Origin of the sequence: Ruminococcus sp. 1001713B170207_170306_F1, assembly GCF_015668065.1 — a bacterium.
Classification (GTDB): Bacteria; Bacillota; Clostridia; order Lachnospirales; family Lachnospiraceae; genus Blautia_A; species Blautia_A faecis.
This window is the reverse complement of the sequence record NZ_JADPEX010000020.1, coordinates 1-96582: the sequence shown is the minus strand read 5'-3', so window position 1 is coordinate 96582 and position 96582 is coordinate 1. Positions and strand designations below refer to the sequence as shown.

The 96582-nt window shown below is 43.2% G+C and carries 108 protein-coding genes, 4 tRNA genes, 1 rRNA gene and 1 pseudogene; 96 read left to right on the top strand and 18 right to left on the bottom strand.

Features of this window, described 5'->3' with window-relative positions:
* Nucleotides 1-126: ribosomal RNA gene (locus tag I4V84_RS12955) — 23S ribosomal RNA — on the top strand; the annotation flags it as partial.
* Nucleotides 127-240: 114 nt separating this feature from the next.
* Nucleotides 241-311 (top strand) — tRNA-Trp (locus I4V84_RS12950).
* Nucleotides 312-623: 312 nt separating this feature from the next.
* Here I4V84_RS12950 and I4V84_RS12945 read toward each other — a convergent pair.
* A complete protein-coding gene (locus I4V84_RS12945) occupies nt 624-1412 on the bottom strand; it encodes a DeoR/GlpR family DNA-binding transcription regulator (RefSeq protein ID WP_195409748.1) in 789 nt (262 codons plus the stop codon).
* A gap of 15 nt (nt 1413-1427) precedes the next feature.
* On the bottom strand, nt 1428-2468 hold the full coding sequence (locus tag I4V84_RS12940; protein WP_243284096.1) for a glycoside hydrolase family 172 protein: 1041 nt from the start codon (nt 2466-2468) through the stop codon (nt 1428-1430).
* Nucleotides 2469-2952: 484 nt separating this feature from the next.
* Between I4V84_RS12940 and I4V84_RS12935 the strand changes: the two genes are divergently transcribed.
* The 10 genes from I4V84_RS12935 to I4V84_RS12890 all read left to right on the top strand — a co-directional run bounded on the left by I4V84_RS12935 (nt 2953) and on the right by I4V84_RS12890 (nt 16079).
* The gene (locus I4V84_RS12935) at nt 2953-4230 is read left to right on the top strand and encodes a sugar ABC transporter substrate-binding protein (RefSeq protein WP_195992429.1); all 1278 of its coding nucleotides are present in this window, start codon (nt 2953-2955) and stop codon (nt 4228-4230) included.
* A gap of 88 nt (nt 4231-4318) precedes the next feature.
* Complete coding sequence (locus I4V84_RS12930) at nt 4319-5218, top strand: sugar ABC transporter permease (protein ID WP_195409750.1); 900 nt, start codon at nt 4319-4321, stop codon at nt 5216-5218.
* Nucleotides 5218-6060, top strand: a complete 843-nt coding sequence (locus I4V84_RS12925; RefSeq protein ID WP_195409751.1) for a carbohydrate ABC transporter permease — start codon at nt 5218-5220, stop codon at nt 6058-6060. Before I4V84_RS12930 ends, I4V84_RS12925 begins: the two co-directional genes overlap by 1 nt.
* A gap of 4 nt (nt 6061-6064) precedes the next feature.
* The gene (locus tag I4V84_RS12920) at nt 6065-8161 is read left to right on the top strand and encodes an ADP-ribosylglycohydrolase family protein (RefSeq protein WP_195409752.1); all 2097 of its coding nucleotides are present in this window, start codon (nt 6065-6067) and stop codon (nt 8159-8161) included.
* A gap of 4 nt (nt 8162-8165) precedes the next feature.
* The gene (locus tag I4V84_RS12915; RefSeq protein WP_195992428.1) at nt 8166-9548 is read left to right on the top strand and encodes a glycoside hydrolase family 32 protein; all 1383 of its coding nucleotides are present in this window, start codon (nt 8166-8168) and stop codon (nt 9546-9548) included.
* A gap of 20 nt (nt 9549-9568) precedes the next feature.
* Entirely contained in the window at nt 9569-11539 is a 1971-nt protein-coding gene (locus tag I4V84_RS12910) for a TIM-barrel domain-containing protein (protein WP_195992426.1), read from the top strand.
* A gap of 18 nt (nt 11540-11557) precedes the next feature.
* Nucleotides 11558-13036, top strand: coding sequence for an FGGY-family carbohydrate kinase (locus I4V84_RS12905; protein WP_195992424.1), 1479 nt, complete (start codon nt 11558-11560; stop codon nt 13034-13036).
* A gap of 15 nt (nt 13037-13051) precedes the next feature.
* Entirely contained in the window at nt 13052-14155 is a 1104-nt protein-coding gene (gene ulaG / locus I4V84_RS12900) for an L-ascorbate 6-phosphate lactonase (protein ID WP_195409756.1), read from the top strand.
* A gap of 11 nt (nt 14156-14166) precedes the next feature.
* Nucleotides 14167-15033: an L-ribulose-5-phosphate 3-epimerase gene (locus I4V84_RS12895; RefSeq protein ID WP_195409757.1), complete on the top strand. Its 867-nt coding sequence runs from the start codon at nt 14167-14169 to the stop codon at nt 15031-15033.
* On the top strand, nt 15030-16079 hold the full coding sequence (locus I4V84_RS12890) for a hypothetical protein (protein ID WP_195992421.1): 1050 nt from the start codon (nt 15030-15032) through the stop codon (nt 16077-16079). Before I4V84_RS12895 ends, I4V84_RS12890 begins: the two co-directional genes overlap by 4 nt.
* A 28-nt stretch (nt 16080-16107) precedes the next feature.
* Here the strand turns inward: I4V84_RS12890 and I4V84_RS12885 are convergent, their stop codons facing one another.
* The 4 genes from I4V84_RS12885 to I4V84_RS20680 are packed head-to-tail and all read right to left on the bottom strand — an operon-like array spanning nt 16108 to nt 19435.
* On the bottom strand, nt 16108-17256 hold the full coding sequence (locus tag I4V84_RS12885; RefSeq protein WP_195992419.1) for an ABC transporter permease: 1149 nt from the start codon (nt 17254-17256) through the stop codon (nt 16108-16110).
* Nucleotides 17243-18367: an ABC transporter permease gene (locus I4V84_RS12880; protein ID WP_148463513.1), complete on the bottom strand. Its 1125-nt coding sequence runs from the start codon at nt 18365-18367 to the stop codon at nt 17243-17245. Before I4V84_RS12880 ends, I4V84_RS12885 begins: the two co-directional genes overlap by 14 nt.
* An 11-nt stretch (nt 18368-18378) precedes the next feature.
* Entirely contained in the window at nt 18379-19320 is a 942-nt protein-coding gene (locus I4V84_RS12875; protein WP_330382797.1) for an ABC transporter ATP-binding protein, read from the bottom strand.
* Nucleotides 19256-19435, bottom strand: a complete 180-nt coding sequence (locus I4V84_RS20680) for a DUF6783 domain-containing protein (protein WP_334286093.1) — start codon at nt 19433-19435, stop codon at nt 19256-19258. The genes I4V84_RS12875 and I4V84_RS20680 overlap by 65 nt, the downstream gene beginning before the upstream one ends.
* Here I4V84_RS20680 and I4V84_RS20675 point away from each other — a divergent pair.
* The 5 genes from I4V84_RS20675 to I4V84_RS12860 all read left to right on the top strand — a co-directional run bounded on the left by I4V84_RS20675 (nt 19412) and on the right by I4V84_RS12860 (nt 22417).
* Complete coding sequence (locus I4V84_RS20675; protein ID WP_334285446.1) at nt 19412-19465, top strand: DUF6783 domain-containing protein; 54 nt, start codon at nt 19412-19414, stop codon at nt 19463-19465. The two genes, I4V84_RS20680 and I4V84_RS20675, sit on opposite strands and share 24 nt — an antisense overlap.
* A gap of 31 nt (nt 19466-19496) precedes the next feature.
* Nucleotides 19497-19547: a hypothetical protein gene (locus I4V84_RS20670; RefSeq protein ID WP_334286092.1), complete on the top strand. Its 51-nt coding sequence runs from the start codon at nt 19497-19499 to the stop codon at nt 19545-19547.
* Nucleotides 19548-19821: 274 nt separating this feature from the next.
* Entirely contained in the window at nt 19822-20898 is a 1077-nt protein-coding gene (locus tag I4V84_RS12870; protein WP_195992417.1) for a histidine kinase, read from the top strand.
* A gap of 97 nt (nt 20899-20995) precedes the next feature.
* Complete coding sequence (locus tag I4V84_RS12865) at nt 20996-21616, top strand: response regulator transcription factor (RefSeq protein ID WP_173769378.1); 621 nt, start codon at nt 20996-20998, stop codon at nt 21614-21616.
* 12 nt (nt 21617-21628) lie between these two features.
* Complete coding sequence (locus I4V84_RS12860) at nt 21629-22417, top strand: LytTR family DNA-binding domain-containing protein (RefSeq protein ID WP_187565645.1); 789 nt, start codon at nt 21629-21631, stop codon at nt 22415-22417.
* Here the strand turns inward: I4V84_RS12860 and I4V84_RS20665 are convergent.
* Nucleotides 22320-22526: a DUF6783 domain-containing protein gene (locus tag I4V84_RS20665; protein WP_334286090.1), complete on the bottom strand. Its 207-nt coding sequence runs from the start codon at nt 22524-22526 to the stop codon at nt 22320-22322. The two genes, I4V84_RS12860 and I4V84_RS20665, sit on opposite strands and share 98 nt — an antisense overlap.
* On the opposite strand from I4V84_RS20665, the gene I4V84_RS20660 reads away from it, so the two are divergent.
* Both I4V84_RS20660 and I4V84_RS12855 read left to right on the top strand, forming a co-directional pair.
* Nucleotides 22446-22646, top strand: a complete 201-nt coding sequence (locus tag I4V84_RS20660; RefSeq protein ID WP_334286089.1) for a DUF6783 domain-containing protein — start codon at nt 22446-22448, stop codon at nt 22644-22646. The genes I4V84_RS20665 and I4V84_RS20660 overlap by 81 nt on opposite strands.
* 59 nt (nt 22647-22705) lie before the next feature.
* A complete protein-coding gene (locus I4V84_RS12855; RefSeq protein ID WP_195992415.1) occupies nt 22706-23575 on the top strand; it encodes a DegV family protein in 870 nt (289 codons plus the stop codon).
* Nucleotides 23576-23614: 39 nt separating this feature from the next.
* Here I4V84_RS12855 and I4V84_RS12850 read toward each other — a convergent pair whose 3' ends face one another.
* Nucleotides 23615-24505, bottom strand: a complete 891-nt coding sequence (locus I4V84_RS12850) for a polysaccharide deacetylase family protein (RefSeq protein ID WP_195992413.1) — start codon at nt 24503-24505, stop codon at nt 23615-23617.
* 566 nt (nt 24506-25071) lie between these two features.
* On the opposite strand from I4V84_RS12850, the gene I4V84_RS12845 reads away from it, so the two are divergent.
* From I4V84_RS12845 to I4V84_RS12775, 15 genes are all read left to right on the top strand, one after another.
* On the top strand, nt 25072-26208 hold the full coding sequence (locus tag I4V84_RS12845; protein ID WP_243284095.1) for an aminopeptidase P family protein: 1137 nt from the start codon (nt 25072-25074) through the stop codon (nt 26206-26208).
* Between the two features lie 153 nt (nt 26209-26361).
* On the top strand, nt 26362-26778 hold the full coding sequence (locus I4V84_RS12840) for an amino acid-binding protein (RefSeq protein ID WP_118578742.1): 417 nt from the start codon (nt 26362-26364) through the stop codon (nt 26776-26778).
* 90 nt (nt 26779-26868) lie between these two features.
* Nucleotides 26869-28188 (top strand): phosphopyruvate hydratase, encoded by a 1320-nt coding sequence (gene eno, locus I4V84_RS12835; protein ID WP_195992411.1) that lies wholly within the window; start codon nt 26869-26871, stop codon nt 28186-28188.
* A 109-nt stretch (nt 28189-28297) separates the two neighbouring features.
* The gene (gene secG / locus I4V84_RS12830; protein WP_118578738.1) at nt 28298-28534 is read left to right on the top strand and encodes a preprotein translocase subunit SecG; all 237 of its coding nucleotides are present in this window, start codon (nt 28298-28300) and stop codon (nt 28532-28534) included.
* 197 nt (nt 28535-28731) lie between these two features.
* Nucleotides 28732-31110, top strand: a complete 2379-nt coding sequence (rnr, locus tag I4V84_RS12825) for a ribonuclease R (protein ID WP_334286086.1) — start codon at nt 28732-28734, stop codon at nt 31108-31110.
* Between the two features lie 126 nt (nt 31111-31236).
* Complete coding sequence (gene smpB / locus I4V84_RS12820; RefSeq protein ID WP_021926591.1) at nt 31237-31707, top strand: SsrA-binding protein SmpB; 471 nt, start codon at nt 31237-31239, stop codon at nt 31705-31707.
* A 179-nt stretch (nt 31708-31886) separates the two neighbouring features.
* Nucleotides 31887-32417 carry an acyl-CoA thioesterase gene (locus I4V84_RS12815; protein WP_330637356.1) on the top strand — a complete coding sequence of 177 codons (531 nt, stop codon included), beginning with the start codon at nt 31887-31889 and terminating at the stop codon, nt 32415-32417.
* Between the two features lie 348 nt (nt 32418-32765).
* Nucleotides 32766-33737 (top strand): hypothetical protein, encoded by a 972-nt coding sequence (locus I4V84_RS12810; RefSeq protein WP_173718767.1) that lies wholly within the window; start codon nt 32766-32768, stop codon nt 33735-33737.
* A 34-nt stretch (nt 33738-33771) separates the two neighbouring features.
* The gene (gene pyrH, locus I4V84_RS12805) at nt 33772-34473 is read left to right on the top strand and encodes a UMP kinase (protein ID WP_330590253.1); all 702 of its coding nucleotides are present in this window, start codon (nt 33772-33774) and stop codon (nt 34471-34473) included.
* 67 nt (nt 34474-34540) lie between these two features.
* A complete protein-coding gene (frr, locus tag I4V84_RS12800; protein WP_118578734.1) occupies nt 34541-35095 on the top strand; it encodes a ribosome recycling factor in 555 nt (184 codons plus the stop codon).
* A gap of 182 nt (nt 35096-35277) precedes the next feature.
* Nucleotides 35278-35985: an isoprenyl transferase gene (locus tag I4V84_RS12795; protein WP_118578732.1), complete on the top strand. Its 708-nt coding sequence runs from the start codon at nt 35278-35280 to the stop codon at nt 35983-35985.
* A 1-nt stretch (nt 35986) separates the two neighbouring features.
* A complete protein-coding gene (locus I4V84_RS12790; RefSeq protein WP_118578730.1) occupies nt 35987-36781 on the top strand; it encodes a phosphatidate cytidylyltransferase in 795 nt (264 codons plus the stop codon).
* Between the two features lie 92 nt (nt 36782-36873).
* Nucleotides 36874-38016, top strand: coding sequence for a 1-deoxy-D-xylulose-5-phosphate reductoisomerase (gene dxr / locus I4V84_RS12785; RefSeq protein WP_195992410.1), 1143 nt, complete (start codon nt 36874-36876; stop codon nt 38014-38016).
* Nucleotide 38017: 1 nt separating this feature from the next.
* A complete protein-coding gene (rseP, locus tag I4V84_RS12780) occupies nt 38018-39304 on the top strand; it encodes an RIP metalloprotease RseP (protein WP_148463524.1) in 1287 nt (428 codons plus the stop codon).
* 356 nt (nt 39305-39660) lie between these two features.
* Nucleotides 39661-40743 carry a nitronate monooxygenase family protein gene (locus tag I4V84_RS12775; RefSeq protein ID WP_334286085.1) on the top strand — a complete coding sequence of 361 codons (1083 nt, stop codon included), beginning with the start codon at nt 39661-39663 and terminating at the stop codon, nt 40741-40743.
* 111 nt (nt 40744-40854) lie between these two features.
* Here I4V84_RS12775 and I4V84_RS12770 read toward each other — a convergent pair whose 3' ends face one another.
* On the bottom strand, nt 40855-42129 hold the full coding sequence (locus I4V84_RS12770; protein ID WP_195992406.1) for a peptidoglycan-binding domain-containing protein: 1275 nt from the start codon (nt 42127-42129) through the stop codon (nt 40855-40857).
* 158 nt (nt 42130-42287) lie between these two features.
* On the opposite strand from I4V84_RS12770, the gene I4V84_RS12765 reads away from it, so the two are divergent.
* Nucleotides 42288-43430 (top strand): ComEC/Rec2 family competence protein, encoded by a 1143-nt coding sequence (locus tag I4V84_RS12765; protein WP_173772590.1) that lies wholly within the window; start codon nt 42288-42290, stop codon nt 43428-43430.
* A 27-nt stretch (nt 43431-43457) separates the two neighbouring features.
* Here I4V84_RS12765 and I4V84_RS20655 read toward each other — a convergent pair.
* Nucleotides 43458-43598, bottom strand: a pseudogene (locus tag I4V84_RS20655) (DUF6783 domain-containing protein); the annotation flags it as partial.
* Here I4V84_RS20655 and I4V84_RS20650 point away from each other — a divergent pair.
* Together I4V84_RS20650 and I4V84_RS12760 are read left to right on the top strand one after the other, a co-directional pair.
* On the top strand, nt 43536-43682 hold the full coding sequence (locus I4V84_RS20650; RefSeq protein WP_306467796.1) for a DUF6783 domain-containing protein: 147 nt from the start codon (nt 43536-43538) through the stop codon (nt 43680-43682). The pseudogene I4V84_RS20655 and the gene I4V84_RS20650 sit on opposite strands and share 63 nt — an antisense overlap.
* A 98-nt stretch (nt 43683-43780) precedes the next feature.
* Nucleotides 43781-45712 (top strand): hypothetical protein, encoded by a 1932-nt coding sequence (locus I4V84_RS12760; RefSeq protein WP_173772588.1) that lies wholly within the window; start codon nt 43781-43783, stop codon nt 45710-45712.
* A 202-nt stretch (nt 45713-45914) separates the two neighbouring features.
* On the opposite strand, the gene I4V84_RS12755 is transcribed toward I4V84_RS12760, so the two are convergent.
* From I4V84_RS12755 to I4V84_RS12740, 4 genes are all read right to left on the bottom strand, one after another.
* On the bottom strand, nt 45915-47024 hold the full coding sequence (locus I4V84_RS12755) for a site-specific integrase (RefSeq protein WP_195992398.1): 1110 nt from the start codon (nt 47022-47024) through the stop codon (nt 45915-45917).
* 240 nt (nt 47025-47264) lie between these two features.
* Nucleotides 47265-48668: a GIY-YIG nuclease family protein gene (locus I4V84_RS19680; protein WP_207748670.1), complete on the bottom strand. Its 1404-nt coding sequence runs from the start codon at nt 48666-48668 to the stop codon at nt 47265-47267.
* Nucleotides 48669-48683: 15 nt separating this feature from the next.
* Entirely contained in the window at nt 48684-49046 is a 363-nt protein-coding gene (locus I4V84_RS12745; protein ID WP_243284094.1) for an ImmA/IrrE family metallo-endopeptidase, read from the bottom strand.
* Nucleotides 49047-49114: 68 nt separating this feature from the next.
* A complete protein-coding gene (locus I4V84_RS12740) occupies nt 49115-49555 on the bottom strand; it encodes a helix-turn-helix domain-containing protein (protein ID WP_148463817.1) in 441 nt (146 codons plus the stop codon).
* A 147-nt stretch (nt 49556-49702) separates the two neighbouring features.
* Between I4V84_RS12740 and I4V84_RS12735 the strand changes: the two genes are divergently transcribed.
* Complete coding sequence (locus I4V84_RS12735) at nt 49703-49915, top strand: helix-turn-helix transcriptional regulator (RefSeq protein ID WP_148463816.1); 213 nt, start codon at nt 49703-49705, stop codon at nt 49913-49915.
* A 439-nt stretch (nt 49916-50354) separates the two neighbouring features.
* Here I4V84_RS12735 and I4V84_RS12730 read toward each other — a convergent pair whose 3' ends face one another.
* The gene (locus I4V84_RS12730) at nt 50355-50534 is read right to left on the bottom strand and encodes a hypothetical protein (RefSeq protein ID WP_195992388.1); all 180 of its coding nucleotides are present in this window, start codon (nt 50532-50534) and stop codon (nt 50355-50357) included.
* A gap of 111 nt (nt 50535-50645) precedes the next feature.
* Between I4V84_RS12730 and I4V84_RS12725 the strand changes: the two genes are divergently transcribed.
* The 51 genes from I4V84_RS12725 (at nt 50646) to I4V84_RS12485 (ending at nt 87122) form a co-directional block, all read left to right on the top strand.
* Nucleotides 50646-51029 carry a hypothetical protein gene (locus I4V84_RS12725; RefSeq protein ID WP_195992387.1) on the top strand — a complete coding sequence of 128 codons (384 nt, stop codon included), beginning with the start codon at nt 50646-50648 and terminating at the stop codon, nt 51027-51029.
* A gap of 40 nt (nt 51030-51069) precedes the next feature.
* Nucleotides 51070-51405 (top strand): hypothetical protein, encoded by a 336-nt coding sequence (locus I4V84_RS12720; protein WP_195992386.1) that lies wholly within the window; start codon nt 51070-51072, stop codon nt 51403-51405.
* Nucleotides 51406-51549: 144 nt separating this feature from the next.
* Entirely contained in the window at nt 51550-51798 is a 249-nt protein-coding gene (locus I4V84_RS12715; protein WP_195992385.1) for a hypothetical protein, read from the top strand.
* Nucleotides 51799-51829: 31 nt separating this feature from the next.
* Nucleotides 51830-52249 carry a DUF3846 domain-containing protein gene (locus tag I4V84_RS12710; protein WP_195992384.1) on the top strand — a complete coding sequence of 140 codons (420 nt, stop codon included), beginning with the start codon at nt 51830-51832 and terminating at the stop codon, nt 52247-52249.
* A 3-nt stretch (nt 52250-52252) separates the two neighbouring features.
* Nucleotides 52253-53545, top strand: coding sequence for an AAA family ATPase (locus tag I4V84_RS12705; protein WP_195992383.1), 1293 nt, complete (start codon nt 52253-52255; stop codon nt 53543-53545).
* Nucleotides 53546-54697 carry an ATP-binding protein gene (locus I4V84_RS12700; RefSeq protein ID WP_195992382.1) on the top strand — a complete coding sequence of 384 codons (1152 nt, stop codon included), beginning with the start codon at nt 53546-53548 and terminating at the stop codon, nt 54695-54697.
* Between the two features lie 16 nt (nt 54698-54713).
* Nucleotides 54714-55160 (top strand): hypothetical protein, encoded by a 447-nt coding sequence (locus I4V84_RS12695; RefSeq protein WP_173772648.1) that lies wholly within the window; start codon nt 54714-54716, stop codon nt 55158-55160.
* 2 nt (nt 55161-55162) lie between these two features.
* Nucleotides 55163-56752, top strand: coding sequence for a DEAD/DEAH box helicase (locus I4V84_RS12690; protein WP_173772650.1), 1590 nt, complete (start codon nt 55163-55165; stop codon nt 56750-56752).
* A 2-nt stretch (nt 56753-56754) separates the two neighbouring features.
* Nucleotides 56755-59034, top strand: coding sequence for an AAA family ATPase (locus I4V84_RS12685; protein ID WP_195992380.1), 2280 nt, complete (start codon nt 56755-56757; stop codon nt 59032-59034).
* Nucleotides 59035-59274: 240 nt separating this feature from the next.
* Nucleotides 59275-59676 carry a RusA family crossover junction endodeoxyribonuclease gene (locus I4V84_RS12680; protein ID WP_226837535.1) on the top strand — a complete coding sequence of 134 codons (402 nt, stop codon included), beginning with the start codon at nt 59275-59277 and terminating at the stop codon, nt 59674-59676.
* The gene (locus I4V84_RS12675; RefSeq protein ID WP_195992379.1) at nt 59673-59900 is read left to right on the top strand and encodes a hypothetical protein; all 228 of its coding nucleotides are present in this window, start codon (nt 59673-59675) and stop codon (nt 59898-59900) included. The genes I4V84_RS12680 and I4V84_RS12675 overlap by 4 nt, the downstream gene beginning before the upstream one ends.
* Nucleotides 59901-59960: 60 nt before the next feature.
* Nucleotides 59961-61193 (top strand): hypothetical protein, encoded by a 1233-nt coding sequence (locus I4V84_RS12670; RefSeq protein WP_195992377.1) that lies wholly within the window; start codon nt 59961-59963, stop codon nt 61191-61193.
* Between the two features lie 2 nt (nt 61194-61195).
* Nucleotides 61196-61357 carry a hypothetical protein gene (locus I4V84_RS12665; protein WP_195992375.1) on the top strand — a complete coding sequence of 54 codons (162 nt, stop codon included), beginning with the start codon at nt 61196-61198 and terminating at the stop codon, nt 61355-61357.
* 197 nt (nt 61358-61554) lie between these two features.
* Nucleotides 61555-61704: a hypothetical protein gene (locus I4V84_RS12660; protein WP_173773421.1), complete on the top strand. Its 150-nt coding sequence runs from the start codon at nt 61555-61557 to the stop codon at nt 61702-61704.
* Nucleotides 61658-61852, top strand: coding sequence for a hypothetical protein (locus I4V84_RS12655; RefSeq protein ID WP_195992373.1), 195 nt, complete (start codon nt 61658-61660; stop codon nt 61850-61852). The genes I4V84_RS12660 and I4V84_RS12655 overlap by 47 nt, the downstream gene beginning before the upstream one ends.
* Entirely contained in the window at nt 61845-62066 is a 222-nt protein-coding gene (locus tag I4V84_RS12650; RefSeq protein ID WP_195992371.1) for a hypothetical protein, read from the top strand. Before I4V84_RS12655 ends, I4V84_RS12650 begins: the two co-directional genes overlap by 8 nt.
* Nucleotides 61993-62409: a hypothetical protein gene (locus I4V84_RS12645; protein ID WP_195992369.1), complete on the top strand. Its 417-nt coding sequence runs from the start codon at nt 61993-61995 to the stop codon at nt 62407-62409. The genes I4V84_RS12650 and I4V84_RS12645 overlap by 74 nt, the downstream gene beginning before the upstream one ends.
* Nucleotides 62410-62817: 408 nt before the next feature.
* Complete coding sequence (locus I4V84_RS12640; RefSeq protein ID WP_195992368.1) at nt 62818-63225, top strand: DUF6680 family protein; 408 nt, start codon at nt 62818-62820, stop codon at nt 63223-63225.
* Nucleotides 63226-63427: 202 nt separating this feature from the next.
* Nucleotides 63428-63934, top strand: a complete 507-nt coding sequence (locus I4V84_RS12635) for a terminase small subunit (RefSeq protein WP_195992367.1) — start codon at nt 63428-63430, stop codon at nt 63932-63934.
* Nucleotides 63934-65325, top strand: a complete 1392-nt coding sequence (locus tag I4V84_RS12630) for a terminase (RefSeq protein ID WP_195992366.1) — start codon at nt 63934-63936, stop codon at nt 65323-65325. Before I4V84_RS12635 ends, I4V84_RS12630 begins: the two co-directional genes overlap by 1 nt.
* Before the next feature lie 5 nt (nt 65326-65330).
* Nucleotides 65331-66938: a phage portal protein gene (locus I4V84_RS12625; RefSeq protein ID WP_195992365.1), complete on the top strand. Its 1608-nt coding sequence runs from the start codon at nt 65331-65333 to the stop codon at nt 66936-66938.
* 111 nt (nt 66939-67049) lie between these two features.
* On the top strand, nt 67050-67247 hold the full coding sequence (locus I4V84_RS19675) for a hypothetical protein (RefSeq protein ID WP_207748669.1): 198 nt from the start codon (nt 67050-67052) through the stop codon (nt 67245-67247).
* A complete protein-coding gene (locus I4V84_RS12620; RefSeq protein WP_195992364.1) occupies nt 67240-68787 on the top strand; it encodes a phage minor capsid protein in 1548 nt (515 codons plus the stop codon). Before I4V84_RS19675 ends, I4V84_RS12620 begins: the two co-directional genes overlap by 8 nt.
* Nucleotides 68753-68971, top strand: a complete 219-nt coding sequence (locus tag I4V84_RS12615; RefSeq protein WP_195992363.1) for a hypothetical protein — start codon at nt 68753-68755, stop codon at nt 68969-68971. Before I4V84_RS12620 ends, I4V84_RS12615 begins: the two co-directional genes overlap by 35 nt.
* Before the next feature lie 223 nt (nt 68972-69194).
* Nucleotides 69195-69500, top strand: a complete 306-nt coding sequence (locus I4V84_RS12610; RefSeq protein ID WP_243284093.1) for a hypothetical protein — start codon at nt 69195-69197, stop codon at nt 69498-69500.
* Nucleotides 69501-69532: 32 nt separating this feature from the next.
* A complete protein-coding gene (locus I4V84_RS12605; protein ID WP_148462432.1) occupies nt 69533-69790 on the top strand; it encodes a hypothetical protein in 258 nt (85 codons plus the stop codon).
* On the top strand, nt 69768-69950 hold the full coding sequence (locus tag I4V84_RS12600) for a hypothetical protein (protein ID WP_148462431.1): 183 nt from the start codon (nt 69768-69770) through the stop codon (nt 69948-69950). The genes I4V84_RS12605 and I4V84_RS12600 overlap by 23 nt, the downstream gene beginning before the upstream one ends.
* 53 nt (nt 69951-70003) lie before the next feature.
* Entirely contained in the window at nt 70004-70603 is a 600-nt protein-coding gene (locus I4V84_RS12595) for a phage scaffolding protein (protein WP_148462430.1), read from the top strand.
* A gap of 2 nt (nt 70604-70605) precedes the next feature.
* A complete protein-coding gene (locus tag I4V84_RS12590; protein WP_148462429.1) occupies nt 70606-71562 on the top strand; it encodes a major capsid protein in 957 nt (318 codons plus the stop codon).
* A gap of 10 nt (nt 71563-71572) precedes the next feature.
* Nucleotides 71573-71779, top strand: coding sequence for a hypothetical protein (locus tag I4V84_RS12585; RefSeq protein WP_148462427.1), 207 nt, complete (start codon nt 71573-71575; stop codon nt 71777-71779).
* An 11-nt stretch (nt 71780-71790) separates the two neighbouring features.
* A complete protein-coding gene (locus I4V84_RS12580) occupies nt 71791-72177 on the top strand; it encodes a hypothetical protein (protein ID WP_148462424.1) in 387 nt (128 codons plus the stop codon).
* Between the two features lie 3 nt (nt 72178-72180).
* Complete coding sequence (locus tag I4V84_RS12575; protein WP_148462422.1) at nt 72181-72519, top strand: hypothetical protein; 339 nt, start codon at nt 72181-72183, stop codon at nt 72517-72519.
* The gene (locus tag I4V84_RS12570) at nt 72516-72899 is read left to right on the top strand and encodes a hypothetical protein (RefSeq protein ID WP_207748668.1); all 384 of its coding nucleotides are present in this window, start codon (nt 72516-72518) and stop codon (nt 72897-72899) included. The genes I4V84_RS12575 and I4V84_RS12570 overlap by 4 nt, the downstream gene beginning before the upstream one ends.
* Entirely contained in the window at nt 72896-73303 is a 408-nt protein-coding gene (locus I4V84_RS12565; protein WP_148462420.1) for a minor capsid protein, read from the top strand. Before I4V84_RS12570 ends, I4V84_RS12565 begins: the two co-directional genes overlap by 4 nt.
* Nucleotides 73293-73772: a hypothetical protein gene (locus tag I4V84_RS12560; protein ID WP_233456039.1), complete on the top strand. Its 480-nt coding sequence runs from the start codon at nt 73293-73295 to the stop codon at nt 73770-73772. Before I4V84_RS12565 ends, I4V84_RS12560 begins: the two co-directional genes overlap by 11 nt.
* Before the next feature lie 36 nt (nt 73773-73808).
* Nucleotides 73809-74105: a hypothetical protein gene (locus I4V84_RS12555; protein ID WP_148462418.1), complete on the top strand. Its 297-nt coding sequence runs from the start codon at nt 73809-73811 to the stop codon at nt 74103-74105.
* 13 nt (nt 74106-74118) lie between these two features.
* Complete coding sequence (locus I4V84_RS12550) at nt 74119-74445, top strand: Gp15 family bacteriophage protein (RefSeq protein ID WP_148462416.1); 327 nt, start codon at nt 74119-74121, stop codon at nt 74443-74445.
* Complete coding sequence (locus I4V84_RS12545; RefSeq protein WP_173773407.1) at nt 74438-74587, top strand: hypothetical protein; 150 nt, start codon at nt 74438-74440, stop codon at nt 74585-74587. Before I4V84_RS12550 ends, I4V84_RS12545 begins: the two co-directional genes overlap by 8 nt.
* Before the next feature lie 42 nt (nt 74588-74629).
* Nucleotides 74630-77635 carry a hypothetical protein gene (locus tag I4V84_RS12540; protein ID WP_195992362.1) on the top strand — a complete coding sequence of 1002 codons (3006 nt, stop codon included), beginning with the start codon at nt 74630-74632 and terminating at the stop codon, nt 77633-77635.
* Nucleotides 77636-78022: a hypothetical protein gene (locus I4V84_RS12535; RefSeq protein ID WP_148462413.1), complete on the top strand. Its 387-nt coding sequence runs from the start codon at nt 77636-77638 to the stop codon at nt 78020-78022.
* A gap of 4 nt (nt 78023-78026) precedes the next feature.
* The gene (locus I4V84_RS12530) at nt 78027-81590 is read left to right on the top strand and encodes a hypothetical protein (protein WP_173773405.1); all 3564 of its coding nucleotides are present in this window, start codon (nt 78027-78029) and stop codon (nt 81588-81590) included.
* A 5-nt stretch (nt 81591-81595) separates the two neighbouring features.
* Nucleotides 81596-82507 (top strand): Ig-like domain-containing protein, encoded by a 912-nt coding sequence (locus I4V84_RS12525; protein ID WP_148462404.1) that lies wholly within the window; start codon nt 81596-81598, stop codon nt 82505-82507.
* A 16-nt stretch (nt 82508-82523) separates the two neighbouring features.
* Nucleotides 82524-82817 carry a PF13754 domain-containing protein gene (locus tag I4V84_RS12520; RefSeq protein ID WP_148462402.1) on the top strand — a complete coding sequence of 98 codons (294 nt, stop codon included), beginning with the start codon at nt 82524-82526 and terminating at the stop codon, nt 82815-82817.
* Nucleotides 82801-83070: a hypothetical protein gene (locus tag I4V84_RS12515; RefSeq protein ID WP_148462400.1), complete on the top strand. Its 270-nt coding sequence runs from the start codon at nt 82801-82803 to the stop codon at nt 83068-83070. Before I4V84_RS12520 ends, I4V84_RS12515 begins: the two co-directional genes overlap by 17 nt.
* Before the next feature lies 1 nt (nt 83071).
* Entirely contained in the window at nt 83072-83248 is a 177-nt protein-coding gene (locus I4V84_RS12510; protein WP_173773403.1) for a hypothetical protein, read from the top strand.
* 6 nt (nt 83249-83254) lie between these two features.
* On the top strand, nt 83255-83692 hold the full coding sequence (locus I4V84_RS12505) for a hypothetical protein (protein ID WP_195992361.1): 438 nt from the start codon (nt 83255-83257) through the stop codon (nt 83690-83692).
* Between the two features lie 333 nt (nt 83693-84025).
* On the top strand, nt 84026-84676 hold the full coding sequence (locus I4V84_RS12500) for a phage integrase N-terminal SAM-like domain-containing protein (protein WP_243284092.1): 651 nt from the start codon (nt 84026-84028) through the stop codon (nt 84674-84676).
* A gap of 34 nt (nt 84677-84710) precedes the next feature.
* The gene (locus I4V84_RS19970) at nt 84711-85025 is read left to right on the top strand and encodes a tyrosine-type recombinase/integrase (RefSeq protein ID WP_243284091.1); all 315 of its coding nucleotides are present in this window, start codon (nt 84711-84713) and stop codon (nt 85023-85025) included.
* Nucleotides 85026-85102: 77 nt separating this feature from the next.
* Nucleotides 85103-85357, top strand: a complete 255-nt coding sequence (locus tag I4V84_RS12495) for a hypothetical protein (RefSeq protein ID WP_148462396.1) — start codon at nt 85103-85105, stop codon at nt 85355-85357.
* Between the two features lie 483 nt (nt 85358-85840).
* Entirely contained in the window at nt 85841-86299 is a 459-nt protein-coding gene (locus tag I4V84_RS12490; protein ID WP_148462395.1) for a phage holin family protein, read from the top strand.
* A gap of 31 nt (nt 86300-86330) precedes the next feature.
* Nucleotides 86331-87122, top strand: coding sequence for an N-acetylmuramoyl-L-alanine amidase (locus I4V84_RS12485; protein WP_195992359.1), 792 nt, complete (start codon nt 86331-86333; stop codon nt 87120-87122).
* Between the two features lie 358 nt (nt 87123-87480).
* Here the strand turns inward: I4V84_RS12485 and I4V84_RS12480 are convergent.
* The 3 genes from I4V84_RS12480 to I4V84_RS12470 all read right to left on the bottom strand — a co-directional run bounded on the left by I4V84_RS12480 (nt 87481) and on the right by I4V84_RS12470 (nt 87871).
* A tRNA-Leu gene (locus I4V84_RS12480) sits at nt 87481-87565 on the bottom strand.
* Nucleotides 87566-87635: 70 nt separating this feature from the next.
* Nucleotides 87636-87720: transfer RNA gene (locus I4V84_RS12475), tRNA-Leu, on the bottom strand.
* 66 nt (nt 87721-87786) lie between these two features.
* Nucleotides 87787-87871: transfer RNA gene (locus I4V84_RS12470), tRNA-Leu, on the bottom strand.
* Nucleotides 87872-88082: 211 nt separating this feature from the next.
* Between I4V84_RS12470 and I4V84_RS12465 the strand changes: the two genes are divergently transcribed.
* The 7 genes from I4V84_RS12465 (at nt 88083) to I4V84_RS12435 (ending at nt 96480) form a co-directional block, all read left to right on the top strand.
* Nucleotides 88083-89093, top strand: a complete 1011-nt coding sequence (locus I4V84_RS12465) for a deoxyguanosinetriphosphate triphosphohydrolase (protein ID WP_148462392.1) — start codon at nt 88083-88085, stop codon at nt 89091-89093.
* Between the two features lie 100 nt (nt 89094-89193).
* Complete coding sequence (gene dnaG / locus I4V84_RS12460) at nt 89194-90987, top strand: DNA primase (protein ID WP_195992357.1); 1794 nt, start codon at nt 89194-89196, stop codon at nt 90985-90987.
* 38 nt (nt 90988-91025) lie between these two features.
* Nucleotides 91026-92153, top strand: coding sequence for an RNA polymerase sigma factor RpoD (gene rpoD, locus I4V84_RS12455; protein WP_118578714.1), 1128 nt, complete (start codon nt 91026-91028; stop codon nt 92151-92153).
* A gap of 10 nt (nt 92154-92163) precedes the next feature.
* Nucleotides 92164-92973 carry a class I SAM-dependent methyltransferase gene (locus I4V84_RS12450; RefSeq protein WP_195992355.1) on the top strand — a complete coding sequence of 270 codons (810 nt, stop codon included), beginning with the start codon at nt 92164-92166 and terminating at the stop codon, nt 92971-92973.
* Nucleotides 92963-93745, top strand: a complete 783-nt coding sequence (locus tag I4V84_RS12445; protein ID WP_195992353.1) for a Nif3-like dinuclear metal center hexameric protein — start codon at nt 92963-92965, stop codon at nt 93743-93745. The genes I4V84_RS12450 and I4V84_RS12445 overlap by 11 nt, the downstream gene beginning before the upstream one ends.
* 141 nt (nt 93746-93886) lie before the next feature.
* Complete coding sequence (locus I4V84_RS12440) at nt 93887-95551, top strand: nucleoside kinase (RefSeq protein ID WP_195992347.1); 1665 nt, start codon at nt 93887-93889, stop codon at nt 95549-95551.
* A gap of 38 nt (nt 95552-95589) precedes the next feature.
* On the top strand, nt 95590-96480 hold the full coding sequence (locus tag I4V84_RS12435; RefSeq protein ID WP_195992346.1) for a prepilin-type N-terminal cleavage/methylation domain-containing protein: 891 nt from the start codon (nt 95590-95592) through the stop codon (nt 96478-96480).
* Nucleotides 96481-96582: the final 102 nt, after the last annotated feature.

Genomic DNA, 96582 nt, shown 5'->3' with positions numbered 1-96582 from the left:
CTCAAGATGAGATGTCCCATTCGAAAGAAGTAAACCCCCTTGAAGACGACGAGGTAGATAGGGCAGGGGTGGAAGTGCAGTAATGCACGGAGCTGACTGTTACTAATAGGGTGAGGGCTTGACCAACAATCGCAAGGTTGAAAGAATGATTCCATTAGGATGTAACATGTATGTAGTTTTGAAGGTACAAAACCTTTTCAATGAGATGTGACTAGTAATAGTCACTTTTCTTCATAAAATAGGGGATTGGTCAAATGGTATGATAGGGGTCTCCAAAACCTTTGGTGGGAGTTCGATTCTCTCATCCCCTGTTATGAAAAAGACTGGGAATGCTTATAATATAGCATTTCCAGTCTTTTGTTTCTTCTAAAAAATTAAATAATAAAAATCTTTATATGTGCTTATTGCATTTTGTTTTGCTTGTATATACTGATATTTTTTAATCCTATTTGTCACCTAAGATTTTATACAGTTTATTTGGCTGGTATTAAGGCGCTTTCCATATTTATACGAAATCTCTTCTTTTCTGTTTCATTATTGATAAGTAAAAAATATCTTTCGATTAAATTATGCAGCCACTGGAATTGGAAAACCATAAGCTTTGATTCGGGATTCTCCCAGGATCAACAAGGATCTACTAACTGAACTTTAACACCAGCCGCCTCTATTTTAGAAAGTTGGGCTGGATTGGCATTGGAATCAGTAATCAGATAATCAATGGAACGGATATCACTACTTGAAAAGCTGTCTCGTACACCAATCTTTCGACTGTCAGCAATGACAATTACCTGTTTACTTGTATGCTGAATCAAAAGCTGATTGATAGCGGCTTCCTCAGGCACCTGGCAGGTTACGCCAGAAGCTGCACTGATGCCTCTTACACCGATAATACACTTTGTACCAATGATATCGGACATGGTATTGCTTGCATACATTCCAGTGAGACTGAGGCGTCCTTCTGTAACCTGGCCGCCAGTTAGAATCAGGGTAGTATTGGGATGACGTTTTCGAGTAAGAATAGATATATTATTCGTAACAATAGTAACATGTTTGTTGCCAAGATATTCGATTACATAAGATGCTGTTAGACTACTGTTAATCAATACAATATCGTTCTCCTCAATCATATCAGCGGCAGCCTTTGCAATCTTGCGCTCTGTTAATTCTAAGGAGCTAGCTATGTTATTCGTATTCTGGATGGTTATCAGAGAGGGAGAATTGATTTTGGAAGCTCCACCGTAGGTACGGGTGATCAGTCCCTCTTTCGCCATCTGATCAAGATCTTTGCGGATTGTAACGCGGCTAACGCCAAAACGTGTAGTTAAAGTATCTACATCCGCAAAATCATGCTGATTGATATAAATTAATATTTCGTTCTTTCTATTTTCAATATTTTTCAAGCTATTTTTCATAATTCCTCCATATTTCTATTCATGAGTCTGATACCAGTATGCAACAGAAGTGATATCATCTATTCTTTCAAATAAATGTCCGTCATGCTTTCCAATTTGCTGGATCGTTACTCTGATCATATGATTGAACATGATTGGATCAGGAAGATGGAAACGATACAAGCCCCTGTTGCTGATTGTTTGATTAACATTAGGATGAGAAAAATATGGAAAACCGGTATATAAGGATGAAAATGTAGTCTCAACGGCATGCCCATTATGTGGAATGCCAAAAGCCCATGCACCGCCAAAATAGTCTTCAGTTCCGGTTCCGCATATGGTAGGATATTCCAGATCTCCATCTATATAGAACTTTAATTCGCCCTCACACCAGCAGTATGGTTCGTAGGAAGTCACTGCAAGGTAAGTTCCTACGTAATGCCCATCTGCTTTTGGAAGAGAGAGAATAGTATAATCTTCTCCTAGGTTTGCAGTATTCTTCAGACGCTGATTCCATTTTGCATGAAAATAGACAGTATCCTCTGGCAAAGTCGAGAGAAGGCGAAAATCAATCTGGTAAAAAAGCCGAGGAATGGTTTCATTGGTACAGTTCTGAATAGTAATCCGGAAATGTTTGCGAAATGGCATAGGAAAATAGCAGTTAAATGAACGGTTCGGATTAACGGCAATTGGAGCAGAATTAACTATGCAGTTCTGATCAAAGCCACAGCAAAAGAAGTCTCCAATAGGTGCTTCCACTGAAGGAGTGCATTCCTGATCCCAATATATACGTAAAATTGTACCAGAGAGCGTATGAGGCTGAAAGCATATAGGATCAAGTAATGTAAACCAGATATGGTCAATAAGACCACAGCCTGAAAAGTCAGCAAGTGTGACTGTGGCACCTGGAGTAATATCTAAAATACACGGATTTCCCTTCCGACAAGGTCCTAATTCGCTTGCAGAAATGCCGCCTTTTCCCTTTTCCCCAGTTGGATTTTCAGCATTAATAGCCCGGCGTTCACCTGAAATACGGCGAGTCAGTAAATTGGTAAAGGTATTCATTTTTTCTAACATAATCATTTCCCTCCTAGTATACCAAAACAAATATAATAATGCAACTTAAATCAAAATTAAATAAGGAATAAAAGAAAATATAAAGAAAGTAAAAAATAAAGAACTTATGAATATTCTAAAGATATTTCTTTTAATTTCTTGTTTTTTTATGTTTTGGAATTTTATCTTTATAAATGCATAATACCATATATTAAAGCATTTGAATATAGGAAAATGCACAAAATTTAATGCTTTTATATGAAAAAAGATACGATAAAATTTGTACAATATAGAAATATAGTGACTTTATACAAAAAAAGACGATATCTTTTATTTGCTTTTTACTATTTACAAAAACAACAAAAAGATGCTATAATCTAGTTACAAGAAAATAAAACAGAATTAAAACGAAAGTAGAAAGAAAGTAAAAAGAAAATATAAATAAGATTGAAAAAGGAAAATTTACAGTAATCTGCTTTCGTAAAAATCAAAAGGAGGAAAACAAATGAAAAGCAAAAAAATGATGGCAATGTTACTTTCAGCAGTAATGTGTACGGGGGTATTTGGAGTAAACGTACAGGCAGACGCAGAGGACGAGGTGGCCTTAACATTTGGATTCTGGGGTGATGATGCAGAAGCACAGATGAAGATGCGTCTGGCAGAGGCTTATATGGAAGAACATCCGAATGTAAAAATTGAGTATGAGTATTGCAGTGGTGCTGATTACCTTACAAAGATCCAGACATGGTTCTCTTCTGATGAGACACCTGATGTATTTGGTATTTCAAACGACCATCTGATTGCATTTGAGGATAGTGAATTATTCGAGGACCTTACCCCATATATTGAAGAGGACAATCTTCAGGATCTTTGGGATTACGATGCTGTAAAATCAAACTACACCATCGAAAATGGTCGCCTGACAGCTGTTCCGTTCGTATCCAAGACATTTGCAATGGCTTATAATAAGGATCTTTTTGATCAGGCTGGTGTAGATTATCCTACAAGCGACTGGACAGAGGAGGATATGCTGGATGCAGCAGAGAAGATCAATGCACTTGGCGATGATATTTACGGACTTCGCTGGGGCGTACGTGTTCCGGAATTTTATCGTGGATTATACGGCGACATGTATTATAACTATGAAGACAAGACTATGAACGTTGTAGATAATGCTTCTTTCAAATCAGCAGTTACCATGTTCTCAGACAGCATCTTGAACGGACTTGCTCCCGATGAGACATCCGGTACAATTTCAACAGGTGGATTTGAGACTGGAAATTATGGTATGGCATTATCCGCTACATGGGACATTGCAGTATATGAGAACACAATCGGTGATTCTTTCGCATGGGATGTTGTAGAGCTTCCAATGAACACGGAATACAACACAAGATGGAAAACAACACTTCGTGCAAACGGTTGGAGTATGAGCGCCAACGCAGAGAACAAAGAAGTATGTTGGGATTTTATGAAATTTCTTTCAACATCTGAAAAAGCAGCAGAAGAAGCAGCTACCATCGGTATCCCAACTCTGAAATCCTATATTGAAAGTGATGAGTACATGAATGATTACGGCGATGGAACCGCTTACAATAAGCAGGTATTTATCAATATGTTAAATGATACAGTTCCGCTTTTCAATTTGGGAGCATTTGCTGAAGTTAATGATCTCGCAAAATCTGATTATGAGAGCGTTCTTGCAGGAAGTATGACAGTTGATGATATGATTTCTGATCTTGATACACAGGGATCTTCCATCTTTGCATCCTATGGTGACTGATTGACTGACTATAGAAATGATAAGGGGACGCCAAAAGCGTCCTCTTTGTGCAAACATGGACAAGAAGAAAAGAGGCACGGGGACAGGCATGAAGAAAAAAAGAAATGAAGAATATAAGAATGCGAAATATTTCTGGTTATTTATTGCGCCATGGGTGATCGGCTTTCTGGCCTTCACACTGATTCCAATGGTGTATTCCTTTGTAATTTCATTTACAAACTGGAATGGGCATTCTGCAATTGAATTTAAGGGAATAACAAACTATATTAATATTTTTACAAAAGACAAGACATTTTGGCTGGCATTAAAAAATACGTTTGTGTACATTATCGTGTCTGTGCCTTTGAATACGGCATTTTCTATTCTCCTGGCAGTACTGTTGAACAGAGATTTACCGGGAAGCAAGGTCTTTCGAGGAATCTTTTACCTGCCGACTATCTGTACAGGAGTTGCAATGTATATTACATGGACTTATCTGTTTAATGGAACAAACGGATACTTCAATGTACTTCTGAACCGTATTGGATTAGAAGGAACAAACTGGCTTGGAAACACATCCACAGCAATGGGTTCCATCATCTTTATGGAAATGTTCAATATTGGTACTGCAATGACTATTGTACTTGCAGGTCTGCAGGATGTTCCAAGAGATTTCTATGAGGCAGCAAATCTGGATGGAGCAACTGCAGTTCAGAAATTCTTCAAAATAACATTCCCGATGATCAGCCCTGTTGTATTTTTTAACGTACTGATGGCGATTATCAAAGGTTTGCAGATCTTTACACAGCCTTATGTTATGACACAGGGAGGTCCGGCACAGTCTACTTACGTATATGGTCTGTATCTGTATAACACCGCATTTTCATATGGAAAATTTGGATATGCGTCTTCACTGGCATGGGTATTATTTGTCATAATCATTATTATTACTATGGTGATCATGAAAACATCAAATGCCTGGGTATTCTATCGGGAGGATGTCAAGTAATGGGAAAACATAAAAAAGAGTTAGCGGGCAATGTAATCACAGAAATAATTTTAATATTACTGGCATTAGTGTTTTTGCTTCCAGTTGTCTGGATGTTTGCACAGTCCTTAAAATCAGCAGAGCAGCTTACAGATTTCAAAAAATTATTTGATCTTCCAATTACCTTCCGCGCATATGCAGATGGATGGAAAGGTGGAAGATTCCTTACCTATATTTTAAATACAGTAAAAATAGCAGTTTTGTGTGTAGCAGGTACTTTAACAAGCTGCTCCCTTGCAGCCTTTGGTTTTGCAAAATTTCAGGCTAAGGGAAAGAACATTTTATTTATGGTAGTACTTTCAACTATGATGGTACCAACAACTGTTACATTGATTCCAATGTATAACTTCTACAGCAAGCTCCACTGGCTGAATACCATCACTCCTTTGGTTTTGCCTGCATTCTTTGGAGCAAGTACATACAACATTTTTCTTTTAAGACAGTTCTTTGCAGGACTCCCAAATGAGCTGGGGGAATCTGCCCAGCTTGACGGTGCTGGATGGTTCCGTATTTTTAGAAGCATTTATCTGCCGAATGCGAAGCCTGCACTTCTGGTAGCTGCCATCAACCAGCTGGTATTCTGTTGGAACGATTATATGGGTCCGTTAATCTATCTGGGAAAACCTGCCACATTTACAATCGCCCTTGGCTTAAATGCTTTCAAAGGTGAGCAAGGTGCGACAATGGACATTGGACCACTTATGGCAATGGCATGTGTTACGATTCTTCCAGTATTGCTTTTGTATCTGTTCTTCCAGAAGTACTTTGTTGAAGGCGTTGCTGCAAGTGGTATAAAGGGATAAAACTATGAAAAATGCGAAGGAATACACAGAAAAGGTATATGCCGGTGTATCTGGAAAAATAATTGGGGTATTTTATGGCCGGCCCATTGAGGGTTGGCCATATGAAAAAATACGTGAAAAATTTGATATGGTGGATCATTATGTGAACCAGGAGGTTGGCGTACCTCTTCATGTTGGGGATGATGATCTTGCTGGAACATTCACGTTTCTTAATGCAGCTGAAGATTTTCAGGGTAATCCAGCGCAGCTAAAATCAGAAGATTTTGGAAGAACCTGGATGGATTATATTATTGAAAATAAAACCATTTTCTGGTGGGGGGGATTAGGCCGTTCCACGGAGCATACAGCATATCTTCGGCTGAAATCGGGAATTCTGGCACCAAAGAGCGGTGCAATTGAAACAAATGGACAAAGTGTAGCAGAACAGATTGGTGCACAGATCTTTATGGACGCTTATCCTATGATGTGTCCAAAGGATCCTGAAAAAGCAAGATATCTTGTGAAACAATGTGCATCTGTAAGCCATGATGGAATTGCAGTGGAGTCAGCCTGTCTGATCGCTGCCATGGAAGCCATGGCTTTTGGTGAAAGAGATTTATATAAGCTTATAGATATAGGAACTGGCTTTTCAAAAGATACAAGACTTCTTAAAATAGTAGATTCTGTTCGAAATGAAACAGAAAAAACAAAAGATTTTCGAACCGTAAGAGATTGGCTGGAAGAGAATTACAGCTATCGCTTTTTCCCTGGTAATTGCCATGTAATACCAAATCTTGCTTTGATCCTTGCATCCCTGATTTTAGGCGGTGACAGCTTCAGAGAGGCAATGAGGATTTGCGTATCATCTGGCTGGGATACAGACTGTAACGGAGCAAACTTGGGCTGTTTGAATGGAATCCGTTTGGGAATTGATTCCATGCGTGAGGATTTCGATTTCAGGACACCAGTTGCAGATCGCTTTTATAATATTTCGGCAAATGGAGGTGGATGTGTAACCGATGCAGTGAGAGAAACGGAACGTATATTAAAACAGCATGATCGTATATATAATGATACTACATGGCAAAAGAACCCAAGATTTTCTTTTTCTATGCCAGGATCTGTTCAGGGGTTTGAGTGGGATAGGAACTGGAAGCAGCAAAAAAATCGGATTAGAAATCAGAATGAATCGATTCCATTTGAAAATGGTTTGGTTATACCTGTAAATGAAAAAGAAGAAAAGGCAGTGTCTACTTTGACTATGTGGGATATTGCAGATATTTCAGGTGGTTACCAGCTGATTGGAAGTCCAATTTTATATTCCACACAAACAGTAGAATATGTGTGTGAGGCATTAAATACATCAGTGTTAGTAAGGCCTTATGTGATTTTTTATGATTATAGTGATCAAGAACAGATCGTTTTCGGAGAGAAAAGAACTGTGAAAGGGAAAAAATCATTCTTCTGGAAAATTCCTGAAAATAGCGGACTGATGATTAAAAGAATTGGTATTACAGCACAGGCAGAAACAGGAATTGGTGAGCTTGTGTTAAAAAGTATAGATTGGGATGGTGCACCAGAAAAACTGCAGATTAGTGGTTCTCTCAGAAACTATGATCTGGGAACACCAAATATGCAGATTAGGGCGTTCACATCATCAGCAGAGCAGTTTTCATTTGATGCAAAGCGAACTTTTACAGTGTCCCATACAGAAGAAAACGGCCTAGCTATGATTGGTACAGAAGCATGGAAGGACTATTCTGTGGAATGTACACTTACACCTGGAATCCATGATTGTTGTGGAATCATTGCCCGTGTTCGGGGACTTCGTAGATATTATGGAATGGTTCTTCAAAATGAAAATGAGTTACATCTCATTATGAGAAATGGTACCCAGGAAAAGGTTTTGGCACGATGTGCATTTGAATATGAACTGGATAAAGATTATCGTATGAAGCTATGGGTAAAAGGTGATGTAATCAAGGGTTTTGTGGATGGTGTAGAAGTAATCCATGCAAGTGATCAGACTTTTAAAGAAGGTGGATGCGGATTCCTCATAGACCGGGGTACCTGTATGGCTGATAATCTGGTTATAAGTGATCTATCAGGGGAAAGGGAGTGAGACAATGACAGAAGACAGATATTACCCAGGATATCATTTCCGTCCTTCGATAAACTGGATGAATGATCCTAATGGACCGATTTTCAAAAATGGATGGTATCATTTGTTTTTTCAGTATAATCCCAATTCTGATGTCTGGGGAGACATTCACTGGGGACATGCGAAATCAAAAGATTTGATTCATTGGGAAATGTGCCCTATCGCAATAGCACCTTCAACAGAAGCAGGAGAAGTGCATTGTTATTCAGGGTGTGCTGTGGATCGTGGTGACGAGGTCAGGATTTTTTATACAAGTATAGGAAAAGATGAGAGAGGTCCGCAGACTGGTGCCCAGCAATGGTCTGCAAGATGCACAGAAGAAGATCTTCAGAAATGGGAAAAATGCGGAAAACCTGCACTGAATCAGAAAATAAATGGTAAGCTAACTATCACAATGTGGCGAGATCCATTTGTGTGGAAAGAAGATGAAACCTGGTATATGCTTCTTAGTGGAACTCATAAGAAAAAGGGTTGTATTGCATTATATCAATCAAATGACTTGGAGTCCTGGAAGTTTTGTTCTCTGTTTTATCAATCTGAGAAATATGAGCTGATCGAATGCCCGAACATTATGCGTTTTGGTGATAAATATGTTCTTTTGTACTCTCCTATGGAAGCAGTACATTATGTAATTGGCAGCATTGACAGGAAGAACATGAAGTTTATTACAGAGAAAGAAGGTATTTTCGATTACAGTGTTGGAAAAAAAGGATTTTATGCACCAAATGTTTATATGAATGATCCTTTAAGGCGTTATGTGGTGTTTGGATGTTTGTTTGAAGGTGATCGATTGGAGTCTAAGCGTCCAAGAGGCTGGGCTGGCATGCAGTCTATTCCGCGAGTAGTGTTTTTACAGGAAAATGAATTGCTGATTCAGCCAGCGCATGAATGCTATATGTTGAGAAAAGAATGCTTGGGAGCATATGCAAAACAAGAAAAGATGGATGTAAAAGGGCAGCAGATTGAAATAGAATTATCCTATCGTCCAAGTGAAAAATCAGTATTGCAGATTGTCTTGCAGGCCAGCCCAGATGGAGAGGAGAGGACAGTTCTTACTCTGGATTACGGTAAAAACGATCTGTTTCTGGATCGCTCCCACTCCACTGTTTATTCTGATATCACTAAAGAAGATATTCATGCACCGATTGTTTATGAGGAACGTTCAGTTCAGTTAAGGATTTTTGTAGACCATTCATCAATTGAAATTTTTTATGATGATCGCTTAACAATGTCTGCCAGAATTTTTCCGGGAAGAGAGGATTCTGTGGAAAACTCAGTTAAGGTATCAGATGATGTCAGTGTGTTAGTTGGAAGAATATATCGTTTGGCTTGTGAAACAGAAATTTAAGAGAAATGAGGAGCGAACTTATGTATATACGATACCAGATTGGTAATCCGAGTATAAAAACTGAATCTGTAGTGCAGAAACTCGAGGTGACAGATGGGAAGATGCCTGGATGGGGTTATAACAGACAGCAAAGGTCTATGTCATACTGTTTAGGAGAAAAGGATCTGGTGTATGGTTTGGGAGAGACTGTTCGTGGAATGAATAAACGTGGATGGCGATATATCAGCAATAATGCAGATGAGACCTTTCATGAGGAAGAGAAAAATTCATTATATTCTTCCCACAATTTTTTTGTGATTATATCAGCTGGTAAAAGTATAGGAATCTATGTTGATACTCCGGGAGTAGTAGAGTTTGATATTGGTTATACAAAGTTGAATCAGATTATTCTTCGCTTTGAAGAGTTTGATGCAGACCTGTACTACAAGGAAGGCAGAAGTCCGCAGGAGGTAATTCGGGAATTTCGAGAATTAACAGGAAGAAGCTATATTCCGCCGAGATGGGCCTTTGGATATGGACAGAGCCGCTTTAGTTATATGGACGAGGACGAAATCCGTACACTGATAAAATCATACAAGAAAGCAGGTTTTCCAATAGACAGTGTGTATCTGGACATTGACTATATGGAAGAATATAAGGATTTTACAGTAAACAAAGAACGTTTTCCGAATTTTTCGGATTTTGTAAATGAGATGCAGGAAGAGCATATCCATTTAGTTCCAATTATTGATGCTGGTGTGAAAAAGGATGAAAATTACGAGGTATGCAGAGAAGGCGTTGAAAAAGGTTATTTTTGCAGAAAAGAAAACGGAGAGTATTTAGTTGGTGCTGTATGGCCAGGAAAAGCTTATTTTCCAGATTTTATGAAACCAGAAGTAAGAGAATGGTTTGGTAATTGGTATCAGGTATTGCTGGAGCAGGGAATTGATGGCTTCTGGAATGATATGAATGAACCTGCTATTTTTTATACAGAGGATCATCTTAAAGAAGTATTCGAAAAAATTCATGAATATGAGAATCAGAATCTTGATATTAATACCTTTTTTGAATTTAAAGCACTACTGGATTCCATTGCTTTAAGTACAGATGACTTTAAACGTTTTTATCATGAGGTTAATGGAAAAATGATTCGTCATGATAAGGTTCATAACCTGTATGGCTATAATATGACACGGGCAGCTGGAGAAGCTTTTGAACGTCTTGTACCCGATAGACGTATTCTGATGTTTTCCAGATCTTCTTTCGTGGGAATGCACCGCTATGGTGGAGTGTGGACAGGGGATAACCGTTCCAGATGGGGACATATATTATTGAATCTCCAACAATTAACAGGCCTAAACATGTGTGGCTTTTTGTATTGTGGAGCTGATGTAGGAGGATTCAGGGCTGATGCCACAGAGGATCTGCTCCTTCGATGGACAGAACTTGGAATGTTTACGCCGCTGTTCAGAAATCATTCGGCCAAGGGAACAAGAAGACAGGAGTTTTATAGATATGAACATGTGCAAGCTTTTCGAAACCTTGTTGCACTTCGCTATGCTTTGATCCCTTATCTGTATTCGGAGTTTATGAAAGCAGCGCTTGAAAACGATATGAATTTCATTCCACTTGCATTTGCATATCCAGATGATGAGAGAGCTGTACATGTAGAAGATCAAATCCTGGTGGGGGAAAGCATTATGATCGCGCCAATTTATAAGCAGAATGCAATTGGACGATTTGTTTATTTGCCAGAAAAAATGAAATTGCTTCGTTTTAGAAGCGCAGATGATTATGATGAGGAAATCCTGGAAAAAGGTGATCATTTCGTTAAGGCAGACCTTCAGGAAGTGTTGGTATTCCTTCGACCAGGACATGTGCTGCCTCTTGCAGAAGGCAAATTGGAAAGCACAGATGATATTGATATAGAAAAGATGAAGTATATTACTTTCGAGGCAGAGCAGGAACAGTACCAACTGTACTGGGATGACGGAATAAGCGTGATAAAGTGAAAACTTTAAAGAGAGGGGATGGTTATCGGAATGAATATTCTGGTAATTGATATTGGTACATCCAGCATGCGGGGGATTTTGTACCGTAAAGATGGAAAGAAGCTATATGTGAAACAGGTTAAGTATCAACCTACATATCACGCTGATGGTGGCGTAGAGCAGGAACCTCATGATTTTGAAAAGGCGTTGGTCTCAATTGTAGACACATACGCAAAAGGCCTGGAAGTTGATGGAGCTGAAATAGGTGCTGTTGTTATCACCTCACAGCGCTCATCTATCATACCTTTAGATAAAGATGGAAAGCCTGTTCATTCAGCAATCATGTGGCAGGATACCAGAAATAAGGAAATCTGCAAAAGGCTGGAAGTGGAGAATAAGCGTATTATAGAACTGAGCGGGGCGAAAGTGAATTGTGTTTTTTCAGGTGGAAAAATGAGCTGGTTCAAATCAGAATACCCGGAGAAATACAAAAAAACTTCAAGATTTGTAAACATACCGGAATATTTAATCCACTTGATGACAGGAAAATATGTTACTGATTACACCTATGGAAGTAGGTCGAATCTTATGAATATCAGAACTTGTCAATGGGATGAAGATTTGCTGGATCTGTTTGGCATAGATAAAGAACAACTTTGTGAACTGCATATGCCAGGCGAGATATGCGGATATATCCAGAGAGAGTTTGCCAATCTTACAGGGATTAAAGAAGGTATTCCAGTAATTAGTGCCGGCGGTGACCAACAGTGTGGCGCTGTTGGACATGGTGTATTTAAAAGCGGAAGTTGTTCAGTGACAACTGGTACAGGTGCATATCTAATTGCAACTGTGGATTCGGTTCCAGAGTATTTGTCAGAAGATATTATCTGCAACTATTCTGCTGTCAAAGAAAAATATATTTTAGAATGTAGCGTACTGACCTGTTGTTCTGCTTTTGACTGGTATATCAGAAATTTTTATGACTGGAAAAAGCCGGACTATGATGCAATAAACTTTGCCTTGAGTAAAAAGTATAGCAGGAGGAGTTCCTGTATGGTACTTCCTTATTTTCAGGGAAGAGGCACCCCAGACTGGAATGCAACCGCAAATGCTACCTTTCATAAGATAAATCTTGGACATGACAGAGAAGATATACTAAAAGCTTTGTTAGAAGGGATTTTTGTGGAGATTGATAATAATATGGATAACCTTCGCAAATATGTGGATATTACACAGGCAAGTATCAGTGGTGGTCTGGCAAACAGCAGAATTATGAATCAAATGCAGGCAGATGTTTATGGAATACCATTGTCGCGTCTAAAAGATACAGAAGCTACGGCAAATGGGGCATTTATGATTGGTGCTGTGAGTATGGGGCTATGTGAGTCATTGGATAAAGCTTTTGAACAGATTTTGCAGTATACAGAAAAAGAAAATTATTCTGTAAATATGGAAATGCATAGAAATTATATTGAATTGAAAAAAGAAATGAAACAATTGTATAAAAAGTTGTATTAACGGGAGGAAGAGGAAATGAGTAAAATTGATGAGATTACAAGACAGAGTTGGATCGAGAGTACATTTCCGGAATGGGGAACCTGGCTGGTAGAAGATATTGAAAACGAAGTAGTAAAACCCGGCAATGTGGCAATGTGGTGGCTTGGATGTACCGGTATCTGGATGAAGACTCCGGAAGATACCAATATCACAATTGACCTTTGGTGTGGAAATGGAAAACGCACACATGGGGATGGAAAAATGAAAGTAGGACATCAGATGGCAAATATGTGTGGTGCAAGAGCTATGCAACCAAACTTAAGGAATGTTCCGTTTGTTATTGATCCATTTGCTTTTAAGAAAGTAGATGCAGTTCTTGCAACACATTATCACCAGGATCATATGTCTGCTGAGTGGGCAGCACATGTAATTAAGAGTAATATGACTACCACAAATGAAAAAGGCGAAGAAATTCCGGTTCCATTCATCGGACCTGAGAAATCCGTTGAATTATGGAAAAAATGGGGCGTTCCGGAGGAACGTTGCATTGTAGTAAAACCAGGTGATGTGATCAAGATCAAAGACCTTGAGATCACTGCACTAGATTCCTTTGACAGAACCTGTATCGTAACTACGGATTCCACTGGTCCGGATAGAGAAGAGCTTACTGGAAAATGCCCTACAGATATGGATGAGAAAGCAGTAAACTATCTGATCAAAACACCAGGCGGAAACATCTATCACAGCGGAGATTCTCATTTTTCCATCTATTTCGCAAAGCATGGAAAAGATTATGATGTAGATGTGGCATTTGGTTCCTTCGGCGAGAATCCGATCGGTATGCAAGATAAGATGACCTCCACAGATATTCTTCGTATGGCTGAGAATCTCCAGTGCAAAGTTGTAATTCCGATCCACTGGGATGTATGGACAAACTTCCAGGCAGACTGCGAAGAGATCAAGCTGCTTTATGATTTCAAGAAAGATAGAAATGAGTATAAATTCCATCCGTTCTTCTGGCAGGTAGGCGGCAAATATACTTATCCAGCTGACAAAGACAAGATTTATTATCATCATAGAAGAGGCTTTGAGGATTGCTTTGAGGCTCCTCAGAATATTCCTTATAGAAGCTGTCTGTAAGAGGTACTGTAATGAAAGAATATGAAATTGGTCTCTATGAAAAGGCAATCAGAAACAGCCTTTCATGGAAAGAAAAGCTATTATGCGCAAAGGAATGTGGATATGATTATCTGGAGCTTTGTGTGGATGCATCAGATGAGCGTATTGCACGGATCTATATGAGCCGTGAGGAGAGATTTGAACTCCTTGAACTTATGTATGAGACAAAGCTTCCAATCCGTTCTATGAGTGTAAGTGCATTGACGAAATACGCACTTGGAGACCCAGATAAAAAGATTCGTGAGAAGGGAATGGAGATCCTTGAGGGCTCTATTCACTTGGCTGCGGATTTGGGCATCCGCACAGTTATGATCCCAGGCTATGATATTTATTATGGGGAATCTACCATCCAGACCAAGCAGTTTTTTTTGGAAAATATAAAAAAAGCTGCTGAGATAACGGAAAAAGAAGGGGTGCTTATTGGCTTTGAGACCATGGAGAATGATTTCATGAATACAGTGGGAAAAGCCATGAAGTATGTAAGACTGGTAGATTCAAGTTATCTGAAGGTATACCCGGATGCCGGAAATATCACTAATGCAGGGGTAAAACTTCAACAGGATGTATGTGAGGATATGCTGCTTGGTAAAGGCAATATGATCGCTCTTCATCTGAAAGAAACAAGACCGGGAGTATTCCGTGAAGTTCCATTTTTGACAGGCCACGTTGATTTTGAAGCAATTATACATATGGCGTGGAATATGGGAATCCGTCGTTATGTTACAGAATTATGGGATGTGGGACAGGATGATTGGAAGGAAGCCATATGCTTTGCAAACCAGAGTATGCGGTGTATCTTGGATAAACAGAGTGAGATGGAGGATAGGAAGATTATATGAAGTATCAAAAGAAAGTAATTTCTGATTTGAATCTGTGTTATTCACTGGCAGAGTTGACATATAAAGGAAAGCACTGTTTCTTGGTTGCTGCTGAGAAACATGATCCATGTTATCTTTTTGATGAAGCTGGCACGAAAATTGCAGAGCCATGGGCTGGTCCGGGTGGAGTAATGACAATGCAGCAGGTACCTGAACATGATGGACAGTTTCTTGCTACTCATGAATTCTACTCTCCAAATGATTCAAAAAATGCAAGGATTATCATATGTACACCGGACGAGGAAGGAAAATGGGATGTGAGGACGCTGGTGGATGCACCTTTTGTACATCGTTTCGGTATTCTGAAAAGAAATGGAATCCATTATCTTATTATATGCTGCTTGAAGTCAGGACATGAGTATAAGGATGACTGGAGATTCCCAGGTGGAGTTTATGCGGCTGTTCTTCCGGAAAATCTGGATGATTTCGACGAGAATAACCAACTTAAGCTTGTAAAGCTGAAAGATGGAATGCTGAAAAACCATGGCTATTGCGCAACTACCATTGATGGTGTTGAGTGTGTGCTGGTCACCTGCGACGAGGGTGTTTTCCTGTTTACTCCGCCTGAGAGTCCAGCTGAACAGTGGGAGATAAAGCAGTTGCTGGATGTACCGGCTTCTGATGCTGTCATTTGTGATTTTGATTCAGACGGAAAGCTGGAACTTGGAATTATTGAAAAATTCCATGGAGATGTGCTTAGCATATACCGCATAAATGACCATGGTAAATACGAAAAATGCTGGGAATATCCAGAAAAACTGGAGATGCTTCATGCAATTTGGGCAGGCACTCTTTGTGGAAAAAAGAGATTTGTAGTAGGAAATCGCAGAGGAAATCGCAAAACCATTGCTGTTTCATGGGAAGCTGGGGAATACCAGACAGAGATTATTGAGGAAAACACTGGAGCAGCAAATATTCTTCATTTTATGAATAAAGAAGGAAAAGATATTATCGTTGCGGCAAATAGAGAAATTAATGAAGTGGCAATGTTCATATTTGAAAAATAAATATCAAGGTATAGGAAAAAGAGGGGTATTACCCCTCTTTTCTATATCTTGAAACCACCAATATCAAACACACAAACATGGCGGCAAACAACACCTCAATTCCCATACTGATCCGTACCTTTCCAAGAAGCTCCGGTGTCAGGGAATGATGCCGGCTTAGAATTTCATTTACCTGTTCATACCAGTATACTGGCAGAAACTGGGCGACTTTCAGAACCGATTTGTCCATCACATCCATAGGGACGAAGACGCCACAGAGGAAGCACATGGAAAGAGAAACAATATTGGCTACGCCGCTTAAAATATTGCTGTTTGGAATAAACATTCCAATCAGGTAAGAGAGTGACAGTGAAACTACTAACATAAGCAACGTATTTGCAATATAATAGCCACAAAGTTCAGAATTCAAAAAGGTATTACCATACATCAGCACAACACCCAGGATACCAAGAAGCCACAGAATGGCACCGATCACTCCCATTGCCAGCAATCCCTCCAGGGATTGATGTCTCACTGAAATAGCGGAAGCTTCCATCCGTTTCTGAATATCTCCCTTTTTGAAAGCCATAAGAATATATCCCATGGTATAGCAAAGAGCTCCCAGAAAAAGATAAGGAATATAACGAAAATAATAAGTGTAAGGAACCAGATCACTGCTTGCAGAATCAGAGGAAATCTTGGTGACCGGTTTATGAACTTCGGTTTTTACTGCCTGAACGGCTTCCTCCTGGGAAAAACCGGCAGCAACATAAGTCCGGATGGTACTGATATAACTGCTGATCTGCTGGTCAACATAATAGGAGCTGTAGGATCCTGGAACCTTGGTGACCTTCAGTGGCTGATTTCCTTGAATGCAAGCCTCGTAAAAGTCAGCTGGAATCTGCACAATATATTCCACATTACGGTAAAAGAGATTTTCCTGAAGTACTTCCGGATTATTTTTCATAGGAATTACATTGTGAATCGTGTTAAGATAATCCACAAATCCCTGAGCCAGAACGCCTTGATCTTCCTTTACCACTCCAATATCAATGCTGGTATTTGCATAAAGGCTGTCTTCACTTTTTCCAGCGGCCATCTGCATGACAAGAGCCACAGAAAAGAAAATACCAAGATATATAATGACCAGCGTCACATTCTGTCTTAAAATTTTCATGTAACATTTAAATACTATCATAGCTTTCCCTCCGGATCAGTAAAAATGAAGCAGTCACTAATGTTATGCTCATCACTGCAAGAGTGAACAGGTTGCGGTAATAGCGGCTCATATCGTCATACACATTGATGCAGTAAAAAGCATCAGAAATAAGTGCTGCTGGATTGATCCGGTTAATAACAGGCATATTTTTTTCTATCAGATCCTTCATGGTATTGTTCATAAGTCCTGATAAAAAGCTGCAGACCATGGAAAAACCAAGAATAATACCAATCTTTCCCCCTTCTTTCATTTTTCCAAGACTACCTACAAAAATTCCAATAGAAACCCCGATCAGGGATCCGAAAAAAGAAATAAGCAGCATGGGTCCGATTTTTCCCTGAAAATCCAGCTTTAAAATATAGCGAAGATAGATCAGCAACACGATTACATCGAAATAGCCAAGCAAAAAAGAAGCAATCTGCTCTGAAAGAATCAGCTTCAGTTTATGCGTTGGAGTGACGCAGCGTCGTGCGGCAAGTGCTGTGAGATTGGCTTGAAGAGTTATGGCAGAGCCAAATCCGATAAAACAGCCATAGAGGCAGGTCATTGCAATCAATGCATAGAAAAACTGTGCACTTCCGTTAATAGTCTGTCCGCCAAGTGAAACTTCAGTAAGTGTTTCCTGCTGATTTAACATCTGCTGGATTCCGTCCCACAGACCGGATGGATGTGTGCGGACTATATTGCGGATGGTACTTTTTCCGGTTTCGTAGCCGGACAAAATGGACTGAAGGATGCTCTGGGGGATTCCGTTGGAAGCTACTGTAAGGGAAGGGGAGCTTCCCACCTGATAAATACCGGAAATTTCTTCATTTTCCAGTTTGGTAAGTGCAGCAGATTCAGATAATTCCTGAGCAGCAATCAGATGATTTCCGTTGTTTTCAATTTGATCCAGAAACATAAGAAACAACGTGTCAGCGCCGTCCTCTTTTACAATTCCAACCTGTACAGTCTCGAAATCAGCATCATCAATATTTCCAAAAGCAAAATAGAACATAGTTCCAAGAAGAATTGGAAAAATAAGAGGCCAGAAAGTGGTTGCAAAGTTTTTCAGCTTTACCAGAAGGTTATATTTGATCAAATGCAGCATGGTAGTCCTCCTTAATCTCGCAGCTGTTTCCCTGTGATTTCCAGAAATACGTCATTTAAAGTAGGCAGCTCAGAGGAAACCTGACCAAAGGAAATATCCTGGCTCTGCAGGTAATTGAGAAGCCGGATCAGGTTGTGACGGGCACCTGTGCACCGTACAGTGAGAATCTGTTCCTCGTAATGCAGGTCAAATACGTGTGGAAGAGCCCGGATGTCAGCCAGATTCTCCGAGGTAAGAGGAATGGCCTCAATAGTAATGGTCTCGCCGGTTTTGATCATTTTTTTCAGCTCCTCTTTGGTGCCGGAGGCAATTACATGACCGTGATCCATAATTGCGATCCGTGTACAGATCTGCTCCACTTCTTCCATATAATGGGAAGTGTAAATGATGGTGGAACCCTGTTCATTCAGCTTCTGAATGCCTTCCAGGATTTTGTTCCGGCTCTGGGGATCAACGGCTACCGTTGGCTCATCCATAATGATCAGACGAGGCTTATGAGCAATTCCGCAGGCAATATTCAGTCGGCGGAGAAGACCGCCTGAGAGCTTCTTTGGACGCATTTTCCGGTAATCGTTAAGATCGGTAAAGGTAATGGCTTCTTCCACCAGTTCTTTTCTTTTCCTCTTATCCGGGACATAAAGCCCACAGAAATAATCAATGTTTTCATAGACAGTCAGTTCGTCAAAAACAGCCACATTCTGCAGCACGATTCCAATCTGCTGTTTTACTTTGTAATTGTCAGGACGCATTTCTTCTCCGAAAATATGAATGCTGCCTTTGTCGTATTTGAGAAGAGAAAGCATACAATTGATAGCAGTAGTTTTTCCAGAGCCGTTGGGACCAAGAAGACCAAAAACCTCTCCTTCCGAAATACTAAGGTTCAGGTGATCAAGTGCCACCAGGTTCCCATATCTTTTTACCAGATTTTCTATTTGAACAATATTTGTGGACACGATTTTCCTCCTTCGGATTTTCCCCGTATAGTAGCTGTATCATAAATTTGGAGCGTGTTTGAAAAAGGCTTTCGGCAAGATGTACGTCACAATTTGTGGGAGATTTTGCCCGGATGAGGACGCCGTAGCGGGCTACGGCAACTGAATTTGGGCGAAATATACCGGCAAAGTGGAGCATGCAGATTGCAGGAATGCTTTTTCAAGTACACTCTAGTATAAAGGAATGAGGGAAAATCGCCAAGTGTCAGATGTCACGGTCTTCACATGACAAATGTCATAAAATTACAGTTCGTTCCATTCACAAAAACATCTCGCGGAACATTATCAGTAAACCGTAATGTTATAAAGCGCAGAACCTTCTTTACAGCGCAAGGTCAGTTATACTATAATAAGGGAAATGTCTGTAAGGCATATATGTAAAAAAACAGGTTAAATATTTGAAAATTACCGGTTACGGAGTGAACAGCAGTAGTTGGGAAAAATGAGAAAGAAGGTGACAGAGTGGGATACTTTTTGGACTGTGGATTGCTGGTATTTTATAGCTTTCTGTCACTTTTTTTTCTGCCGCCAGGGGCGGGTTTTCTGATCGCTTTTTTGAGCTGTGTAAGTGTGATCTGTTGCGGATATGCGGTGAGAAAGAAGGCATTGAGGCTAATCCTTTGCATTTTGTTCGGATTTCTGGGACTGGCTGTTCCAGAGATCTTTATCTTTTATCCATGTCTTTTTTATCTGCTTTTTCATGAAAAAATGAGGGGGCTGGCAGCAGTAGCAGTGATGTTTTTTCTCTGGAAAATACCTGAAAGCAGGGAAAACATGGGCCTTTTTGCAATGACCGGTGTATTTGGATTTTTACTGGCGTTTTTTATGGAGAGAAATACCGCAAAGAGTCAGATTCTGGAAGAGAAGCTGCGAAGGACCCAGGATGATTCTAAGGAGCGAAACCTGCTTTTGTCTCAGAAAAATAAAGCTTTGCAGGAAAAACAGGATTATGAGATCTATAATGCTACCTTAAAGGAACGAAACCGGATCGCCAGGGAAATCCACGATAATGTGGGACATGTACTTTCACGTTCAATCCTTATGGTAGGGGCTGCAAAGACCATAAATAAAGATCCCGGGATGACCGCCATACTGAAAAATCTGGAGGATTCCCTGAACCATGCCATGAACAGCATCAGAAATAGTGTCCATGACCTTCACGATGAAGCAGTAAATTTAGAAGAAGTGGAAAAGAGCCTGGTTCATGAGTTTACATTTTGTTCGGTGCAGATGGTTTATGATATGACAAGAGAGGTTCCAAGGGAAGTGAAATACTGTTTTATCAGTATTACCAAAGAGGCCTTCGCAAATATTATGAAGCACAGCAACGCCACGAAGGTGCAGCTGATCCTTCGGGAGCATCCGGGACTGTACCAGCTTTGTATAGAGGATAATGGGACAGATGCTTTTTATGATCCGGAAAAATCCGGTATTGGAATTGTAAATATGAAAGAAAGGGTAAATGCCCTGGGTGGAACCATACAGATTTTTACGGATAAGGGATTCCGGATTTTTATTACAATACCCAAATGTGGTTGAGGTGGATTCCGATAAAGATACAGTAAAGCGGGTATACAGATTATGAAAAATATTTTTTGAATGTGTTCCGGAAATGAAAGAAAAGCAGGAGTAAGAAATGAAAATAATAATTGTAGACGATGACTGCCTGGTGGCGGGTGCTTTGAAAACCATTCTGGAAGTGAATGAGGATGTGGAAGTGTTAGCGACTGGAGCAGACGGAAAAGAGGCCTGTGAGCTTTATGAAAGGTATGAGCCGGATGTGCTCCTTATGGATATTCGAATGGAGAAAATGGACGGTCTGGAAGCATCCCGGAGTATTTTGTCCAGGTATCCAAAGGCAAATATTCTGCTTCTTACCACTTTTTCCGATGACGAATACATAGTAAAAGCCCTGCGTCTTGGTGCAAAGGGATATCTTCTGAAACAGGATTATGGCAGTATTCTGCCTGCACTTCGGGCGGTTTACTGTGGGCAGACAGTATTTGGGACAGAAATAGTTTCCAGGATTCCAGACCTTTTGCAGGGAGAAAAGAAGTTTGATTATGGAAAATATGACATTAATGAGAGAGAATTTGAGATGATAGAGCTGATCGCAAATGGGTACAGCAATAAAGAAATTGCGGCAGAGCTTTTCTTAAGCGAAGGAACCGTGCGGAATTATCTGAGCATGATCCTGGAAAAACTGCAGCTGCGTGACCGTACACAGGTGGCAGTTTTTTATTACCAGCATAAATAGGAGCGACAGAAGATGAACATACAGAAAATTGGAGACCGGACAGCAGAGCTTTTGAATTTATATTATAACAATGAGATAGAGCCTTTTTTGAACTCTTGTCATGAGGATGTTCTTTGGATAGGACCTGCAGACAAGCAGGTGATCCGCGGAAGAAAAAATCTGGTAGATGCTTTTCACGCTGAGAAACACGAACTGAAGTTTTCTCTGAATAATCTGACGGTGCTGCCGCTTGCCACTACAAGCAGTACGGTGGCAGAGATCATGACTTTTATGCTGGTAGATACGATCTGGCCGGACAACAGTGCAAGCCGGGTAAATCAGCGTATGCAGTTTACCTGGGTGGAGCAAAAAGGTGTGCCGAAGATACGTGTGATCTTTATTTCAAATGCAATTCAGTATGATGAGAGGGATGGCATTTATCCGGTACATTATGATGAGAATTATCGTAAGTTTGTCCTTACAGGAGAGACCAGATCAGAGCGGATTTACGTGAAAGGAATTGATAAGTCCATTCTTTATCTGAACTGGTCCCGTGTGATCTATGTGGAAAGTCTCGGCAATCATACGGTGATCCATACGCTGGATCAGGAGTTTGAGTCTACAGAAAGCCTGAAAACTCTGGAAAAACGTTATGGGAACCTGTTTCTGAAGTGCCACGAGAGTTACATGGTAAACCCGGCACATGTCCATTCTATCCGCAGATTTAAAATGACTGTAACAGGAGGACGGGAACTTCCAGTTCCGGAAAAAAAGTATACGGCAGTAAAAAAGACGCTGCAAAAAATAATTGCAGCCCGTTAGAGCGTATCTGAAAAAGGCTTTCTGCAAGATGTGCGTCACAATTTGTGGGAAATTTTGCCCGGATGAGGGCGCCGTAGCGGGCTACGGCAAACGAATTCGGACGAAATATACCGCAAAGTGGGGCGTGCAGATCGCGGGAATGCTTTTTCCAACATGCTCTGTGGAAAAACATTACAAAAGTACCAAAAATGTAAAAAAACACACACGTCATAAAAGAAGTATGCTATAATGGGAGCACTTAACCGATTACGGTATAAGGAATTGCCAATTAAATGAGGAGAACCAAGTATGAGTGATTATGTGATCATAACAGATACATCTGCAGATATTCCGGCAGACATTTTAGATAAGGGTCAGATTCATCTGATTCCTATGGTATACCAGTTAAACGGAGAGGAGTGTCCGCACAGGAATCCGGGAAACTGGGACAGCAGGGCTTTTTATGACAAGCTTCGTGCAGGTGGAACCGGAAGTACTTCCCAGATTTCCCCGGCTACATATACTGATTGTTTTGAACCGTTTTTGAAAGAGGGCAAGGATATTCTTTATATTTCCCTTTCCGGAGGACTGACTTCTACATGGCAGAGCTCTCGCATTGCAGCTGCTGATCTGATGGAAGAGTACCCGGAGTGTAAGATCTCCTGCGTGGATTCTCTTGCAGCCACAGGAGGACAGGGAATCCTGGTGATCCTGGCAGCAGAAAACCAGAATAAAGGAATGTCCCTGGAGGAGAATACGTCATGGCTGGAGGAGAATCGTCTCCATATTTGCCATTGGTTTACAGTAGATGATCTTGATTTTCTGAAACGAGGCGGACGTATTTCCCCCACAATCGCCTGGATCGGCGGAAAGCTGAAGATCAAACCGATTCTTCGTATTGTGGAGGATGGAACTCTGGCAATCCCGGAGAAGGTACGCGGCTCCAAGGCTGCTATGAATACGATCGTTTCCAAGTATATCAGTTCCGGATTAAATGAGGAGCATCCTTATGTATTTATCTGTCACGGTGATGCTGCTGAGCAGGCTGAGAAAGAGAAAGCTGCTATCCTGGAAGCTGTACCACAGGCTCAGGTTATCATTATGCCAATGAGCCCGATTATTGGAATTCATACTGGTCCTGGAGTACAGGCGGTTATTTATTTTGGAAATAATAGATAATTAAAGCCTTTTTCAAACCTGTTCCAGGAAAGCAAAAATTCAGAAATCATTGAGCGTTCCAAATGTATATCCCATTTCTTCCCATTTGGTCAGCAGTTCATCCAGAATCTGTCCATTTGTGGAAGAAGTATTGTGCAGCAGGACAATTGCCCCTGGGTGGATCCGTGTGAGAAGCTTATCGAAGGCTTCCTCTTTGGTTGGCTGTTTATCCTGATACCAGTCCACGTAGGCAAGACTCCAGAAGAAGGTTTTATACCCCAGTTCCTTTGCCATGGACAGATTTGCTGTACTGTAAATTCCTTGAGGCGGCCGGTAGAATTTCGTCATGGATTCTCCGGTCGTTTCTTTATACAGATTTTCCACGCCCTCCAGCTGTTTCCTGAAATCATTCAGGGAAGAAATTCCGGACATATCCGGGTGAGAGAGGGTATGATTTCCTACAATGTGCCCTTCCTGAACCATTTCTTTTATCAGATCTCCATTATCTCTTATGAAATTTCCAACAACGAAAAAAGTTGCTTTTACATTGTGTTTTTTCAATGCATTAAGAAGCAGCGGTGTATTGCCATTTTCATAGCCACAGTCAAAAGTAAGATAGAGTATTTTCTCCTGGGTATCCTTTGCAAAGTAGGCGTTATAGGAAGCAAGCTCTTGGATGGAAGCATTTCCTACAGGACGTTTTCCTTCTTCCTGGAAACTGAGTCCCCAGCTTGCGCAGTCTGATGAAGTAGCGACTGCTTCCGGGGGCGAAAAATGTTGGACGATCACCCGGGCGGCAGAACCAGCCAGAAAGGACAGGGCGAAGAGAAGAGGAACGACGGCGTAGTGGAGAAAGTCTTTGATCGCAGGGCGATTTTTCGAGCAAAAAGAGGAAATATGCGAAGAGAATTTTTCCTTCAGTGCTGGAAAAGAAAAAATGGGAAATTTCATGAAGAGAAAACCTCACGGGTATTTTTTTACAGATATATGAGAAAATAAAAGGTTTATGCCAGAGCGTGTTTGAAAAATCATGCGAATAAGGGCAAGGCAGCTGCTTGAAAATGAAAGGAAAATCCAGACATTAATTAAGCCACCAGCATCGACGTTTACTGGTGGCTTAAATCTGATCCATATCCAATGGAATGTACCTCTCTTTCCGAATATATTATGCGTTTAAAACAATTGGAATTAAGGCTTACGTTCTTGGTGGACTGTACCTCGCTTTTCTTAAAGTGTTAAAAATTAAGATGTTTCGTTATGCTTCTGGTGGTCCGTACCTCTCTTTCTTAGATTATAAGTAATGAACTTATGTTTTCGGTGGTCTCACTCCTTTTTGTTTTTATTTTTAAGTTCCTTTTGTTTTATGAGCTTACTATAACAGATTACTTCTCGTTTGTCAACAAATAATTTGAAAAAATATTATTTTATATAAAATAAAAAGTTTATATGTGTGAAAAGAATTAAAAATTCAGACAATATTTCCGCGTATAATGTGGTATGATGAAACTATAAAGAATATGGCTTTTCAACGTGATAAAGTGCTGGGAAGCTGTATGACAGAAGATGAGGAGGAAGCAAAGATGTTAAATGCAATTCTTGATGAATTGAAACTGAATGCCCTTGTGATCACAGATCCGTATAACATGCGACATGTAAGCGGTTTTCGCGGCGGCGAGGGCGCTTTATATATTTCAGCAGCCCAGAAGGTGCTGATCACAGATTCCCGTTATACGGAGCAGGCCGGTAAGGAGAGCGATTTCACAGTAATCGAAGAGTGCCGTGGGCATAACCGTCAGACGATCCTGAAGGAGTGCATGGAGAAGGAGAATGTAAGTGGCGATTTCCATATGGGATATGAGGATCAGTCCATGCTTTGCTGTGATTTTGATAAGCTCAGAAAGGAACTGCCGGTTCAGACATGGACACCTCTTGGCAGCAGAATCGATGATCTTCGCCAGGTTAAGACTGAGGAAGAACTGGAGTATCTGGCAAAAGCCGAAGAAATCGGGGACAAAGCATTTGCAGAATTTTTGAAAATCGTGAAACCAGGAATGACAGAGCTGGAAGCTGCGGCAGAGCTGGAATATCTGATGAAAAAAGAGGGAGCAGAGGATTTAAGCTTTAACACGATCATCGCTTCCGGTCTGAATTCTTCCATGCCTCACGCAATCCCAGGATATAAGAAGCTGGAGGAAGGGGATTTTGTTACGTGTGATTTTGGCTGTAAATACAAGGGATACTGCTCCGATATGACACGTACCTTTGTACTCGGAAAAGCAAGCGATAAACAGAAAGAAATTTACAATGTTGTATTAAAAGCACAGCTGGCCGGTCTTGCAGCAGTAAAGGCTGGTGTAAGCGGAGCGAGTGTGGATAAGGTTGCGAGAGATATTATTACAGAGGCTGGTTACGGTGACTGTTTTGGCCACGGACTTGGTCACAGTGTAGGTCTTTTCATCCATGAAAGTCCGCGCCTGTCTCCCTCTGACGATACCATTCTGAAAGCCAATATGATCGAGACTGTTGAGCCGGGTATTTATGTACCTGGTTTCGGAGGGGTTCGTATTGAGGATATGGTAGTGGTAACGGAGGATGGCTGCCGCAATCTGGCACATTCTCCTAAGGAACTGATTGAGGTTCCCGTTGAGAAATAAAGAGCTGATATATATATAGTGAATAGATAGTGATGTCGCCGACAGGCGAAATGTCTGTTTTGTGAAAGAAAATTATCTGCCCGGGCGGCATCTGAGTTTCTTTTACGATTAAAATATTAATATTGTTATTAAAATATGGAAAGGAATAAGAAAATGCTGAAACAATTATCAATTTTTGCGGAAAATATCAAAGGGAAAATGCAGAAGGTGACTGGAATCCTCCTGGAGGAGGATATTAATATCCTTGGTTCTGTTACCAATGACAGTGCTGAATATGGAATTATACGTATGGTTGTTTCCAAACCTGAGCAGGCGTTAGAAGCGCTGACAAAGGCTGGTTTTATCTGTAAGCTTAGTGATGTTCTTGGAATCGAGGTAAAGGATGAGGTTGGTAATCTGAACAAACTGCTTCTCAGTCTCCAGGAGAGCAACATCAATATTGATTATCTGTATCTGTCTTTCAACCGTGCTACCGGACTTCCGATCATGGTTCTCCACGTACCGGATATCAGTGAGGTGGAGGCATGTCTGAGAAATAAGGGATTTAATTCTATTTCTGAGGTTCATTAAGCACTTCAGGCAGAAACAGAATCTGAAATCCTGCATAGAACTCTGAATAGTTGGAAAAACTACCGTTATCAATCTTTAGGAGGTAAGGAAATGTTACGGTATTTGCCTATTCGGAAGATTCACGCAAGACAAATTCTGGATTCCAGAGGCAATCCTACTGTGGAGGTAGAAGTGACAGTTGGAGAAGGCGTTATTGGAATCAATGGATATACAGGCCGTGCAGCGGTTCCATCCGGCGCGTCCACAGGAAAATTCGAAGCACTGGAGCTAAGAGACGGCGACAAAGGAAATTATAAAGGTCTTAGTGTACAAAAAGCAGTGGATAATGTAAACACGAAAATCACGGAGGCAATTCTGGGAGAAAATGCACTGGATCAGACCTATATTGATTCACTTCTGATTCAGACCGATGGCACAGATAATAAAAGCAATCTGGGTGCAAATGCTACACTGGGCGTATCAATGGCAGTGGCAAGGGCAGCTGCCATGGCGCTTCGAATCCCGCTTTATCAGTATATTGGCGGCTGTCATGCAAACAGAATGCCGGTTCCTATGATGAATATTTTGAATGGGGGGCGGCATGCGGACAATACAGTGGATCTTCAGGAGTTTATGATCATGCCAGTTGGGGCTTCCTGTTTTTCAGAGGGAATCCGCATGTGTGTGGAGATTTATCAGTCACTGAAGATCCTTTTAAAAAAGAAAAATCTGTCTACAGCAGTGGGCGATGAGGGTGGTTTTGCACCGGATCTGAAGGATTCCAGGGAGATTCTGGAATTGATCCTTGAGGCTGTGAAGAACGCCGGATATGAGCCGGGAAAAGATATTGGCATTGCCATTGATGCGGCAGCCAGTGAATTATATGACGGAGAAAAAGACGGTTACTATTTTCCTGGGGAGAGTAAGATGACTGGAAAAGAAGTGATCCGGGATTCCAATGAAATGATCCGTTATTACGAAAATCTGTTGGATGAATTTCCGGTTGTTTCTATAGAGGACGGACTGCAGGAGGATGACTGGGAGGGCTGGAAGGCTATGACGGAGCGGCTTGGAAGCCGTGTACAGCTGGTTGGGGATGACCTTTTTGTGACAAATATCAAACGGCTGGCCTGTGGAATAAAGCTTGGAACAGCAAATGCAATCCTGATCAAGGTAAATCAGATCGGAACCCTGACAGAGTCTTTGGAGGCAGTAGAACTGGCTGCACGGGCGGGTTATCGCTCTGTTATTTCCCACCGCTCCGGTGAAACGGAGGATTCCTTTATTGCAGATCTTGCAGTGGCAACTGGTGCGGGGCAGATCAAGACTGGTGCACCATGTCGTTCAGATAGAAATGCCAAGTATAATCAGCTTCTGAGAATCCATGAGCAGCTTGGCAGACTGTCGATGTATGAGAATCCGTTTGCCTGATCCTGAAAAAAACGATAGCGTAATTTGTCCAAATTCAAGATAAAAAAGAGTTGAAATCAAATGCTGGCTATGGTACAATATCTCCTAGTTGATTAGGAGGTGTAACCACGTGCAGATTTTAAGAACGATTTTAACAATTCTTTTTGTTATAGATTGTATTGCCCTTACCGTAGTAGTCCTTATGCAGGAAGGTAAGTCACAGGGTCTTGGTGCAATCGCCGGAGCTGCAGACACATACTGGGGTAAGAACAAAGGACGTTCCATGGAGGGCGGTCTTGTTAAGGCAACTACAGTTATGGGAGTTTTGTTCTTTGTACTGGCAGTTGTACTGAACCTGAATTTCTAAGAATAAACTGGGAAACACTCTTGTTGATCTGATCGCAAGGGTGTTTTTTATGTAAGCGGAAAATCCTGCTTTGCAGGATTCTTTCCTGATAATAGGAAATTATGGAAAGATGGTAGAGAAGTTTCGTGATAATTACAGTCTGTGCGTGCGATTTTAATAGAGCAGCTTGCGTGTGCAGGTATTAAGAAGGAGAAAAATTGAGTAAAGACAGAGAATTTGACAAACGAAAAAAATTTATGATGGAGCTTCTTGGTGATCCAGTGTACCAGCCTATGCGCTTCCGGGAAATTGCAGGTCTTCTGCGCCTTTCAAAGGACGAGAAGAAAGATCTGTACCGTGTTCTGGATGATCTGGTAGCAGAGGGAAAGGCTGACCTGGATTCCAAGGGACGTTATTCCAAAGTAACTGGAAGAAAGCGCGGGAAAGAGAAGCAGCGTGGAAAAAGAGAAGAACGTGACGAGAAGTTTTCGGGTAAACGTTCCGGGAAATATGCAGAAGAAAGCTCCGAGAGACGTACCGGGAAGAAAGATGAGAAACATTCCGATAAGAAATATAATGATAAGCAGGCTGGAAAGTATGATCACCGCAAGCCCGACGATCGTTACGGCAGGGGAAAAGATAAGTACAACGAATATTCGGACAGTCCATCTGTGGAAGGCACCTTCATCGGTCATCCCAAGGGCTTTGGCTTCGTGGAAATCGAGGGGGAAGACAACGACGTATTTATTCCGGAAGATTGTACCGGAACGGCTATGCACCAGGATAAGGTTCGTGTTATAATCACAAAAGAGCCGCAGGAAGGCAAACGCCGTGAGGGAATTGTAGTAAAAGTTCTGGAAAGAGGTATGACCCAGATCGTGGGAACCTACGAGAACAGCCGTGACTTTGGTTTTGTGGTAAGCGACAATCCTAAATTTTCCAGGGACGTATTTATTCCGAGAAAAGATTCCCAGGGAATCAAGGATGGGGATAAGGTAGTGGTGGAAATCACCAGCTACGGAAGCAAGAACCGCAATCCGGAAGGGAAGATCGTAGAGAATCTGGGAAGCTGCCGTGCACCTGGAACAGATATCCTTGCCATTGTAAAAAGCTTTGGCATTCCAAGCGAATTTCCGGATAAAGTAATCCGTCAGGCTGACCGTGTACCAGATCATGTTCTGGATGCTGACAGGGATGGCCGACTGGATCTTCGCCATCTTCAGACCGTCACCATTGACGGAGAAGACGCCAAGGATCTGGATGATGCAGTTACTTTGACAAAGGAGAATGGCATCTATCATCTTGGTGTTCACATTGCAGATGTAAGCAATTATGTACAGGGAGGAAGTGCCCTTGACCGTGAGGCGTTGAAGCGGGGAACCAGTGTATATCTGGCAGACCGTGTAATTCCCATGCTCCCGGTACGGCTTTCCAACGGAATCTGTTCTCTGAACCAGGGGCAGGATCGTCTTACTTTAAGCTGTCTTATGGATATTGATAAAAAAGGAAATATGATTTCCCATAAGATTGCAGAGACTGTGATCTGTGTAGATGAGAGAATGAATTATACAGATGTGAAAAACATTCTGGAGGATACTGACGAAGAGGCAAAGAAACGCTATGAAAAACTTGTTCCCATGTTTTTCCTGATGAAAGAGCTTTCTGAAATCCTTCGTGGAAACCGCCATCACAGAGGCTCCATTGATTTTGATTTTCCGGAGAGCAAGATTATCTTAAATGCAGCAGGAAGAGCCATTGACATTAAGCCATATGAGGCAAATGTGGCAACAAGGATCATTGAGGATTTCATGCTTATGGCAAATGAGACTGTGGCAGAGGAGTGCTGCAGGGATGATATGCCGTTTGTTTACCGTACCCATGAGACTCCGGATCCCGAGAAAGTGGAGAGCCTTCTCACACTTCTTCATAATCAGGGAGTGCCGGTGCAGAAGAATGGACAGGAGATTACCCCGAAGGAGATCCAGACTATTCTGGAGAGCATTGAGGGACTTCCAAACGAGCCACAGATCAGCCGCCTTACTCTTCGAACCATGAAACAGGCGAAGTATACTACAGAATGCAGCGGCCATTTTGGACTTGCAGCGAAATATTACTGCCATTTTACTTCTCCAATCCGTCGTTATCCGGATCTTCAGATTCACAGGATCATTAAGGATAAGCTTCGGGGACGTCTGGAAAGAGAGGGAAAAACAGAGCATTATAAAGAGATTCTGGAAGATGTGGCACGCCAGTCCAGTGTGTGTGAGCGCCGGGCGGACGAAGCAGAGAGAGAATCTGACAAGCTGAAAAAAGCAGAATATATGTCTTACCATATTGGGGAAGAATTTGAAGGAATCATTTCCGGTGTTACTGGCTGGGGCTTCTATGTGGAACTTCCAAATACGGTAGAGGGACTGGTTCATGTAAATACACTGAGGGATGATTACTACACCTTTGATCAGGATGCTTACGAGTTGATCGGCGATGTGACACACAAGGTGTTTGCACTGGGACAGAAGGTGCGTGTGAGAGTTGCGGACGCAGATACCATGCTGAAGACTGTGGATTTTGTTCTGGCAGAGGAGCAAGAGTGGTAATTAGAAGTTACTGTTCATTCTGCGATCAAAAGCACGCTTTGCGATGCATAGAAACTACGCTCTAGAACAGCAACCCTTTGTTTTGAATGCCCGCCTGCAGGCGGAAATCCATATAGGGAGGAACTTATGGCAAAGAAACCAGGAATCAAACTGATTGCAAATAATAAAAAGGCATTTCACGATTATTTTATAGAAGACACGTATGAGGCAGGAATTGCCCTGGCAGGAACAGAAGTAAAATCCCTGCGTATGGGAAAATGCAGCGTCAAGGAATCTTTTGTGCGGATTCAGAATGGGGAGGTTTATATCTATGGAATGAACATCAGCCCATACGAAAAAGGCAATATTTTCAATAAAGATCCCCTTCGTATCCGTAAACTTCTCCTTCACCGCAGTGAGATCAACAAGATGGAAGCCAAACTGAAGGAAAAAGGTCTTACCCTTGTGCCAATCAAGGTCTATTTCAAGGACAGCCTTGTGAAGGTGGAAATTGGTATGGCAAGAGGTAAGAAATTGTATGACAAACGTCAGGATATCGCTAAGAAAGATCAGAGACGAGAAGCAGAGCGTGATTTCAAGGTGAAGAATTTATATTAAAAACAATGGGAGCTGGGGATTTTTATGATGAAAAATTCCCGGCTTTCGTAAATTTCTGTTAAACATTTATAGGGGATCAGCTGTAAAGATGCAGCATATAAAAAGTCAGACAGGTCAATATGGTATTTATTTAATATTCGCTGTACAGGCAGCATGAAAATAGTAAAAAGAGGTTGGCTATGGAAGAGAAAATAAAAGAGAAAACACAGGAAGCAAAGGAAACAATAAAAGAAAACCGTCCGATGAAAACCGTAGAGGATTCCAGAACGGAGCAGGTTCATCTGATCATGCACCAGCACTTAAATGCCGGCGGCAGGCTGTTCGGAGGAATGCTGATGCAGTGGGTGGATGAGGTGTCCGGCGTGGTTGCCATGCGTCATTGCGGAACTTACCGTGTCACAACTGCAGCTGTGGACAATCTGCAGTTTAAGGAGCCCGTTTACGAGGGCGAGATCCTTGTGATGATCGGCTATGTGACCTATGTGGGAAATACCTCCATGGAAGTGGAAATTGATTCCTATGTGGAGCGCGGGGATGGAATGCGTTACCTGGTTAACCGTGCTTTTTCTGTGATGGTAGCTGTGGATAAGGATGAGCGTCCTACCCGAATCCCCGGCCTTATTATCCACACAGAAGCTGAGAAAGGACGTCATGAGGCAGCTCTGCTCCGCAGGGATATGCGTAAAGAGCGAAGAGACGCCGGGTTTTAAACATTGAGACATGTTGTCAAAAACTATTTGAGTCAGAGATAGAGAAAACTGTCCCTGGCTCTTTTTGTTCACAGAAGAAGTACGCAGGATCTTCCTTCCCGGTGAAGGCACCAGAGAGAATGGGGAAAAGAAACCCGAGAGTTGCGGCGCGAAATCGTGCAAAGCATGATTTCTGTGCATCGCGAAGCGTGTTACTGTGAACGGAGTGAACAGTAACGAAAAGTTTAAAAATTGTATGAAATCATCCCGCGTTCGGTTGACAAGTCTGTCATACTCTGTAATAATAATGGAGAACAAAAAGTGGATATTAGAGGAGTTTAATTCCATTTTGTGGGAGGAATATAGATTATGAAAAAACGTTATGTGATTCTTGCAGCACTTTTGGTCACTGCTTTGGCAGCAGCTGGATGTGGCAAAAAAAAGACTGAAGATACAGGCAAGGATGGCCAGGTAACCGTGGCTCCTGCTGAGAATACAGATACAGCTTCAAGTGATGACAGTTCCCTGGTAGATATGCAGAAATCTGACGATGCAGATATCAAGAATGTGATTGGTGATAAGACTTCCACAGCTTCCAGGCTGATTCTTGTGAACGGTACCGGAGCTGCTGTGAAGGGACTTTACATTCGTCCGACTACGGATGACGATGATGACTGGGGCACAGAGCTGATCAATGGATTGTTTACTTTGAATGATGGCGACAAGGCTCTTTACTATTATGAGCCGGACGAGAAGGATGCAGATGGAAATGCGGTGACAAGCTATGACATCCGGATCACGTATGAGGACGAGGATTATACAGACTGCTATTTCCGTAAGCTTCCGCTGAAGACAATTTCAAAGATCACTCTTCATATGGATGGAACTGCTGAGGATGGAATTCCTTATGCTACTTATCTGACAGGAACGAGTAAGACAGAAACTTCTACCCTTAGTGAAGTGATGGCGCGTCTTGGTCTTGATGACAGCGAAGACAGTTCTGAGGATGATTCTCAGGAAACGGATACAGCACCAACGCCTACATCTGCGCCGCAGCAGTCAGGTCCTACTGCTGCACCTACATCTGCACCGCAGCCTACAAGTACTCCGGATAATAGTGGCGGCAGTAATACAGCACCGGATGATTCCAGTGCAGATAAGGCGAAACAGTATATCGGACAGCCGCTTTCCAGTCTTGTTGCAGCACTGGGAGAGGCTAACGGAAGTGATTATGAGAACGAGCCGGAGACCGGAGAGACAGGATATCATTATTATGACTCTTTCACAGTTTCTACCACTGTTGATGACAGCGGAAATGAGGTTGTTGCCGGAGTATGGTAAAATAAAAGAATAAAAAATAAGGCAGGATAAAAGCATGGAAATGAAAAGAGTTTTATTAAAATTAAGCGGCGAGGCTCTTGCCGGACCGAAGAAAACAGGATTTGACGAGGCAACTGTTCTTGCAGTAGCGAAGCAGATCAAGGCAATTTCTGATGAGGGAGTACAGATCGGCATTGTGATCGGCGGTGGAAACTTCTGGAGAGGACGTACCAGTGAGACGATAGACCGCAACAAGGCAGATCAGATCGGTATGCTTGCTACTATTATGAACTGTATTTATGTATCTGACCTTTGCAGATATACAGGTATGAAGACTGAGATTTATACACCATTTGCATGTGGTGCATTTACAAAACTGTATTCCAAGGACAGTGTAGAAGAGAGCTTTGCACAGGGCAAGCTGGTATTCTTTGCAGGCGGTACAGGACATCCGTATTTCTCTACTGACACAGCTACGGTTCTTCGTGCAGTTGAGATCGAGGCCGATGCGATTCTTCTGGCGAAGGCAGTTGATGGTATTTATGACAGCGATCCGAAGGTAAATCCTGACGCTGTGAAGTATGATGAGATCTCTATTCAGGAAGTTGTTGACAAGAAGCTTGCAGCCATGGATCTTACAGCTTCTATTATGTGTCTGGAGCAGAAAATGCCGATGATGGTATTTGCTCTTGATGAGGAGAACAGCATTATCAACACTGTTCACGGAAAATTTTCCGGAACAAAGGTTACTGTATAAGCGCGTTGCGCAGAAAATAGGATAATACTGCTACCGGCAGAAAATCATAAAGAGGGAGATTAATTTTATGGATGAAAGAATTCAGAAGTATGAAGAGAAAATGAAAAAGACATTGGGCAGCTTAGAAGCAGAGCTGACTACTATCCGTGCAGGACGTGCCAATCCGCATATCCTTGACAAGCTGACAGTAGATTACTACGGAAGCCCTACACCGATTCAGCAGGTGGCAAATATCACAGTTCCGGAAGCTCGTATGATCCAGATCCAGCCATGGGAATCCAGCCTGATCAAGGGAATTGAGAAAGCAATCCTTACTTCTGATCTTGGTCTGAACCCGAATAACGATGGAAAAGTAATCCGTCTTGTTTTCCCGGAGCTTACCGAGGAACGCCGTAAAGATCTGGTTAAAGATGTTAAGAAAAAAGGTGAGGCAGCTAAGGTTGCTGTCCGCAACATCCGCCGTGATGCCAACGATGCATACAAGAAGCTGAAAAAAGAAGAGGATGTATCTGAGGACGAGATCAAAGAGTTAGAGGACAAAGTTCAGAAGCTTACAGACAAATACATCAAGGATGTAGATGCTGCAGTAGAAGCAAAAGGTAAGGAGATTATGACTGTATAAGGGCATATTACCTGAAGCGCAGAGCCGTTTGGACTAAAAATCTGCAAAACAGGATCCTTTTATAAAGAAACAGCAAAAAGAGCTCTTTAAAAAGAGCTCTTTTCTGCCCTTTTGTATGAAATTGTACGAATAATCTGAACGCTTATAACGAAAAAAGAAAAACAAAACACAAGGAGAAAAATATGAACGTACCCAATCATATTGCCATTATTCTGGACGGCAATGGCCGCTGGGCAAAGGCAAAGGGACTGCCTCGTGGCTATGGACATGTTAAGGGCTGCGCCAATCTGGAGCAGGTCTGCTATGATATTAAAGATCTGGGCGTGAAATATCTGACAGTATATGCTTTTTCCACGGAAAACTGGAAACGCTCCAGAGAAGAAGTGGATGGGCTTATGAAGCTGTTTCGCAGCTATCTGAAGAAATGTATCAAGATATCCCGGGATAATAAGATGAAAATCAAAATTATCGGCGACATCTCTGCTTTTGCACCGGATATTCAGGAAAGCATCCGTAAACTGGAGGAGTTTTCCAAGGATTATGATGAGTTGTACTTCCAGATTGCCATGAATTATGGAAGCCGCGATGAGATTACAAGAGGAATGCGAAAGATGGCACAGGATGTGGCGGATGGAAAAGTTTCTCCGGATCAGATCACAGAGGATACGATTGGAAGCTACCTGGATACTGCAGGAGTGCCGGATCCGGATCTTCTGATACGCACCAGCGGAGAACAGAGACTTTCCAATTTCCTTATGTGGCAGCTGGCTTATACGGAATTTTATTTTACAGACGTGGCATGGCCGGATTTCCATAAAGCAGAATTAGTACAGGCTATTGAGAAATATAATCAAAGAGACAGAAGATATGGCGGTGTGAAGGAGGAGTAAGATGTTTAAAACACGTCTTTTAAGCGGTATTGTGCTGGTCGCAGTTGCGCTTCTGACTATTATCAGTGGAGGTTATGTGCTGTTTTTTACACTGCTTGGGATCTCTCTGATCGGAATGCAGGAGCTTTATAAGGTTATGAAGGTTCGGGAAGACCATTTTAATGCCCTGGAAATTGCAGGCTATCTTGGAGCTGTGATCTACTATGTGCTGATGTCGCTGGATTTTGAAAAATATGGAATGATGGGCGTGATCATTTCGTTCATGATGTTTATGTTCGTTTACGTATTTACTTATCCCAAGTTCAAGGCAGATCAGGTAATGCCGGCGTTCTTTGGGGTGGTATACGTGGCTGTGATGCTCTCCTTTATTTATCTTACCCGGAACCTTCCAGATGGAAAATTTCTGGTATGGCTGATCTTTTTATGCTCCTGGGGATGCGATACCTGCGCATATTGTGTGGGAATGCTGATCGGCAGGCACAAAATGGCACCAATCCTCAGCCCGAAGAAATCAGTAGAAGGTGGAGTAGGCGGCGTGGCAGGCGCTGCGCTTCTGGGCGCAATTTATGCAGCAGCAACTGGCGGAAAGATTGCAGAGTATGCGCTGATCTGTGCAGTCGGAGCACTGATCTCCATGGTTGGAGACCTGGCTGCTTCTGCTATTAAGAGAAATCAGGGAATCAAGGACTATGGCAAACTGATCCCGGGACACGGTGGAATCCTGGACAGATTTGACAGTGTGATCTTTACAGCTCCGGCTATTTATTTCCTGGCGAAGCTTGTGCTGGGAATCTGATTCCGGATTGGCAGCGGGAGGCATAAAGGAATAAGAAGTGTGGAAATGATAAGATGTGATTTGTCCCTGAAATGGACTGAGAGGAATTTCAAATGAAGAAAATTGCAATTTTAGGCTCAACTGGTTCCATCGGTACACAGACCCTGGATGTAGTGAGAGCTAACGGCGATATAGAGGTGCTGGGAATCAGTGCAGGAAGAAATGTGAAAATGCTGGAAGAACAGGCAAGAGAGTTTCATCCTCAGCTGATTGCAGTGTGGGATGAAAATGCGGCAGAGGACCTGGCAGTCCGTCTTGCGGATATGGATGTAAAAATTGTGTCTGGTATGGAGGGACTTCTGGAGCTTGCGCGTATGCCCCAGACAGACATTCTGGTTACCGCTGTTGTGGGAATGATTGGAATCCGTCCTACAATGGAGGGAATCAAGGCGGGCAAGGACATTGCCCTTGCAAACAAAGAAACATTGGTAACAGCAGGTCATCTGATCATTCCGATGGCAAAAGAGCATGGAGTTCAGATCCTTCCGGTAGACAGTGAGCACAGTGCTATTTTCCAGGCTCTTCATGGGGAAAAGCGGGCGCAGGTTGAGAAGCTTCTGATCACAGCTTCCGGTGGTCCCTTCCGTGGAAGAAAAAGAGAAGAACTGGAACATGTGACGCTTGCAGATACCCTGAAGCATCCGAACTGGGTAATGGGACAGAAGATCACAGTAGATTCCGCAACCCTGGTAAATAAAGGTCTGGAGGTTATGGAAGCCAGATGGCTGTTTGATGTGGATTTGGATCATATTCAGGTTGTTGTCCAGCCAAAGAGCATTATCCATTCGATGGTAGAGTTTAAAGATGGTGCGGTTATGGCGCAGCTTGGAACTCCGGATATGCGGCTTCCAATCCAGTACGCACTCTATTATCCGGAACGCAGATATCTGGATGGAGAGAGACTGGATTTCCATAAATTGAAAGAGATTACTTTTGAAGATCCGGATATGGATACATTCCTGGGGCTTCCAATGGCTATGGATGCTGCAAGAAAAGGCGGCAGTATGCCTACTGTGTTTAACGCAGCAAATGAGCTGGCTGTGAAGAAGTTTTTACAGGAAAAAATCGGCTTTCTGGATATTTACGACATTATTGCACAGTCTATGGAAAGACATACAGTGATCCGGAATCCGGATCTGGAGGAGATACTGGCAGTAGAAGACGAGACTTATAAATGGATTGAAAGCAGGTGGTAGGTTGAAGATTATTCTGGCATTATTGATTTTCAGTGCGATCATTCTTTTTCATGAGCTGGGGCATTTCCTTCTTGCAAAGAAAAATAAGATCGTAGTAACGGAGTTTTCCCTTGGAATGGGACCAAGGCTGCTTAGCACAGAGAAGAATGGAACCAGGTATTCTCTGAAGCTTTTGCCTCTTGGCGGTTCCTGTGCCATGCTGGGAGAAGATATGGAGGATGAGTCCAAGGGGACTTTCAATGGTGCACCAGTGTGGGGAAGAATCGCTACAGTTGCAGCAGGACCGGTATTTAACTTTATCCTGGCCTTTGTGTTTGCAGTGCTCATTGTTACGCTGGTGGGCTATGACCCGGCAGAGGTTACGCAGGTGGAGAGTGGTTCTACTGTGGCTGAAGCTGGTCTTCAGGAAGGGGATATTATCAAAGAATATCAGGGGTATCATATTGATCTGGCAAGAGATCTTTATCTGTATATGTATCTGAATAATCCACAGGAGGATGAGACCATTCATATGACTGTGGAGAGGGATGGCAAAGATGTGGAGCTGGCCTTCAAACCAGACGTACAGGTGAGATACCTTCTTGGCTTTAACAGAAAGAGTACCGATTCTCTTGAGGTGGCATCCCTGATTCCGGGAATGGGCTTATCTGAAACTGGCGTGGAGCCTGGGGACGTGATCACTTCCATTAATGGCACCAGACTGGAGAGTTCGGACGATTATACTGCATATCTTGCAGAGCATCCTCTCACAAGTGAGCCTGTGACCATAACTTATGAGCGTGATGGCCTGGAATACAACGCTGAGGTAACTCCATCGGAGTCCCGCACAGCAGTACTTGATTTTTCTTATAATCTGGCGTACACGAAGACACAGGGATTTGAAGTGCTGAAGTATGGAACGCTGGAAGTAAAATATATGATCCGCTCTACCTTACTCAGCCTGAAAGAGCTTCTTACCGGCGGGCTGGGCGTAAAGGATTTAAGCGGTCCGGTTGGCGTAGTTGATGCAATTGGCAGCACCTATGAGGCAAGTAAGAGTGAGGGCATGCTGACTATCTGGGTAAATATGCTGTATATGGCAGCACTTTTATCTGCAAACCTTGGTGTTATGAACCTTCTTCCGCTTCCTGCACTGGATGGCGGCCGGCTTGTATTTCTGATTATCGAGGCTATTCGGAGAAAACCGGTGAACAGACAGATTGAGGGCATGGTTCATTTTGCAGGTTTGATGGTGCTGATGCTTTTGATGGTTGTAGTTATGTATAATGATATTTTGAAGATTTTTTAATCTTTTTGAAATGAAAAAGCTGTAAAGAAAATGAAAGCGAAGGCTATGTGTATCAAACGGATATGCATGGCCTTTTTTTGATGCAGCAGACGATTCTGCAGCAAATTCCTATTACCCAAAAAAGCTTTTCCAGGCAGTGAGAGGAAATAACGGAAATGCAGATGAGGGGGATGGTCTGCTGCAGGCGGCAAATCTTGCAAGGGGATTCCTTTTTATAGGGAAAACTTCCGAATATGTAGTAATAAAAACTACATAATAAAGTGTCGAATAAAAGTAAAACTTGACATAAAAACAATAATGCTTTATACTAAAATAGTTTTAAAATCAAACTAAATTAAAGCATGGAGGATATTGTTTTGGATAGAGAATACAAAAGCAGTTTGAGATGTTTGAAAATTGGAGATAAGGTGGCAGAACTTCCTATTATTCAAGGGGGAATGGGCGTGGGAGTGAGCCGTAGCTCCCTGGCTGGCGCAGTGGCAGCAGAAGGAGGAGTGGGAGTTATTTCCACAGCTCAGATCGGATATGATGAGGCTGGCTTTGAAAAAGACCAGGCGGGGTGCAATCTGAAGGCAATAAGAAAGCATATATGGAAGGCAAGGGAGATTGCCAAGGGAAAAGGGCTGGTCGGTGTTAATATTATGGTAGCGCTGAAACATTATAAAGAGCATGTAAAGGAAGCTGTGGAATGTGGTGCAGATGTGATCATCAGTGGCGCAGGACTTCCCATGAATCTGCCAGAGCTGGTACCGGAGTTTTGCAGAACAAAGATTGCGCCTATTGTTTCTTCAAAAAGGGCAGCAAATCTGATTCTGAAAATGTGGGCACATCGATATAACCGGACTGCAGATCTGATCGTAGTGGAAGGACCGGAGGCAGGAGGACACCTGGGATTTTCCAGGGATCAGCTGGCTCACAGGGATGAGATGGATTTTGACCAGGAAATCCGGGATATTATTGCATGTAAAAAGGAATATGAGGAAAAGTTTGGCCGGGAAATTCCAGTGGTAGTTGCTGGCGGAATTTTTGACCGGAAAGATATTGATCATGCTATGGCACTTGGGGCAGCTGGTGTGCAGATCGCAAGCCGGTTTGTGGCGACAAAGGAATGCGATGCCGATGAAAGGTATAAACAGGCGTATGTAAATGCAAGGAAAGAGGATGTGCAGATTATCCAGAGCCCTGTAGGAATGCCTGGAAGGGCGCTTTGCAATCCTTTTATGAAACTGGTAGAGAATGGACGGATTCCAGTAAAGAAGTGCTATAACTGCCTGGAAAAATGTAATCCAGGACAGGTTCCGTACTGCATTACCAAGGCATTGATCGATGCGGTGGAGGGAGATGTAGAGAATGGATTGATGTTCTGTGGGGCAAATGTTGGAAGGATTGACAAAATTACTTCAGTGCATGAATTGATGCGGGAATTGGCAGAAGGCTGATGGTTAGCCGGTTCCTATATGGTGATGTTGCTGACAAACGGCATGTCCGTTTAGAGTATAAGGTTTAGATTAGAATTTTATGGCGGGAGAGAAAATCCCGCCATATTATGTTTATTGTAATTCTGCAATCCGGGTGACGCCTACGTAAATTTCCTGAATTTTGTACCAGGTGGTATAATCTACGATTCCGGTTTCCGGAAGACCGAAAATATTCTGGAATTTGCGGACAGAGGCCTGAGTCTGGGCACCATAGATTCCGTCCGGATTTACTTTTGGAAGAGCAGGGTAGGCCTGGCTGATAGCATTTAGCTGTTCCTGAAGCTGGAGTACTTTGCTGCCGGAAGCACCAATATCCAGGTCATATCCTGGCCAGGAGGAAGGAATCCCGGAGACTTCTTCTGCCACATTGATATACATATCGTTTCCGTAGAAATACCGTAGGATTTCAATAGCAGAATATCCCTGGTCTCCAAGCCGCTTGCTTCCCCACTGTGTCATCCATCCTCTGTCCCGGCACTGCACCCGCTCTCCGTCGCAGTACTGGGTAAGAATTGGCTGACGGACGTTAGGACGGGATAGATAATTCTCGAAAAGTTCGTCTACAATGCGGTCGATGGAGTCAAAGATGTTTCGTCCGCGGATCCATTTGTGGTCGTAGGCGGTGGAGGAGGTGATGGTGTAGTCTTTCCCTTTATTGCGGTACCACTCCGTGTATACCCGGTTTAGGGTAAAGGACATAATTGCCAGGATGTTGGCGCGGATAGTGTCGTCAGGCCAGGTGGCATAGATTTCGCTGCTTGCTACATTTTTGATATAGTCGCGGTAGCGGACATAATAATTAGAGGCGGAGTTATCACCTACAGGCCCATCGTGCACTACAATGTATTCCGGAATTACGACCTTGCTTAGAACAATTTCGCCAGTTTCGTGTACTGGTTTAATTTCAGATTCCTGTATTTTTGGTGGATATTCATAGAAAAGTGTATGGGGAGGAATGACAATTCTGTTTTCCGAAACAGTGTCTTGCCTGGGATTCAGAAGGACAGGCTGTTTGGCCAGAACCGCAGGCAAGACTTCTGTGCCTGCGATTTCCTCCTGGTGAAAATCCTCGGCTTTGATCTGCATGGAATATTCTGCATAAGGCTGCGCCTCCTCGGAAGCATTCAGGCTGTATTCCAGAGGAGGCGTTTTTAATTGAAGGACAGGGGTGTTGCCGGAAGAATCCGTGCGGACTTCTTCAATGACACTGTTTGGATCACCTGTATAAGAAATACGGACCAGTGCATTTTCCACAGGGCGGTTGTCTGTTTTTGAATGGACCGTTATCTGTAAGGTACCCTGGTCTACATTTTCCTGCTGTGCACATAAGGTTTTTCTGTAATACATGGACGACCTCATAAAATGCTCTTCCAGGTATTATATGCTAAAAATGCAATTGTGAAAACATAATTCAGGGATGTTTGTGGGGATGAGAATATATTATAATAGTAAAGAGGCAGCAGGACAGCGGTGCCTACGGTGAAAAAAACGAAAGAAGGAATAAAATGAAACACTTAAGAAAACAAATTGCAGGCTATCTTTTAACGCTTATTCTGCTTATGGCAGGAATCGTATTCCCTGGAAGCGGGGAAAAGGTTCTGGCATCTGGCGGCAGCATGACTGTGCATTTCCTGGATGTGGGACAGGGATTATCCATTCTGGTGCAGTCAGAGGGACAGAATCTGCTGTATGATGGTGGTCCAAGAAGCGCGTCCAGCTATGTGGTGTCCTATTTGCAGGAGCAGAATGTGTCAGAAATTGATTATCTGATTTCATCCCATTACGATGAGGATCATGTGAGCGGACTGATTGGCTGTCTGAATGCATTTCAGGTGGACAATGTGATTGGAGCAGATTATATCCATGATTCTTCCCTTTATGGCTCTTTTATGGATGCAGTGGCAGCACATGGGCTTGAAGTACAGCATCCGGCAGTGGGGGCGGAGTATACATTTGGCTCGGGAGAATTTACAATTCTTTCACCAAAGGAAATCAGCAAAGAGAGTAATGCTAATTCGGTGGCAATTAAGCTGACGAATGGAGAAAACAGTTTCGTTTTTACCGGGGATGCAGATTTTAACTGTGAGGCAGATATGGTGAATTCCGGGCTTGATCTGAGCTGCGACGTGTTAAGTGTGGGCCATCATGGATCTGCTACATCCACAAGCTGGGATTTTCTTCAGGCTGCAGTTCCGGAATTTGCAGTGATCAGCTGCGGCGCAGGAAATATGTATGGTCATCCGCATGCGGATACCATGGAAAAACTGTCAGATATGGGAATTCAGGTATATCGCTCTGATGAACAGGGAACCATTGTAGCTTCTTCGGATGGAAGTGCTATTACCTGGAGTGCAGATCCTTGCAATGATTATACTTCAGGTGATGGAGAAACAGCTGGGCAAAGTGAAGGGGAGAATGGATTTACAGCTGAAGATAATAGCGGAACTGATGCAGCTGCAGCATCAGAAAAGTCAGAACAGATTGCTGCAGCAGATGACAGTCAGGAGGAAATGGTATGGATATCTGCTACAGGAAGTAAATATCACAGTATTCCTGACTGTGGAAATATGAATCCGGATAAGGCATATCAGGAGCCAGTCTCACAGGCTGAGGCTCAAGGATATGAAGCTTGTAAGAAGTGCTTTTGATTATATATATTTAACCGAAATTTTCCATTATATTTCGGAATATCCCTTTTTTATTTGGGGAAATTCTGGTATACTAGAGCGTGTTTGAAAAAGGCTTTCTGCAAGATGTGCGTCACAATTTGTGGGAGATTTTGCCCGGATGAGGGCGCCGTAGCGGGCTACGGCAACCGAATTCGGGCAAAATATACCGCAAAGTGGGGCGTGCAGATTGCGGGAATGATTTTTCAAACAGGCTCTAAAGTGTATGCTTAGTAGAACGTACGGAATATAAAATATAATAACTGTGTAGTTTTCGGACCGTAATCCGTGAGGGCTCCGGCAGTTATAAATAAATTGGTGGTGTAAAATTAGTGAGTGAACAGAAAAGAGTAATTTATACAAAGGAGGAACTGGCTGCGAAGGTAAAGGTTCCGGCTATCGTGGAGCAGGATCTGAAGCGCATTATCAGTGATCGCCTGGAACAATGCGGTCTGTATTACAGATGCTTTTCCAGAATCAAGACAGCTTCTTCTATGGCTCATAAATTTGCTCTGAAAGATTATGGCGCGGAGAATAAGAAACTGCAGGACCTGGTAGGTGTTCGTATTAACCTGTATTTTGATGATGATGTAGAAATCTGCCAGAATATTGTGGAAAATACCTTTGATGTGATTGGCTGGTCCACTTCGGAAAGAAGCGAGGAGGAGTTCAAACCTACGAAATTAAACGGCGTGTGCCGTCTTCCGGAATATTTGCGATCAGAAATTTCAACAGAGACCTGGGATATGTATATTGATGATACCTTCGAGATTCAGATTAAGACCATGTTTTTCGAGGGCTGGCATGAGATCGAGCACGATATGCGCTATAAAGGAGAGGAACTGTGGAAGAATTACAAGGGCTTTTCCAGATACTTTAACAGTATTCTGGCAACTTTGGAGCTTTGTGATAAATCCATGGTTACCCTGTTTGAGGATCTGGGACATTCCCTTTATAAATCAGGCAGATGGAGTGATATGATCAAGAGCCATTTCCGCCTGAAACTGGGAGAGGGACAGCTTTATCCTGAGGTGGCGAAGCTTCTGGATGAGGATTGTGACCAGCAGGTGGAGAACCTGGCCAAGCGTATTTATAAGACCAGCAAGCAGACACTGGTAGACCAGCTGCTTCACCGCAGCCGCAAGGTACCGATCAATGTAAATACGATCATTGCCCTGTTAAACGACAGTCAGTTCCACGACAGTCGTCTGACAGCTATTTTTAAGGAACGTGATGTTTATAATGATGGTCGCGAGGAGAGCCTCGGAGAATCCTGGCATTATGAGATGAAGCCTCTTATCCGCCACAACGTGTTCCAGATGTGCACACAGGTGGATGGAAGCCGTCTGAAGGAAGAGAAACCGGCATCTGCTGCAGAGATTTTCCAGCAGGCAGCAGATGCGATATATGGCTGGATCGTGGGGAAATATGGCGGTCTGTTTAAGGAAATGCCACAGAAGACCAGTACTTATCATGCTGACATTCTGGCTTATCATGTAGCTGTGAATTATGATCCGGACAATCATCGGCTGAATATGCATGTAAGACATATGGATATGGAAGTGGGCGGCAGAATCTGGTATTCAGAAGCCGGACTTGAAGTGTCGCGTCAGGATGAAGTGATTCTGAAGGTTTGCAATGGATATGCACAGCCGGAGAGAGAACACACCATCCAGGACCCGGGAGTAACTTTCTTCAGTTATCCTGGATATTATAAGACGATTGTTGACAATATCGGAATTGTAAATGGAATCGAATGTTCTAACAGAAGACGTATTTTGCGAGAGGATATGTTTGGGAATCTTATTGCAGCGTTGAAAGATTCAGGGCGTTTATTCCCTGTTGTTGTGATCGTCTCAAGAGAAACTGCAGACGGAATGATGGATGAGGATTGGCTGGGCCAGTTCCGTGTATCTGATTTTACAAGGACTGTATGGCGATATTCTCATGTATTTACGGCGCATGAGTCTGTTGGAAAGAAATTTCTGAAACTTGCAGGAATTGATATTCGCCAGATTGATGATATCCCAAGGCTTTATATTTTCTGGCCGGGCGGAGATGTGGACGACTATGGTCCGGAGGATGTAACCAACTGTAGCTTTGGCCGTCACCTTGAGGCAAGAGGCGATGCCCGCACCTATGATATTGTGCGTGGCGGACAGGCGTTCTATCATAAGATCGTTACAGATTTAAGAGAATGGAATATTTCTGCTGATATGTGGGAAGGATTTAAGCTGGAGACAGTGACAGAACTTCCGAAATAGAATGATAAAAGTACAACGGTAATAAAAAGGCCTGCAAAACGGATGGTTTGCAGGTCTTTTTTACTTTTAAGCAATAAAAAAATGCGGAAGATGGGACTTGAATTAATTTCATCTTGACAGCGGAAAAATGTTGATTTTATGCGGTGTTTTCAATGTGGCACTAAATGTCTGTTTCAATAAAAGGGGCAGAAAAGGGGCAACTTTAAAAAATAGATACTTTTGCAATCTGTTCGTTGTCTTTCTCCGTGAGCTTTTTTGTGACATGTAAGTATATTTCTTTGGTAACCTTGCTGTTTTCGTGTCCGAGTCTCCTAGAGATGGTATCAATGCTGATACCTTGCTCCAAGAGAAGAGAGGCATGAGTATGACGCAGGGCATGTGGGGTGATAGCACGCCCTAAGACACGCTTGGAGTTTTCCCTTAAATATTTATTGTAGGAATAATAGTGTATATAAGTTCCATTCCTGGAAAAGAGAAACAGGGCTGGCTTTCCAATATTAAACATTAAGCGTCGGCGGAGCATCAGCGCATTTAATTGTTTGCATACATTTTCCAATTCCTCCTGCATATACACATCCCTGATCGAACAAAAGCTCTTTGGAGATGTGACGATCTGGTTTATATAATCATAGTTTTTTGTTACATGGATCACCTTGTTTTTAAAATCCACATCTATACGGTCCAAGGCAATCAGCTCACCAACTCTCAGACCAGACAGCGCCATGAATTCAGTACACAGTCTCCAAAGAGTGTGATCCATTCCATCCAATAAGGCTTTGAGCTGATCTGATTCCAGGTACTTATCCTGTATTTTTTGTTTATGAGGAAGATCCTTGAAAGGTTCTATTTTCTCCAGAAAAGTAATGTCACTGATCATATCGTTACTATATCCCCAGCGGATCAGAGCGCGGAAACGAGTAAGATGTTCATTTAAAGTACTGTTTTCTTTTCCAGAATCACGAAACTTACTCCGAACATATTTAGCAGTCATATGCTCCACAATTGTACTTTCACCAAGCATTTTCATAATGGCATTGCAGGCAAAATAATTTCGGGAGTATGTAGATTGTTTGACTGTCTTTTTCTGATCTTTTCTATATTCCTCAACCAATTCTTTTAAGGTGCACTGATGATCTGGACGGGTTCCCATAGCCTGCTGGATTTTTAATTCCAAAGTCTTCTGTGCTGTTTTTCTGGTTTGGGCGGTATTTTTATCCATTGTGATAGATACACGTTTTGTTTTTCCAGTCATATAGTCCTCATACCGCTCACAGAATTTGAATTTGCCATTTTTCGATTCTTCAACCCACATGATATCATCCTCCTTATACGGACCATTCCGGCAGAATCACCGAGATGGTTTCTTTTTTTTATTGCGCCGGCGCAAGTGCCGGGAAAAATAAGTATAAAAATAACAGCCAGCGCGAACAAAGGTTCCGCTTGCATGGCTGCCCCGAAGATGATACAATATTTTTGATGAAAATGCTGTACATCTTCGGATGTGCTCGCCGCTCTGGTGCGCCAACACTAGGGCGGTTTTTCTTTTATTTAATTATTCTTCATCTTCTTCAAACTCTTCGATTGAATAGATGGGTTCATATGGAACTTGCATATCCACCGATTGCCTGTATTCTTCAGCTAACATTGTGGAATTAAATTCCGCAGTGGGATCAATACTTGAAACTAATTTTTCAAGTTCAGTAATATCTATTTTGAAAAATTCTTTTCGCATATTAACTTTATTAAGCCTCTTTTCGTTTAATGTTTCATGAAGCTTCTTTTCCAGTCCGACAGCATCTTCTGAGAAAATAAAACTATGTACATCAAATTTAAAGGGCACACTGGCACTGCCAAGCTCATTTACACGATCCTGTGGATCCAACCGGCGTGTCATTCCAATTTTGAAAACATCCTGGCCAAACGAACCTAAATTACTAATAATATAAACATTACCAGCTTTTCCATTCTGAAGGTTTACAATTTCATCCTTTTTGATGATTATATCAGAGAGCTGCTTTTGCAGATCAAGAATTCGGGTATGAAGTTGTTCTTTATCAGAAGCTGAAGTTGATTCTGAAAGGGCGACTGTTAATTTATCTATTTCGGTCTTAAACTTACTCTCTTCTTTCTCAACTTTCTTACGCTCTGCCTCTAACGCTTTTCGTTCCTCTGCTTCTTGGCGCATTTGTTCTTTAAGAGCTAATTGCTCCTGTTTTGCTTGTTCTTTGCGAACATAGTAATTGTATTCGATTTTTACGGCATTGATAAATAAATACTCCAATTCCCCGATAAACTTAGTAAGAGTACCTGCTATACTTTGGTTCCCTTCACCTGCAATCTTTAAGTATTTAGAAGAAATAGAACGGATATTTTCAATGGAACTATCTAATTTATCATATTTCAAATTATACAAAACGTTTTGCAGTTCAGCCTTCAAAGCAATAACCATAAGAGAGTATATAGATTTATTAGCCTTGGTTGTGTAACGAGCTTCATAAAGATCCATTAATCGGTCAATCTGTTTTGCGTTTTCTTTATATGCCTTGCGAAGATCTTTTACATCCATGCAATGTAATTTTAAAATGACAGATGGAACTAATTCTTCTAAATCTTCCTTATCATGAGGATTTAATCTGCAGTTGTTATAAGAAACATCAGACACAAGAAATGTATCAAGTGCGTATTCGATGCTCTGGTACAACTCTTTGGAACGTGCAATTTTATTACGCTGAGATGTAACTTGTTTCTCCAATTTCTGAGATTGTTCAGAAAGCGTGGATAAGTCATCATGTTGTTTTGAAAGAGTAATGTTGTTATCGGCAATTTCTGAGTTCATGCGGTCAAGGTGCTCTTTCACCTGCCAGTATTCATCTGCATGTAAATCTTGTAATTTTTGCTTTAGAGCTTCGTTTTCGGCTTTTATTTTTCCTACTCTAAAGATATCAAATAATCCCATATCGCCCTCCGGTTTTTATGATGATATTCTCAATTCAATTAATCTTTTGTGGTATCCGGTCATCCTGGATATTTGGTCAATAGTAAAATCTCTGTATTCATCCAGAAACGAATCTGGAAGTAGCAGCTCCATAGCGAAAAGATTTGCTTCCAGTTCAAATTTATCTGTATTAAACTGAGTACGTGTGTCCATAAAAATAGCATTAGCCTTTTTATGCAGAAACATGTGTCCCAGCTCATGAGCAAGAACAAATCGTTGTTCAGTTTCGGATAATCGTTCATCCAGATAAATAATATTGTTACGTTGGAAATACTGGTAGAATCCGCGCACACCCTCTAATGGATAATGAACCAATATCACATTCATACCTTTAATCATTTCAAAAGGATCGCGAGTCTGGTATTTCCTGACAAGTTGTGAAACCCGTCTCTTTATGCACATAGGCATCAGTCCTTTTTATATTTCTTAGGCGTATATTTTTCTTTGTTCTTTTTCTTTGCCATTTCCATTCCGATCTGCATAGCAGCAAGGATAGAATCCACTGCTTCAGGAGAAGCAGGATCACCGTCAAACATCAGTCCTTCCTGTGAGAGCAGTTGCTCTCTGGTATGTTCAATGATTTTCTCAATGTCTTTTTCATCACGCGGAGTGAGCGTAGAATGTTCAGTGTTTTCATCAGACATTAAATCTGATCTGCTGCAATGAAAAAGGTCACACATTGCATCTACTTTATCCATTCGCGGCGTTTTTAAACCATTACACCAATTATAAACAGAGGTGGTACCAACACCTAAACGTTTGGCAAGTTCTGCTTGAGTCATGTTGTATTCACTTAAATAGTATCGTAGCCTTTTTGAAAAGACAGCATTAAATTCCTGTTCAGGCATATCAGTTTCCTCCTTATCTTTAAATGTATAATACACTAAAAGTGAAACTATTGCAATATAAAAGTGCAAAAAATTCACTTTTAGTGTTGACACACACTTAAAGTGATGGTATAGTGGTATCACAAAGTGAAAGGAGGGAAAACAAAAATGCCAGAACCAATTCAGATTAGTTTAGCAGCGGCACGTGTAAATGCGAGATTAACGCAGGAAGAAGCTGCTAAACGAATGAAAATAGGCAAAAGAACTATTATTAATTGGGAAAAAGGAGCGGCAATTCCGTCTTTTGCAGATATGAAGCTTTTAGCAGATATTTATAATATTCCAATAGATAATATTTTTTTACCCACAAAATCCACTTAAAGTGATAGAAAACAGTTAGAGAAGTAACAGAAAGGAGAAGGATATGGAAACATTGTGCTTAGCATGCTGTTTTATTGGCACTGGATTATTAATATTATCAGTCATTCTCTGTATAGTATCTGACAACATAATATTGTGGCAAGTGATTTTAATAATTGGAGAAATAGTAGCGTTTTTCGGCTACATGCCAGTATTTTTAAAACTCTTTTGAAAGCAGGCGAATGCAGCGCTCATACAGCTTATTTGGAGAAGTAACAGGAAAGGAGATGAGGCAGAGTGAAAACTTTACTAATTCGTTTACTGCTGAGAGGAAGAAAAGAGTATTCGGACATAGTTCAAACTAGAAAAAAGAATTACAGGGTAACAATCGAAGAATTTATTCCGGCGACGGAATGGCTTCCTAAAACGCGAAAGGCTCTGCAAAACGCAGAGCCAAAATCTAAATAGGAAGTTCTTTAAGTTGCGGAGCAGCAGTCTCCATTTTACTGATGATTCTTTTATATAGTTTTACATCAGCTTTTACAAGAGAAGATGGTTTAACAGATTCCAGATTCTTTAGCTCTTTTCTCAATATACCGTAGAGGTAAATGGCTTCTGTATCGGATAATTCAAAAGTCATACAAATACTCCTTTCTATGTACTCGGGTGTGCCAGTACCCTGTATTTAAAGAATAGGAGAGAAAGCAAGGAAAGTCAATAAATACCGTTCGAGACATTTCGACAGAAAGAGGTGATTGAAATAGCTAACTGTAGCACTGAATTAAATGCATTCTTAAGTTTTCTTCGTACCTGTGAAGAGTCTAATCGGCTGGCAATTCTCACAGAAAATGATATGGATCGTCAGACGCAGGATATTTTACATAATATTGAGCTAAACGAAAACAGCCAGTACGACTATATCTGCCAGGGATTTACCTTGCGGGATATACGCCGTAAGCGGAGAAAGGCAAAAGACATAAAAGAAGCAACAGCTCCAATCTGTAACTGGATGAAAGACAACCGGAAGGTGATCAGTGATCTGGAGCGGCTGCTTGGAGATGTAAGAAAACAGGAGAAACAAGCTCAGAACCGGTCGTACACAAACCGGACAGGGGTTATGAAAAAGCTGAAGTAATTCCGGACAACCATGATCTATAAAAGGGGGTAAGTAAAAGATGGTTTACACAGAATCCATACGGGGATATCCGTACATGAGAAAAGAGCAGCTTACAAAAGAGTTCCAGATCAGTGCCGGAACTGTGCGGACAAGATTGTTTGAAATTGAAGATGAAATCAAAACAGGGCGTTATAACGATTATGCCATTATTCGGGACGGAAACATTGTCCTGATCAACGTTCTGGTGTTTATTGATTATCTTACTTATCGGCGTCAGCTTCTGGACAGCAATGCCAGGAAGTATACTCCGGCATTTCATCCGGAAAAGCTGGTGCAGATGATCGGTTGGAGCAACCGGGCTGTTGTGGAAGAAGGTGCCGGTGGTGAAGCGTAACATAATCATATCTGTCATCATAGGCACCCTTGCTACATACCTGCCGTTCTGGCAGTGGGACGGACTGCAGGTTGCAGGAGCTATAGCATTATCAATGCTTGCATGGATGCTGATACAGGGCACAGAGCCAGAAGGGAGGAGACCATGATTTTAGAAAAAATGATAGATGAGTTGTATGAGCTTTCGAAGAAAGCTATAGCAAGCGGAATCCATGTAAGTTTCGAAATAGGATTAGCTGGATATCCATGCCGGATTTGGGTGGAGGAACCTTCAGAAAGCAAAATGACTGCTTATGATATCTATCGTGAAGAAGTAATGATGAAAGAATCCGTTAAAAACTACGAAGCAGCCAGGGAGCATCTTACACGGTTGTTAAAAGAAAATGGATCCTGAGAGTTGGGAGCTCATCAGGATCCGGTGTCCAATGGACAAAAATAGTTTATCACCCTTTTATTGTAGAAGGAGAAAGAGAGAAAAATCAATGAAAACATTAAAAATTTCAGCAGATAACGAAATCTCAATTATTGATGTGAATTTTGACGATTTCAAGAGTATTCAAAAAGCTTTAGGAGGCCATTTTGAAACTGTCCATACTGCAAAAATGAGTAATTACTTTCAGAAACCAGTGATTATGCTGGTGGATGAGGATGGGCATTTCAAAAATCTTCCATTAAACCGTTTTTGGAGCTGGATGTATGACATGCCAAGACATGGTTCTCCAATCTTAGGAGATGCGCTCCTGGCGGAAGCGCGTTATGAAGATATTATGGCAGTGCAGGAACCAGAAAAACTGATGGAGAAACTGCTAAATGATTTTGAGTTTTTGAAAAAGGAGAAAAGATAAGATATGAGCATGAAGATTAACCGTCTCGAAATCGAGAATGTAAAACGTATCAAAGCAGTAAAGTTGGAACCTGCACAGAACGGCTTAACCATCATTGGCGGAGATAACCAGCAGGGCAAAACCTCAGTTCTGGATTCCATCGCCTGGGCACTTGGCGGGGAACGTTACAAACCTTCCCAGAGTACAAGAGAAGGCTCCATGGTGCCGCCGAACTTACATATTGTGATGAACAATGGTTTGGTAGTGGAGCGTAAGGGAAAGAACAGTGCCCTCAAGGTTACGGACCCGAATGGTCAGAAGGCCGGACAGCAGTTGCTTAATGAATTTGTGGAACAGCTTGCCCTGGATCTTCCAAGATTTATGGAAGCCTCCGGAACAGAGAAGGCAAAAGTGCTTTTGCAGATCATTGGCGTGGGACCTCAGCTTGCAGAACTGGAAAAGGAAGAAAAAGAGCTTTACCAGGAGCGTCTGTATGTAGGACGTACCGCTGATCAGAAAGAGAAATTTGCAAAAGAGCAGCCCTATTATCCGGATGTTCCAAGAGACCTGGTGTCACCCTCCGAGCTGATCAGACAGCAGCAGGAGATTCTGGCAAGGAATGGCGAGAACCAGAGAAAACGTGATCAGGCTGCGCAGCTCCGGGAATCTGTGAAGCGTGCCCATGAGGAAGTAATCAGATTGTCTGAGCTTCTGGAAGCAGCCAAGCTGAAACATCTGCAGCTGGTAAAAGATCTGGATATTGCAGAGACTTCTGCAAAGGATCTGACGGACCAGTCCACAGAAGAACTGGAAGCTAATATCTCCAATATCGAGGAAATCAACCGTAAAGTCAGAGCCAACCTGGATAAGGAAAAAGCGGAGGATGACGCCAAAGAGTACCGTACCAAGTACGACAATCTAACAAAGCAGCTGGAAGAGACAAGGGATAAGAAGAATGAGCTTCTGACTTCTGCAGAGCTTCCTCTTCCAGAGCTATCCGTAAAAGATGGAGAGCTGGTCTATAAAGGCCAGAAGTGGGACAACATGTCCGGTGCGGAACGTCTGAAGGTTTCTACCGCTATTGTCCGCAAACTGAACCCGCAGTGCGGTTTCGTTCTTCTGGACAAGCTGGAGCAGATGGACAGAAAGACACTGCAGGAGTTTGGAGAGTGGCTGGAAGCAGAAGGACTCCAGGCAATTGCTACCAGAGTTTCTACTGGTGATGAGTGCAGCATTATTATTGAAGACGGTTATGTGGTTGGACAGGAACATCCGGAAGAACCACAGCAAAAAGCATGGAAGGCAGGTGCATTTTAAATGGAAATTATCAGAGGTGTGATTCCCTGTGCAAAGAAGGTGGTCATTTACGGACCAGAGGGAATTGGCAAATCCACTTTTGCCAGCAAGTTCCCAGATCCGGTGTTTATTGACACGGAAGGAAGTACCAATTCAATGGATGTTGCGAGACTTCCCAAGGCGTCCAGCTGGCAGATGTTGCTGGACCAGGTGGATTATGTCCGCACACATCCGACTATGTGCAAGACACTGGTCATAGATACCATTGACTGGGCGGAATCTATGTGTATCCGGCATATCTGCGACAAGCACAGAAAGTCCGGTATTGAGGACTTTGGTTACGGAAATGGTTATGTTTATGTAAAAGAAGAATTGGGGAAATTCCTCAATCAGCTGACAGAAGTTGTAGAGGCTGGTGTCAACGTGGTCCTTACTGCACATGCGCAGATCCGGAAGTTTGAACAGCCGGATGAACTGGGAGCTTATGACAGATGGGAGTTAAAGCTTGGAAAGAAAACAGCATCCCAGACCTCCCCACTGATCAAGGAATGGGCGGACATGCTACTGTTTGCCAATTATAAAACATTCTCTATTGCGGTGGATGATAAAGGGAAAAAGAGGAAAGCCCAGGGCGGTGAGCGTGTGATGTATACCACCCACAATGCCTGCTGGGATGCAAAGAACCGCTACGGTCTGCCAGATGAAGTCCCATTCAGTTATGATTCCATCCGGACAATCATTGAGGGAAATGCCGTGCCAGTAAAAGAAACACAGCCAAAATCCGTACCAGCGCAGCAGCCGGTACAGGCTCAGCCAACTGTACAGCCTCAGCCGACTACGGTACAGGAAGCTACAAAGACAGAACCTGCTGTTACTGTTGGGGAGCAGATGAACCTTCCGCTTAATGAACCACAAAAGACTCCGGAACCGACAGCAAGGAGCAGCACCATTGATCCCGGAATCCCTAAAGCTTTACGTGACCTGATGGAGAGTAACCAGGTAGATGAATGGGACATCCAGAACGTAGTGGCAGCAAGAGGGTATTATCCCTCTGATGTAAAGGTGAAAGATTATGACATGGACTTTATCAATGGCTGTCTGATCGGGGCATGGCCACAGGTCTATGGAATGATCAAAGAAATGAAAGCGACACAACAGGTGCCGTTCAATTAAAGGAGGATAAAAATTTATGGCAGCAGAAGGAAGAGAGTTAGGCTGGGAGGATTCCATCAAACAGGATGCCCAGGATTATGAGCCAATTCCAGAAGGGGATTATAACGTAACAATTGAGAAATTTGACCGTAGCAGATCTAAAGGTGAGGGTAAGCTCCCTCCATGTAATATGGCAGTTGTTTATTTTACGGTGCATGTTCCAGAACGTGAAGTTACCATCCGGGAGAATTATGTACTGCATACCAGTTTGGAGTGGAAACTGTCTGAGCTGTTCCGTGGTGTCGGCCTTAAGAAGGAGGGCGAAGAACTCCGGATGGACTGGAGTGCACTTCCTGGCAAGACTGCGCGCGCTAAGATCGGGCTGAAGCCTGGCATTAAGGATCCAAACAAGAAGTTCAATTACATTGAAAAGCTGTATCCAAAGGATACCAGTAAACCTGCATTTACACCGGGAGGCTTTTAAAAATGGAACTAAGGCCGTATCAAAAAGAAGCGAAGGAAGCTATTTTTGAACAGTGGGACAGCGGGGTGTTAAAAACCCTGCTGGTCCTTCCTACAGGCTGTGGAAAGACTGTGGTATTTGCCAAGGTAACAGAGGAATGTGTCCGTAAAGGTGACCGCGTACTGATCCTGGCACACAGAGGGGAGCTGCTCGATCAGGCAGCAGATAAGCTGATGAAGACAACCGGGCTTGGATGTGCCTTGGAAAAGGCAGAAAGCTCCTGCCAGGGCAGCTGGTTCCGGGTAGTGGTTGGCTCTGTACAGACATTGATGAGAGAAAAGAGGCTGGGAAGTTTCCCGGCTGATTATTTTAATACCATCATTATTGACGAAGCCCATCACTGTATATCTGACAGCTATCAGAGAGTGCTGCAGCATTTTCCGGAAGCACAGGTGTTAGGCGTAACGGCAACGCCAGACCGTGGGGATATGCGGAACCTTGGCGTATATTTTGAATCCCTGGCTTATGAGTATACCCTTCCTAAGGCAATCAAGGAAGGATACCTGTCCCCGATCAAGGCGCTGACAATTCCACTCAAGATCGATATGAGCAACGTTTCTGTACAGGCAGGGGACTTCAAGGCAAGTGAGATTGGTACTGCGCTGGATCCATACCTGGAAGGAATTGCCCAGGAGATGCAGAAATACTGCATGGATAAAAAAACTGTGGTATTTCTGCCGCTGGTAAAGACCAGCCAGAAGTTCCGGGATCTCCTAAATGCTTATGGTTTCCAGGCGGCAGAAGTAAACGGAGACAGCCAGGACAGGGCTGAGGTATTAAAAGATTTTGATGCTGGTAAATACAACGTGTTATGTAATTCCATGCTCCTGACAGAAGGCTGGGACTGCCCGTCAGTTGATTGCATTGTGGTATTAAGACCTACAAAGGTAAGAAGCCTTTACTGCCAGATGGTGGGACGTGGCACAAGACTTTCACCAGAAACAGGAAAAGATCATCTGTTGCTGTTGGATTTCCTTTGGCATACAGAGCGGCATGAACTGTGCCATCCCGCAAGTCTGATCTGTGAGAATGAAGAAGTAGCCCAGAAGATGACGGAGAATCTGGAACGAGAAGCCGGCATAGCTATTGATATTGAAGAGGCGGAAAAGACTGCCTCAGAAGATGTAGTCGCACAGCGTGAGGAATCCCTGGCTAAACAGCTGGCAGAGATGAAAAAACGGAAAAAGAAGCTTGTAGATCCACTGCAGTTCGAGATGTCTATCCAGGCAGAAGACCTGTCCAGTTATGTTCCGTCTTTTGGATGGGAGATGGGACCGCCATCTGACAAACAGAAGCAGACACTGGAAAAGCTGGGAATCATGCCGGATCAGATTGAGAATGCAGGGAAGGCAGCTAAGATTCTTGACCGTTTGGACAAGCGTAGAAATGAGGGGCTTACTACCCCGAAGCAGATCCGCTTCCTGGAGGGCAGGGGATTTAAACATGTGGGGACCTGGCAGTTTAACACAGCCAAGAATTTAATTGACAGGATTGCCGGGAACGGATGGAAGATCCCGAACGACATTGTACCACAGGAATATAAAGGAGCATAAACATGGAGCAGAGGACAAGCCTTACAGAGATAATTGAATACATCGATCCCGGTTCCCTGAGCTATCAGAACTGGGTGAATGTCGGAATGGCACTGAAACTGGAAGGCTATCCGGTAAGCGTCTGGGATCAGTGGAGCCAGAAGGACTTTGGACGGTACCATGCCGGAGAATGTGAGAAGAAGTGGAGAAGTTTTTCCGGTTCCTCTTCTCCGGTAACTGGCGGGACTATTGTACAGATGGCAATGGAGCGCGGATGGGTGCCGGAAAAAGGCCATGAACTGGACTGGAACGATAGTATACAGGTAGACAGTGACCGTGTAGTAGTGGATAAGAACTGGCTGGAAGGCAGGGAGATCCAGGAACCAAAGAACTGGAACCCGGCAGAGCAGCTGATCACATATCTGGAAACCCTGTTTGAAGCTGGGGAAAACGTAGGGTATGTAACTGGAAGTTGGGAAAAGACAGACGAGAAAGGTACCAGATGGCTTCCACAAAAGGGGAGCTGGGACCGTACTGCAGGACAGCTGATCGAGCAGCTGAACACCTGCAAAGGCGACATTGGAGCTGTGCTGGGTGATTACAATCCGGAAGCTGGCGCGTGGATCCGTTTCAACCCACTGGATGGAAACGGCTGTAAAAACGAAAATGTAACAGACTACCGGTATGCTCTTGTAGAATCTGATCACATGGAAATCGACCAGCAGAACGCCATCCTACGTGAGCTGGAGCTTCCCATTGCCTGCCTGGTGTATTCCGGAAAGAAAAGCCTTCACGCAATCGTGAGGGTGGATGCAGCGGATTATAGCGAGTACAGGAAGCGCGTTGATTATCTGTATGAAGTCTGCCAGAAGAACGGGATTGATGTAGATACCCAGAACCGGAACCCTTCCAGATTGTCCAGGATGCCAGGTGTAGAACGTGGGGAAAAGAAGCAGTTCATTGTGGATACCAACATAGGAAAATCCTCCTGGAATGAATGGTATGAGTGGATTGAAGGTGTGAATGATGATCTTCCAGAGCCGGAAGGTCTGGAAAGTGTCTGGGATAATCTTCCGGAGCTGTCTCCCTGTCTCATTGACGGGGTGCTCCGTAAAGGGCATAAGATGCTGATCTCTGGACCATCCAAGGCTGGTAAGTCTTTCCTTCAGATTGAACTGTGTATCGCCATAGCAGAGGGCAAGAAGTGGCTGCAGTGGCATTGTGCGCAGGGACGTGTGATGTACGTGAACCTGGAACTTGACCGGGCGAGCTGTCTTCACCGTTTTAAAGATGTATATGAGTCCCTTGGCTATGTCTCAGACAACCTGCAGAACATTGATATCTGGAACCTTCGAGGAAAGTCTGTGCCTATGGATAAGCTTGCACCAAAGCTGATCAGAAGGGCAGCAAAGAAGAATTATGTAGCGATCATTATAGACCCGATTTATAAGGTCATTACTGGTGATGAGAACAGTGCCGATCAGATGGCGAACTTCTGTAACCAGTTCGATAAAGTGTGTACAGAGCTTGGCTGTGCCGTGATCTACTGTCATCATCACAGCAAAGGAAATCAGGGCGGTAAGAAGTCCATGGACCGCGCTTCTGGATCCGGTGTATTTGCCCGTGATCCGGATGCACTTCTGGATTTGATCGAGCTAGAGCCGACAGAGGCATTGATGAAACAGGAAGAAAATAAGGCTGTCTGTGGAACTTGTAAAGCATATCTGGATGCACATTATAAGTGGCAGGATGACCTCTCACAGGACGATCTGTTGAGCAGTGCACAGATGTTGGGTTACTGTGAGGCACACCTGGATAAATGGCAGAAAATAGCCCTGGATAAGCAGATAACGGCTGCGAAAGCGGAAGTACAGGCGCGTACTGCATGGAGAATTGAGGGAACCTTAAGAGAGTTCCCGAAGTTTGATCCGGTCAATATGTGGTTCGATTATCCGGTACACAGGATTGACCAGGTAGGAAGCCTGAAAGACCTGCAGTTGGAAGATGATAAACCGGCATGGGAAAAGGCGTCCCAGAGACGAAAAGAAAATGCTCAAAAGAACCGTGAGCGTAAGTTAAATGAGTTTGAGATTGCATTCCAGAATATTGAATTTGATGGCCGTGAAATCTCTGCTTCAGAGCTGGCAGAGACACTTGAAATAAATGCAAAAGAGTTACTTTCCTGGCTGGGAGAAGGCAAGCGTCAGAAGAAGGAATTGCGGAATAAATTTGAAAAATATTTTGGTGAAGATGGAAAAACATACATCAGGAGAAAGGGTGCGCAGGAGTGCTCACAACCATGATACAGAGTAGTGCGCAGAACCATATTTTTTATAATGATGTTCACGGTGCGCAAAACCATTATTTTTATGGTTGTGAGCAGTGCGCAAAAATGGGGGGTGCGCAACCATATACTACGTATATGTGTATGTGCGCACCCCACCTAGCGGGGGTAGGTAGTCGTGCGATAAGCTCACGCACGACGACCACCCACCCCGCACTCAGGTGGGCACCATACCTTGATCACCCGAAAAAAGGAGTTGATGATTTTGGAATTTGAGTTTTTCATGGCAATGGTTCCGCCGACTGTAACCCATCAGGAAAAACAGGTCAGGGTTGCCGGAGGAAAGCCAGTGTTCTATGAGCCACCGGAATTAAAAGCAGCCAGACAGAAACTGGTGGCATATCTTGGACAGCATGTACCAGATGAACCATATCACTGTGGAGTCAGGCTGATCACAAAGTGGTGCTTCCCCAGGGGAAAACATTTGGATGGTACCTACAGACTTTCCAAACCGGATACGGACAATCTGCAGAAATTATTAAAGGACTGCATGACGAAAGTTGGTTTCTGGGATGATGATGCACTGGTGGCTTCGGAGATCGTGGAAAAGTTCTGGGCGGAAGTCCCTGGGATTTATGTCCGGATCGACAGGCTGCCATGATCTGGCTGACACCCCAGGAACGAAAAGCTCTCTGGGAAGAATATCCAGAAGTACAGGAGCTGTATGAAGAGTACAACGGTATTCTTCCGGAAGATGATGGAGCCTGGGAGAGAGTTGCAGAACATTGTCACCAGATTAGAGAACAATACCAGACGATGCAAGTAGAAGTCGCACTGCAGGATGTAGTGTGGCAGCTGGAATGTCTGGCAAAGAAAAAAAGATAGTCAAGCAAGAAAGGAGCCAGCCTCCGGCCGGGGCAAGGGTATACCGGGCTTCTTGGAAAGATGGGAAATGAATTATCCACGGAAGAGTGGAAACAAAAGAAGAAAGAGCATAGAGCTATATTTACGGCACGTCAAAGGCTGCCTTATGAGGTTAAGCTTAAAAGACAGGCAATCAAAGCCTGGCAGTTCTATGAGGAAATCCTTAGCAGAGACATGAATGTACATGTAAGCGTGGGAGGATTGGATAGTATAACCCTGTATATCTGGTTGTGCAGTATCGGGATCGAACCTCATGCAATATCTATTTCTGGGGTGGAGGATAAGAGCATCCAGAAGGTGCACAGAGCTCTCGGAGTTGAGATTGTACGGTCATACAAGAGCAAGGTACAAGTGCTTAATGAAGTCGGATTTCCGGTTATCAGCAAAAAGATAGCTGGCAGAATCAATACTCTGCAACACCCAACAGAAAATAATAAAACTGTCCGCCATGCCATAATAACCGGTGAATGCGGAAAGCAGGGACATTTCGCTAATAACAGTCGGATGCAGCTCCCGAAGAAATGGCTGAAGCTATTCGGTGGCTATGAGAATGAGAACGAAGGTGTCCATTATGGCAAGCCAGATCCGGACATCCCGGTATCAAATGAGTGCTGTTACTGGCTGAAAGAGAAGCCCTGCGATGACTGGGCGAAAAACCATAACAGTGTTCCGTACCTGGGAATGATGGCAAGTGAAGGAGGACAAAGGGAAGAGGCTTTGATAGATCATGGCTGTAATTATTATGGCAAGACAGTGATCAGATCCGCGCCGTTTGCAATATTCATGAGATCGGATATTTTAAGCCTGGCACTTGAAATGGACAAATGGTATCACACTCATTTGGATTTCTTTGAAGCAAGATTCCATGCGCAACCTTATGGAAGGAATCAAGATGGAAGCCTTAAGGAGTATGTTCCATTGTTATCTATTGTTCCGGAAATCTACGGAGAGATTGTTACTGATCCAATCGCAGTTCTTCGAACCACAGGCGCACAGCGGACCGGATGCTCCATGTGTGGGTTTGGAATTCACCTGGAACAGCGTCCCCACAGGTTTGATAAACTTCGGGAAAGAAATCCGAAAGAGTGGGAGTTCTGGATGTATCGCTGCTGTACAGATCCGAAAACCGGTGAGAAATATGGCTGGGGACGTGTGTTAGATTACATAGGTGTTGAGTGGGAAAATCCTCCAGAAGTACAGATGACAATATTTGATTTTCCGGAGTATCTACCAGAAACGAAAGAAAGGAGCTGAACATGGCAGAAAAATATAAAACCTGTAAACACAGTACCGGCAAGGTAGGAGAGTTGATCGTATACGTCCGCCCGACCTGCCCGAGGTTGTCAATGATAAAAGGCACTTTATGTAGCAGTAAGATCCGCTGCAGGGAGTGCAGGAGCTGGGAGGCGAGGAAATGATACCAAAATGTAGGGAATGTGAAAATACTGAGTTTCAAGATATGAATGGAAGACCTAATCGCTGGTATTGTAAACACCCAGAAGTAAGGGCGCATGTCAGTTGTCCAGCTGATACATTGATTTGCAAAACAGAGAGGTATTCGACAGAGATAACAATTAAGACAAGTCCTAAGTGGTGTCCGAGGAGGAAAAAATAGATGATAGATGTAATCGTTGCAATGGGCGTTGGCGTGCTAATCGGAGCCTTTGGCGTGATCGCCTGGGCATTAAGTGCCGTAAACAAGGATAGAGGTGAAAAAGATGACAGAGACCAAGCAGGGAAAGGCAACGGACCGGAAAGCCACTGAGGCGGTGAACACGATTAGAATTTACTGTAAAAACAATGACATTTACGACTGCGTATTTAACTGTGCGATACGGCAGGTATGCAGAGGATATTTTCGCAATTTGAACGTACCGATGCTGTGGCCAGAAGTGGAGGTGCCAGATGATTGATGAGAAGAGAGTGCTGCAGGTTGCCAAGGAATTGAGCATGAACCCGGATAAGGCCAGGAAGCTCCTGGAGGATGCCAGATCAGAACCGGCAATCCTGGCACAGGTACATAGATACGAACTGCTTGTGGGAGGTGACAGCGTTGGAAGAGGTCAAGATAACCAGGAAGCTCCTGGACAGATACAAGAAACTGAAAAGGGAGCTTCCAGTCCTTGAATATGAGTTGAATGAGCTGTGGATGACGGACAAGGGCATGGGGAACAGCGTGATCCTCAATGGCAAATCCGGATCCAAGAAGCCAGAGACAGTAGTTGGTTTTGACTGTGAAAAGTATAACCGGCGTAAAAAGACTTTGGCTAAGAAGAAAAAGCAGGTGGCAGTTATTGAGAAATGGATTGACGATATCCCAGATGGTCAGACTAGATGTGTGTTTAAGATGTTTTACCGGGATGGGATGACCTGGGAGAAGATAGCGGCTAAGACAGGATATTCCCAGAGCCCGGACTATCCGAGATTACATATCCGAGATGCCTACTTGAAAAAGTGTGGGATTAAATGAAAAAGGTCGGAAAAGTCGGATTTGTCGTTGTAAGATAACAATGAAGCCGAAGGCTCAGCGGAGCCGGTTGCTTAATCCTTTTAGTGTGGTGAAAAGTTTCTGACAAGCGATTGCCAGGTGTCACAGCCTGGCGGTTGATTCTGGCAGATATCAGCCAGGGGATTGCTGGCACCACAGTAGCCTAAAATGATATCGCAGTGCAAAGGTGGCGCACTCTGCACTACCGGAACACCTCCCTGATCGGGAGGGAGCATGAGCCGTTAAGTCGAGCCGCAGGTTCGAGTCCTGGTGTTCCGATTGGCTTCGTGAGAAGCTCTACCAACTACATACATTTTTTGCTAACGTCCTGTAGAAATACGGGGCGTTTTGTAGTATGATGAAAGAAAATGTATGTGGGAGGACTTTTTTATGTCAAAAGAACAAATTGCAATAACATTGGTTGGAGCGATTATTTCAGGGGTATTGGCGACTATCATAACTCTTGTTATAAATGCAAAAGCCGAGAAAAAGAGACGAAAACAACAGCTTGTAGATGATATATTTGGCTATAAGTATCAAATGACGGGCTCTACATTAAATGCATTAGATATTAATTGTCAAGGACTTACAAGGGCTTTAAACAGAGTTATTATAGTTTTTCATGATGACCCAGAGGTTATGAAAGCTCTTGACAATTTATGGTTGGCTATAAATGGTGAAAATACAAAAATAACTGATGATTTGCTAATTACTTTGTTAAGGACAATGAGTAAAAGTGCAGGCATAAAATGTAACGATTGGAATGATAGTAGATTCACACGAGTTTTTAAAGTTTGAGTCATTAAAATAATAACACACCAACAAAGGCAGCTCTTCGGAGCTGCTTTTTCTATGCCAATTTTCGTACAGCGTGCACAGCACCAGCCGTTATTTCTTGCATACGGTCACCTCCTTTCATGATTGACGGCGGCAATCGGCTGTCGTGGATGGTGCTGGCAGGACTGTATTTTATTATATTTTTGAAAGAAGGTGAGCTTGAGTGACAAAAAAACAAAAGAGATTTGTAGATGAGTATCTGATTGACCTGAATGCTACCCAGGCCGCCATAAGAGCCGGATACAAGGCGAAAAATGGTCAGAGAGCTTCTGAGATCGGACATGAATTACTCCAGAAAACCCAAGTTTCAGAAGCAATCTCAGAGGCAATCGCAGAAAGATCCAAAAGAACCGGAATAAATGCTGACCGTGTTCTTCTGGAGCTGGCCAGAATTGCATTTGTAAATGCAGATGATGTAATCAATGCAAAAGACGCAACACTAAAAGAAGATGCTTCCAGGGACGATCTGGCAGCTATACAGTCCGTGAAAGTAAAATCTTTTGGAGAAGATGGCGTGGAAAGAGAAATCAAGCTTGCAGACAAACTGAAAGCCCTGGATATGCTTGGACGCCATTTGGCAATGTGGAATGACAAGCTTCAGCTCAGCGGTATGGAAGAAGAAAAATCAAAACTGGACAGCTTGATCAAGCAGATCAGCGGAGGCGGATAATGAGCAGCATGGATCTCGTGCTGTCTGAAAAATACAAAGCGTTTTTGAAATGCCAGACACCGGTGGAGTTCCTGGAAGGTACCACGGCAGCAGGAAAGACTACAGTAGGAATTTTTAAGTTCATGTTGAAGGTAGCCCAGAGTCCGAAAAAGCTTCATATCCTGGCAGCAGACGACACAGGAACAGCAGAGAAAAACATTATTAACAAAGACCTTGGAATCCTGGACGATTTCGGAAGCCTGGTAGAGTACAACGGATCCGGCACCAAGGATGATAAGATCCCGCATATTCTTTTTCATACTTCATCCGGGGACAAAACCATATACGTTTTGGGATATGGAAACAAGAAGAAATGGAAGAAAGCCCTTGGCGGTCAGTATGGATGCCTGTACATCGATGAGATCAACACGGCAGATATTGACTTTGTCCGTGAAGCTTCCATGCGCTGTGATTATCTCATGGCAACCTTAAACCCGGATGATCCGAGCCTGGATGTGTATAAAGAGTATATCAACTGCAGCCGCCCGCTTCCTGAATGGGAAGAGGACACGCCACAGGAGATTAAAGACGAATTAAAGGAAGAACCAAAGGCAGGCTGGGTTCACTGGTTCTTTTCTTTTGACGATAACGCCGGACTTCCGGAAGAAAAGAAAGACCAGATCATCCGGAATACCCCGAAAGGAACCAAGATCTACAAGAACAAGATCTTAGGCCTCAGAGGAAAAGCAACAGGCCTTGTGTTCAGCATCTTCCTGCGCCAGCGGCATGTCCGCACAAAGGAATGGGCAAAACAATTTGTACAAAGACCGGGAGAACCAAAGAAACACGAAATTTTCATGTGGTTTTCGGCAGCAGTCGATACCTCATACTCCCAGAAATCCCCGGACACAATTGCTTTTTCCTATCTTGGGATTACAAACAAAGGAAAATGCATCGTTCTGGATGAAAAAGTTTACAGCAATGCAGAACTGGACATCCCCCTGGCTCCTTCAGATACAGTAAAGAATTTGATTGATTTCCTTGACCGCAACAAGAAGGAGTGGGGACTTGCACGAAACGTATTCCTGGACAGCGCCGATCAGGCAACCATGCAGGAATGGAACAAGTATAAGCGAAGAAATGGCTGCATTTATACACTTAACGATGCATGGAAGAAGATGGAGATTATCGATCGTATCAATGCGCAGCTTGGATGGATGGCATTTGATGACCAGACAGGCATTGAGCCATGTTTTTATGTACTCGATACCTGTTCGACTTACATTCATGAGATGGAAACATACAGTTGGAAAGAAGATAAAGACAATACACCAGAAGATGGGCATGACCATATGGTTAACTCTGTGCAATACGCATGGATCCCATACCAGGGCAAGATTTACAAGAGGTGATAATTATGAACTGGCTTCAGAATTTTATTGCACGGCTATTCCGGATAGAACCTGCAAGAGACAGGGTGATTACAATCAGAGAAGCTCATACCTTCCGTGAGAACGTGATCCAGAACAAGCTGTGGTATCAGGGAGATGGAGTGACCCTGGAACAGTACTTTAAAAAGACTGCAAAATGGGATGTGGAGAAAGCCCGCTTCTGGGCAGCCACAGCGCAGGGAAATGTAAGAAAGATACACAGCGGAATTGTTGGAACTGTAGTAGACAGATATAAAGACATTGTGCTGGCTGATCTGGACGCTGTTGATTTTGGCGAGAATATGGACATTCTGGAAGAAAGATGGAATGAAATCTTTGAGGGGAGTAAGCTGAACGATGTGATTGGAGATGCTATCGTTGGAGCGTTATCTTCCGGAGATGGAGCCTTTAAGATCACGGCGGATGAGTGCAGCTCTTACCCTATTGTGGAATTTTACGATGCAGAGGATGTGGAATATGTATATATCCATTCGACGCTGCGGGAAATCAAGTTCTACACAACCTACAGAAATCGGAACAAAGATTACAGGCTGCAGGAAACCTATGGATATGGCTATGTAAGATACAAGCTTTACGATGATGCCGGAAAAGAAGCCCCATTACAGTTTCTTCCGGAAACAGCCCATTTGATTGATTTTGGATTCGATGAAAGCCTGATTTTGGCGGTGCCACTTAAAATTCTTACATCCACCAGATATAAGAACAGAGGAAAAGCCCTTTTTGAAGGAAAGACAGATGTGCTGGATGGACTGGATGAAACGATCAGTCAGTGGATGGACGCAATCAGAATGGGCAGGATCAAGCGTTATATTCCGCAAAATCTGATTCCGAGGGATGAGGAAACCGGGGAGCTGCTTCCGGCTAATCCATTTGACAATGACTTTATTGCCATTGGGGACGATATGGGAGAGAATGCCAGCCACCAGGTGGAAATCTCACAGCCTCAGATATCCTACGAAGCTTACGTAAACAGCTACGCCAATTTCCTTGATATGGCCCTTCAGGGAATCATATCACCATCCACACTGGGAATTGATCTGAAGAAAACAGATAATGCAGAATCACAGAGGGAGAAAGAAAAGGTTACCCTTCATGTGAGAGGGAAGATAGTAGACGCTTTGAACAGTACATTGCCGGAACTGTTCAAGACAATCCTGCAGTGTGACGATATTATGAACGGGAACAATCCGGGAGAGTATGAAATATCCGTGAAGTTTGGAGAGTATGCATCCCCAGACTTTGGAACAACTGTGGAAACTGTAGGAAAAGCTAAACAGTACGGAGTTATGAGCCTTGAAACTTCTGTGGATCAGCTGTACGGAGATACCTGGACAGATGAGGAAAAGGAAGCAGAAGTAGAACGTCTGAAACTGGAACAGGGAGTGCAGGATCTGGAAGAGCCGGGGCTTACCATGAAAGCAGGAGAATTTGAAACAAGTCTGGAAGAAGGTGAGAATGATGAAGGTAAAAGTAGGACCAAGGATCTACCGGATGAATCGAAAGGAGTACCAGGAGTTTCTGGAAGTAGCAAAGGGGCAGGTACCGATGGGCGTGTACGCTCTGGAAAAGAATGATTATGCTGAGCTTAGAAATGATGCCTGTGTCAGCAAAACAAAGCTGAAGGACATGATCCGAATATTCAAAAGCCAGGGTTTTAAGGTATATGCAAACGGGAGGTGATCCAGATGAATGTTCCAGGATTTACACTGTTGCTCCAGGAATTCTGTAGTTATTGTCCAGACTTTGAACCAGAAGTGGAGAAGATAGATTGCTCAAGCCTTACAGAACAGGTCAAATATTGTACAAATATTCGTTGTACGCAAAGGGCGAGATGTGCAAGACTTGCTACAAACATTCGAAAGCAGGTAATCACAGATGCCTAAGCTTAACACCGTCTACGACATTGGAGCTGCTTTTGAAGCCATAGAAAATGAGCTTATATCTTCCATGATCCGCAATATGCGCCGGCACAAGCTGGAAGAGATCGATGAAGACAAACAATGGACCATGTGGCAGGCACTGCAGCTGAAATCCCTGGAAAAGTACAAGAAGGACAACCAGAAGAAGCATGGCAAGCAGTTCAAGGATATCAATGCGCAGATCAAAACACTGATAACCATGTCCAGATCTGAAGGCGAGATGGCACAGGAGATTGCGATCCTGGAAGCTATCAGAAATGGTTTTCCTGCCAAACGTATTGCCAAGGGGGCAGCTGCTGAATTTTTCAAGTTGAATGACAGAAAACTGGAAGCGTTAATCAAAGCAACCATGGATGATATGGAACAGGCGGAAATTGCTGTCCTTCGAATGGCAAATGACCAGTACCGTAAAGTGATTTACAATGCCCAGGTATACGCGAACACCGGAGCCGGCACCTATGAGAAAGCTGTGGATATGGCTACAGAGGATTTTGTAAAGGCTGGCTTGAATTGTGTGCAGTATGCAAACGGCGCAAGGCATACACTTGCTGATTATGCGGATATGGCAATCAGAACAGCCAGCAAAAGGGCATACCTGCAAGGAGAAGGTCAGAAGCGCCAGGAATGGGGAATATCTACAGTGATTATGAATAAGCGCGGAAATCCCTGTCCGAAATGCTTGCCTTTTGTGGGAAAGGTGCTGATTGATGATGTGTGGAGCAATGGTCCGAAAGATGGAAAGTCACCTGTGACCGGAATCAAATATCCATTTATGAGCAGTGCCATAGCTGCAGGCCTGTACCATCCGCGCTGCAAAGATAGCCACACTACATATTTCGAAGGCATCAGCACCCCGCCAGAGAAGAACAGGTATACCAAAGCAGAGCTGAATGAACTGGTGCGGAAACAGGAACAGGAAAGCCGGCAGCAGTATGCAAAGAGGCAGGAAAAGAAGTTTGGTAGGTTGGCAGATTTTTCCCTGGATCCGGAGAATAAAAAGAAGTATGAGCAGAAACAAAAAGAGTGGAAATCCGTTGCAAATGAAGCGGACTCTGCTATAATGATATCAGGAGCCAGAATCACAGATATATTCAGTGAAGAGGCAGAAAACTTTGCAGAGATGTACTACAAAGAGATCAGGAGTTTTTCTACTGATGCAAAGAAGATTGCTGAAAATCTAGGAAAAGAAGAATCTGATATAGTAAAGATAAAGGCATATCTGTTTGAAGATGAATCGTTGTTTGATCCGGATTTAAAGACATACCGCAGATTTGATCCCGATTGCGCCATAGCTCAGAGCTGGCAACGGCTTATGACAGGGAAAGACATTAAACAGCATGACCGCACTTTGATAGAGCATGAGCTCCTTGAAATGAAAATAAAAAGAGAAAATCCTAGTATGGAGCACTGGAAAGCACATGAGCTGGCCACTGAAAAATTTGATTACCCGAAGGAGGCGTTAGAATATTATGGTAATCTTGAAAAACATAAAAAAGACAAATAATATGATTTCTGCCGACTATTACCCAGAGGGGAAAGAACCCAAAGGTTTTATGAGAATTGAGGATGAAAAAGTTACAGAACATGAAAATGCAAGTTCTTTCGCAGCACCGCATGTTCGGAATGAACTGAAACGTTTGGCGAAAATGGAGAACCCACCAACAGAGAAAACAGTTTTATGGTACTAAATACCACCAGTCAGAAACGGCTAGTGGTATTTTTATACTCAAAAATATCAATACAGTTATAAAAACAATGATAGCACGCCATAAGACGTGTTATTTTTGTGCTTATTTTTAAGAAAGAGAGGATGAAGAAAATGAAAAGAAGAGCAACCAAAAGAATTGTAGTATTAATGGCACTGGTAATCCTGACATGTTTTGTGCTACTGGCTGTACAGAAGCTGACCAGGTGAGCGCGAACATTTCACAGGAGGCAGATAACTTCAATGTAACCAGAAAACTTACTGTTTTGAATGCCAGAACAGATACAATCCTGTTGGAATTGACTGGAACATTTGCACTGAAGAATAACTCTTCAAATGAACTGGAAGTAATTATTGAGACCGCAGAAGGAAAGTACCAGAAAGACTATGTTTATTTGAATAACTATACCATGTATGTAGTTGAAGACATTTCTGGATCGGATGTGGATAAGTACCATTATGAGATTAATTTCCTTCCGCAGTGGGGACTTAAAGTCACACACAATGATTAAATTTGCGCCGGCACAAATAGGGGGGAAAGACAATGAAAACTGTAGTAATTGAAGGTAAGGATCTGCTGTTCACACTTTTTAAACTTGCATTTTATATTTGGATAGAGATGTGGAATGTGAGAATTTTGCTGGTAGCAGTTAAGATGGTGATTGCTGTAGGTGGATATTCAACTTATTTGGCGGTAATTTTAGTTTCAGCTTATGGGATTTGTTCTGCTTACAGAGGGTTAAAAAAGACAGTTGCTAAAACAATAAGGAGGTGGTTATTTGAAGGTGATAGTGCAGCATAATTTCCGCGACAAAGAAAATGCTCTGGTTCTTCGTACAGCCGGGGAAGAACTGGAAGTGTCCCGGAAAAGAGCAGAGCATCTTGCAAATCTGCAGTTGGTAAAGACCGTTGAAGATCAGAAAGGCGGTGATCCAAAATCTCCCAGTAAGGCTGAGGGTTAGAAGCCTTATTTTTATGCCCGGAATGGCGTGAAACTACCAGAAAGGAGAAAGACATGACACAGGAACAGTTTGAGGCTCTGGGTATTGAAAAGAGCCTTGCAAAAAAGGCAGCAGATGAATCCAAGAAAGAACTGGAAGGATATGTTGCCAAAGAAACCTATGACACAACCGAACAGCAGCGAAAGCAGCTGGAAACAACAGTGAATGATTATAAAACCCAGTTGGATACTTTAAAGACATCAGCAGGGGATAATGAAGCACTGAAACAGCAGATTGCAGATCTTCAGGAACAGAACCGCCAGAAAGACACAGAACACCAGAATGAGCTGAAGGCTCTTAAGCTTACCAATGCGATTAAAATGGCTATTTCTTCTACTGCACAGGATAGCGATCTGGTTGCCGGCCTGGTGGATCGTAATAAGCTGATTCTTGGGGAAGATGGAAAAGTGACCGGGCTGGAAGAACAGGTGAAAGCTTTAAAAGAAAGCAAACCATTCCTGTTTAAACAGGAACAGCAGACAGGAAAGGGAAAGAAAGGATTCTTCCCGCTGGGAGCGCCAAAAGCTGAGCCAGGAGGCGAAGAAGGCCATGTGTCAATGAAGGAAGCGATTGCGGCAAAATTGAACTTGGGTTCAGAAGGGAAAGGTGAATAATTATGGCAATTACATTAGAAGAAGCTAAGAAAAACGTCCAGGATGATCTGCAGATGGGCGTTATTGATGAATTTCAGAAATCAAATTATATCTTGGAACACATTCCATTTGACGATGCAGTATCTCCTACCGGTGGAGGGGCTACACCAAGCTACAGCTACACACGATTGAAAACACAGCCGACAGCTGCATTTCGTGAGATCAATAAAGAATATGCACCATCTGAGGTAACCAAGGAACGCCACACGGTTGAAATCAAAGTGTTTGGTGGAGCTTATGAGATTGACCGAGTTATTGCGAATATGGGCGGTATCGTAAGCGAAGTGGAGCTGCAGCAGGCACAGAAGATCAAAGCAGCTCAGGCACTTTTCAATGATACCTTTATCAATGGTGATACAGGGGTTGATTCCAAATGCTTTGACGGACTGGATAAGGCACTTACAGGAAGCTCTACGGAATACAATGCAGATGGAGTGATCGATCTGTCCACTTCCGAGCTGGTTACCAAAAACTATCAGTACTTCCTGGATATGCTGGATGAGTTCCTTGGCGGTCTGGATGGTACTCCCACATTCATTGGAGGAAACAACAAACTGATTTCTAAACTGAGAGCTTGCGCGAGACGTGCCAGCATGTATCAGGTAACAAAGGATAACTGGGGAAATCAGGTAGAGAGCTATGGCGGCATTCCTTTTGTTGACCTGAAGACCAAACCGGGTACGAATGATGAAGTAGTACCGATTGAATCCTCAGATGGAAAAACATCCCTGTATGTTGCCAGACTTGCAATGGATGGACTCCATGCAGTGTCTTTCGCAGGAGTAGCACCTGTACAGACCTGGCTCCCGGACTTTTCAACTGCTGGAGCAGTGAAGAAAGGTGAGGTTGAAATGAACGCAGCTATTGCACTGAAGACTTCCAAGGCGGCAGGTGTATTCAGGGGAATCAAAGTAAAATAGGAGGCGAAGAATGAAGATCAAAAGTCCAAATAAAGATTACACAGGTGTTTCCGCTTCTGTTCCTTTCTGTAACGGCGTAGGAGAAACAGAAGATCCTTATCTGATCCAGTGGTTCAAAGACCATGGATACGAGGTAGAAGAAACTCCGGAGAAAGCTTCTAAAGAAGCAGTAGAGAAAGAGGAAAAGCCTGCAAAAGAAAAGAACACTTCGAAATGAGGTGAGCGGTTATGAGCTACGAACCATATGCAACCCCAGAATACTATACGGATACTTACGGCGGAACCCTGATTTTAGAAAATGACATTGAGAGAGCTCTGCAGATTGCGTCTCGGCACATTGATTCCCTGACCTACAACCGGATTGTAGGTCGGGGATTTTCCAGCCTGACACAGTTTCAGCGGGATATCATTCAGGATGTTGTCTGCCAGCAGGCAGACTTTGAAACCGAGAATGCGGACGAGATCAATTCTATACTTTCAAGCTACAGCATCAATGGTGTATCCGCCCAGTTTGGCAGCAGCTGGAACGTATTCACAGACAAAGGTGTGGCGATGAAAAGAGATCTGTATGCACTGTTGTGTCAGACAGGGCTGTGCTGCAGATTAGCGAGGTGAGCTATGAAATATCCATGTTTAGTACCCAAAAGGCTTTGCAGGACGGATATCAGCTTAGTGATGGAGCAGGAAGGACGGAATAAATATGGGGAACCTCTTCCATGTTTTGAATATTCCGGGAAATGCAATTACCAGGACAAAGCAAAGACGATCTTCACAGCTGACAAGAAAATGGTTCAGATTACCGGATCCGTATTATTCCCGGGAGATATCTGCCCAGAGCTTCCGGTAATATCTGGCGGTACAGCAACCATATTTGGTGTCAAGAGAAAGATCCAGGAAGCCAGGAAAGCCAGAAATCCGGACGGTACCATAAATTACACGGAGGTGCTTCTGATATGATCAAGGTCAATTCGACTGTTAAACTTAACTTTCCGAAGATCAATCAGCTGACACGGGCACAGGTGGCAGCCCTGGAGCAGACTGCAGAAGATTTACATACAGAAGTTGAGCAGGCACAGGTGTTTCCAAGAGATACCGGTGCTTTGCAGAATGAGAGTACTTTTGTAGATACCTCTGAAAGCAGTCACGGAAAAGTAAGTATCATATCCAGTACACCATATGCAAGACGCCTGTATTTCCATCCAGAATTTCATTTTAAGAAGGATAAAAACCCGAATGCAAAAGGCAAATGGTATGAAGACTGGCTTCCAGGTGGGAAAAATGCTGACCTTGCAGTGGAAGCATTCAAAGAAAACTACAGGAGGCTGGCTGGTTTATGACGTTATCGGATATCAGAGATTATATTGAGACACTCACACAGGGGGCTGTGTATATTGGTCCAATTCCGGATAAACCGGAAAAAATAGTTGGGGTTTATAACAGTAAACACCAGCACGAATACAAGGTGGCAATCGGAGGCCCTCAGCTGGAATCCTATGGCACGAAATACGTCACTTTACTAGTACACTGGAATAAATCCCAGCGCGAGACCGAAAAAGCCGGAAAAGCCTTATTTGAAGCTGTCAGAGCCACCAGAAATGCAACTGTAAACCATGAAACTATTAAATTTGTCCTGCCAGTCTATGATCTTCAGGATATAGGCGTAGATGATTCCGGTATCTATGAGATGGTTATAGAACTGGCTGTGATTTTTGAAAAGAAAGGAAATAAGGATGAAGAATAAAATTGTGATGAACCTTCAGCTGTTCGCAGGTTCCAAGTCTGGCGTATATCCATGCTACGAGAACCAGTTCCAGATAGACACAGCATCAGGCGGCACTGCTTCACTGAAAAATATTGCAGACTGTGTAACCTTTTCCGTATCTTTTGACAATGGAGTGGAAGAGTGGAACCCATTTGACACAGAAGGATGGACCAGACGTTTAATGACATCCAAGAGTATTACAATTTCAGTAACTGCAAAACGTAATGTCGGGGATGCCGGAAATGATTTTGTTGCAGGACTGGCATGGAAGAACGGAAGAAATGCGGAAGCTGATACGCAGTGGACTTTCCCGGATGGTACTGTTGTGAAGTTTACAAAATCAGTTATCAATGTGAAGAATGTTGGATCCGGAGATTCCACAGCTGTAGCACCTCTTGAATTCGATATCATGAGCAATGGAAAACCGGAGATTACACCAGCCGCATAGTAAATACGGCTTTTAGCAAGAAAAAGGAGAAAACAAATGGCAAAATGTATTGATATTACAGAGAAATTAAGCTTTGATAAAAATCCTGCCCTGATTATCAAGGGCAGAAAATTCATAGTAAATGCAGATGCGGGCACTATGCTTGAAATCATGGGATTGTTTAAAGAAGGCTCTTCTGATACAGAAACGACAGTTGCGGCCTATGAAAAACTGTTCAGCGAAAAAGACCGTAATGAGATTAAAAAAATGCGTCTGCCATTCAAAGATCTTATGATCGTTATCCAGACCGCAATGGAACTGATCCAGGGAGAAGAAGACCAGGGAGAGCAGTAACCCGTACTATGATCTGATAGATGATTTTGATCTGATCGTATCATCGTTTCAATCACAGTACGGGTTACGTCTTTCTAAGGAAATTCCAGCAGGGATGCCCTGGGACGAGTTTTCGGATCTTCTATCCGGAATAGGCCCGGATACAGCCCTTGGCAGGATCGTAGCAATCCGAGCAGAAGAGGATGAAGAGATCTTGAAGCATTTCACCCCGGAACAGCGCCGGATCCGCCGCGAATGGAGAAATAAACAAGCTATGAAGGTTTCAGAGGAAGACAGAGATAAATTCCTGGAGGTCATGAAACAGGCATTTATTGATATGGCAGGAGGAGCGAATGGATAAAAACAAGGTAAAATGCCCCTTCTGCGGACACGAACAGAAGATACAGTACACCCCGGATGCCAAATGCCGGGGCGTTTTCATCCGGTGCCAGGGGCGCCATTGTAAAAAAGAATTTGAAATAAAGATTAACCAGGACAAGTAGTGCCATGTGTCGATGTCCTCATGATAGAGGAAGGTGGCATATATGGCAACAAGTGTTGGGCAGATCGGGCTTGACCTGGTCGTTAATCAGAATCGGTTTCAGTCGCAGATGCGTGGCATTGAATCTCTGGCAAAGAAAGCCGGTGCAACTCTTGCAGCAGCGTTTGGCGTTAAAAAGCTGATAGATTTTGGAAAGTCGTGCCTGGAGCTTGGCTCAGATCTGGCAGAGGTTCAGAATGTTGTAGACGTTACATTCCCGAACATGACCACACAGGTTGATAAATTTGCCAAAAGTGCAGCCCAGAGCTTTGGACTTTCTGAGACCATGGCAAAGCAGTTCACCGGTACCTTCGGGGCAATGGCGAAAGCCTTTGGATTTTCCGAGGAACAGGCTTATAACATGGGCTCCAGCCTTACCAAGCTGGCAGGTGATGTGGCGTCTTTCTATAATCTGTCACAGGATGAAGCTTACACCAAGCTGAAATCCGTTTTCACAGGCGAAACGGAATCTTTAAAAGATCTTGGCGTAGTCATGACTCAGACCGCCCTTGACAGTTATGCTTTGGCGAACGGTTTCGGGAAGACAACGGCGAAGATGTCAGAAGCCGAAAAGGTAGCGTTAAGGTATTCCTTCGTACAAAACCAGTTGGCAGCAGCCCAAGGGGACTTTGCAAGGACCTCAGGATCCTGGGCAAACCAGGTAAGGATCCTTACTCTGCAGTTTGACTCCCTGAAGGCTACAATTGGCCAGGGACTGATAAATATTTTCACTCCGGTTATCAGAGTGATCAACACGGTAATTGGAAAGCTGATTACTCTGGCAAACGCCTTTAAATCGTTTACGGAGCTGATTACCGGTCAGAAATCCAGCAACAGTGCTTCTGGACAGATTTCAGCTATTGGAAGTGCGGCAGCAGGCGCAAGTGCAGGAATGGACGATGCAGCCAGTTCAGCAGATAATCTTTCCAGTGCTAATAATGGCGTTGCCAAATCCGCCAAGAAAGCAGCTGAGAAAATGCGCACCCTCATGGGCTTCGACCAGATTAATAAGCTGGACAGCCAGACAGACACCGACAGTTCAACTCCATCCACCGGAAGCGGAACAGGAGTCAGTGGAACTGGTGTTGATTTCGGAAATTTGACACAAGGTGAGACTGTAATTGATAAGACAGATAAGAAAATGTCTGCCTTATTAAAACGAAGTAAAGAATTGGCTGCAATATTCAAAAAAGGGTTCAAAATAGGGTTTGGAGATTCCCAAAAAAGAATAAATACCATTACTGCAGGAATTAAAGATATTGGAAAAAATCTGAAAGAGATTTTTACAGACACTTCCGTAATAACTGCGGCAGATGGATGCGCCAATGCCATTGCGCTTTCCTTTGGGAAAATCAATGGGGCAATGACAAGTGTTGGGTTGACAATCGGGGCAAACCTGATAGGGGGATTTGCTCAATACCTTGCTAAAAACAGTTCTTATATACGTGAAAAATTAGTTTCTCTTTTTAATATTACTTCAGACATTGCGCTGCTTACAGGAGATTTTTGGACAGCTTTTGCAGACATATTTTCTATCTTTGCAGGACCAGAAGGACAGGGAATTACTGCAGATATTATTGGAATATTTGCAGATGGATTCCTGGGAGCGATAAATGTTGGGGCTCAGTTTATAAAGGATATTGAAACTATTGTAGTCACTCCCGTTGTGGAAAATACACAGAAGATTAAAGAGACAATCGAAGGGCTTCTTGTACCAATCCAAATTGTTCTTGATACCTTGCACCAGTCGGTTGTTGATACATTCTCCAAGATATCAGAAGTGTACGCTACCTATGTCAGTCCATTTATAACTTCGGTAGCTGAGGGGATTTCCAGTATCTTAGGAATTTTCCTGGATGGATGGAACACATATATTTCTCCTGTACTGGATTATCTGGCAGAGAAATTTTCGCTAGTATGGCAGGAACACATTCAGCCAGCATTGGATGGAATTATTATTCTGGTTGGAAAAGTATTTGAAAATCTTCAGACACTCTGGGAAACGCTGCTTCAGCCATTGATTGAATGGGTAATCGAAAACATCATGCCGGTTATCGGTCCAATATTACAAGGGGTAGGCGATTTATTTCTGAATTTACTTGCGGTAGCGGGAGATGTGATAAGCGGAATAACAAAAGTATTAGGTGGATTTATTGATTTCTGTACGGGAGCTTTTTCCGGTGACTTTTCAAAATGTTTCCAGGGATTAAATGAAATTCTGGATGGCTTTAAGCAGATTGCAAGTTCCGTTTTTAAGTTTTTACAGGATAATGTATTTAAGCCATTAGACGATTTTATTGAAAATGTATTTGCAACAGACTGGTCAAAACATTTTGGAGTCTTGGGAGGCGTGCTAAACGGATTTTTTAAAAGCGGACAGGATACTATCAGAGATATCCGTAAAGTTTTTGAGGGATTCAACGAATTTATCTCTGGTGTGTTTTCTGGGGACTGGGAAAAAGCCTGGAATGGAATCAATGATATTTTTGTTGGTGTGTTTAATGGCTTAGCAGATATTGCCAAAACACCCATCAATGCTATTATTGGTGGATTTAACAGTGTTTTGGGACTTGTAAATGGCCTTATTAACAAAGTGAATAATATTCGTTTTAAAATCACAGTCCCGGATTGGATTCCCGGAATTGGAGGTTCCTGGTGGGGTTTTAATGGATTTAATATTCCAACTATAGGAACAATTCCAATGCTTGCTAACGGTGGTTTTGTAAAAGCCAACACGCCTCAGCTTGCGATGATTGGTGATAATCGGCACCAAGGGGAGATTGTTTCTCCAGAGGACAAGCTTCAGGAGATGGCGTTAAAGGCAGCTTCCATGGCAGGTGGAAATATTTCCCGGGAAGAATTGGAAAGCATTATTAACCGTGCGGTTATGAGGATTGTAGCGGCACTTTCTGAGCTAGGTTTCTATATGGATTCCAATCAGGTTGCAACGGCTGTCAGAAATGCGCTGGCAGCAAACGACACCAGATATAATACGGTGGAGGTGAGATAAATGGCTGATGTTTTTACTGATGGTTCCAGCAAAAAGAAAATCCTGTGGTCCGGGAGCGTAGTACTCCCGGCTCCTGTGTCGTTAAGCGTGAACGACGAACTGATCTGGACATCTGATACAGGACGAACTCTTTCAGGACGTATGGTTGGAGATGTAATTGCTGAAAAGAAAAATTTATCAATCAAGTGGGGATTTCTTACAGAAGGATCTGTAAAACTGATAAAGAACACGCTTGTTGCCGGATATTTCCCTTTTTCTTTCCATGATTGCGGTGTAGACATCACGATAGAATCATATCGGGGAACACTGAGTAAGGAACACCTGGGAGACATTGGAGACGGGGAATATTGGTATAAGTCGGTATCTGTAGATATTATTCAGAGGTAGCAGAATGATTAACGCATCAAATGTCTATAAAGAGGCAATCAAGAAAAATAGAATATTACATCATAGAGTAGAAATTCAGTTTCAGGATGGCAGTTCCAAAACGGTAGAGGATATGGAACTGCTTTTATTTCAGATTTTGGATAATACGTCTGGGCAGAACAGCTTTGACCTTGGCTCCGCCATTGCCAAGCAATTGAATATAAAACTGAGTAATATCGATGGCAAATTTACTGGCGTGGATTTTGACGGAGCTACGATAAAAGCAATTATAGGCTTAGAACTCCCGGATGGGACAACAGAGTGGCTGGATAGGGGAATTTATACTGCGGAACCTGGTGAAGACACTGGATCTGTTATAGCCGTAAAAGCATATGACAATATGATTAGATTTGACAAGCCATATTCGTTGAGTAAATTGTCTTATCCGGCTACCTTGGGACAAATCGTACAAGATGCTTGCAGCTGCTGTGGGGTGCGCCTGTCAGGAGATTCGGCTAATTTTGATAATAGTGGGTATGTTGTTAACAGAAGGCCGAATGAGGACAGTCTGAATTTTAGAGACATTTTATGCTTTGTTGGACAGATTGCATGTAAATTCAGCAGAATCAATGCGGATGGAACTTTGTCCCTCAGATGGTACGATACAGACCTGTTGGAAGCTTCCTGGATAAAGGAAGGAATAATAGTAGTTCCAGGAAATAGCAATAAGATCGATGTTGACAATAGCAGGCTTATCCAGATAACAGAATGGAAAAATGGCAGCCTATTGTCAACAGATGACGTTGTGATTACCGGAATAAAAGTAAACGAGGAGAACGAAGGGGGAAGAGAAAACTCCTCGTTATGTGGAACAGGAGAATATGCCCTGGAGATTAGTGGAAACAAATTGGTTCAGGGGAATGGTGAAACTGTAGCTTTATACTTGGGAGAAAAAATCAACGGCTTGCGTTTTAGGCCATTATCCATCAATTGCCAGAGTGATCCAGTTAGGGAAGCTGGTGATGTTGGATTAATTGTGGACCTGAAGGGCAATTATTATAAAACTGTTTTCACTGGAGTAACGTATACTGCGAATGCAGATCAGACACTGTTTTGTGGAGCCGAGACGCCGACCAAAAGATCGGCAACCAGATTTAGTGAAGAAACAAAAGTTTACAAAGATTTAAGGGCAGTCTGGTCGAAACAAAAAACGGAAATAGACAAAGCCTTTGATGATCTGAAGAAAGCAATGGACGAGACGCAGGGACTTTTCCCGGTTTCTGTGAAGCAGGAGGATGGCAGCAGTATTTTATATCTGTGTGATAAGCCCACTTTGGAAGAATCCCGGGTTGTGATCAAACTGAACCGGGAAGGGTGGGGAATGTCCACGGATGGCGGAAATACCTGGAATGTTGGCGCCCTGGTGGATGGCACTACCATTACGAAAATCCTTGATGCAGTGGGGATTAACGCGAACTGGCTGAAGACTGGACGAATTGAAATCATGGACGATGATGGAAATGTCATTTTTGAAGCTGACATTGACAAGAAGTCTGTTTCTATGAATCCGGATAGCGTCCACATTGGGGACAAGACTATTTCGGAAGTTCTGAGTGATAATAAGAACATGACCATGCTCTTGTCTGATGATTACCAGGGGATCCCGGTCGATTCGGACGGAAACTATAAGACCTTCCCCACTGGGATCACGACCACAGCTACCGTTATGTATGGCTCGAACGATATTTCCAAGGATTGTACCTACACGGTTACCACTTCCTCCGGTGTGACCGGAAACTGGGATAAAAATTCACGGACCTATACGGTGACTGGGCTCACTGCGGACAAAGGCTGGGTGACGATCCGCGCCACCTATCTGTCAAGCGTCTCGGTGTCTAAGAAATTTAATCTTTCCAAGAACTATGCGGGAAAAGACGGTGCGGATGGTGATCCAGGGGAAATGTACTACTTGAAAAGCTCCAATACCGTCATAAAGCGTGGGGCTGACGGACTTTTGTATCCGGACAGTATTACTTTTTCCGGATATAGAAGCGGGACTGGCGGAAGACCGCCTTATGCAGGACGTTTTGTAATCGAGGAGACGACAGACGGGAACACCTGGAAAACAGTCTACACATCATCCACAGACGAGGCAGAGGTAACCCATCTGCTGTATTCGGCTATCGCTGCCCTAAATGGAAAGCTGCTGACTACAAGGAGTGGGAAGTTCCTGGCAGTGCCAAGGGATTTTGTGGAGCTGAGGGTATCTCTGTATGCTGCAGGCGGCACCACCCAACTGATTGATAGGCTGAGCATTCCCCTGGTGGTAGATATGGCAGCTTTGACGCATGAGGATATTTTTAACCTGCTTACAGACGATGGCAGGATCAAAGGTATCTATAAGGAAGGCAACCAGTTATACATCAATGCAACCTATATCAGATCGTTGCATGTAACCGGTGACCAGGTGGATGCTAAGAAGCTGAAGGTTGTGAACAAGGATGGATCCGTTACCCTATATATTGATGAGGATGGAAATGTTGAGATGAAGGTCAGCAGCTTTTCCATCCAAGGGAAGACTGTTGATGATATCGCTTCCACTGTTGCTACTTCAATAGCGGAAAAAAAGGCAAGCAATGCAGTCAAGGGGCAGACACAGGAGGATATTTTTAACAAGCTGAGTAAAAACGGTACGATCAAGAGCGTTACCATGATAAATGGGGAGCTTTACATATCCTTTGATTTCGCCCAGGGCGGTACCGTGAAGCTTGGCGGTGCAAATAATGGAAACGGCCTGCTGTCTATCTTGGATGCATCCGGGAACGAGATCGGATATATTAACAACACAGGCGTGCATTTTAACCAGGGCGAGTTTTCCGGGACTGTAACTGCCGGAACTGGCGCAATTGCCGGCTGGAAGATCATTTCCGATTATTTAGAGTCAGATGACGGTAGTATCCGTCTTTATAAGGATGGCCGGATCGTATTCGGCGGAGATGCCGTGTTATCTGCTAACGGGCGGACTCCGATGGTGAAGTATGGGTTAAGTATATATACCCAGAGAAGGACTACGAAAGCTGACGATGGAACAGAATTTTATGACGGATCCGGGGAACTTAATATATATGGTTTGGGTTCTACCTCTTCTGCAAATACCCTGGCATTAAATATGAATAACTATTCCGTTGGTTATGTGGCCAGCTCATCTATGCGCTATAAGACCATTGGAAAAACGGTTCAAGAGGAAGAGTTAGAAGAACTTTACCGGATTAAGGTTATCTGGGCGAAATACAAGGATGATTATCTGTCTGAGCATGATGAGCGGTATGGTAAAGAAATGCCAATGTTCCTGGCGGAAGACATTGACCGCAGATTTCCATTAGCTGTTGACCATAATGAAAAAGGTAAAGCTGAAAACTGGAATTACCGCATTATGATCCCATGCATGTTTGCCATGCTGAAAAACGACCATGAGAAGGTTCTGGCATTGCAGTCAGATAACCAGATATTACTTTCTAAAATTGATGCTTTATCAGCAGAGGTAGAGCAGTTAAAAGAACTTATCAACAATATTTCACGAAAGGAATGAAAAAAATGAGTGTAAAAACAGTACAGGCTATTGTTAATGGCCAGACAGTGAATTTAAGCTATAACAGTTCTACTGGAAGATATGAGGCGACTATTACAGCGCCTGGTAAGTCAAGTTACTCTCAGTCCGGACATTATTACGATGTGACAGTCAGGGCCACAGATGATGCAAACAATACTTCCACAGCGGATGCCAGCCACTCCACCCTTGGAAGTTCCCTGCAGTTACGGGTTAAGGAAAGAGTGGCGCCAGTCCTTGCAATCATATATCCTACAGCCAGTGCACTGATTACAAACAATAAACCAAGCATCACCTGGACTGTGACTGATGACGATTCCGGTGTGAATCCGTCAACTATTGGCGTTACCATTGATTCTGGAAGCAAGATCACAGGGGATAGTATTTCTAAGACTGCTATTTCCGGTGGCTATAAATGTACTTATACCCCTGGTACGGCTCTTGCCGATGGCAGTCATACGATCAAGGTAGATGCATCTGATTATGATGGAAACGCTGCATCCCAGAAGAGCGTGACCTTCAAGATCGATACCGTACCACCGACACTTTCCGTTACCTCTCCAGCAGATGGATTTGTAACAAATCAGGCAGCTTGTAACGTTCAGGGTACTACCAATGATCTTACTTCCAGTCCGGTATCTGTTACAGTAAAACTTAACAACGGCAATGCAGAGGCGGCAACTGTTGCTTCTAATGGTTCCTGGTCTAAAACAATTACTCTTGTTGAGGGAACAAACACCATCACCGTAGTTGCTACTGATAGTGCCGGAAAGAGTACCACAGTAACCAGAACTGTGAAACTGGACACTAAGGCTCCTGTCATCAAGTCCGTAACATTAACACCGAACCCGGTTGATACTGAAAAAACCGTTGTAATCTCTGTAGAGGTTACTGACTGATAAAGGTGGTGGAAACATGGTAGTAGCATTAAGGGGTACTATCAATGGAAACACTATCTCATTCGCAAGGACACAAGGGGACAGATGGGAAGCCATCGTCCCCGCAAGCCTTGATGGTGCTTTTGTGGTAGATCTGACAGCCATTGATGAAGCTGGAAATGTAGGATATACAGCAAAATATATCATTACAATAGATCTGGCATCTTTATGTGTACATATTGAGCCATGTCCATATTATGAGGAACTGTTGGAATCTGAATACTATGTAGAATTGATGGGAGGTTGTGGGTGTAATGACTGTACCGTTTGAGCTTGGAGAACAGAAGCATGTGAGATTGCGAGTCTGCTCCTGTAAAAATGAAAATTTTCTGATCACGGCAGCCTCCTATGAGCTGTATTACCGGGGTGCGAAGGAACCAGAGGATACCGGACATCCGGAAATCCAGGAACACATTCTGGACACCCTCATACAGCCCAAAAAGAAAGGCATGTACAAGCTTCTGGTCGTGTATGAAATACTGGACGAAAAGTTGATTGCAGAAGTAGAAGTGGCGGTGAAGTGATATGGCAAACATATTAATCAGTGATGTGAGGATGACACCGAACCCCGTTAATGCAGGGGCAAGCTTTGTCCTTTCAGTGAAGATCATTGACAAAGTATACGCATTGGTCACCAAAGATGGCAAGTACCTGATGACAAAGAATAATAAAGTAATTGAAAAAATTCCAAGAAAGGATTGATGAAAAATGTCTGAATCTATACAAAGTACACTAATATCAGCTCTCCCTGCAGCTACCAAAGTATCGGATACGGATATCGTGGTATTGGAGAACGGCTCTACAACTCAGAAGATTACTATAGCGCAGTTGAAAGAGGCGTTAGGGATTAATGCACTAAACACGAATTTTAAATTCTACAGTTCCTTATCTCAAATTGGATTAACAGCATCTGCAACATGGGATCAGATACTTACTAAATTAGCTGATGGTACTGGAATAAAATTTGCTGCATGGAAATCAGACTATCCTAATTTATCAAATCCATGCACAAGTAATAGGCAATCAATAACTGTTTGCAAATTATATTCAGGTTATTCTACTATAGAAGTGTGGGATATTGATAATAACGTTCGCCACTTTACAGCGCATAATGGAGATAACTATAGACCTTGGAATATTGCATAAAAGGAATTTATATATTGTAAAATGGTATGCTAAAAAATGATACTAACTTTCCATCCAAAAGGAATTGATTGTAAGTTTTTCTGATGACGAGATATTACGTTCAGTAAATATAATCGCACTTGCGCCAGACATACTAATGCCTTTAACAAGTACATTACATGAACTCCAATTGGCATTTGATACAGATATACATTTCATATTATCTTGTGGTGGTGCAATATAATAATAACTAATACCAGTACCTTTAATAGTATATTGTTTTTGGATTATCTTCGTGTTTTGCGACCTTCTTTCCTCCGGATGCTACAATAAAGCAGAAGGAGGAATAAGGTTATGGATATACGAAATACGATTATTAATAATGTATTGCTGGCGGTGCAATCTCTATTAGATGATCAGCAACTCCAGGCAGTACAGGATGCACTCTGTATTCAATTGAACAGTTACGAAGTGCAAGAGAGAAGCACAGAACTAACTGTAGTGGACAACGCTCCAGACAGTATGCTGGCAAAATATATAGCGACCAAGCGAGTAGAAGGAAAGGCAGAATCCACAATTCGGCGTTATTACGATGCGTGTTACATGATGCTACACACTCTATGTAAGCCACTGCATGAGATTACTACCTACGATCTCAGATACTACCTGGCCGCATACAAGGAGCGCCGGAAGGTAAGCAATCGTACCTTGGACGGAATCCGCCGATGTTTCAGCAGTTTCTTTTCCTGGCTCTCTGCCGAGGGCATGATCGGAAGAAACCCATGTGCAGCACTGTCCCAGATTAAGTATACGAAGGTAGTGAAAAAGCCCTATACCGCACCAGAAATGGAGCGACTAAAACGGGCCTGTACAACACTTCGGGATCTGGCGCTGATAGAATTCCTTTATGCTTCTGGCTGCAGGGTATCAGAAGTGGTAAGGCTCAACCGAAACGATATAAATTTTCAGACACAGGATGCAGTAGTCCTGGGGAAAAGGAAATAAAGAGAGGACGATTTACCTTACACCAGTAGCATTAATGCATCTGCAGGATTATCTGAATACACGGACAGATACGGATCCATGCCTGTTTGCTAGTGTAAGGACACCCTATAAGAGATTGTCGAAAGCAGGAATTGAAAGAACACTAAAGAAGCTTGGGGAAAGTGCTAATGTTACAAATGTACATCCTCATAGATACAGGAGGACTTTAGCGACCAACCTTCTTGATCGGGGAGCGAATATACAAGATGTGGCAGCAGTTCTGGGACATGCTGATTTGAAGACTACCCAAGTATATTGTTACATCAGTCAGAGTAATGTGAGAGCGTTATACAATAAATATTCAGCATAAAGAGATAGAGAAAACCACTCCGGGGAGAACTCCGGAGTTAAAGCTATGCCCGCTGATAGAATCATTAGGAGAAAGTTTTGGGTGTTAGAAATCAGCAAAACACGAAGATTCCAACACAAAAAATGTATTTTGGAACGGCTATTTATAATGGAGCAGCCACATCAACTGTAACTTTTTCCGATATCCCTAGTGGATATACTTATGTTATAGCAACATGTCAAGATGCCGGAACTGCAATACTCGTTGCAAGTCTTTCAGGAACTTCTTTAAAAGTGATTTTTTCAAATCAAATTACTATTGCCAGGGTTAACTTTTTATTACTTACTGCATAATAATTTGGGGCAAAAGATACAGCTACATTGTATTACTTTATTAGGCATTCTCAATTAAAAAAGATAATGCTAAAATAAAACTACCACTATACGCTCTATTGAATATAACAGTAATTTGATCATCTGAATTACGAATAGCACTCTCAACATAAAAGTTTCCTACATTTGTATTTACAGTTGCTATTATTGCCGGGTATGTACATAACTTTTTTCCTGTTATTCCCATTTCCGATAATTTCGGTCCTACAAAGCTCGTACTATTATATGTTCCAGAAAAGTAATGTACTACCTGAACTCTTTGACCTAAATTCGTGTTTTGCTGATTATTAATGCCATTTGAGCGTCCGAAGCTTCGAATACTGACATGACACTAATACACAAGCAAAGAAAGGAAAAATAAATGAACGAACCCAGGGCGAGACCGCGTAACCGGTCTTATTTTTATACCATAAAATAATATAATAAGAAGGAGAACACATAATTATGAAGGTGATTGATACGTATAATGCCATTGTTGGCGCAGCTGTTGCTGTATTGAGCTATATCTTTGGAGAGCACTGGATTCTGTTTGCTTTGTTCCTGGCATTTAATGTTGCTGACTGGATTACGGGCTGGATGAAATCTAGACTGGCGCATAAAGAAAACTCCAAGGCCGGCTGGAAGGGAGTCCTGAAAAAACTGGCTTACTGGATCATGATTGCGGTAGCCTTTGGAGCATCTGCAGTGTTTGTAGAGATTGGAAAGACGCTCGGCGTTGATCTGGGAATCACAACATTACTTGGCTTCTTTGTACTGGCATCCCTGTTGGTAAATGAGATCAGGTCTATTTGTGAGAATCTGGTGGAGATGGGAGTGGACGTCCCGAAGATCCTGATCAAAGGACTGGAAGTAGCCGACAAGGCAATCAATAAAGATGGGGAAGATATTGACGAGGGCGAGTGATCGCCCTCTTTTTTGAAAGGAGAATTTCAACATGAAATATTTTATCTGTGTAGGACACGCGAACTATGGCGGTGGCATCATCTCATCTGCAGATGGCACCAGCAAGGGTGGTGTGAACGAATACAAGTACAACAAGGAACTGGCGCCCTATGTGTGTAAATGGCTTAAGGCAGCGGGACATGAGGCAACCTTGTGCATTGCTCCGGAAGGGCAGCTACATTCCCTGAATGATGAAATCAAGTATTTCATTGAAGAAGAGCATAAACAGAATTATGATTTGTCTGTCCAGCTTCATCTGAATGCATTTAATGGAGAGGCATATGGCTGTGAAGCATACTGTTACAATGCAAATGGACTTCCGGAAGCCCAGCGGATCAGCGCGAAGCTTGGCACTGTCTGGCATGACAGAGGAGCTGAAGAACGTCCAGGTTTGTACTGGACCAGAAAGACCAAGGCAAAAGCTGTCCTGGTAGAATCTTTCTTCTGTGATAACAAGGACGATTATGCCAAAGCGAAAAAACTTGGCATGGACGCTCATGGCAAGCTGATTGCAGAGGGCATTCTGGGAAAAACGATCACAATTGCGCCGGCGCAACCGAAAGCAAAGTATTACATCCAGGCTGGAGCCTATGGGACAAAAGAAAATGCAGACGTGATGGTTAAAGTACTTAAGAAAAAGGGATTTTCAGCAAGTATCCGCAAAGTAACCGGCTCCGTCCCATACCGCGTCCAGGTCGGCACCTACAGAACAAAGAAGGCTGCCAATAAGGTGGTAAAGAAGCTGAAGACAGCAGGCTTCACAGTCCTGGTGAAGAGTTTGTGATGTCGAATGCTGTCGTACTATCTCGCACGATAAAGCTCGACAGATGAGGTAGAATCTGGTACAGTAAAACTGAACATGAGATTTCCCTTAGATAAGAAAAGCCCTTACAATCCCGCGAGTTGCCCCTCAGGAGAGTAAAGGCTTTTCTTCTTATATTATAAATCTTGCTTTATTTTTTCTGGAAAATGTGAGGGGCAAGAATCCTGCCCCTTAAGGGGCAAAATCTCTGCCCCTCGAGGGGCAAAAAAGGGGCAGAGTTTTGACACACTTTATCTACCTCCTGAACATTCGGAGTCCAAAAAAGCCCGCAAAACAGGCGCTTTGCAGGCTTTTGACACTTCTTGATAAAATAAAAAAATGCGGAAGATGGGACTTGAACCCACACAAGCGCAATGCTTACAAGATCCTTAGTCTTGCTCGTCTGCCAGTTCCGACACTTCCGCATATCGCATTCCACAGAGATAAAAATCTCTACGCGATCAGATATTAAATTGTAACTACTTACGTAGTACATGCGGAAGATGGGACTTGAACCCACACAAGCGCAATGCTTACAAGATCCTTAGTCTTGCTCGTCTGCCAGTTCCGACACTTCCGCATATCGCATTCATAGAGGAAAAACCTCTGCGCGATAAAATATGAAATTGTGACTATTAAATAGTCATGCGGAAGATGGGACTTGAACCCACACGAGCGCAATGCTCACAAGATCCTTAGTCTTGCTCGTCTGCCAGTTCCGACACTTCCGCATATCGCGTTTCTCGGAGAAAGATTTCTTTCTCGCTGCGACGGATATTAGTATAACAAAGGGGTATATGATTGTCAACACATTTTTTAAAAAAAATTAAAAATTTTCAAGTTTTTTTTGAAAAAAAGAGGAATTTGAAATTTTGTGTAGAATATAATTAATAGGAGGAAGATTATCGGCGTACCTGTCAGTCTTTGGAGGATAGAAGATATATGAATATCAGAGAAAGCATGGAAGAAAGAGAACTGGAACTGCTGAGTCCTTATGCCGCATACAGTGGACGTTCCAGAGGAAGAGACCGGGAGGAAGAAGAGTGTGACGTCCGGACGGTTTACCAGAGAGACCGGGACAGGATCCTGCACAGCAAGGCTTTTCGCAGGATGAAAGATAAGACTCAGGTTTTTCTGGCTCCGGAAGGAGATCATTACAGGAATCGGCTGACGCACACTCTGGAGGTATCCCAGATCGCACGTACTATAGCCAAGGCACTTCGCCTGAATGAGGATCTTGTGGAAGCAATTGCACTGGGACACGACCTTGGTCACACGCCTTTCGGACATTCAGGAGAGACCGCACTTAATACCGTTCATCCTGAGGGCTTTGCCCACTACCGTCAGAGCGTCCGCGTGGTGGAAGTACTGGAGAAGAATGGAGACGGACTGAATCTTACCTGGGAGACAAGAGACGGAATCCTGAATCACCGTACCAGCGGTCATCCGTCCACTTTGGAGGGACAGGTAGTCCGCTTTTCTGATAAGATTGCCTATGTTCATCATGATATGGACGATGCCCAGAGAGCTGGGATCATTACAGAGAATGATATTTCTGCCAGTCTCAGGGAGTTTCTTGGACAGACCACAAGAGAAAGGCTGAATACCTTTGTACATGATGTGATTGAGCACAGCATTGACCAGCCTTCCATTCAGATGTCTGCTCCTGTAGAGCAGGCACTCATGGATCTTCGATCAGAGATGTTCCAGAAAGTATATCTGAATCCCATTGCGAAGCGTGAGGAATCCAAGGCAATCAAAATGCTGACAGAATTATACGCCTATTACATAGATCACCCGGAAGCAATGTCCAGGGAGTACGTTGCTCTTATTGAGAAAAAGGGAGTTCCCAAAGACCGGGCGGTATGTGACTGGCTGTCAGGAATGACGGATCAGTATTCCATGAAGAAATTCAAGGAGATTTTCATACCAAGAGCCTGGGAGGTTTATTAGAACGTGGACAAAACTCTTGCAATGAGATATAATATTTATTTACGCGAAAGATGTCGCATTTTCTTGGATATGCGGCATATCAAATCAAAGGAGGATAAGCATGCGCTATTCCGACGATATCATTGAAGAAGTGCGAATGAAAAATGATATTGTAGACGTGATATCCCAGTATGTAAGACTGACCAGAAGAGGAAGCTCCTATTTTGGTCTGTGTCCTTTTCATAATGAGAAGACCCCTTCCTTTTCCGTAACGCCGTCCAAGCAGATGTATTACTGCTTCGGCTGCGGAGCTGGAGGAAATGTATACAATTTTGTAATGCAATATGAGAATTATTCATTTGGAGAAGCACTTTCCCATCTGGCAGAGCGTGCCGGCGTGGAACTTCCCAAGATCGAATATTCCAAGGAGGCAAGGGCAAAAGCGGAGAAGCGCGCAACCTTGCTTGAAATCAATAAGAAAGCGGCTCAGTATTTTTATTACCAGCTGCGCCGTGAAGGTGGAAAAAATGCCCACGATTATCTTACAGGCAGAGGTCTCAGCGAAGAGACGATCAGGAAATTCGGTCTGGGGTATTCAGACAAGTACAGTGATGACCTGTATAAATATCTGAAATCCCAGAATTACAGTGATGAACTTCTTCGGGAATCCGGCCTTTTCAATGTGGATGAACGCCAGGGCATGTATGACAAATTCTGGAATCGTGTTATTTTTCCAATCATGGATGTCAATAACAGGGTGATTGGATTTGGCGGGCGAGTGATGGGAGACGGCAAGCCCAAGTACCTGAATTCGCCAGAGACCCGTATTTTTGACAAGAGCCGTAATCTGTACGGATTGAATATAGCCAGAACCACCAGGAAAAATTACCTGATCCTGTGCGAGGGCTACATGGATGTAATCTCCATGCACCAGGCGGGATTTACCAATGCAGTGGCTTCTCTGGGAACGGCGCTTACATCCGGACATGCCAGTCTGGTGAAGAGGTATACACAGGAAGTGCTTCTTCTTTACGATAGTGATGAAGCTGGTGTAAAAGCCGCCTTGCGAGCCATTCCCATTCTACGGGAAGCCGGCGTGAATTCCAGAGTGGTGAATTTACGGCCTCACAAGGACCCTGATGAATTTATCAAAGCAGAAGGTGCAGAGGCTTTTGAGAAAAGGCTGGAGGCAGCTACGGACAGCTTTATGTTCCGGGTAAGTATTGCTTCCGGTGATTTTCCTATGGATGAGCCACAGGGACAGAACCGGTTTTTTGAGCGGTGTGCCCAGTATCTTCTGGAACTTTCTGATGAACTGGAGCGGAATCTGTATATTGAAGCAATTGTAAAAGAATACCGCAGATATGGAATCAGTGTGGAAGACCTTCGGAAGCGTGTAAACACCCTTGCTCTGAAGGGTACGCCTGCAGAGAAGCGTATCCAGCCAAAATCCGGCGGCTCTCCAATGAGAAAAAAGGAGAGCGCGGCAGATAAATCCCAGAAGCTGATGCTTACCTGGCTGGTTACCTATCCGGCAATTTTTGATACTGTGGAGAAATATCTTTCCCCTTCAGATTTTGTAGTTCCTCTTTATAAAGAGGTGGCAGAAATGCTCTGGAAGCAGCACGAAGAGGGAGATGTGAATCCGGCCAGACTTCTGAATGCTTTTACAGACAGTGAAGAGCAGAAAGAGGTGGCCTCTCTCTTTAATGCCACGATCCACCTTGAGACAAAGGAGGAACAGCAGAGAGCATTTTCCGATGCTTTGATCCGCATTAAACAGGAGAGTCTGGCGGAGAAAAATAAAAACTGGGATCCTGCAGATATGGGGGCTTTACAGGAGCTTGTAAAGGCCAAGAAGGATCTGGAGGAGCTTGGAAGAAAAAGGCAGCAATTGCATATTTCTTTTGAATAAGGATAAAATATTAACACTATATGGAGGTTAGAGTACCTATGGAAATGAATATGGGCAAATTCAGTGAGAAACTGGTGGGACTTCTGGAGCTTGCAAAAAAGAAGAAAAACGTACTGGAATATCAGGAAATCAGTGATTATTTCAAAGACCAGCCACTGGATGCGGAACAGATGGACAAGATCTTCGATTTCCTTGAAGCAAGTGGGGTAGATGTGCTGCGTATCACAGAGAACAGTGCAGATGACCTTATGCTGGACGATGACATGGATATTGATGGTCTGGACGATGAGGAAGAAGTAGAGCTGGACAAGATCGATCTTTCTGTTCCGGAAGGTGTGAGCATTGAGGATCCGGTTCGTATGTATCTGAAAGAAATTGGTAAAGTTCCGCTTCTTTCAGCAGAAGAAGAAATCGAGCTTGCAAAGAAAATGGAACAGGGCGACGAAAATGCCAAGAAGCGTCTGGCAGAAGCCAACCTTCGTCTTGTTGTCAGCATTGCAAAGCGTTATGTAGGACGCGGAATGCTTTTTCTGGATCTAATTCAGGAAGGTAACCTTGGTCTTATCAAGGCTGTCGAAAAATTTGATTACCGAAAGGGTTACAAATTCAGTACCTATGCTACCTGGTGGATCCGTCAGGCTATCACAAGAGCCATTGCAGACCAGGCGCGTACTATTCGTATTCCGGTTCATATGGTTGAGACGATCAACAAGCTGATCCGCGTTTCCAGACAGTTACTCCAGGAGCTTGGACGTGAACCTACTCCGGAGGAAATCGCGGAAGAGATGGACATGCCGGTAGACCGTGTGCGTGAGATCCTGAAGATTTCCCAGGAGCCGGTTTCTCTGGAGACCCCTATTGGTGAAGAGGAGGACAGCCATCTTGGAGATTTCATTCAGGATGACAATGTTCCGGTTCCGGCTGATGCAGCAGCATTTACTCTTTTGAAGGAACAGCTGGTGGAGGTTCTTGGCACTCTTACTGAGAGAGAACAGAAGGTTCTCCGCCTTCGTTTCGGACTTGATGATGGACGTGCAAGAACGCTTGAGGAAGTTGGCAAGGAATTCAATGTTACCAGAGAGCGTATCCGTCAGATTGAGGCAAAGGCTCTTCGTAAGCTCCGTCATCCAAGCCGCAGCCGCAAGCTGAAGGATTATCTGGATTAAGGAGTGGACTATGCAGTTATCCTTACGACTGTCTGCAATCGCAGACCTGGTGACAGAAGGAAACCGGCTGGTAGATGTGGGATGCGATCATGGATATCTGCCGGTATACCTGATACAGCAGAAAAAAATTCCATCCGCCATTGCAATGGATGTGCGAAAAGGACCCCTTTCCAGGGCACAGGAACATATCCGGCAGTATGGACTGGAGGAATACATACAGACCCGGCTCTCAGACGGACTTGAAGGCTTGAAAGCCGGAGAGGGTGACACCCTTGTGATCGCAGGTATGGGCGGTCCCCTTATGGAAAGGATTCTCACAGATGGCAGGTCTGTGAGAAATTCTTTCTCTGAGCTGATTTTACAGCCACAGTCCGACATTCCCCATTTTCGCAGATTTATCCAGTCTGAAGGCTGGGAGATCACAGAAGAGAAAATGGTGGAAGAGGATGGGAAATTTTATCCCATGATGCGGGTGGTGCCTGGGGAAAATGTTCACAGCAGTTTGAAACTTAACGTGGATTCTTTCCAAAAAAATACGTCTGTGAAAGCTGCTTCTTCTGAGAACCTACATGCTGATGAATGGGCAGAAATGCCGGAAAATCCAGCTGCTTACACCTTGGAGGAAGCCTTTGGCAAATATCTTCTTCAGGAAAAGAACCAGGTGCTTTACCATTATCTTCAGCGGGAATCCCGGATCCGCTCCCAGATTCTGGACCAATTGGAAACGGCACCGAAGGCAGAGGCAGTTACTGCCCGCATTTTGGAAGTAAAGGAGGAGGCGCAGCTGATCGCTGCTGCGCTGGCAGAATATGAAGGTTAAGGAACTGACAGAATGGCTGGGAGGAAATTTTCCGGCAGCAGTTGCAGAGGACTGGGATAATGTGGGACTTCTTACAGGAGATGACGAGAGTGAGGTAAAACATGTCTTTCTTGCCCTTGATCTTACCGAAGCGGTGTTAGACGAGGCTATCCAGGCTGGCGCTGACATGATCGTTACCCATCATCCTATGATCTTTTCCGGTATTAAGAAGATTAACAATCATAGCTTTACAGGACGGAAAATTATCAGTCTGGTGCGCCATGGAATATCTTATTATGCGATGCACACCAACTATGATATTCTGGGAATGGCAGATTTAAGTGCCGGATATCTGGAACTGTCAGATACGAAGGTACTTTGTGCCACCGGGGAAAAAGACGGAGAGCCCATTGGCTTTGGGCGTGTGGGAAATCTGCCTTGTGAGATGACTTTAAAGGAGTACGCCCTTCTTGTAAAAAAGAACCTGAAGCTTTCGGATGTGAAAGTGTACGGAAATCTGGAACAGACTGTGAAAACGGCTGCCGTATGTACCGGCTCTGGTAAAAGCATGATTCAGGATGTGCTTGCAGCCGGGGCGGATGTATATGTGACAGGTGATATTGACCATCATACCGGAATTGACACCGTTGCCCAGGGACTTGCAATCATTGACGCAGGTCATTACGGTACGGAATATATTTTTATGGAAGATATGAGGGAAAGACTGGCAAAAGCGTTTCCGGAGCTTACAGTCAGCTGTGCAAAGGTGAGAAGCCCGTATACGATATTATAAGGTTAAGACCTGGTGTGGATGGGCGTGATGGTGTTCGCCCGCCCGGAGATAAAATGAGTTGTCAGAATAACATTGTCTGGTTTTGGAAAATGTGATTTATGTTTAGCCTAATTGATCTTTCAGATCAGAAAAGGAGATTTTATGGATCATACAGTGAAACTTACGATCAATGGGGAAACCAGAGAGTTTCCCATGGGAATTACCTATAAAGAAGTTGTAAAAGCGTACGAAAAGACCAGCCCGGCCCCTGTTATTCTTGTAATTGCAGGAGGCAAGATCTGTGAGCTTCATAAAAAAGCAGAACGGGACGGTGAAGTTCAGCTGGTCACCACAAAAGACAGCATTGGAAATAAAACCTATAAGCGAACGGCATGTCTGGTACTTTTAAAGGCAATTTACGATCTTGCAGGCAAAGAAAAAGTAGATAAAGTGGTGCTTCATTATTCTGTAGGAAGCGGTTTTTACTTTACCATGGAAGGAGAACAGAAACTGGATCAGGCATTTCTTGACCAGGTAAAGAAGCGGATGACTGAGCTGGTGAAGCAGAAAATCCCGGTGAAGAAACGAAGTGTAGGAACGGATGAAGCAATTGCACTTTTTCATCATCACAGAATGTATGATAAAGAGAAGCTGTTCCGCTATCGCAGGGTTTCCAGGGTGAATATTTACAGCATAGAGAATTTCGAGGACTATTTTTACGGGGCAATGGCTTACGATACCGGCTATGTGCCATATTTTGACCTGAAGCTGTATGATGAAGGCTTTGTGCTGATTCTGCCGGATGCTAAGGCTCCGGATATGCTCCCGGAATTCCGGCCTCAGGAGAAGATCTTCCAGGTGCAGAAGGATTCAGAAGAGTGGGGCAGAAGGTTGGAAATCTCCACAGTAGGTGAGTTGAATGATCAGATCGTTTCCCAGGGGATACAGAAGATCCTTCTTATGCAGGAGGCAATCCAGGAGTCTGGAATTGCCAGAATTGCAGAGCAGATCGTGGAGGCAGGAAACAAGAAGTTTGTCATGATCGCCGGTCCGTCCTCCTCCGGCAAGACTACCTTTTCCCACAGGCTGTCCATTCAGCTGGCGGCGCACGGAATGAAGCCGCATCCTATTGCTGTGGATAATTATTTTGTAAACAGAGAGCATACACCGCTGGATGAATTCGGGGAAAAGGATTACGAGTGTCTGGAAGCCATTGATGTGGAGCAGTTCAACAAAGATATGCTGGCACTTCTTAATGGAGAGAGAATAGAACTTCCGGTGTTCAACTTCAAGACCGGGCAGAGAGAATATAAAGGCGATTTTCTCCAGCTGGGGAAGGAAGATATCCTTGTTATTGAGGGAATTCACGGTCTGAATGACAAATTAAGCTATGCGCTTCCGAAGGAGAGCAAGTTCAAAATCTATATCAGTGCCCTCACCCAGCTGAACATTGATGAACACAACCGGATTCCTACCACAGACGGCAGACTGATCCGCAGAATCGTCCGGGATGCAAGAACAAGAGGAACCTCAGCCAGCGAGACCATTGCAAGATGGCCCTCTGTAAGACGCGGCGAGGAGAAAAATATTTTTCCATACCAGGAAGAAGCGGATGTTATGTTTAACTCGGCACTGATCTATGAACTGGCATGTCTGAAGGTGTATGCAGAGCCTCTTCTCTTCGGAATTTCCAAAGAGGAGCCGGAATATCTGGAGGCAAACAGGTTGCTGAAATTTTTTGATTATTTTGTAGCTGTGCCAAGCGAGGAAGTGCCTAATAATTCCCTGTTAAGAGAATTTATAGGGGGAAGCTGTTTTAACACCTGATGATGCAGATGTGCTTGTAAGAAGTTGAGGAGTATTTTATGAAAATAAATCGCAAAGGCTTTACATTGGCTGAGCTTTTGATCGTGGTTGCAATTATTGCGGTGCTGGTGGCTGTTGCAATACCTGTTTTCGGAAGTCAGTTGGAAAAAAGCAGGGAAGCAGCAGACCTTGCAAATGTACGCGCTGCTTATGCGAAGGTGCTGACTGAGGCAAACATGGGAATCTATGATAAAGTGGTTACTGTCGATCTGAAACAGAAACAGTATGACTGGCAGTCATCGGATGTAATTACAATTGGGGGAATCAGCCATTCAGTAAAGGAAGGCGATACGGATAACTGGATTGGAAAACCAGGAGCAGGTGGAACCTGTAAGGTTTCGTTTGACCAGAAAACGGGAACCAAATTTGTGTGGAGCGGGGCTGGGTCATCAGCGTCAAATAGCTATAATATGAGTGAGAATTTCTTTGATGTATTAAAAGATAGTGGCTGTCTGGAACTGGTAAAGGATAATTCGAGTTTTGAATTTGATTCAGGAACTGATTCGCAAAAATATGTACCAAAAATTAAAGCTCAAATTGGTGCTAACAGTTTGCTACAGACTGGCACATGGGCATATCTGGGAAGTGTAAAAGATGCAAAAAAAAGATATTTGTTCTGGACTTCCTTAGATATAAATGCAAAAGGTAAGGAAATAGCGGCTGACACAGAAATACCCATCCTGATTCAAACAGGCGATAGAAAATATTATGTTTCCAAATCAAAGGTTGCCAGCAGGAATGGAAAATATATGGCAATAGCTGATCATCTTGCCCCAGCAGATTATCAGAATATTATTAAGGCAGGGGAGGAATATAATAATTTATCTGATGCTTATGCTGCATACCAGGATGCGCTTAACAGTGAAGTATATAAAGATTTGCCTAAGTGATTATTTGCAACGATTCAAATAACACTGTCAAGCGTTTTTGAAAATGTCCTAAAATAATTGAAGTATTAGCCCCGGCTTTTTGCTGGGGCTTGTTATATTGAT

Coding starts and splice junctions, on each gene's coding strand:
- I4V84_RS12945 (WP_195409748.1), bottom strand. CDS start 1,412: ATGAAAAATAGCTTGAAAAATATTGAAAATAGAAAGAACGAAATATTA.
- I4V84_RS12940 (WP_243284096.1), bottom strand. CDS start 2,468: ATGTTAGAAAAAATGAATACCTTTACCAATTTACTGACTCGCCGTATT.
- I4V84_RS12935 (WP_195992429.1), top strand. CDS start 2,953: ATGAAAAGCAAAAAAATGATGGCAATGTTACTTTCAGCAGTAATGTGT.
- I4V84_RS12930 (WP_195409750.1), top strand. CDS start 4,319: ATGAAGAAAAAAAGAAATGAAGAATATAAGAATGCGAAATATTTCTGG.
- I4V84_RS12925 (WP_195409751.1), top strand. CDS start 5,218: ATGGGAAAACATAAAAAAGAGTTAGCGGGCAATGTAATCACAGAAATA.
- I4V84_RS12920 (WP_195409752.1), top strand. CDS start 6,065: ATGAAAAATGCGAAGGAATACACAGAAAAGGTATATGCCGGTGTATCT.
- I4V84_RS12915 (WP_195992428.1), top strand. CDS start 8,166: ATGACAGAAGACAGATATTACCCAGGATATCATTTCCGTCCTTCGATA.
- I4V84_RS12910 (WP_195992426.1), top strand. CDS start 9,569: ATGTATATACGATACCAGATTGGTAATCCGAGTATAAAAACTGAATCT.
- I4V84_RS12905 (WP_195992424.1), top strand. CDS start 11,558: ATGGTTATCGGAATGAATATTCTGGTAATTGATATTGGTACATCCAGC.
- ulaG (WP_195409756.1), top strand. CDS start 13,052: ATGAGTAAAATTGATGAGATTACAAGACAGAGTTGGATCGAGAGTACA.
- I4V84_RS12895 (WP_195409757.1), top strand. CDS start 14,167: ATGAAAGAATATGAAATTGGTCTCTATGAAAAGGCAATCAGAAACAGC.
- I4V84_RS12890 (WP_195992421.1), top strand. CDS start 15,030: ATGAAGTATCAAAAGAAAGTAATTTCTGATTTGAATCTGTGTTATTCA.
- I4V84_RS12885 (WP_195992419.1), bottom strand. CDS start 17,256: ATGATAGTATTTAAATGTTACATGAAAATTTTAAGACAGAATGTGACG.
- I4V84_RS12880 (WP_148463513.1), bottom strand. CDS start 18,367: ATGCTGCATTTGATCAAATATAACCTTCTGGTAAAGCTGAAAAACTTT.
- I4V84_RS12865 (WP_173769378.1), top strand. CDS start 20,996: ATGAAAATAATAATTGTAGACGATGACTGCCTGGTGGCGGGTGCTTTG.
- I4V84_RS12860 (WP_187565645.1), top strand. CDS start 21,629: ATGAACATACAGAAAATTGGAGACCGGACAGCAGAGCTTTTGAATTTA.
- I4V84_RS20660 (WP_334286089.1), top strand. CDS start 22,446: ATGTGCGTCACAATTTGTGGGAAATTTTGCCCGGATGAGGGCGCCGTA.
- I4V84_RS12855 (WP_195992415.1), top strand. CDS start 22,706: ATGAGTGATTATGTGATCATAACAGATACATCTGCAGATATTCCGGCA.
- I4V84_RS12850 (WP_195992413.1), bottom strand. CDS start 24,505: ATGAAATTTCCCATTTTTTCTTTTCCAGCACTGAAGGAAAAATTCTCT.
- I4V84_RS12845 (WP_243284095.1), top strand. CDS start 25,072: ATGGCTTTTCAACGTGATAAAGTGCTGGGAAGCTGTATGACAGAAGAT.
- I4V84_RS12840 (WP_118578742.1), top strand. CDS start 26,362: ATGCTGAAACAATTATCAATTTTTGCGGAAAATATCAAAGGGAAAATG.
- eno (WP_195992411.1), top strand. CDS start 26,869: ATGTTACGGTATTTGCCTATTCGGAAGATTCACGCAAGACAAATTCTG.
- smpB (WP_021926591.1), top strand. CDS start 31,237: ATGGCAAAGAAACCAGGAATCAAACTGATTGCAAATAATAAAAAGGCA.
- I4V84_RS12815 (WP_330637356.1), top strand. CDS start 31,887: ATGGAAGAGAAAATAAAAGAGAAAACACAGGAAGCAAAGGAAACAATA.
- I4V84_RS12810 (WP_173718767.1), top strand. CDS start 32,766: ATGAAAAAACGTTATGTGATTCTTGCAGCACTTTTGGTCACTGCTTTG.
- pyrH (WP_330590253.1), top strand. CDS start 33,772: ATGGAAATGAAAAGAGTTTTATTAAAATTAAGCGGCGAGGCTCTTGCC.
- frr (WP_118578734.1), top strand. CDS start 34,541: ATGGATGAAAGAATTCAGAAGTATGAAGAGAAAATGAAAAAGACATTG.
- I4V84_RS12795 (WP_118578732.1), top strand. CDS start 35,278: ATGAACGTACCCAATCATATTGCCATTATTCTGGACGGCAATGGCCGC.
- I4V84_RS12790 (WP_118578730.1), top strand. CDS start 35,987: ATGTTTAAAACACGTCTTTTAAGCGGTATTGTGCTGGTCGCAGTTGCG.
- dxr (WP_195992410.1), top strand. CDS start 36,874: ATGAAGAAAATTGCAATTTTAGGCTCAACTGGTTCCATCGGTACACAG.
- I4V84_RS12770 (WP_195992406.1), bottom strand. CDS start 42,129: ATGTATTACAGAAAAACCTTATGTGCACAGCAGGAAAATGTAGACCAG.
- I4V84_RS12765 (WP_173772590.1), top strand. CDS start 42,288: ATGAAACACTTAAGAAAACAAATTGCAGGCTATCTTTTAACGCTTATT.
- I4V84_RS20650 (WP_306467796.1), top strand. CDS start 43,536: ATGTGCGTCACAATTTGTGGGAGATTTTGCCCGGATGAGGGCGCCGTA.
- I4V84_RS12755 (WP_195992398.1), bottom strand. CDS start 47,024: ATGTGGGTTGAAGAATCGAAAAATGGCAAATTCAAATTCTGTGAGCGG.
- I4V84_RS19680 (WP_207748670.1), bottom strand. CDS start 48,668: ATGGGATTATTTGATATCTTTAGAGTAGGAAAAATAAAAGCCGAAAAC.
- I4V84_RS12745 (WP_243284094.1), bottom strand. CDS start 49,046: ATGATTAAAGGTATGAATGTGATATTGGTTCATTATCCATTAGAGGGT.
- I4V84_RS12740 (WP_148463817.1), bottom strand. CDS start 49,555: ATGCCTGAACAGGAATTTAATGCTGTCTTTTCAAAAAGGCTACGATAC.
- I4V84_RS12735 (WP_148463816.1), top strand. CDS start 49,703: ATGCCAGAACCAATTCAGATTAGTTTAGCAGCGGCACGTGTAAATGCG.
- I4V84_RS12730 (WP_195992388.1), bottom strand. CDS start 50,534: ATGACTTTTGAATTATCCGATACAGAAGCCATTTACCTCTACGGTATA.
- I4V84_RS12720 (WP_195992386.1), top strand. CDS start 51,070: ATGGTTTACACAGAATCCATACGGGGATATCCGTACATGAGAAAAGAG.
- I4V84_RS12715 (WP_195992385.1), top strand. CDS start 51,550: ATGATTTTAGAAAAAATGATAGATGAGTTGTATGAGCTTTCGAAGAAA.
- I4V84_RS12710 (WP_195992384.1), top strand. CDS start 51,830: ATGGACAAAAATAGTTTATCACCCTTTTATTGTAGAAGGAGAAAGAGA.
- I4V84_RS12705 (WP_195992383.1), top strand. CDS start 52,253: ATGAGCATGAAGATTAACCGTCTCGAAATCGAGAATGTAAAACGTATC.
- I4V84_RS12700 (WP_195992382.1), top strand. CDS start 53,546: ATGGAAATTATCAGAGGTGTGATTCCCTGTGCAAAGAAGGTGGTCATT.
- I4V84_RS12695 (WP_173772648.1), top strand. CDS start 54,714: ATGGCAGCAGAAGGAAGAGAGTTAGGCTGGGAGGATTCCATCAAACAG.
- I4V84_RS12690 (WP_173772650.1), top strand. CDS start 55,163: ATGGAACTAAGGCCGTATCAAAAAGAAGCGAAGGAAGCTATTTTTGAA.
- I4V84_RS12685 (WP_195992380.1), top strand. CDS start 56,755: ATGGAGCAGAGGACAAGCCTTACAGAGATAATTGAATACATCGATCCC.
- I4V84_RS12680 (WP_226837535.1), top strand. CDS start 59,275: ATGATTTTGGAATTTGAGTTTTTCATGGCAATGGTTCCGCCGACTGTA.
- I4V84_RS12675 (WP_195992379.1), top strand. CDS start 59,673: ATGATCTGGCTGACACCCCAGGAACGAAAAGCTCTCTGGGAAGAATAT.
- I4V84_RS12670 (WP_195992377.1), top strand. CDS start 59,961: ATGGGAAATGAATTATCCACGGAAGAGTGGAAACAAAAGAAGAAAGAG.
- I4V84_RS12665 (WP_195992375.1), top strand. CDS start 61,196: ATGGCAGAAAAATATAAAACCTGTAAACACAGTACCGGCAAGGTAGGA.
- I4V84_RS12660 (WP_173773421.1), top strand. CDS start 61,555: ATGATAGATGTAATCGTTGCAATGGGCGTTGGCGTGCTAATCGGAGCC.
- I4V84_RS12655 (WP_195992373.1), top strand. CDS start 61,658: ATGACAGAGACCAAGCAGGGAAAGGCAACGGACCGGAAAGCCACTGAG.
- I4V84_RS12650 (WP_195992371.1), top strand. CDS start 61,845: ATGATTGATGAGAAGAGAGTGCTGCAGGTTGCCAAGGAATTGAGCATG.
- I4V84_RS12640 (WP_195992368.1), top strand. CDS start 62,818: ATGTCAAAAGAACAAATTGCAATAACATTGGTTGGAGCGATTATTTCA.
- I4V84_RS12630 (WP_195992366.1), top strand. CDS start 63,934: ATGAGCAGCATGGATCTCGTGCTGTCTGAAAAATACAAAGCGTTTTTG.
- I4V84_RS12625 (WP_195992365.1), top strand. CDS start 65,331: ATGAACTGGCTTCAGAATTTTATTGCACGGCTATTCCGGATAGAACCT.
- I4V84_RS19675 (WP_207748669.1), top strand. CDS start 67,050: ATGAATGTTCCAGGATTTACACTGTTGCTCCAGGAATTCTGTAGTTAT.
- I4V84_RS12620 (WP_195992364.1), top strand. CDS start 67,240: ATGCCTAAGCTTAACACCGTCTACGACATTGGAGCTGCTTTTGAAGCC.
- I4V84_RS12615 (WP_195992363.1), top strand. CDS start 68,753: ATGGTAATCTTGAAAAACATAAAAAAGACAAATAATATGATTTCTGCC.
- I4V84_RS12605 (WP_148462432.1), top strand. CDS start 69,533: ATGAAAACTGTAGTAATTGAAGGTAAGGATCTGCTGTTCACACTTTTT.
- I4V84_RS12595 (WP_148462430.1), top strand. CDS start 70,004: ATGACACAGGAACAGTTTGAGGCTCTGGGTATTGAAAAGAGCCTTGCA.
- I4V84_RS12590 (WP_148462429.1), top strand. CDS start 70,606: ATGGCAATTACATTAGAAGAAGCTAAGAAAAACGTCCAGGATGATCTG.
- I4V84_RS12585 (WP_148462427.1), top strand. CDS start 71,573: ATGAAGATCAAAAGTCCAAATAAAGATTACACAGGTGTTTCCGCTTCT.
- I4V84_RS12580 (WP_148462424.1), top strand. CDS start 71,791: ATGAGCTACGAACCATATGCAACCCCAGAATACTATACGGATACTTAC.
- I4V84_RS12575 (WP_148462422.1), top strand. CDS start 72,181: ATGAAATATCCATGTTTAGTACCCAAAAGGCTTTGCAGGACGGATATC.
- I4V84_RS12570 (WP_207748668.1), top strand. CDS start 72,516: ATGATCAAGGTCAATTCGACTGTTAAACTTAACTTTCCGAAGATCAAT.
- I4V84_RS12565 (WP_148462420.1), top strand. CDS start 72,896: ATGACGTTATCGGATATCAGAGATTATATTGAGACACTCACACAGGGG.
- I4V84_RS12560 (WP_233456039.1), top strand. CDS start 73,293: ATGAAGAATAAAATTGTGATGAACCTTCAGCTGTTCGCAGGTTCCAAG.
- I4V84_RS12555 (WP_148462418.1), top strand. CDS start 73,809: ATGGCAAAATGTATTGATATTACAGAGAAATTAAGCTTTGATAAAAAT.
- I4V84_RS12545 (WP_173773407.1), top strand. CDS start 74,438: ATGGATAAAAACAAGGTAAAATGCCCCTTCTGCGGACACGAACAGAAG.
- I4V84_RS12540 (WP_195992362.1), top strand. CDS start 74,630: ATGGCAACAAGTGTTGGGCAGATCGGGCTTGACCTGGTCGTTAATCAG.
- I4V84_RS12535 (WP_148462413.1), top strand. CDS start 77,636: ATGGCTGATGTTTTTACTGATGGTTCCAGCAAAAAGAAAATCCTGTGG.
- I4V84_RS12530 (WP_173773405.1), top strand. CDS start 78,027: ATGATTAACGCATCAAATGTCTATAAAGAGGCAATCAAGAAAAATAGA.
- I4V84_RS12525 (WP_148462404.1), top strand. CDS start 81,596: ATGAGTGTAAAAACAGTACAGGCTATTGTTAATGGCCAGACAGTGAAT.
- I4V84_RS12520 (WP_148462402.1), top strand. CDS start 82,524: ATGGTAGTAGCATTAAGGGGTACTATCAATGGAAACACTATCTCATTC.
- I4V84_RS12515 (WP_148462400.1), top strand. CDS start 82,801: ATGACTGTACCGTTTGAGCTTGGAGAACAGAAGCATGTGAGATTGCGA.
- I4V84_RS12510 (WP_173773403.1), top strand. CDS start 83,072: ATGGCAAACATATTAATCAGTGATGTGAGGATGACACCGAACCCCGTT.
- I4V84_RS12505 (WP_195992361.1), top strand. CDS start 83,255: ATGTCTGAATCTATACAAAGTACACTAATATCAGCTCTCCCTGCAGCT.
- I4V84_RS12500 (WP_243284092.1), top strand. CDS start 84,026: ATGGATATACGAAATACGATTATTAATAATGTATTGCTGGCGGTGCAA.
- I4V84_RS19970 (WP_243284091.1), top strand. CDS start 84,711: ATGCATCTGCAGGATTATCTGAATACACGGACAGATACGGATCCATGC.
- I4V84_RS12490 (WP_148462395.1), top strand. CDS start 85,841: ATGAAGGTGATTGATACGTATAATGCCATTGTTGGCGCAGCTGTTGCT.
- I4V84_RS12485 (WP_195992359.1), top strand. CDS start 86,331: ATGAAATATTTTATCTGTGTAGGACACGCGAACTATGGCGGTGGCATC.
- I4V84_RS12465 (WP_148462392.1), top strand. CDS start 88,083: ATGAATATCAGAGAAAGCATGGAAGAAAGAGAACTGGAACTGCTGAGT.
- dnaG (WP_195992357.1), top strand. CDS start 89,194: ATGCGCTATTCCGACGATATCATTGAAGAAGTGCGAATGAAAAATGAT.
- rpoD (WP_118578714.1), top strand. CDS start 91,026: ATGGAAATGAATATGGGCAAATTCAGTGAGAAACTGGTGGGACTTCTG.
- I4V84_RS12450 (WP_195992355.1), top strand. CDS start 92,164: ATGCAGTTATCCTTACGACTGTCTGCAATCGCAGACCTGGTGACAGAA.
- I4V84_RS12445 (WP_195992353.1), top strand. CDS start 92,963: ATGAAGGTTAAGGAACTGACAGAATGGCTGGGAGGAAATTTTCCGGCA.
- I4V84_RS12440 (WP_195992347.1), top strand. CDS start 93,887: ATGGATCATACAGTGAAACTTACGATCAATGGGGAAACCAGAGAGTTT.
- I4V84_RS12435 (WP_195992346.1), top strand. CDS start 95,590: ATGAAAATAAATCGCAAAGGCTTTACATTGGCTGAGCTTTTGATCGTG.